General features: G+C 51.2%; 108 protein-coding genes and 1 pseudogene (2 of these 109 only partly in view). 69 read left to right on the top strand and 40 right to left on the bottom strand.

Annotated elements, in window-relative coordinates; genetic code table 11:
• The 9 genes from ACP15Y_RS03445 to ACP15Y_RS03405 form a co-directional block, all read right to left on the bottom strand.
• A protein-coding gene (locus ACP15Y_RS03445) for a hypothetical protein (RefSeq protein WP_424981603.1) crosses the window boundary here: on the bottom strand, positions 1–575 show its 5' portion. The gene continues 13 nt to the left of window position 1, outside the view; only the first 575 of its 588 coding nucleotides appear in the window; its start codon is at positions 573–575; its stop codon lies off the left edge, out of view.
• Positions 572–1,063: a hypothetical protein gene (locus ACP15Y_RS03440; RefSeq protein ID WP_424981602.1), complete on the bottom strand. Its 492-nt coding sequence runs from the start codon at positions 1,061–1,063 to the stop codon at positions 572–574. The genes ACP15Y_RS03445 and ACP15Y_RS03440 overlap by 4 nt, the downstream gene beginning before the upstream one ends.
• 388 nt (positions 1,064–1,451) lie before the next feature.
• Entirely contained in the window at positions 1,452–3,173 is a 1,722-nt protein-coding gene (locus ACP15Y_RS03435) for a hypothetical protein (RefSeq protein WP_424981601.1), read from the bottom strand.
• A gap of 175 nt (positions 3,174–3,348) precedes the next feature.
• Entirely contained in the window at positions 3,349–4,410 is a 1,062-nt protein-coding gene (locus ACP15Y_RS03430) for a hypothetical protein (RefSeq protein WP_424981600.1), read from the bottom strand.
• Between the two features lie 136 nt (positions 4,411–4,546).
• On the bottom strand, positions 4,547–5,719 hold the full coding sequence (locus ACP15Y_RS03425; protein WP_424981599.1) for a hypothetical protein: 1,173 nt from the start codon (positions 5,717–5,719) through the stop codon (positions 4,547–4,549).
• The gene (locus ACP15Y_RS03420) at positions 5,709–5,966 is read right to left on the bottom strand and encodes a hypothetical protein (RefSeq protein WP_424981598.1); all 258 of its coding nucleotides are present in this window, start codon (positions 5,964–5,966) and stop codon (positions 5,709–5,711) included. The genes ACP15Y_RS03425 and ACP15Y_RS03420 overlap by 11 nt, the downstream gene beginning before the upstream one ends.
• Before the next feature lie 121 nt (positions 5,967–6,087).
• Positions 6,088–6,321: a helix-turn-helix transcriptional regulator gene (locus ACP15Y_RS03415; protein ID WP_424981597.1), complete on the bottom strand. Its 234-nt coding sequence runs from the start codon at positions 6,319–6,321 to the stop codon at positions 6,088–6,090.
• 236 nt (positions 6,322–6,557) lie between these two features.
• A complete protein-coding gene (locus ACP15Y_RS03410; RefSeq protein WP_424981596.1) occupies positions 6,558–7,742 on the bottom strand; it encodes a tyrosine-type recombinase/integrase in 1,185 nt (394 codons plus the stop codon).
• A gap of 426 nt (positions 7,743–8,168) precedes the next feature.
• Complete coding sequence (locus ACP15Y_RS03405) at positions 8,169–9,380, bottom strand: GTP-binding protein (RefSeq protein WP_424981595.1); 1,212 nt, start codon at positions 9,378–9,380, stop codon at positions 8,169–8,171.
• A 415-nt stretch (positions 9,381–9,795) separates the two neighbouring features.
• On the opposite strand from ACP15Y_RS03405, the gene ACP15Y_RS03400 reads away from it, so the two are divergent.
• Genes ACP15Y_RS03400 through ACP15Y_RS03385 form a run of 4 tightly spaced genes read left to right on the top strand, consistent with a single transcriptional unit; the run spans position 9,796 to position 13,878 of the window.
• Positions 9,796–10,776 (top strand): ABC transporter substrate-binding protein, encoded by a 981-nt coding sequence (locus ACP15Y_RS03400; protein ID WP_424981594.1) that lies wholly within the window; start codon positions 9,796–9,798, stop codon positions 10,774–10,776.
• Positions 10,760–11,875, top strand: a complete 1,116-nt coding sequence (locus ACP15Y_RS03395) for a FecCD family ABC transporter permease (protein WP_424981593.1) — start codon at positions 10,760–10,762, stop codon at positions 11,873–11,875. The genes ACP15Y_RS03400 and ACP15Y_RS03395 overlap by 17 nt, the downstream gene beginning before the upstream one ends.
• Positions 11,872–12,633 carry an ABC transporter ATP-binding protein gene (locus ACP15Y_RS03390; protein ID WP_424981592.1) on the top strand — a complete coding sequence of 254 codons (762 nt, stop codon included), beginning with the start codon at positions 11,872–11,874 and terminating at the stop codon, positions 12,631–12,633. Before ACP15Y_RS03395 ends, ACP15Y_RS03390 begins: the two co-directional genes overlap by 4 nt.
• A 36-nt stretch (positions 12,634–12,669) precedes the next feature.
• Positions 12,670–13,878, top strand: a complete 1,209-nt coding sequence (locus ACP15Y_RS03385) for an MFS transporter (protein ID WP_424981591.1) — start codon at positions 12,670–12,672, stop codon at positions 13,876–13,878.
• A 168-nt stretch (positions 13,879–14,046) separates the two neighbouring features.
• Here ACP15Y_RS03385 and ACP15Y_RS03380 read toward each other — a convergent pair whose 3' ends face one another.
• Positions 14,047–15,015: an ABC transporter substrate-binding protein gene (locus tag ACP15Y_RS03380; RefSeq protein WP_424981590.1), complete on the bottom strand. Its 969-nt coding sequence runs from the start codon at positions 15,013–15,015 to the stop codon at positions 14,047–14,049.
• A gap of 96 nt (positions 15,016–15,111) precedes the next feature.
• Complete coding sequence (locus ACP15Y_RS03375; RefSeq protein WP_424981589.1) at positions 15,112–15,411, bottom strand: hypothetical protein; 300 nt, start codon at positions 15,409–15,411, stop codon at positions 15,112–15,114.
• 566 nt (positions 15,412–15,977) lie between these two features.
• Between ACP15Y_RS03375 and ACP15Y_RS03370 the strand changes: the two genes are divergently transcribed.
• The 5 genes from ACP15Y_RS03370 (at position 15,978) to ACP15Y_RS03350 (ending at position 20,489) form a co-directional block, all read left to right on the top strand.
• The gene (locus ACP15Y_RS03370; RefSeq protein ID WP_424981588.1) at positions 15,978–16,496 is read left to right on the top strand and encodes a hypothetical protein; all 519 of its coding nucleotides are present in this window, start codon (positions 15,978–15,980) and stop codon (positions 16,494–16,496) included.
• Positions 16,497–16,589: 93 nt separating this feature from the next.
• Positions 16,590–17,576 (top strand): iron-siderophore ABC transporter substrate-binding protein, encoded by a 987-nt coding sequence (locus tag ACP15Y_RS03365; RefSeq protein ID WP_424981587.1) that lies wholly within the window; start codon positions 16,590–16,592, stop codon positions 17,574–17,576.
• 26 nt (positions 17,577–17,602) lie between these two features.
• Positions 17,603–18,631, top strand: coding sequence for a FecCD family ABC transporter permease (locus tag ACP15Y_RS03360; protein ID WP_424981586.1), 1,029 nt, complete (start codon positions 17,603–17,605; stop codon positions 18,629–18,631).
• Positions 18,628–19,683: a FecCD family ABC transporter permease gene (locus ACP15Y_RS03355; RefSeq protein WP_424981585.1), complete on the top strand. Its 1,056-nt coding sequence runs from the start codon at positions 18,628–18,630 to the stop codon at positions 19,681–19,683. The genes ACP15Y_RS03360 and ACP15Y_RS03355 overlap by 4 nt, the downstream gene beginning before the upstream one ends.
• The gene (locus ACP15Y_RS03350) at positions 19,680–20,489 is read left to right on the top strand and encodes an ABC transporter ATP-binding protein (protein WP_424981584.1); all 810 of its coding nucleotides are present in this window, start codon (positions 19,680–19,682) and stop codon (positions 20,487–20,489) included. The genes ACP15Y_RS03355 and ACP15Y_RS03350 overlap by 4 nt, the downstream gene beginning before the upstream one ends.
• Positions 20,490–20,565: 76 nt before the next feature.
• Here the strand turns inward: ACP15Y_RS03350 and ACP15Y_RS03345 are convergent, their stop codons facing one another.
• A complete protein-coding gene (locus tag ACP15Y_RS03345) occupies positions 20,566–20,826 on the bottom strand; it encodes an MFS transporter (RefSeq protein ID WP_424981583.1) in 261 nt (86 codons plus the stop codon).
• A gap of 6 nt (positions 20,827–20,832) precedes the next feature.
• Positions 20,833–21,843 carry an MFS transporter gene (locus ACP15Y_RS03340; protein ID WP_424981582.1) on the bottom strand — a complete coding sequence of 337 codons (1,011 nt, stop codon included), beginning with the start codon at positions 21,841–21,843 and terminating at the stop codon, positions 20,833–20,835.
• 29 nt (positions 21,844–21,872) lie between these two features.
• On the opposite strand from ACP15Y_RS03340, the gene ACP15Y_RS03335 reads away from it, so the two are divergent.
• The gene (locus ACP15Y_RS03335) at positions 21,873–22,514 is read left to right on the top strand and encodes a TetR/AcrR family transcriptional regulator (RefSeq protein WP_424981581.1); all 642 of its coding nucleotides are present in this window, start codon (positions 21,873–21,875) and stop codon (positions 22,512–22,514) included.
• 73 nt (positions 22,515–22,587) lie between these two features.
• Here the strand turns inward: ACP15Y_RS03335 and ACP15Y_RS03330 are convergent, their stop codons facing one another.
• Positions 22,588–23,901: a putative bifunctional diguanylate cyclase/phosphodiesterase gene (locus ACP15Y_RS03330; protein WP_424981580.1), complete on the bottom strand. Its 1,314-nt coding sequence runs from the start codon at positions 23,899–23,901 to the stop codon at positions 22,588–22,590.
• Between the two features lie 190 nt (positions 23,902–24,091).
• On the bottom strand, positions 24,092–25,009 hold the full coding sequence (locus tag ACP15Y_RS03325; protein ID WP_424981579.1) for a LysR substrate-binding domain-containing protein: 918 nt from the start codon (positions 25,007–25,009) through the stop codon (positions 24,092–24,094).
• A gap of 223 nt (positions 25,010–25,232) precedes the next feature.
• On the opposite strand from ACP15Y_RS03325, the gene ACP15Y_RS03320 reads away from it, so the two are divergent.
• The 11 genes from ACP15Y_RS03320 (at position 25,233) to ACP15Y_RS03270 (ending at position 37,350) form a co-directional block, all read left to right on the top strand.
• Complete coding sequence (locus ACP15Y_RS03320; protein ID WP_424981578.1) at positions 25,233–26,009, top strand: 5-oxoprolinase subunit PxpA; 777 nt, start codon at positions 25,233–25,235, stop codon at positions 26,007–26,009.
• Positions 26,010–26,030: 21 nt separating this feature from the next.
• Positions 26,031–26,267, top strand: a complete 237-nt coding sequence (locus tag ACP15Y_RS03315; protein WP_424981577.1) for an acetyl-CoA carboxylase — start codon at positions 26,031–26,033, stop codon at positions 26,265–26,267.
• Positions 26,268–27,638, top strand: coding sequence for an acetyl-CoA carboxylase biotin carboxylase subunit (locus ACP15Y_RS03310; protein WP_424981576.1), 1,371 nt, complete (start codon positions 26,268–26,270; stop codon positions 27,636–27,638).
• Positions 27,639–27,649: 11 nt separating this feature from the next.
• Positions 27,650–28,525, top strand: coding sequence for a 5-oxoprolinase subunit B family protein (locus ACP15Y_RS03305; protein ID WP_424981575.1), 876 nt, complete (start codon positions 27,650–27,652; stop codon positions 28,523–28,525).
• Positions 28,515–29,486: a biotin-dependent carboxyltransferase family protein gene (locus ACP15Y_RS03300; RefSeq protein ID WP_424981574.1), complete on the top strand. Its 972-nt coding sequence runs from the start codon at positions 28,515–28,517 to the stop codon at positions 29,484–29,486. The genes ACP15Y_RS03305 and ACP15Y_RS03300 overlap by 11 nt, the downstream gene beginning before the upstream one ends.
• Positions 29,487–29,555: 69 nt before the next feature.
• The gene (torT, locus tag ACP15Y_RS03295; RefSeq protein WP_424981573.1) at positions 29,556–30,629 is read left to right on the top strand and encodes a TMAO reductase system periplasmic protein TorT; all 1,074 of its coding nucleotides are present in this window, start codon (positions 29,556–29,558) and stop codon (positions 30,627–30,629) included.
• A 62-nt stretch (positions 30,630–30,691) separates the two neighbouring features.
• Positions 30,692–32,200, top strand: coding sequence for a sugar ABC transporter ATP-binding protein (locus ACP15Y_RS03290; protein ID WP_424981572.1), 1,509 nt, complete (start codon positions 30,692–30,694; stop codon positions 32,198–32,200).
• Positions 32,197–33,207, top strand: a complete 1,011-nt coding sequence (locus tag ACP15Y_RS03285; RefSeq protein WP_424981571.1) for an ABC transporter permease — start codon at positions 32,197–32,199, stop codon at positions 33,205–33,207. Before ACP15Y_RS03290 ends, ACP15Y_RS03285 begins: the two co-directional genes overlap by 4 nt.
• A gap of 42 nt (positions 33,208–33,249) precedes the next feature.
• A complete protein-coding gene (locus ACP15Y_RS03280; RefSeq protein ID WP_424982453.1) occupies positions 33,250–34,527 on the top strand; it encodes a 4-aminobutyrate--2-oxoglutarate transaminase in 1,278 nt (425 codons plus the stop codon).
• The gene (locus tag ACP15Y_RS03275; RefSeq protein ID WP_424981570.1) at positions 34,524–35,981 is read left to right on the top strand and encodes an NAD-dependent succinate-semialdehyde dehydrogenase; all 1,458 of its coding nucleotides are present in this window, start codon (positions 34,524–34,526) and stop codon (positions 35,979–35,981) included. The genes ACP15Y_RS03280 and ACP15Y_RS03275 overlap by 4 nt, the downstream gene beginning before the upstream one ends.
• Before the next feature lie 25 nt (positions 35,982–36,006).
• The gene (locus ACP15Y_RS03270) at positions 36,007–37,350 is read left to right on the top strand and encodes an NAD(P)/FAD-dependent oxidoreductase (protein ID WP_424981569.1); all 1,344 of its coding nucleotides are present in this window, start codon (positions 36,007–36,009) and stop codon (positions 37,348–37,350) included.
• Positions 37,351–37,460: 110 nt separating this feature from the next.
• Here ACP15Y_RS03270 and ACP15Y_RS03265 read toward each other — a convergent pair whose 3' ends face one another.
• The 6 genes from ACP15Y_RS03265 to ACP15Y_RS03240 form a co-directional block, all read right to left on the bottom strand.
• Positions 37,461–38,267, bottom strand: a complete 807-nt coding sequence (locus ACP15Y_RS03265) for a 3-hydroxybutyrate dehydrogenase (protein ID WP_424981568.1) — start codon at positions 38,265–38,267, stop codon at positions 37,461–37,463.
• A gap of 10 nt (positions 38,268–38,277) precedes the next feature.
• Entirely contained in the window at positions 38,278–39,645 is a 1,368-nt protein-coding gene (locus ACP15Y_RS03260; RefSeq protein WP_424981567.1) for a TRAP transporter large permease, read from the bottom strand.
• Complete coding sequence (locus ACP15Y_RS03255) at positions 39,635–40,255, bottom strand: TRAP transporter small permease subunit (protein ID WP_424981566.1); 621 nt, start codon at positions 40,253–40,255, stop codon at positions 39,635–39,637. The genes ACP15Y_RS03260 and ACP15Y_RS03255 overlap by 11 nt, the downstream gene beginning before the upstream one ends.
• A gap of 71 nt (positions 40,256–40,326) precedes the next feature.
• Positions 40,327–41,403 carry a TRAP transporter substrate-binding protein gene (locus ACP15Y_RS03250; RefSeq protein ID WP_424981565.1) on the bottom strand — a complete coding sequence of 359 codons (1,077 nt, stop codon included), beginning with the start codon at positions 41,401–41,403 and terminating at the stop codon, positions 40,327–40,329.
• Positions 41,404–41,663: 260 nt separating this feature from the next.
• Positions 41,664–43,067, bottom strand: a complete 1,404-nt coding sequence (locus ACP15Y_RS03245) for a sigma-54 interaction domain-containing protein (RefSeq protein ID WP_424981564.1) — start codon at positions 43,065–43,067, stop codon at positions 41,664–41,666.
• 161 nt (positions 43,068–43,228) lie between these two features.
• On the bottom strand, positions 43,229–43,678 hold the full coding sequence (locus ACP15Y_RS03240; protein ID WP_424981563.1) for a MaoC family dehydratase: 450 nt from the start codon (positions 43,676–43,678) through the stop codon (positions 43,229–43,231).
• 91 nt (positions 43,679–43,769) lie between these two features.
• Between ACP15Y_RS03240 and ACP15Y_RS03235 the strand changes: the two genes are divergently transcribed.
• From ACP15Y_RS03235 to ACP15Y_RS03180, 12 genes are all read left to right on the top strand, one after another.
• Complete coding sequence (locus ACP15Y_RS03235; RefSeq protein ID WP_424982452.1) at positions 43,770–44,327, top strand: MaoC family dehydratase; 558 nt, start codon at positions 43,770–43,772, stop codon at positions 44,325–44,327.
• Positions 44,328–45,467 carry a hypothetical protein gene (locus tag ACP15Y_RS03230; RefSeq protein ID WP_424981562.1) on the top strand — a complete coding sequence of 380 codons (1,140 nt, stop codon included), beginning with the start codon at positions 44,328–44,330 and terminating at the stop codon, positions 45,465–45,467. It abuts the gene before it with no gap.
• Positions 45,464–46,645 (top strand): CaiB/BaiF CoA transferase family protein, encoded by a 1,182-nt coding sequence (locus ACP15Y_RS03225; protein WP_424981561.1) that lies wholly within the window; start codon positions 45,464–45,466, stop codon positions 46,643–46,645. The genes ACP15Y_RS03230 and ACP15Y_RS03225 overlap by 4 nt, the downstream gene beginning before the upstream one ends.
• A gap of 27 nt (positions 46,646–46,672) precedes the next feature.
• On the top strand, positions 46,673–47,986 hold the full coding sequence (locus ACP15Y_RS03220) for an extracellular solute-binding protein (protein ID WP_424981560.1): 1,314 nt from the start codon (positions 46,673–46,675) through the stop codon (positions 47,984–47,986).
• 114 nt (positions 47,987–48,100) lie between these two features.
• Positions 48,101–48,994, top strand: coding sequence for a carbohydrate ABC transporter permease (locus ACP15Y_RS03215; RefSeq protein WP_424982451.1), 894 nt, complete (start codon positions 48,101–48,103; stop codon positions 48,992–48,994).
• The gene (locus ACP15Y_RS03210; protein WP_424981559.1) at positions 48,994–49,839 is read left to right on the top strand and encodes a carbohydrate ABC transporter permease; all 846 of its coding nucleotides are present in this window, start codon (positions 48,994–48,996) and stop codon (positions 49,837–49,839) included. Before ACP15Y_RS03215 ends, ACP15Y_RS03210 begins: the two co-directional genes overlap by 1 nt.
• 2 nt (positions 49,840–49,841) lie before the next feature.
• Complete coding sequence (locus tag ACP15Y_RS03205) at positions 49,842–50,960, top strand: ABC transporter ATP-binding protein (protein ID WP_424981558.1); 1,119 nt, start codon at positions 49,842–49,844, stop codon at positions 50,958–50,960.
• Positions 50,953–52,062 (top strand): mandelate racemase/muconate lactonizing enzyme family protein, encoded by a 1,110-nt coding sequence (locus ACP15Y_RS03200; protein WP_424981557.1) that lies wholly within the window; start codon positions 50,953–50,955, stop codon positions 52,060–52,062. Before ACP15Y_RS03205 ends, ACP15Y_RS03200 begins: the two co-directional genes overlap by 8 nt.
• Before the next feature lie 30 nt (positions 52,063–52,092).
• Positions 52,093–52,749, top strand: coding sequence for an RraA family protein (locus ACP15Y_RS03195; protein WP_424981556.1), 657 nt, complete (start codon positions 52,093–52,095; stop codon positions 52,747–52,749).
• 95 nt (positions 52,750–52,844) lie between these two features.
• Positions 52,845–53,864: an enolase C-terminal domain-like protein gene (locus tag ACP15Y_RS03190; protein WP_424981555.1), complete on the top strand. Its 1,020-nt coding sequence runs from the start codon at positions 52,845–52,847 to the stop codon at positions 53,862–53,864.
• Between the two features lie 64 nt (positions 53,865–53,928).
• The gene (locus tag ACP15Y_RS03185; protein ID WP_424981554.1) at positions 53,929–54,234 is read left to right on the top strand and encodes a hydrolase; all 306 of its coding nucleotides are present in this window, start codon (positions 53,929–53,931) and stop codon (positions 54,232–54,234) included.
• Between the two features lie 50 nt (positions 54,235–54,284).
• A complete protein-coding gene (locus ACP15Y_RS03180; RefSeq protein WP_424981553.1) occupies positions 54,285–55,136 on the top strand; it encodes an amidohydrolase family protein in 852 nt (283 codons plus the stop codon).
• A 43-nt stretch (positions 55,137–55,179) separates the two neighbouring features.
• Here ACP15Y_RS03180 and ACP15Y_RS03175 read toward each other — a convergent pair whose 3' ends face one another.
• From ACP15Y_RS03175 to ACP15Y_RS03160, 4 genes are all read right to left on the bottom strand, one after another.
• On the bottom strand, positions 55,180–56,694 hold the full coding sequence (locus tag ACP15Y_RS03175; protein ID WP_424981552.1) for a sugar ABC transporter ATP-binding protein: 1,515 nt from the start codon (positions 56,692–56,694) through the stop codon (positions 55,180–55,182).
• Positions 56,691–57,692 carry an ABC transporter permease gene (locus ACP15Y_RS03170; protein WP_424981551.1) on the bottom strand — a complete coding sequence of 334 codons (1,002 nt, stop codon included), beginning with the start codon at positions 57,690–57,692 and terminating at the stop codon, positions 56,691–56,693. Before ACP15Y_RS03170 ends, ACP15Y_RS03175 begins: the two co-directional genes overlap by 4 nt.
• Positions 57,693–57,702: 10 nt before the next feature.
• Positions 57,703–58,677 (bottom strand): ABC transporter permease, encoded by a 975-nt coding sequence (locus ACP15Y_RS03165; RefSeq protein ID WP_424981550.1) that lies wholly within the window; start codon positions 58,675–58,677, stop codon positions 57,703–57,705.
• A 95-nt stretch (positions 58,678–58,772) separates the two neighbouring features.
• The gene (locus tag ACP15Y_RS03160; RefSeq protein ID WP_424981549.1) at positions 58,773–59,732 is read right to left on the bottom strand and encodes a sugar ABC transporter substrate-binding protein; all 960 of its coding nucleotides are present in this window, start codon (positions 59,730–59,732) and stop codon (positions 58,773–58,775) included.
• Positions 59,733–59,946: 214 nt separating this feature from the next.
• Between ACP15Y_RS03160 and ACP15Y_RS03155 the strand changes: the two genes are divergently transcribed.
• The 8 genes from ACP15Y_RS03155 to ACP15Y_RS03120 all read left to right on the top strand — a co-directional run bounded on the left by ACP15Y_RS03155 (position 59,947) and on the right by ACP15Y_RS03120 (position 69,351).
• On the top strand, positions 59,947–61,755 hold the full coding sequence (locus ACP15Y_RS03155) for an ABC transporter substrate-binding protein (protein WP_424981548.1): 1,809 nt from the start codon (positions 59,947–59,949) through the stop codon (positions 61,753–61,755).
• A 17-nt stretch (positions 61,756–61,772) separates the two neighbouring features.
• Complete coding sequence (locus ACP15Y_RS03150; protein ID WP_424981547.1) at positions 61,773–62,582, top strand: SDR family NAD(P)-dependent oxidoreductase; 810 nt, start codon at positions 61,773–61,775, stop codon at positions 62,580–62,582.
• Between the two features lie 100 nt (positions 62,583–62,682).
• Positions 62,683–63,981, top strand: coding sequence for a M24 family metallopeptidase (locus ACP15Y_RS03145; protein ID WP_236113905.1), 1,299 nt, complete (start codon positions 62,683–62,685; stop codon positions 63,979–63,981).
• Positions 63,982–63,994: 13 nt separating this feature from the next.
• A complete protein-coding gene (locus ACP15Y_RS03140; protein WP_424981546.1) occupies positions 63,995–64,999 on the top strand; it encodes a thiamine pyrophosphate-dependent dehydrogenase E1 component subunit alpha in 1,005 nt (334 codons plus the stop codon).
• Positions 64,999–65,994, top strand: a complete 996-nt coding sequence (locus ACP15Y_RS03135; RefSeq protein WP_424981545.1) for an alpha-ketoacid dehydrogenase subunit beta — start codon at positions 64,999–65,001, stop codon at positions 65,992–65,994. The genes ACP15Y_RS03140 and ACP15Y_RS03135 overlap by 1 nt, the downstream gene beginning before the upstream one ends.
• Entirely contained in the window at positions 65,984–67,012 is a 1,029-nt protein-coding gene (locus ACP15Y_RS03130) for a biotin/lipoyl-containing protein (protein WP_424981544.1), read from the top strand. Before ACP15Y_RS03135 ends, ACP15Y_RS03130 begins: the two co-directional genes overlap by 11 nt.
• A 10-nt stretch (positions 67,013–67,022) precedes the next feature.
• Positions 67,023–68,453: an NAD-dependent succinate-semialdehyde dehydrogenase gene (locus ACP15Y_RS03125; RefSeq protein WP_424981543.1), complete on the top strand. Its 1,431-nt coding sequence runs from the start codon at positions 67,023–67,025 to the stop codon at positions 68,451–68,453.
• Position 68,454: 1 nt separating this feature from the next.
• Complete coding sequence (locus ACP15Y_RS03120; protein ID WP_424981542.1) at positions 68,455–69,351, top strand: 2-oxo acid dehydrogenase subunit E2; 897 nt, start codon at positions 68,455–68,457, stop codon at positions 69,349–69,351.
• 5 nt (positions 69,352–69,356) lie between these two features.
• Here the strand turns inward: ACP15Y_RS03120 and ACP15Y_RS03115 are convergent, their stop codons facing one another.
• From ACP15Y_RS03115 to ACP15Y_RS03090, 6 genes are all read right to left on the bottom strand, one after another.
• The gene (locus tag ACP15Y_RS03115; protein ID WP_424981541.1) at positions 69,357–70,475 is read right to left on the bottom strand and encodes a Gfo/Idh/MocA family protein; all 1,119 of its coding nucleotides are present in this window, start codon (positions 70,473–70,475) and stop codon (positions 69,357–69,359) included.
• 11 nt (positions 70,476–70,486) lie between these two features.
• Positions 70,487–71,488 carry an inositol 2-dehydrogenase gene (gene iolG / locus ACP15Y_RS03110; RefSeq protein ID WP_424981540.1) on the bottom strand — a complete coding sequence of 334 codons (1,002 nt, stop codon included), beginning with the start codon at positions 71,486–71,488 and terminating at the stop codon, positions 70,487–70,489.
• An 8-nt stretch (positions 71,489–71,496) separates the two neighbouring features.
• Positions 71,497–73,098 carry a GMC family oxidoreductase gene (locus ACP15Y_RS03105; protein WP_424981539.1) on the bottom strand — a complete coding sequence of 534 codons (1,602 nt, stop codon included), beginning with the start codon at positions 73,096–73,098 and terminating at the stop codon, positions 71,497–71,499.
• Positions 73,099–73,241: 143 nt separating this feature from the next.
• Positions 73,242–74,735 carry a sugar ABC transporter ATP-binding protein gene (locus ACP15Y_RS03100; protein ID WP_424981538.1) on the bottom strand — a complete coding sequence of 498 codons (1,494 nt, stop codon included), beginning with the start codon at positions 74,733–74,735 and terminating at the stop codon, positions 73,242–73,244.
• Entirely contained in the window at positions 74,732–75,706 is a 975-nt protein-coding gene (locus ACP15Y_RS03095) for an ABC transporter permease (protein WP_424981537.1), read from the bottom strand. Before ACP15Y_RS03095 ends, ACP15Y_RS03100 begins: the two co-directional genes overlap by 4 nt.
• The gene (locus ACP15Y_RS03090) at positions 75,707–76,663 is read right to left on the bottom strand and encodes an ABC transporter permease (protein ID WP_424981536.1); all 957 of its coding nucleotides are present in this window, start codon (positions 76,661–76,663) and stop codon (positions 75,707–75,709) included. It abuts the gene before it with no gap.
• Between the two features lie 247 nt (positions 76,664–76,910).
• Between ACP15Y_RS03090 and ACP15Y_RS03085 the strand changes: the two genes are divergently transcribed.
• Positions 76,911–77,912: a sugar ABC transporter substrate-binding protein gene (locus ACP15Y_RS03085; protein WP_424981535.1), complete on the top strand. Its 1,002-nt coding sequence runs from the start codon at positions 76,911–76,913 to the stop codon at positions 77,910–77,912.
• Between the two features lie 55 nt (positions 77,913–77,967).
• Here the strand turns inward: ACP15Y_RS03085 and ACP15Y_RS03080 are convergent, their stop codons facing one another.
• Positions 77,968–79,671 carry an ABC transporter substrate-binding protein gene (locus ACP15Y_RS03080; RefSeq protein WP_424981534.1) on the bottom strand — a complete coding sequence of 568 codons (1,704 nt, stop codon included), beginning with the start codon at positions 79,669–79,671 and terminating at the stop codon, positions 77,968–77,970.
• A gap of 130 nt (positions 79,672–79,801) precedes the next feature.
• On the bottom strand, positions 79,802–80,569 hold the full coding sequence (locus ACP15Y_RS03075) for an IclR family transcriptional regulator (RefSeq protein ID WP_424981533.1): 768 nt from the start codon (positions 80,567–80,569) through the stop codon (positions 79,802–79,804).
• A 140-nt stretch (positions 80,570–80,709) separates the two neighbouring features.
• Here ACP15Y_RS03075 and ACP15Y_RS03070 point away from each other — a divergent pair, with 140 nt between their 5' ends.
• The 19 genes and pseudogenes from ACP15Y_RS03070 to ACP15Y_RS02980 all read left to right on the top strand — a co-directional run bounded on the left by ACP15Y_RS03070 (position 80,710) and on the right by ACP15Y_RS02980 (position 99,997).
• Positions 80,710–81,720 (top strand): cupin domain-containing protein, encoded by a 1,011-nt coding sequence (locus ACP15Y_RS03070; protein WP_424981532.1) that lies wholly within the window; start codon positions 80,710–80,712, stop codon positions 81,718–81,720.
• A gap of 5 nt (positions 81,721–81,725) precedes the next feature.
• Complete coding sequence (locus tag ACP15Y_RS03065) at positions 81,726–82,430, top strand: fumarylacetoacetate hydrolase family protein (RefSeq protein ID WP_424981531.1); 705 nt, start codon at positions 81,726–81,728, stop codon at positions 82,428–82,430.
• Positions 82,431–82,467: 37 nt separating this feature from the next.
• Positions 82,468–82,941 carry a DoxX family protein gene (locus tag ACP15Y_RS03060; RefSeq protein WP_424981530.1) on the top strand — a complete coding sequence of 158 codons (474 nt, stop codon included), beginning with the start codon at positions 82,468–82,470 and terminating at the stop codon, positions 82,939–82,941.
• A 19-nt stretch (positions 82,942–82,960) separates the two neighbouring features.
• Positions 82,961–83,590, top strand: coding sequence for a maleylacetoacetate isomerase (gene maiA / locus ACP15Y_RS03055; RefSeq protein WP_424981529.1), 630 nt, complete (start codon positions 82,961–82,963; stop codon positions 83,588–83,590).
• A 33-nt stretch (positions 83,591–83,623) separates the two neighbouring features.
• A complete protein-coding gene (locus ACP15Y_RS03050) occupies positions 83,624–84,673 on the top strand; it encodes a TRAP transporter substrate-binding protein (RefSeq protein ID WP_424981528.1) in 1,050 nt (349 codons plus the stop codon).
• A 4-nt stretch (positions 84,674–84,677) separates the two neighbouring features.
• A complete protein-coding gene (locus tag ACP15Y_RS03045) occupies positions 84,678–85,223 on the top strand; it encodes a TRAP transporter small permease (RefSeq protein ID WP_424981527.1) in 546 nt (181 codons plus the stop codon).
• Entirely contained in the window at positions 85,213–86,517 is a 1,305-nt protein-coding gene (locus ACP15Y_RS03040) for a TRAP transporter large permease (protein ID WP_424981526.1), read from the top strand. The genes ACP15Y_RS03045 and ACP15Y_RS03040 overlap by 11 nt, the downstream gene beginning before the upstream one ends.
• Positions 86,518–86,646: 129 nt before the next feature.
• Positions 86,647–86,931, top strand: a pseudogene (locus tag ACP15Y_RS03035) (aldehyde dehydrogenase (NADP(+))); the annotation flags it as partial.
• Between the two features lie 171 nt (positions 86,932–87,102).
• Positions 87,103–88,665 carry a helix-turn-helix transcriptional regulator gene (locus ACP15Y_RS03030; RefSeq protein WP_424982450.1) on the top strand — a complete coding sequence of 521 codons (1,563 nt, stop codon included), beginning with the start codon at positions 87,103–87,105 and terminating at the stop codon, positions 88,663–88,665.
• A gap of 61 nt (positions 88,666–88,726) precedes the next feature.
• Positions 88,727–89,755 carry an ABC transporter permease gene (locus ACP15Y_RS03025; protein ID WP_424982449.1) on the top strand — a complete coding sequence of 343 codons (1,029 nt, stop codon included), beginning with the start codon at positions 88,727–88,729 and terminating at the stop codon, positions 89,753–89,755.
• The gene (locus ACP15Y_RS03020) at positions 89,752–90,642 is read left to right on the top strand and encodes an ABC transporter permease (RefSeq protein ID WP_424981525.1); all 891 of its coding nucleotides are present in this window, start codon (positions 89,752–89,754) and stop codon (positions 90,640–90,642) included. The genes ACP15Y_RS03025 and ACP15Y_RS03020 overlap by 4 nt, the downstream gene beginning before the upstream one ends.
• Positions 90,642–92,351 carry a dipeptide ABC transporter ATP-binding protein gene (locus tag ACP15Y_RS03015; protein WP_424981524.1) on the top strand — a complete coding sequence of 570 codons (1,710 nt, stop codon included), beginning with the start codon at positions 90,642–90,644 and terminating at the stop codon, positions 92,349–92,351. The genes ACP15Y_RS03020 and ACP15Y_RS03015 overlap by 1 nt, the downstream gene beginning before the upstream one ends.
• A 12-nt stretch (positions 92,352–92,363) precedes the next feature.
• The gene (locus tag ACP15Y_RS03010) at positions 92,364–93,905 is read left to right on the top strand and encodes a hydantoinase/oxoprolinase N-terminal domain-containing protein (RefSeq protein ID WP_424981523.1); all 1,542 of its coding nucleotides are present in this window, start codon (positions 92,364–92,366) and stop codon (positions 93,903–93,905) included.
• Positions 93,898–95,001: a DUF917 domain-containing protein gene (locus ACP15Y_RS03005; RefSeq protein WP_424981522.1), complete on the top strand. Its 1,104-nt coding sequence runs from the start codon at positions 93,898–93,900 to the stop codon at positions 94,999–95,001. The genes ACP15Y_RS03010 and ACP15Y_RS03005 overlap by 8 nt, the downstream gene beginning before the upstream one ends.
• Complete coding sequence (locus ACP15Y_RS03000) at positions 95,001–96,095, top strand: DUF917 domain-containing protein (RefSeq protein ID WP_424981521.1); 1,095 nt, start codon at positions 95,001–95,003, stop codon at positions 96,093–96,095. Before ACP15Y_RS03005 ends, ACP15Y_RS03000 begins: the two co-directional genes overlap by 1 nt.
• A 40-nt stretch (positions 96,096–96,135) precedes the next feature.
• Entirely contained in the window at positions 96,136–97,707 is a 1,572-nt protein-coding gene (locus tag ACP15Y_RS02995) for an ABC transporter substrate-binding protein (protein ID WP_424981520.1), read from the top strand.
• A gap of 319 nt (positions 97,708–98,026) precedes the next feature.
• Positions 98,027–98,656, top strand: a complete 630-nt coding sequence (locus tag ACP15Y_RS02990; protein WP_424981519.1) for a hypothetical protein — start codon at positions 98,027–98,029, stop codon at positions 98,654–98,656.
• Between the two features lie 396 nt (positions 98,657–99,052).
• Positions 99,053–99,322 carry a hypothetical protein gene (locus tag ACP15Y_RS02985; protein ID WP_424981518.1) on the top strand — a complete coding sequence of 90 codons (270 nt, stop codon included), beginning with the start codon at positions 99,053–99,055 and terminating at the stop codon, positions 99,320–99,322.
• A gap of 162 nt (positions 99,323–99,484) precedes the next feature.
• Positions 99,485–99,997 (top strand): hypothetical protein, encoded by a 513-nt coding sequence (locus tag ACP15Y_RS02980; protein ID WP_424981517.1) that lies wholly within the window; start codon positions 99,485–99,487, stop codon positions 99,995–99,997.
• A gap of 79 nt (positions 99,998–100,076) precedes the next feature.
• Here the strand turns inward: ACP15Y_RS02980 and ACP15Y_RS02975 are convergent, their stop codons facing one another.
• The 6 genes from ACP15Y_RS02975 to uxuA are packed head-to-tail and all read right to left on the bottom strand — an operon-like array spanning position 100,077 to position 105,901.
• A complete protein-coding gene (locus ACP15Y_RS02975; protein ID WP_424982448.1) occupies positions 100,077–100,817 on the bottom strand; it encodes an SDR family oxidoreductase in 741 nt (246 codons plus the stop codon).
• Between the two features lie 20 nt (positions 100,818–100,837).
• A complete protein-coding gene (locus ACP15Y_RS02970; RefSeq protein ID WP_424981516.1) occupies positions 100,838–101,680 on the bottom strand; it encodes a fumarylacetoacetate hydrolase family protein in 843 nt (280 codons plus the stop codon).
• A gap of 2 nt (positions 101,681–101,682) precedes the next feature.
• Entirely contained in the window at positions 101,683–102,984 is a 1,302-nt protein-coding gene (gene eno / locus ACP15Y_RS02965) for a phosphopyruvate hydratase (RefSeq protein ID WP_424981515.1), read from the bottom strand.
• Between the two features lie 15 nt (positions 102,985–102,999).
• On the bottom strand, positions 103,000–103,992 hold the full coding sequence (locus ACP15Y_RS02960) for a phosphotransferase family protein (RefSeq protein ID WP_424981514.1): 993 nt from the start codon (positions 103,990–103,992) through the stop codon (positions 103,000–103,002).
• A gap of 14 nt (positions 103,993–104,006) precedes the next feature.
• Positions 104,007–104,699 carry an RraA family protein gene (locus tag ACP15Y_RS02955; RefSeq protein WP_424981513.1) on the bottom strand — a complete coding sequence of 231 codons (693 nt, stop codon included), beginning with the start codon at positions 104,697–104,699 and terminating at the stop codon, positions 104,007–104,009.
• The gene (gene uxuA / locus ACP15Y_RS02950) at positions 104,696–105,901 is read right to left on the bottom strand and encodes a mannonate dehydratase (protein WP_424982447.1); all 1,206 of its coding nucleotides are present in this window, start codon (positions 105,899–105,901) and stop codon (positions 104,696–104,698) included. The genes ACP15Y_RS02955 and uxuA overlap by 4 nt, the downstream gene beginning before the upstream one ends.
• A 190-nt stretch (positions 105,902–106,091) precedes the next feature.
• Here uxuA and ACP15Y_RS02945 point away from each other — a divergent pair, with 190 nt between their 5' ends.
• The 8 genes from ACP15Y_RS02945 to ACP15Y_RS02910 all read left to right on the top strand — a co-directional run bounded on the left by ACP15Y_RS02945 (position 106,092) and on the right by ACP15Y_RS02910 (position 114,276).
• Entirely contained in the window at positions 106,092–106,814 is a 723-nt protein-coding gene (locus ACP15Y_RS02945; protein ID WP_424981512.1) for a FadR/GntR family transcriptional regulator, read from the top strand.
• A 113-nt stretch (positions 106,815–106,927) separates the two neighbouring features.
• Entirely contained in the window at positions 106,928–107,896 is a 969-nt protein-coding gene (locus ACP15Y_RS02940) for a substrate-binding domain-containing protein (protein WP_424981511.1), read from the top strand.
• A 56-nt stretch (positions 107,897–107,952) separates the two neighbouring features.
• Positions 107,953–109,485: a sugar ABC transporter ATP-binding protein gene (locus tag ACP15Y_RS02935; RefSeq protein ID WP_424981510.1), complete on the top strand. Its 1,533-nt coding sequence runs from the start codon at positions 107,953–107,955 to the stop codon at positions 109,483–109,485.
• Positions 109,482–110,459, top strand: a complete 978-nt coding sequence (locus ACP15Y_RS02930) for an ABC transporter permease (RefSeq protein ID WP_133570762.1) — start codon at positions 109,482–109,484, stop codon at positions 110,457–110,459. Before ACP15Y_RS02935 ends, ACP15Y_RS02930 begins: the two co-directional genes overlap by 4 nt.
• Positions 110,460–110,469: 10 nt before the next feature.
• Entirely contained in the window at positions 110,470–111,255 is a 786-nt protein-coding gene (locus tag ACP15Y_RS02925) for an SDR family NAD(P)-dependent oxidoreductase (protein ID WP_424981509.1), read from the top strand.
• A gap of 16 nt (positions 111,256–111,271) precedes the next feature.
• Complete coding sequence (locus tag ACP15Y_RS02920) at positions 111,272–112,372, top strand: mannonate dehydratase (protein ID WP_424981508.1); 1,101 nt, start codon at positions 111,272–111,274, stop codon at positions 112,370–112,372.
• A gap of 9 nt (positions 112,373–112,381) precedes the next feature.
• Positions 112,382–113,278: an SMP-30/gluconolactonase/LRE family protein gene (locus ACP15Y_RS02915; RefSeq protein ID WP_424981507.1), complete on the top strand. Its 897-nt coding sequence runs from the start codon at positions 112,382–112,384 to the stop codon at positions 113,276–113,278.
• Positions 113,278–114,276 carry a hypothetical protein gene (locus ACP15Y_RS02910; RefSeq protein ID WP_424981506.1) on the top strand — a complete coding sequence of 333 codons (999 nt, stop codon included), beginning with the start codon at positions 113,278–113,280 and terminating at the stop codon, positions 114,274–114,276. The genes ACP15Y_RS02915 and ACP15Y_RS02910 overlap by 1 nt, the downstream gene beginning before the upstream one ends.
• A gap of 2 nt (positions 114,277–114,278) precedes the next feature.
• Here the strand turns inward: ACP15Y_RS02910 and ACP15Y_RS02905 are convergent, their stop codons facing one another.
• A protein-coding gene (locus tag ACP15Y_RS02905; RefSeq protein ID WP_424981505.1) for an ROK family protein crosses the window boundary here: on the bottom strand, positions 114,279–115,343 show its 3' portion. 138 nt of this gene lie beyond the right edge of the window; only the last 1,065 of its 1,203 coding nucleotides appear in the window; its start codon lies off the right edge, out of view — the gene reads right to left on this strand; the stop codon is at positions 114,279–114,281.

Genomic DNA, 115,343 nt, shown 5'->3' with positions numbered 1-115,343 from the left:
TCTGGAATTTGTCGGGACTTCAGGAAGCCTTCGCATTCAGCTCTTCGAAGCATGAGTGCAACATCCGCACTTCGCCGCATCGGCTCTGAGAATAGTTGACTTCCTTTCTGGGCAATGGGCCCGAGCACTTCGACGCCAGCGCGGTTGAGCTCACCGTGTAGCTCGTCGATTTCGCAACGTGCAGATGCCGCTTCCGCTATAGCAGTCCAAAACTTTGTGTAAATCTCGCGATGCAATTCTTCAAATTGTTCGCAAACTGCGCGGCTGGCGTTGTGGTGCTCGCGACGAAATCGTTCTTCCACAATCTCAAGCGCCGCTTCAGTTTCGCGCCGTTCACGCAGTGCCTGCTCCTGCTCCATGCGAAGTGAACGCTTTTCAACCGGCGCATTGCCGGCTGCGATGTCTTTAACCCGCTCTTCAGCATTGGCGTCGCCATCATTTTGAAGAATGCGGCGTGTCAGGTCAGTAATCTCGGAACGCAGCCGGCGCGCTTTTTCATTTAGTTGCGTTCGTCTTTCTTCAATCGCGCGATACGGTTCGTGGGTTTCGGTAAGTGATGGAATTTCAATTTTCATTTGGTTTCGTATCCTCGTTGGATGATTGGGTTGCCGTAACTTGAGTTGTTCGATTGTTTTTGCTGGAGCCGCGCATCAACGCGCCGAACTATGCGTGATAGGTCGATCGCGACCGCTGCAATTGGTGCCCAGCCACCGGGCGAAAGAAGAACTTCAGCCAGCTTCGGCTCATGGTCTACACGTGCAAGACGTGGCCCGGCGTCATCCATGACGAGCCATGCACAGCCCGTATCAGGAATCTCGCAGTTTTCTTCCTCTGTAAATTTGAGCGCGGCTGCGGCGCCTCGGCCAGGGCTTACGCCAATGTTCGCGAGCGCTTTAGCGATAGCGATTTGGACGATACGCTGGCGAGAAAACTGGCGCGGAATTCCCGACGAACCAGAATCCACGTCTGGTCCTCGCATTTTTATAATGCCGGTATCTAGCCATCGACTTAGCGTCGATTTATCGATTTCTGCCGCGAAGGCGGCGTGTTGTAGGGAATACATGTTCCAAATCCTTGTTTGGGGTTTTTAGTGGTGAAAACTGAGTAAAAAAGGAACGGCAACAGCGGCCCGAAGCGGCTGTGAAAAATCGGCTGTTGCCGTTCCAGTTGTCCTCGCCAAGCTTTGGTCCTGGGGAGGAAGGGAAGAAGACGAGAAATCAGTGCGAACTAGTGTTCACATGGTGAGGGGGTCATATTTTCAATTGCAGATGTGCGCGTTTTATACCCGCGCCGGTCTTGTGATTGGCATTGCCGTAGAGATTTTACCCCCCCCTAGGGGGTATCGTAATGTTAGGGTATTGGAATAGGTGCGGTGCCACAATTGGGATAAATGGCACCGCGAAGCGCGCGGGGAATACGCGACTAAAATGGAGAGATGCTACGCGTTATGGTCATGCAATAGCCCCATGTTTTTGCTGCTCAACTTGCCATCCCGGTAAAGCGCGTTTCACGGTTTCAACGCTTTGCGCCGTGCCTTGCTGGATCATTTGTTGAATGCGTTGGCCATCAATGGCGCCGTCAAGCACAAAGGTTTGATCGATCTGGACGTTACCACCACCAGCAAGACGCTGGCCTTTGGTGTGGTCAATAATCGTTTCTTGAGGGTGCACCAGAGCCAAACGGCCACCAATGCCGTCTAGTCCGCCAGTGCGTGGCCCATCACCGGTGTAGCCGCCGCCGTCGAATGAAAACAAACCGCCTAACAGTGAACCGATGATCCCGCCAAAACCGCCACCAAAATTAATGTTGGAAAACGCCATTTGAGCTAGGTTCATCATGATGTCAGACAAAACGTCCAGCCAGTTCTTTGAACCGTCAATCAAGCCGCGCAGCGAACTACCGATTGATCGGAAGGCGCTATTGGCCATATCACCCATCTTGCTCATTGCGCTTGTAGCGTCGCTCGCGATTCCCTTGATTCCGCCGATTGCTGTCTTCATCTTTTCGCCAATTGTGCCAAATGAATTGGCGGCGCCATCGGCACTGTCGATCGCACTGTTGCCAAACGTTGTTACAGCCAGATCGGCGTCAACGATGTCACCTTCAAATGCCTGCAGGGGACCGGCCAAGTCTGACATTGCGTTTCTGATATTTTCGGGCAACGCTTTTGCAACCTGCTCGCCAAGTTCTTTCATCGTCGCGGTAAATTGATCTAACGTGTTGGTTAGCTTCATCGTGACGTATGCAACACCAACTAAAAGCGTGATCTTGCCAGAAATTACTTTGGAAAATAGCGCCGATGCAATGCCAGCCGTTCGTACAGCTTTGGCAAACAAAATAAACGATCGGGCAGCCGAAACCATAAACCCAACGATTTTCGCCGCCACAAACACTTTAAATAGTTCGTATAGGTGGTGAAGATTATCGAACACCAGCGCAATGCCTTTGGCCATTATATTCATGGCCGCGCTGATACCGTCAACGGCCTTGTCCAGAATACCGCCTTGTTGAGAGGCGGCGACCATTCGATTGGTGAGCGATACAAACGACGGTATGACTTTGGCTAGCACCATATTCCAAAGGCCGGTAAACGTCTTGGACATGCGCGAAATATTATCGTTGAATATCTCGGAGGCCCGGCCAGTCTTGCCACTAAACACAAGTCCAAGTCGTTCGGCCTCATCGCCCATTTCCTTTAGACCTTCGCGGCCCTGATTCAGCATGGGGATTAGGTTGGCACCAGACCGCCCGAACATTTCGATTGCCAGGGCGGTTTTCGTTGCGCCATCTGGCATTTTTGCAAATCGTTCGGCCACATCGCCAAGAATATCCTCGACGCCGCGCGCCTCGCCATCAATGGTTTTTAGGCCGATGCCTAACTGTTCAAACGCTTTTGTGCCGGCATTTGAAACGCCGTTCATGCTGTCATTAACAGCACGGCTGGCGCGTTGGGCTGCCTTACCCACCTCATCAAATGAGGAGCCAGACATTTCGGCGGCATGTGCCAATCGGCCCAATTGTTGAATTGGAACGCCAAGCGTTTGGCTGGCCTTGAATTGCTTATCCGCTTCTTGCGCTCGATTGCTAATCGCAGCAAACGCACCAGCGCCGGCGGCTGAAGCTGCTGCAAATCCAGCTGCCGCAACTTTGGCAAACTTTTGCATCCCGGCCATGCTTTTGCCCAAGCTCTTTTGAAATTGTGCGGAATCAAGTCCCAGGTTGACTCTCAAACTTCCGATTACGGCGCTCATGTTGTCTTTCCCCATGAAAAAACCCCGCCTAAAAGACGGGGTTGAGTTTTAAAACTTCTCCTCACCCATTACGGTGGGAGCGGAAATAGGGTGCACCCTAAGCGGCGCGGCCCATATATTGGTCATGTCTTGATGTGAGATCGGCCCGATATGCTTCAAGTGCGGATTCAGCATTAAGCTCTGCAGCACGTTGTTCTTTGTGGATTGCCAGCCATTCAACTTGTAATTCTGCTATGGCTTCCAGCACCAAGGCTTTGCCCACCGCGCTGGCGCGCTTATCCGTATATCCACGCGCTTCGCCAATTTCAGTCATCGTTGCACTATCGAGGCATGCCATCTCGAAGGCCCAGCGAATTGGCCTGATTGCAGCCTGCAGGCGGCGCCAAGGCCCTCGCAAATCTATCTGTGCGATAAGTGTGCGTTCGTTAAAGCGTTTCGCCGTGGTTGCATACCGTTCGCCGCTGTCTGCATCGCCGTTTTTCGTCATTTTGCCAGCACTTCCGATGGATCTCGCCGCTTGGCGCACACCATGAAATGTTAGCTCCCCGGTGCCCTCGACTTTTTCTGGGATAGGCTTGCCTTTTTCGTATCCGTCCAAGCAGGTTTCAGTTTCGATTGAAACCTCGCCTTCACTAAACGAAAGGTCAGCATCCTTGCCAGCTAACGGATCTGCAGCCATCACCGCCCAAATGCCGCGATATAACTCGCAAATTTCGATTGCGGCTGTAACCTGATCCAACGTCCAAGGGTTGTCATCTTGCGACATTAGCTGCCGCAACATTTTCGCCAGCGGCCACGATTTCGGTTCTTGATTATTATTGGCTGCACGGCCAAATCTAAATTCAGACTGACGATCTACGGGCTTTTGGGCGGGACAAATAGTTACCGGCACGCCTGCGCATAATTCTGCAAGCAACTGGCGTGCTTTTTCCTTCTCGGGTGGAATCGTGGTCGGCAGTTCATCATCCGAATATGGCGCGCTAAATCTTTTTCTGGCTCGTTCTCGTTTGATAACAGCATCAGACACGTTAAGTGCAATTCTGCTGGCCTCACGTTGTTTCCGTTCGGCCATAGCTTGACGATGCGCCAAAACTTCTTTGCTCACCTGGTGGTTGTCATTCGCGGCAACTGGTGCCGCTGTTTCCTGTTTTTGGTTCAATTCTATTGTCCCCATTTGCGCACGTATCCCTCGCGCGCATCAAAAAGAGCCCGGCGCAAGAAGCGCCGATCGACTCAACTATCGATTTCAGAAATTTTCCCAATTTCAAAAAATCATACACATTTTTGTTGACATGTCAAGAAATTTGTGAAACTGCGTTTTTGTCTTCGCTTTCAGCAGCCCAAAATTCGTAGGTTTCACTTACTCGATCATCGACGAACATGAAGGGTTTGTCCAAAAGCTCGTCGGTGTCTTCAATCTGATCCAAACCAATTGCGCTGCACAGCGAATCTAGTTCTTTTTGCCCTTGTTCCTGCTGGCCTGCGTCCGCGCTTTCGTAGCAAATTTCCAACCAACGATCTGGTTTTGATGCATCCGCCAGGCGCCCCGGTTCAGCGACTCTTAGTTTGATCCACTTGGTATATTCTTCGTCGCTAATAATCTTGCCCTCAATCGCGACAAGTTTCTTAGCCGGCTCGTTATCGTTCGCCGGGCTGGGTGGTTTGCTGGCCTGTTTTGGCGGGGTGGTTTTTGATTTTTTTGCTTTTGGTTTCACGCCAACTGACCGGTCAGCTTCCGCATACCTCTTCTGTGCAAGCCATTTTTCAAAAGGCATGCGGGGCTGGCCTGGTTTTGCGCTTGCATTCCAAGACTCGGCGCGCTCAAAAATGTGCGCCGCCGGGTATCGATCAAAGTCAATCTTTACCCACTCTTTCAATGCAAGGTGGAAGGTTCCGAAATTACCATAAGCGTCGAACGCATCATCACAACCCTCACCGCGCGCGGTGGCCGAAAGGCCATCCGCCGCAGCGGGTGGGGATACATTACCTACATCTCCGCCGGTTGATCCGTCGGGATGTTGGTAGGATTCGTTCTGCTCGACTAGACCGCCAGCGTTCTGCTGCTTTAGACCACCAGCGTTCTGCTCTACCAGACCACGGGTTTCTGTGGTCTGGTGGATTAGACCACGGGACGAAATTACCCAAGGAATTTCAAACTTTGTTGCTTCATTGCGTCGCCTGCGGGGGAGTGGCTTAACGTAGCCCCATTCTGTGAGATCGTGCACCGCTTTCTTGATGGTCTCGCGGGATGAAATTGAACCGTTCAAGGCGTGCTCAATAAATCTCATGCTGGCGCGACAAATTCCGGTGTTTTTATCACGTGAATTTATAATTACCCAATAAACAGCGTCGTGCGATGCCGCGCGACGTTTGTCTCTTAATAGGACTCCAAGGGTCCACCACTGGGAAAGCACATCGCCAGGTTTTTTGGCAAGGCGTTCCTTGCTTTCATCCGGCTCATGCTGCATGAAGGCGCTCCAATGCATCTAAACGCTGAATGGCCATGTCAGTGATTTCTTGAGAAAGTTCAGGCGAGAAAGTCGCGGTGCGCCGTTTGCCAGACTGTGGCGAGAATACGAGGTGCCGCCCGTCTTCCATTTTGAGAAGGCGCAGGCCGTAAAGTCGTACGTGTTCGTTGAGCTCAATATCGATGGTGGCGATGCATTGATTGCGGCCCCGATCATCAAAGACCGGGTGCATATAAAGTATGCGCATTTGGCGCTCCTATGTTTTTCCGCACGTGCGGGTGTGCAACCGCAACCGTTTTGGATGCGGTGAAATGGTTACGCCGGCAGTGAAGTCGGCGCGCTGGTTTGGTATTGTGTTTGGTGTTTGGCTAGGCGGCTTTGGTGGCCGCGTTATCGTTGGCTGGTCGCGCATCAATACGCTGATCAATCCACGCCTCAACCTCTTCACGCACAAACGCAATGCGCTTGATACCCAATTTAACCGGCTTGGGAAACTGGCCTTCCTTGGCCATAAGCGTTAGAAGTGGGCGTGATAAGGAAGTGGCCGCAGCCGCTTCTTTTGGTGACATTAGGCGGGGCACAAAAGTGGCATCGTTGGTCAAGGTGTTATCCTTCCAAAGTAAAATGAATGTAGACGCGCCTTGCGACGCATCGGCTATTTTATGACCTATGAAGTTGGTGCTTCGCTTGCCGGCGGATTAAACCCGCCGATCGTTTTTTGTTGTTTGTGCGGTCGAACCGCGTGCAGGGAGGGTCCACCACAAACCCGCTGCATCATCATACGCTATCTATTTTTTCGCCCTTGTCAATAAAAATAACGATATTGACTTGATTAATTCTATTTTTTGTGCATAGGCGAGCAAAACCTTGCCCAATCTTCCATCAGTTCCCGCCGTTTCGCCAGGGCAGTGCCGCGCCGATAAGCGGCTTCGGCTTTGTCCTTGATCACATGGGCAAGGGCAGCTTCGCAAATGTCGCGCGAATAGCTGGTGCAATCGCCAGCCCAATCGCGGAACGTGCTTCGCAGCCCGTGCAACGTAGCTTCACCAGCGCCAGCACTTCGCAATGATTTGGTCATAGCGGTGTCGGAAATAGGCGAGCCCGCCTTGCCGCCTTCAAAAACAAGATCGGTCGTTGCGCGTTGTTTTTGCGCCTCCAAAATCGACAAGGCGCGATCGGACAAGGGCACTTCGTGGGCGCGCGCCGACTTCATTCTTTCGGCCGGTATGGTCCAAAGCGCCTGTTCAAAATCAATTTCCTGCCATGTGGCATTGCGCGCCTCACCACTTCTAACAGCGTTCAGCGCAACGAACTCAACAGCGCGCGCCGACGTGCTGGACGCGGCCCTAAGTTCTTCCATTACTTTCGCAATGTCATTGTAATGCAACGCGGCATGATGGCCACGACTTAGCTTTTGGCGAGGTGGCAACAATTCCTTTAAACCGCCGCGCCAGCGGGCAGGGTTGTCACCCACAAAAAGCCCACGCGCCTTGGCATGGTCAAAAACCGCGCCAATACGCTGGCGCGTCCGATCGGCGGTTTCCGGTATTTCTGTCCAAATCGGTTTGAGGCAATTCATCACGTCGTCAATTGAAATGCTATCAATCGCCTTGTCATGCAAAGGCGCGGCATAATTGGTAAGTGTCATTGACCATTGCGCGCGGTGCTTTTCGTTTCTGAAACTTGCGTCCTTTACCGCGATAACGTCCGCCATCACCTCCGCAAACGTTTTACGGGTCATCAAGTCATCGCCTCTTGCAAGTCGCTCACGGATGGCTTCGGCCTTTTCGCGGGCCAAGGCGAGAGAAACCGGTGCAGTGCCTTGTCCATAACCACCCAATCCCTGTTCTTTTCGCTTGTCGCCGCGGCGGTGGATAAAAACCCAGTTGCGGCTTATCGTGCGATCACCGCCTGCTTTTGGCTTGTGTGTTCGAACGCGCAGGTAAAGGCCATCGCCATCCGAATAAACTCCAGCCTTATCCAGCGTCTGGATCTTTCTTTCCGTTAGCTTGTTCCGCGCCATTCTCGATTCCCGTTGTCATACTTTCGCTACTGAAAATAGGTAAAATACGGAAAAATGCAAGATATTGAGCCAATAAAATCAATAACTTAAAGATGCAGGCGGGCTTCCTCTCCGCCATTCCTTTTATTTATTTTTATAACTGATAGACAAAGACTTCCCTTGCCTAACCTGTATCCGTCAGCATTTGATAGATAGATCGATATGGTCGCGTATGAGATGATTTTTGGTTCATCGTAGTCTTTATGGAGCGAAGATGACGCAGAAATCTATTGGAAGCTTTTCGAATTCAGTAAAGCTTGAACGTACGAGAAAGTGAAGGTTTCCGTGGAGAGGCCGAGGACCCAACTGACATTAGGAGAACATCCGCTCTCGGGATAGATGTCACAAGCGAGAGGATAACCCCATATCCCCTCGCAGTTGTTTACATCACGCAGCATCACTCGCGCGACGCCATTTGGGGAAGGGATCGGGGTAATCTGGCAGGTCTTGAAGTCCTTCGTTTTGACTTTCAGGGACAAGGCAAGTGTCAAGTTTTGCTTTTAGGTTGGGCCAGTCGATATGTGCACCGATAAACACAATTTCTTGTCGCCGATCTCCCCAAGGTTCCTGCCAATGGTTGGAGATGTAGTTTTGAGCGCTTTCATGATCGGGCCATCGTTCTTTTGGAACCGATGCCCACCAGTTCCCCAAAGGAGAAATTGAGGAGAGGGCGCCAGCAAGTGAAAATTCCGCCACCCAATCCGGTTGTGTAGCGATCCAGAAGTGGCCCTTCGCCCGAATGACGCCTGGCATTTCGGCGTTCAACAACGCATTGATTTTCTCAGGCACAAATGGACGTTTCGCACGATAAACGAAACTCGCCACGCCATATTCTTCCGTTTCTGGCACATGGTCTGCAAAGCCATAAAGTTCTTTCGCCCACATGGGGTGGGTATGAGCCTTTTCGAAATCAAAAAGGCCAGTATCGAGAATTTCCTTGGCCGCAACATCGGAATGATCTGTTTCGATGATGCGGGCATCAGCGTTAAGACTGCGGATAATCTGGCGCGCAGCCTCAGTGCGCTCAGGGCCTGCATCGCTGACCTTGTTGAGGATTACCACGTCAGCAAATTCGATTTGATCCGTCAAAAGATGGACAAGCGTCCTGTCGTCTTCCTCGCCAAGCGTTTCACCGTGGTCTCGCAAGAAATCGTGGCTGGCATAGTCGCGCAGCAGATTGACCGCATCAACAACGGTCACCATAGTGTCCAGCCGCGCAATATCTGAAAGGCTCTGACTATCTTCGTCGCGAAATTCGAAGGTTGCCGCAACTGGCAATGGTTCGGATATGCCCGTGGACTCGATCAATAGATAGTCAAAACGGCCGTCCGCTGCCAGCCGACGAACCTCGGTAAGCAGATCGTCACGCAAGGTGCAGCAAATGCAGCCGTTGGACATCTCCACTAAGGTCTCATCCGTGCGGGAAAGTTCAGTGTCCGCCCGCACAATATCACCATCAATATTGACCTCAGACATATCGTTGACGATCACCGCAACGCGGCGACCTTCGCGATTATTCAACACACGATTGAGTAGGGTGGTTTTCCCGGCCCCGAGAAAACCGGAGAGCACAGTTACCGGAAGGCGATTGTCAGGCATAAAACATCTCATACGTTATAACATTACAAATGCTATTAGCGAAAATGAATGGTGTTTGTCAATCGCGGCTACGACGCAGCAGTTCGACGATAGGGCGTGCGCCGCTGATGGTTTTCGACAGATCAGGCTTAATTTGCGCAAACTGTTTCGTCTTTCCCATGAAGGCATGCGCCTTCCTGCGGGTTTACGCCTCGCGTTCGCACAAATTCGGGTCGGGCAATTCAGGCAATTTAAGAGGTTTTGACCCCGGCTAGGCGGCAGAGAATAGAATTCTAAACTCATTTGCGGTGGGCGGTGCCACACCTGCAGCCCCAAATTACTTCCCGAAAGGGTACTGCCGAATTGCGTAAAAATCTGCTCTTGTTTTTGAAAAAATGTTATGAAATAACGTAACAAAAAATTGAGGATCACACAGATGCGATTTCAATCCACACTTCGAGTTTCGACTGCATTTATGGCTCTTTCTTTCTTAGCAACAGCTGCTGTCGCGCAGGAGATAAAGATCAATAGTTGCGGCATGGAAATTGTGCAGGACAAGCCGGCAAATTCGATTGTGACGCTAGACCAATCATCCACGGAAACGATGTTGGGGCTGGGCGCTGCGCCAAACATGGCTGGCACAGCCTATCTCAAAACAGAAATTGCCGCGCAATATCGTGAAGTTTGGGAAAGCGTGCCTTTATTGACCAAAGACCGCCCAACCGCCGAAGTGGTGCGCTTGGCGGAGCCTGATTTGCTTGTTGCTTACTCCGGCTATTTCTTTTCAGACCAATGGGTTGGCACCCGTGAAGAGTTGGCGGAGCTTGGTGTGGGCACTTATATTAGTGCAGTAAGTTGTCCGCCAGCTGACGAGCCAGACTTGGACTCATTTGATCTGCTGGAACGTGATTTTGAGAATCTTGGCAATTTGTCGGGACAAGAGGCCGCGGCAAAACAGGTAATTGCTGAACAGCGCGACGCCATTGCGGCAGCCCGCAGCATTACCCTTATTCAGGATGAGCCTATTCGGGTGCTGTGGCTATATTCAGTGTTTGAGGGAACGCCGTATGTGGCTGGTGGCCCTTCTGTTCCAGGCGCCATCAGTGAGATTACAGGCGTTGAAAATATTTTCGCAGATGTGAATGAGCAATGGCCCGGTGTTTCTTGGGAAGCGATTGCTGATCGCGAGCCTGATATCATCGTGCTTGGTGACCTTTCAGAACGTGGTTCTCCCGGTGATACGGTAGAAGAAAAAATCGAGATGCTGACGTCTGAGCCGGGTGTTTCCTATCTTGATGCGGTCACCAATGAGCAATTTGTCGTCGTGCGCGCCATTGAGATGGACCCATCAATCCGTGCAGTGAACGCACTTAATATGTTTGTTGAAGGGCTGAAGCGCCTTGGATACGCAAATTAACATCGCACCGGGTCGAGCATTCGATGTGTCGTTGCTGGACCCGGCTACACCAATTGAAACCCAAAACGGCATAAATCCAGAACAACATTCCACAGGATTGGGTGTTTGGACTTTGGCATTGCTTGGTTGCTTTGCTGTACTCATGTCTATGGCCATTGCCGTCCAAATCGGCGTTGCCGATGTACACATAAGTGATGTGGTGCGCATCATCGCTGGCAAGTTGGGTTTTGATGTTGAGCCCATGGGGCGCATGCGTGAATCTGTTATATGGGACTTAAGAGTGCCACGCGTTTTAGCCGCGGCCTTGGTCGGTGCGGCTTTGGCCGTTTCAGGTGCCGTTTTGCAAGCGATGACGGGGAACGCGCTCGCGGATCCCTATTTGCTCGGCATCTCCGGTGGTGCATCAACTGGCGCTGTTTTTGTGGTTATTTTGGGCCTTGGCGGTGGCGCGTTGCTCAGCACTGGGGCCTTTCTCGGCGCAATGCTTGTGCTTTTACTGTTGCTGATGTTGCTGCGCAAAGGTGGCGGCACACCGCTCAAATTGGTATTGACCGGCGTCATCATCGGGCAATTCTTCTCAGCCATTACCTCACTTGTTGTTATGGCAGCTGGCGATGCAGAATCCACCAGGGGGATAATGTATTGGCTGCTTGGCTCATTGACGACTGCCCGTTGGACACCTGTGTTGATGGTTGGTGCTTTAACTGGGGCTGGTTTCATTGTGGTATGGGCACATTCACATGTTTTGGATGCGATGTCCTTCGGCAATGATACGGCGAAAACCATGGGCGTGAACATTTCGCGTGCGCGTGTCGTGCTGCTCATCGCGTGTGCCTTGATGACGGCCATTGCAGTGGCGATGGTGGGTGCCATTGGATTTGTCGGCCTAATTGTCCCGCATGCTGTCCGCATGATGGTTGGTGCAATGCACACCAAACTGATCCCCTTTAGTGCGCTATTGGGAGCCATTTTGCTGATTTGGACAGATGTTCTGGCCAGAACTGCGTTGGCACCACAAGAAATCCCAGTAGGTGTGTTTACCGCTTTGATTGGCGTGCCACTGTTTTTGCTGCTGATGCGTCGGCGAGGCGACCTATGAGCATCATCAAGGTTGAAAACCTCTCTTGGTCGGCTGGCGGACGCCAGATTCTTCAAAAATTATCCTTAGATGTTTCAGAAGACGAAGTTCTGGGGTTGATCGGGCCGAACGGCTCTGGCAAGTCCTCATTGCTGCGCTGCATCGCGGGTATTATCGAGCCAGAGCATGGAGCTGTTCTCTATGGAGACAGACCGCTAAATGCATTATCCGTGCGGGCGAGGGCGCACCATCTGGCCTTTGTTGAGCAGATGCAACAGACCAGCACCGATATGTGCGTTTCAGAAGTCGTGTCACTCGGGCGTATTCCTTACCGTCGGCGGTTCGGTGCATTAACAATGGCAGATCGGGCGATTGTGGCGGCGGCTCTACAAACCATGGACTTGTCTGCATTGGCGGATCGAAGCTGGCGCAACATGTCTGGTGGTGAACAACAGCGCACCAATATTGCCCGGGCCTTGGCGCAAAGAGCGAAAGTGCTGTTGCTGGATGAACCAACGAACCACCTAGATATTCGCCATCAATTGGATGTTTTGAAACTCGTGCGGGATCTGCCACAGGCAAAAATTGTGTGTTTGCATGACCTAGGTTTGGCCGCGAGATATTGCGATCGACTGGCCGTTATGAAAAATGGCAAGCTGGTCGAAATCGGGAAGCCAGAAACAATTCTCACACCTGATCTATTCCGCAAGGTTTTTGAAATAGAAGCTCATATTGAGATTAACGCTGAAGGGAAATGCGACGTCAAAGTCTTGCACTAAGGATGGCGTGTTTTACCCAGCGATAGAAAGTATATTATGCAAACAAGTTTGATTTCCGATGTTTCCTTTTTGCGCCTTTGGATAAGTAATACTGCCTCCGGCTTAGCAACGTGGGCACTGCCATTTGTGTTAGGGCTTGCAATTATCGCAGGCGATCTTGATGCGGCACATGCGGGGCTGGCGTTGGCAGCTAGAACACTCGGTTTCGTTGCCGCGATGCCCGTTGGCGGCGTGTTGGCCGATCGGTCTGGTCCTCGACGCATGATCTTTGGCGCCGGTCTGCTCGCGGCGTTCGGCATTATCCCGATTGTTGCTGGCTTGGCAGGCTTTGGGGGGCTGGCAGCAATCTTGACCGGCGCTGGAATCGCAGGGTTTGGTCAAGGCGCTTGTCGCGCATCTTACCAGGCGATTATTCCGCGCGTGGTCAGCGAAGAAAACCGGCAACCCGCCAATGCCGCCATGACAATCTCCATACGTGTGAGCACATTGGTCGGCCCGACTTTGGCTACGGCATCGGTTTTGGCCATCGGTAGCTCACCGACCCTGTTTATCATCTCGGCACTTTGGATTGCCGCAGCCTTGCTGCCGACATGGCCGCCGCGCCAACCCAAAACTGAACAAAGTTCGCTAACGGCGACAAGCTTTGTGGCCGAATTGGGTGAAGGTTTTGCCGAAGCATACCGCCACCCCTGGTTCATAGCAGGCCTTGCCGCGTTGACCCTTGTGATCGCATTTGGCTATTCCGTGACGAACGTGCTGCTGCCGCAAATCAGCGAAGCGCAATATGGCGGGCCACAATTGATGGCCACCTCGGTAACCGCCTATACCATCGGTGCATTCGCTGGTGCACTCATAATTTCTCGTTGGAAACCAAAAGATATCGGCTGGCTCGCCTTGGTGGGACTCGCACTTTACGGCTTTGTGCCGCTCAGTCTGCTTTTCTCAAATGTCTTTTTCCTGCCCGTAATTGCCTTTTCCCTCGCCGGAATTGGCATTGAGTTCTTCAATGTGCCGTGGTTCACCGCAGCGCAACGAGAAATCCCGCAAGAACGTCTGGCACGGGTCACGTCGGTGGACTTTTTGTTCTCATATGGGCTGGCCCCGCTGGGCTTGGCAGGCTTAACACCGCTGACTCAATTGGTGGGCACAGACGCCGTGTTGTGGCTCTGCGCCATAATTTGCGTAGGGGCGCCATTGCTGGCAATGCCCGTGCGCGGCAGCCGGGGTTTTGCCAATGTGGGATAGGAACGGGAAGGTTGGCTTTCAGAATTTGTTTAACTGAGCCCATTTCAAAAAACGTGCACCGAAGCTTAGAAAGATAGAAGCTTCGGCGCGCGCTTTTTAACTGTTCAGCTTGAAGCATTCCGCGCGGAATGGCGTGTTTGAACAATTGCCATCAGGGGCTGCAGGTATTTATTGTTTCGGATGATGACCACCTGCCACGTGGCTGACCACATAATGAACATTCATCGTGAGCGTGGCGAATGAGTTTGCTGCTGCATGTTCACGTGGGATAAAGATGTAGTTGCCTTTTTGGCAGGCGCTTAGGAGCGTGCAAAAGTTTGGCAATACGGTCTCCATGCGGCCCCAGGCGACCTCTGGCCCATCATTTTGCCCCTGATCAATGCGATAGGTGTCAAAAAGGAAATCTGCGTCCTGTTCAGGGAGGAGCTCTGCGCTAACTTCTTCACCCCAGCCGACGCCCTTGTTGCGCAGTTCGGCACCTGTGCCGGCGATTTGAAAGCCGAGGTCGTCAAGCGCACGGGTCAAAGCACCATAATTGGCATAGACGGTCAGCTTGCCATCCCAAGCTTGAATTTTGGAATAGGTATAGGATGGGTTGCCCAGCCAGCCTTTGGCGTCTGTAATCAAGTGTTCATATTTCGCATTGAGATAATTAAACTCTTCAAGCTTGCCCGCCACGTCGGCGATGGATTGATAAAGCTCGAGCGCATCGGCTGTATCGTCAACATATGCGGTTGGCGCGATCGCTTCTAGTTTTTCAATTTGCTCCTCATCCCATGGCGCACGTGCGATAATCAAATCCGGTTTAAGACTTGCAATTTTCTCGAAGTCGATGGAGTTCCATGCGCCGATAAACTCAATTTCTGAATTGTCAAAATCGACATTCATTAGGGTGTTGACAGAGCGGAGGTAGGTCGAGCCATCTTCTCGCACACGCCCATGAGAACCAACAACTGGCGCACCTAGCTCCACCAGCGGTAGCGTAAGGGCATGGTCATGCATAGAGACGATGCGTTGTGGCGTGACGGGGATCTCTACCATACGGTCTAAAGCATCAATGTGTGTCCGGGTTTCTTGCGCCATTGCGGGGGCGGTTAATGTGCCCAAAAATGCGGCTATCATCAGAAGTTTTTTCATGATGAGTTCCTTTTGTTGTTTGTTTATAATTGGTTATTTGAAGGAAGAAGGGTGTGGTCACGCTCGACAATGTGGGTAAGCACATTGCCCAAGGCACTATTCAAGAACTTGAAAGATGAGAGTAAGACCTGCCAGTCGAGCCGCTTCGATAAATTGTGAGCCATCGCTGTTCATGCGCCCATGGCTGCCAACAGAACGATCAGTCTTGCAAAATTCCACCAACGGCGGGGTTATGCTTAGACCTTGAAGTGAAACAATGCGCTGTTGCGACGTTGGAAATTTAACTGGGCCATTCGCGGCCTCGTAGAATCTCTTCGATTGCACCAAGGCAAAACTGACAAAATTTGCGATTGCGGGCGCGGCAACAACACCCAAAAGTCGCTTCGAATGTGACATATGTTCCTCATTATTAGGACCATTATCAATCGCGACTTTGATAATATGATTTTCATAATCATATTTTCAGGGGTGGCTCAAGAGCAATTTTCAAAACATTGAGGAAACATGTTCAAAAATACATTAGGTAAATTACTTAAAGTATTGAATCAAAATATATATTTATCACAAATTAGATGAGTTCTAAAAAATATGAGTTTACTACTCAACTTTAAATGCGTATGAGAGAGTCGTATTGAAGTTTTGTAGTTGGATGTATGGGACATATGAAAAAACAAGTTAGCATTGCATGCGTGCTTTCGGTCTTTGCAATTTGGGCAGCTGCCGCCGCGCCGCAAAGATTGACTGATCAAATAGGTGCCCATTCGTTCGGCGAGTCGCAAATTCAACTTAGCGCTGCCGCTACACACATAATCAATCCTCTGAATTAGGGAATAACATCCGCCTGATCACACCCCATTGCGTACTTTCGAACGGTTGCCTCACGTGCCGACCCTTTGAAGAGTGCAGAATCTCTCTGCTGATTAGGCGGGCGTTGTGCTGTCTTTTGTAACAACGGACATAAAATGACGCATAATCACCAAATACACCGCGCTAACCAGCGCGGCATTCGCACGTCAGATATTGGCATGGACAATATTGAACTTGTTGTTTTGGAATTGGTCCGACATTTTTGTCAAACCTATGCCGAGCCATTGAGCCATAACTGGGAATTGGCTTTGCAACGGGCGGTTCAAGAACTTGGCCCGCTTGATGGTGGGAGACTAGTTGTGTCCGTGGTTGAACTGCTGCGCGCCGTCCGGATTGAGCGACAGACCCCGTTCGCATTTATAGATGCCAATTGCAAAAAATGTGCGGACGAAGTTTTACCTGTCGAGCTGCATTTAATTATGGCAACGCGATTTGCGCGACGGCAAGACCCCCAAAATTTGAAAGCGGAAAGTGTGGCCCTTATCGGCGGGGAGGGTGATGCCCAGCAGACTTATGCAATGGCAGCGAAATTGGGACACGCAATGAATGCAATATCGCCGTTTGCCGAGCACCCTGACCTCCACTTGGCCGTGCAAAGCCGCTTGGTGCATTGAGGCAAAACATCACTTGCTTGGGGCATAACACAATATCCATATTGACTCGAAAATTTTAATATGAATATAAAACTCATGTTTATGGAGAGAAAAATGATCAATAAAAATAATATGCTCGCTGCCATCACTGCTATTGCGTCAGGTATATTCGCGCTGACAGGCAATGCCATTGCAGAGCAAAATTACCCAATCGAGATTGAGCATGCTTACGGCACGACAATCATCGAAGAAAAGCCAGAACGCATTGCGACCGTTGCCTGGGGCAACCACGAGGTGCCTTTGGCTTTGGGGGTCGTTCCTGTGGGTATGGCTTACACAAGCTGGGGTGACGACAATGATGATGGCTTGTTGCCTTGGGTCGACGCGCGCTTAAAAGAGTTGGGCGCCGAAACGCCAGTGTTGTTCAATGAAGGAGACGGGATCGATTTTGAGGCAGTTGCCAGCACAGACCCTGATGTGATCCTCGCGCCATATTCTGGTCTCAGCCAAGAGGATTATGACACATTGAGTGAAATTGCACCTGTTGTATCTTTCCCAGACGCGCCTTGGACCGTTGGTTGGCGCGAAGCAATTAAACTAAGCGCTGCCGGCATGGGTATGTCTGCAGAGGGCGATGCGCTTATCGCTGAATTGGAAGCACACATTGAGGAAACCATCGCGCAATATCCAAAGCTTCGCGAACAATCTGTCATGTTTATCGCACACACGGATGCAAGTGATTTGAGTGTGATCCGCTTTTATTCAGCCAATGACAGTCGTGTGTCGTTTTTTGAAGAATTGGGCATGAAGCATGCAGAAGCGTCCGAGGCGACAAAGGGTAATGGCAAATTTTCAGGTGAATTCAGCGCTGAACAGATCGATGCATTTGACGATGTGACTTTAGTGGTCACCTATGCCGGGCAAGAGTTGCTAGATGCGATGGCAGCTGACCCATTGGTATCAAAGATGCCTGCTGTGGAAAGCAAATCATTTGTAATGCTTCAAGACGCGCCAATGTCTGCCGCGCCAGTGCCAACCGCGCTAATGATCAAAAACTATCTTGGCGAATATGTTGATTACATTGCCAAGGCGGCAAAGTAAGCGTGCAACCTCGCGAGCATCCCAGTTTGGGAACATTTACAAATCGGGCGCCATTTCGGCGCCCGAAACACTTTGAGTTTTCCTTTTTGGTGTTGGGCATTTTCGGCCTTGCATTTTTGTGCGTTCTTTCCGTTGCAATTGGAAACCGAGAAGTAGGTTTTGACGATATCGTAATGGGCCTACAAGGCCATACTGAGACCATTGAGCAAGCCGCCATCGCGCGACGTATTCCGCGTACATTTATGGCCCTTTTTGCTGGCGGCGCATTGGGGCTCGCCGGTGCCATTATGCAAGGTTTAACGCGAAATCCGCTGGCTGATCCGGGCATATTGGGCGTTAATATGGGGGCGTCATTGGCGATTGTCATCGGTATCGCCTTTTTCGGCATCACATCGGCCAACAGTTTTATTTGGGTCGCCATTTTCGGTGCAGCAATCACTGCGTGTTTTGTCTACATCACAGGCTCACTGGGGCCGGGCGGTGCAACGCCACTTAAATTGGCATTAGCTGGTGCGGCCACTTCAATCGCGTTTTCATCAATGATTACAGGTATCGTGCTGCCGCGCGGTGATATTGCAGAAGGCGTACGGGCTTGGCTTGTTGGGGGCGTTGGGGGCGCGACCGTTGAAGGGTTGAGCCAGATTATGCCGTTCATGATTGTCGGCTATGTTTTGAGTCAATCTTCAGCTGCAAAGCTAAATGCCTTAGCGCTGGGAGATGACATGGCCACTGGCCTTGGCGAACGTGTTGCGGTAGCGCGCATTGTCGCTGCACTTGCTGGCGTAACATTATGTGGTGCGGCTACAGCGGCATGTGGTCCAATTGCATTTGTCGGATTGGTGGTGCCGCATTTTTGTCGTCTGATAATCGGGCAGGACCACCGCTGGCTGCTTCCGTTTTCCGCGCTCACAGGCGCTGGTCTCCTGATCATTGCGGACATTATCGGCCGAGTTATTGCGCGGCCAACAGAAATTCAAGTTGGCATTATTGTCGCGTTTCTTGGTGCACCATTTTTCATTTGGATCGTACGGCGACAAAAGGTGCGCGAACTATGAATATGGCGATTAAGCATCCGCCTCGAACCCTCCTGCAAGAGCTGTCGAGAGGCCGCCTGGTCCGGTTGCGGCGCCGAAACTTCACATTGGCTCTCCTCGCCATTCTCGTAATCAGCCTGTTTGCACTCAGCCTCATGATTGGCCGCAACTTTGTGCCGCTACCACAAATTGTTCAAATATTGTTTGGCGCTGAAGTTGAAGGCGCAAATTTTGCCGTTGAACGGTTGCGTTTGCCAAGGGCACTTTTGTCTTTGGGAGTTGGGTTAAGCTTTGGCATGGCTGGCATTGCTTTTCAGACAATGCTGCGCAATCCGCTCGCAAGTCCGGACATTATCGGCATCAATGCTGGCGCCAGCGCTGCCGCTGTTTTCGCAATTGTGGTTTTGTCTTTAGGTGGTATCCAGATTTCCATATTGGCTATTGGGTTTAGCCTAATCATTGCGGTTATCATTTATTTGCTCGCCTTCAAAGATGGCGTGGTTGGCGCGCGTATTATCTTGGTCGGCATTGGCGTTGCGGCCATGTTGGATAGCGCAATTGCTTATATGTTGTCTCAGGCACTTGTATGGGATCTGCAGGAGGCGATGCGCTGGCTAACCGGCAGCGTTAATGGCGCCAAGCTCTCGCAATCATTTCCAGTATATCTGTCGTTGCTGATTTTTGGCACCATGTTGCTCAGCCAATCTCGCCACCTTGAAATACTCCGCTTGGGTGATGATGCAGCATCAGCCCTTGGTGTGCGTGTCGAATTAACACGCATCATCGTTACCATCTCAGCGGTGGGTCTGATTGCCTTTGCAACAGCTGCGGCTGGCCCTGTTGCCTTTGTGGCATTTCTATCCGGCCCTATTGCGGCGCGTCTTGTTGGTCCCAATGGATCATTGCTGGTGCCGGCAGCGTTGGTGGGCGCAAGCTTGGTGCTTGGCGCAGATTTGATTGGGCAAAATGCCTTCACCAACCGATATCCCGTAGGTGTTATCACGGGCGCATTGGGCGCCCCATTTCTAATTTTTCTGACGATCCGTGCCACGCGGTCAGGAGGCAAAATATGAGTAGTCATCACCAATTGGAGGCGCAAGAATTATCCGCTGGCTATGGCGGGCTGAGGGTTGTCGAAAATCTAGACGTGAAGGTGCCCGAAGGCAAAATAACCTCAATCGTTGGTGCAAACGCTTGTGGCAAGTCGACCTTGCTACGCTCACTCTCACGTTTGCTGAAGCCATTATCGGGCAGGGTGCTGTTGGATGGAAAAGCCATCCATCACATGCCGCCGAAAAAGTTGGCAAAGCAACTGGGATTACTTCCCCAGTCTCCAATTGCACCTGAGGGCATCGCTGTGGCTGATCTGGTCGGGCGTGGTCGCAATCCGCATCAGGGTATGTTTAGCCGTTGGCGCGCGCTGGATGACAAAGCGGTTGCAGAAGCACTGGACGCCACCAACACCAACGAACTAGCAAATAGAACAATCGATGAGTTGTCAGGTGGGCAGCGTCAACGCGTTTGGATTGCAATGGCATTGGCGCAGCAAACTGATATTTTGTTGCTTGATGAACCTACGACGTTTTTAGATGTCAAAAATCAAATCGAGGTGCTTGACCTGTTGGTCGACCTCAATTTGAGAAGAGGCACCACCATATTGATGGTGCTGCACGATCTCAATTTGGCCGCGCGCTACTCTGATTGGCTTATCGCTCTTGCAAACAAGGAGCTATTTGCGACCGGAAGGCCAGAGGTGGTTATCAACGCCGAAAATGTGAAACAAATCTTTGGTCTCGAAAGCAGAGTGATCAACGACCCGCTTACGGGTAAGCCACATGTGCTGCCAATCGGACGGCACAATTGCAATATTGAGATCTGACGACGCGCAAAGCAGTGCTTTTCAGCAGATTTTTGAAGCTAAGCCCGTGCATTGAAATGAGAAGAAAAAGGTACCATTAATTTTTGGCTGAACTTCTCGGGGTTAGAGCGGCACAAATAAAACCACATGCCGCGATAATATAGGGGAGATATCCAGCCTGTTGATAGATCGCACCACCGAGAAGTGGGCCCAGCATTGCACCGATGCCCATTGCCGATGAAACGGTGCCCGCTGCGCGTCCTTGCTCATTCGCCGAAACAGCGTTTGCGGCGTAGGCATTGATCCCAGGAAACACCCACCCTGCGCCAAATCCGATGATCAAATATGACAGGATCAAGAGCAGCTATGTGGGCACAAATGCGGCAAGGATAAATCCGAAAGCTGCAACACAGCTCCCTATCCGGATCAGCGCAGCTGGTGATAATTTTAGTCGTTTAACCACCAGTTGGGCCATAATGAGGCTGATGCCCACGGCAGTGAGCGCGAAGCCCGCTAACCGCAGCGCATCAACATTGGACAATGAGTAGCGATCAATGGCTGCAAACCCGACAACAATTTGTGCAATCCCCACAGCAAGCATGGACAACACTGCAGCAAACATAGGCCTAGACAGACGGTTGTCACTAAACGCTAGCTGTTGAACGCTAGTTTTTGCGTCAATTTCATCATGTGGAACACGCACCTTAACGAGTAGCAACGCGGGCAATGACAAACAGGCAAGAAAAAATAGCGCTGCCATTGGGGACGTTCCTGCCAAAACTGTAACAATGGCGGGGCCGAAGAGGAGCCCTGAAGCTTGCGCAGCACCCAATCGTCCCATCGCGCCTGCGCGCGTGTCTGCAGAGTAAGTATCGGCGATCATCGCGGCGCTTGCAGCGGGCACTGCTGAGTAACTTAGTCCCATGCCAAAGCGTGAGGCGAGCAAAGCAACCAAAATCCAGATCGCAGGTAGATGCAACGTTTCTCCGGCATATATGGAAAAGCAAAGTAAAAAGTAACAAATAACAAATCCTGAGAGGCCTAGAAGAAGAACTGGTTTACGACCGATCTGGTCAGTAGCTTTGCCCCACAATCGCGCGGACAAAACCCAGCCCAAGCCGCCAGCAGTAGCGGTAAGTCCAATTTGCCAAGGTTCCAGACCAAGTGAATTGGCCAATGGGCCAGCAGTCGCCACAAACCCCATCATGCCCATGCTGCACAATAGACTTGCGATGTATATGGGAGCGAGGGAAGGCGGAGTTTCGTTAAGAGGATGAGGTACGTCGGTCATTGAAGGCTCGTATTTACAAAAATCAAACGAAAGGACTAATTCGGTTATTTGAAATTGGAATTTGCGTACAATGTACGCTTGCATGAAGCATTCGAATCGTCAAGAGTTGTGCAATGACGTCAGCACCGGCCAATAAAATGAAATCTGCACGCGTGAAGCTTAGCCGCAAACTGATCGTCGAAAAGGCGCTTTCAATTGTCAGAGGAGAGGGGCTCAACGCCCTGACGATGCGTCGTGTCGCAACTGACCTAAACACAGGTGCTATGTCCCTTTATCGCCACGTGTCAGACCGTGATGATCTGCTTTTGAGCATGATGGATCACGTTGCTACAGGCATTGAACAGCCAACCAAGCAATCGGACCACCGAGCAGAAATCCTCGCTATCATGCTAACCCTTCATCGGACATTTCGGGATGATCCTTGGGTTGTGAATGTCCTACTTTTTGAGGGGAGGGGCAGCTTGAAAATACTCCCTTTGCTAGAGCGACTGTTTTCCGCGTTAGCGCAGTTGGGCTGTGATACAAGGTTGGCAATCGAATATTATAGTTTGCTGATCAACTATGCATATGGAGAGAACTTGTCTCATCAGACCAAGACGGAGCGTTGGAGAGCGCAGGAAGACCTGAATGGGCAAACTTTTGCGGATTACCCTTCCACTAAAGAAGTGTTCGAAGCTGAACGGGTCTCCTTTGAAGAGACTTTTGAGCGGAACATAAAGCGGATTATCGAGGGCATAAAACCAAACGCACGATGACCATGGTTAAATCTTCAATTGGTTCTAGCAACGGCCGGAAATTGCTTATGGGCATAAGTGGGGCTATGTAATCTTATTCAAGCACACCACTTTCAAGCTGGCTGAGATCTGCTGGTCTCCCATAAAGAAAACCTTGGAAGCGGGATGCCCCGAATTCACACAAAAGCTTATGTTGTTCTTCGGTTTCCACGCCTTCGGCCACTACATTTTGTCCAAGATCATTGCACAGCTGAACCAAGTTTTTGACTAAGGTTTTGCTGGCATCATTTAATGCTGCATCCCGCACAAAACTGCGGTCGATTTTAACGTGCTGAACGGGCAATTGTCGAAGATAGGATAAAGAGGAGTAACCGGTTCCAAAGTCATCTAGCGCAACGGTGATGCCCAGCTCATTTAATGTTGCTAATTTTGTTCTCGCAATTTCAAAGCCGGTTACAAGCACGCTTTCAGTGATTTCCAATGTCAGCTTTTTGGGATTTGCGCCTGTACGATCCAATATCTTTTTCAAATTCTCTTCAAACTCGTCATGCATTAGCTGTTTTGCGCTAACATTAAGAGACAAATTCAAATGTTGAAGTTTGGGGTTTTGCTCCCATGATTTCAACACAGTGCAGCCTTCTTCAAGCACCCATTTGCCAATATCCGGCATCAAATCGAGCTGCTCAGCCTGAGGAATAAACGATGCTGGTGAGATTTCGCCTTTATCAGGGTGATGCCACCTTATCAAAGCTTCTGCGCCTATGATTTTCCGTGACTTATCTACCTGCGGTTGGAAAACCAGTTTAAACTCTTTGTTCCACAAAGCCGACATTAGGCGTCGACTATCTTTGTCCTTCCGAACGAGCTCTGAATGGATCGCATGAACTGACGCTGCCAATATGATTGTGGCCATTGTCGCATTTGCCCATGTACCAACTGTCCTAAGTAAATCTGGCATTTGTAGAACATAAGGTGATGCCAAGGGTGCGCAAGACAAGACAATAAAGGCCAACAAACAAATCACAATAATCAGGAGTTGGATGTTAGATTTCTCTCGCTGATAATTAAGATACCCAAGCGAGGCAAGTGAAAGCAGATATATATGAACCACCCGCGGATATTCAGCCGTTGGGACGTCTAAAAGAACCCCCATTGTGATGGCAACAAGCAGAAGTCCGACCTGAGCCAAAAAAACTCCAAACCTGAGGTGACCTTTTCGCATAGAAAAGTAGATAACACCTCCAAGCGCCACGATGATTAAGTCCATCCCGACGACGAGCCACCAACCCATAAAGATAAATACAATGGCCCATGCGATACCAATCGCCATAAACGACAGCGATCCGTACTTGTAGGCCTTTTCCATTCGGTGACTAAAACTTAAACCGGCTTCTGTGTTGGCTTCCACTATTTTCCCGCGTTGTGACGAGTTGTAAAAGGTTGGATTTAGAGGAATATAGCTCAGGTACAATTATGGTTGTGTTAATCGTGCAAATTGAGTGTTGAGAGCCTCTCAACCCACCTTTAGTCTCTTTTTTGCCGTTCAATACTTTGACTTCGGTGGTTCCATCAGAAACGCACACGAAATGATCTAGAGGCTATTTCCTGACATTGAACTGGGAGAATTGTGGCGAGACGAAGCTTTGTTTGAAATAGTCGTAGATCAGGTTCATCGGCTGGGTGAACTCGCGGCCGCGGCGCCAGGCGATGCCGATATCCATTGAGGGGATGATCCCGTCGACAAGGATGGTTTCAATTCGTTTGCCTTCGAGCGACCAGGGACGATAGACCATATCGGATAGAATGGTAACACCTTGGCCATTGGCGATCATGGAGCGCACGGCCTCTACAGAAGAGGTGCGGAACTTCGTTTTGGGCTTATAGTTGGTCTGGCTCCAATATTTCATGGTGGTGTGCGCCGCTTCATCCACCGTCAGCATAATATAGTCTTCTTGCGCGACTTCCTCAAAGCTCGCTTTGCTTTGTCCCAGTAGCCGATGGCCATTGGGCAGCCAAAGTCGCCGTGCAGAACTCAGAAGGGTTTCGGTTTCAATTTCAAGGTTGGTGAGGTTTGACGTCAGGACAATGCCCATATCAAACCGATTGGACAATAAGCCATCTTCAATGCTCTCACGATTGAGCTCGGACACTTGAATGTCGACGCCGGGATACATGCGGGATAGGCGATCCAAATGAAATGGCAGGAAATATCCCAAAGAGGTGTAGGTCGCGGCAATGGAAATTTGCCCATCCACTTGCGACTTTCGCTGGGTTAGGCGGCGTGCTTCTTCAACTTTCTCCAAAATTTCCTTTGCAGCGGAGAGAAGCTCGCGACCAGAGTTTGTAAGCTCCATCCCCAATGACGAACGATGGAACAGCTCCGCACCCAAAATGAGTTCAAGCTCTTTGATCGAGCTTGTGATGGATGATTGTGAAATGGACAGCTGGCTCGCCGCGCGGCTGACTTGTCCGGTTTCTGCTGTCGCGACAAAATATTTAAGTTGGCGGAGATTCATGCTGAGCAAATCCAAATAAGTGATCATCTATTATCGATAATTACGATATTGAACTATCCGCAAGATTGCAACCAATCGTGAATCTATATTTTTCAACAGGTTAGCCGATTTTGTCTGTCAATTTAATATCGAAAAAATCGATAATGTGAGTTCTGAATAAAATAATTCCGATCTTGATAAATTCGTGCAACCGTTAGTTGAGGAAATATCAGGGATGGAATTGATGAAAGATATTGTCGATCTCAATTGTGACATGGGTGAAGATTTCGGCCACTGGAAGCTCAGCGATGCTCCAGATGAAGAGATCATGGCGATCATTAGCTCTGCCAACATTGCGAGCGGCTTTCATGCGGGTGATCCCAATTCAATGGATCGTGTCGTGCGCCTTGCCAAAACCTATGGGGTAGGTGTTGGCGTTCACCCGGGCTATCGCGATTTGCAGGGCTTTGGTCGACGCTACATCAAGTCCAATAACGAAGAACTGATCAACGATATCATTTATCAAGTGGGTGCATTGCGTGAGTTTGCGCGCCGCCATGGCGTGCAATTGCAGCATGTGAAGCCCCATGGTGCACTTTATATGGAAGCTGCGGCAAACGAAGAGCTGTCGAAATGTCTGGTGGATATGTTGGCATCAACGTCAAGCACCACCATACTTTATTGCATGTCCGCATCCAAAACATATGAAGTGGCGCAAGCGGTTGGCCACCCCGTTGTGCGCGAGTTTTATGCGGACCGTGATTATGACCAATCGGGGTCAATTGTATTTCGGCGTAAAGTCGTGCGGCCGAAGCCAGAAGAGCTGGCGCAAAAATGCTTGCGCGCCTGCAAAGAAGGCGTGGTGACCACCATTGACGGTCAAGACATTGAGATTGAGTTTGAATCAATCTGTTTTCATTCAGATACACCCGGCGCAGTGGAAATAGGCGCCGCCATTCGCGAGGCCCTAGTGAGCGAGGGGATAACCATAGCCCCCGCAGCAACAGTTTTGGGCCACTAAATTATCTTGGGGAGGAAAATCATGGCAGACATTTTATCACCACTACCTGGCACCTTTTATCACAAGCCTTCGCCAGAAGAGCCACCATTTAAATCCGCAGGAGATGATGTGGCGGTTGGCGATACCGTCGGTTTGATTGAGGTGATGAAAACGTTCATCGAGGTCAAAGCTGAGGTTGCTGGAAAATTTGCCGCCTATAGTGCAGGCGATGCTGCACCGGTAACGGCTGGGCAAGCGCTCGCGGTATTGGAGGCATAAATGACCATCAAGCGGCTATTTATCGCCAACCGAGGGGAAATCGCAGTGCGGATTATCCGCGCCGCAAAGCAACTCGGCATCACCACCATTCAAGCCTATTCCGAAGCGGACAGCGACATGCTGGCTGTAAAACTGGCGGATGAATCCATCTGCGTTGGACCGGCAAAAGCGTCGGAATCCTATCTGTCAGTCGACAAAATGGTTGCCGCCGCGATTGAGAAATCTGCCGATGGCGTGCATCCCGGCTATGGCTTCTTATCCGAAAGCGCAGCTTTTGCGCGGGCGATTGAAGACGCTGGCATGGCATTTGTTGGTCCGGATGCGGATACGATTGACCGCATGGGGGATAAGGTGGCCGCGCGGCAAGCAGCTATGGCAGCTGGTGTGCCAGTGGTGCCTGGCTCGAAAGGCCGAGTGGACTCCGTACAAGAGGCTGTCGAAATCGCAGAGGAAGTGGGCTTCCCGGTGATGGTGAAAGCTGCCGCTGGCGGCGGTGGCCGCGGCATCCGCATTGCCGACGACGCAGAGGAACTCAAAAAGCTGGCGCCCCAAGCCCAGCAAGAGGCAGAAGCAGCATTCGGAGATGGTGGCCTATATGTTGAGCGCGCAATTCGCGCACCACGGCACATCGAAGTGCAGATCGTTGGTGATGGTGAAAATGCGGTGCACTTTTTTGAACGTGAATGTTCGCTGCAACGGCGTCGCCAAAAAGTATGGGAAGAAGCGGGTGCCTTTTGCTTGGATGAGCAAACGCGCGAAGATCTGTGCAATTCGGCCGTCGCCCTTGCCAAATTGGTGAAATATCGAGGCGCAGGCACATTGGAATATCTTTATGATGCCAACACTAATGAGTTCTTTTTCATTGAAATGAACACGCGAATTCAGGTGGAGCATCCGGTGACCGAAATGATCACCGATTTCGATTTGGTGCAAGAAATGATCCGCGTATGCGGCGGCGAAAAGCTGAGCGTGACCCAAGATCAAATCAAAAGAAATGGGCACGCGATTGAAGTGCGCCTGAATGCCGAAGACCCCTTTATGCAGTTCATGCCGTTCCCCGGCAAGGTGGGCGAATTGAAACTGCCGCACGGCGAGGGAATACGCGTCGATCACTTTATGTATGAGGGATATCAAATCCCACCATATTACGACTCCTTGATCGGCAAATTGATCGTGCACGGAAAAGATCGAGCAGATGCAATTGCCAAACTGCGCACAGCGTTGAACCAACTTGAAGTCGGCGGACTAAAAACAACCGCAGGACTGCACAAGGCACTCGCCGCAGATGTGAATGTGGCCTCAGGCGATTTCCATACCCAATGGTTGGAACCGTGGCTTGAAGCTGGAAATCTGCAAAAGAGTGCAAGTTGAGGGAGGTGGACATGAAAACAAGATATACCCATGGCGGGGACGAACACATCTATGTCGAAATTGACGATGAGATGTCGCTCGACGCGTTCTTTAAATCGCTCTCCATGAGCAATGCGGTGCGCGAAGCCAACATTCCGGGTGTTACCGAAATTTGCCCGGCAAACGCTTCGTTCCAAGTACGCTTTGACCCAGATGTCATCGAGCCAGAAGATATCATGGCCCGGATCAAGGATCTGGAACATAAATCAGAGGGCGCGGAAAAGAGGCTCACCACGCGCATTGTTGAGATTCCGGTTTTTTACAAAGACCCATGGACGCACGAAACCTTGATGCGGTTTAGAGAGCGGCATCAGGACCCAAGCGGTACTGATTTGGAATATGCAGCGCGGATCAACGGCTTTGATAGTGTCGACGAGTTCATTGAGGCACACCATTCGCAACCTTGGTTTGTGTCGATGGTTGGTTTCGTTTCTGGACTGCCGTTCCTCTATCAATTGGTAGAGCGCGAGAAGCAAATTGAGGTGCCCAAATATGTGCGCCCACGGACCGATACACCCAAACAAACAGTGGGCTATGGCGGCTGCTTCTCTTGCATCTATTCCGTGCGTGGCGCTGGCGGTTATCAAATGTTCGGCGTGACGCCAATGCCAATTTATGACCCCACCCAAACTGTGGCGCATTTGAAGGACTTCATGGTGTTCTTTAAGCCCGGCGACATTGTGAAATGGAAGCCAATCGATCGCGCTGAATATGACGCGACTTTGGAAGCGGTAGAAAACGGCACCTATGTCCCGAAAATTGCTGAAGTTGTTTTCGATTTGGACGAATTCAATGCCGATATGTCTGGCACAAACGCAAACTTGTTGGAGGCCCTAAATGACGCTTAATATCATCAATCCAGGCTTAGCCACCTCCATTCAAGACCTTGGTCGTCCGGGCTATTTCCATCTGGGCATTCCCATTGGCGGCGCGATGGATAGATTTGCACTGCGCGCGGCGAATATGCTGGTAGGCAATGATGAAGGCGCGGCTTGCTTAGAAGCTGTGTTCATGGGCCCCCAAATCGAATTTGGCGCGAACATGACGGTTGCCGTCACAGGCGCTGATCTTCCAATCACGCTGGATGGAGAACCAATAGAAGGTTGGACCTCCTTCGAGGTTAAAAAGGGTCAAAAACTCGCCTTTGGTTTTCTTAAATCGGGCGCACGCATTTACATCGCGGTAAGCGGTGGCATCACAACGCCAGAAGCGTTGGGCAGCCGATCAACATACCCCATTGGCGCTTTGGGTGGCATTGACGGAAGGGCCGTTCAGGCAGGCGACAATTTGCCGACAGGTGGCAAACTAGGCGCAGGGGCGGGACGCACCATTGCACCTGAGCTGCGGCGTGCTCCCTCAAATCCAGCAGAGTTGCGGGTTTTGCCGGGCCTTTATTGGCATCGGATTACGGAAGAGTCTGGTCGTCAATTCTTCGAAGATGAATGGCAAGTCGCGCCGGAAGCAGACCGGATGGGATATCGGTTTAAAGGCGGGCGTCCGCTTGAGTTCGTAGAGCGCGAACAGCCTTTCGGCGCTGGCGCTGATCCATCAAACATCGTTGATGGTTGCTATTCCTATGGTTCCATTCAGGTGCCCGGCGGCACGGAACCTATTGTTTTGCATCGAGACGCTGTTTCTGGCGGTGGGTATTTCACCCTCGGTGCGGTCATTTCTGCCGACATGGATTTCATTGGGCAACTGCAACCCAACACCCCAGTGAAATTTGTTCGTGTGGATTTAGCGGCGGCCAAAGCCGCGCGCAAGCAACGGCAGGACATGCTGAACGCGATACGACAAGAGCTCGACTAAGAGCCTGATACCCAACCCAAACGCAGTTTACTGCACTGAATTTATGAACTGACGGAGGAGGTCAGAACGATGAAACTCACCCTAAAAACACTTGGAATATTGGGGGCAGCGGCGTTGATGTGCGGCACAGCCACCGCGCAAGACGCATGGTATCCTTACGATGCGGAAGAAACCACTCCGGCCTTTTCGCCACAAGGCGAAATTAGCCCGATTGTTTATACGCCACTTGAAAAAGCAGAAAATCCTTGGAACATCTGCGTGTCATTCCCGCACCTTAAAGATGCCTATTGGCTGGGCGTGAACTATGGCGTTGTGGATGAAGCAAGACGCTTGGGCGTCAAAATGAACTTGGTTGAAGCTGGTGGTTACACCGAACTAAACACCCAGCTGAACCAAATCGAGGACTGCGTTGTTGGTGGTGCCAATGCCGTTGTGATCGGCGCGATTTCCGGCGACGGCTTGAACAATTTGATCGCCGAGATTTCAGGCATGGGCGTACCCGTTATTGATGTCGTCAACGGTGTGACCTCCAACGACATTTCCGCCAAAGCTCTCGTTTCATTCCGCACCATGGGATATGAAACTGGCGCTTATCTGGCCGCCAAACATCCGGCTGGCACAGACCCTGTAAAAGTGGGTTGGTTCCCCGGCCCAGCAGGTGCTGCTTGGGTGGAAGCCGCAAATGTTGGCTTTATGGAAGCTGTTAAAGGCTCTGCCGTTCAAGTGCTTGAACCGCGTTATGGCGATACGGGCAAAGAAGCTCAATTGAAACTTGTAGAAGATGTTTTGCAAGCTGATCCAGATGTACGTTATCTCGCTGGCACAGCCGTAACGGCAGAAGCAGCTCAGGGCGTTATCCGCGAACGTGGCTTGCAAGGCAAAGTGGACCTTTTGGCCTTCTACATGACACCAGGTGTCTACACTGGCATCAAACGCGGCTTCATTTTGGCAGCGCCAGCCGACAGCATGGTTATTCAGGGCCGCATAGCTATGGACCAAGCCGTGCGCATTCTTGAAGGCAAAGAGTTCAACAAGCATGTCGGGCCAAAAATCTTCGTGGTCGATCCAGACAATATCGACGACATCCCGCGTGCGAACATTCTCCCTCCCGAAGGCTTTGAACCTGTATTCAGCGTTGAATAAACCTTCTTAACCCCCAACTTGGGCTGGGCACAAAGCTCAGCCCATCTTTTGAGGCTGGTATTGTGGATCATTCAAATCTATTGGCCGTGAAGGGCCTAACCAAACAATATCCGGGTATTATCGCGCTTAACGAGGTGGATTTTGACCTGAGAGAGGGCGAAGTACACGTCCTGTTTGGCGAAAACGGTGCTGGTAAATCAACCCTGATCTCTATGCTTGCGGGTGCCACGCAGCCCACCGCAGGACAAATCTTGGTCAAGGGGCAAGAGGTTGAGTTTGATGATGTTTCTGCTGCGCAACGCGCGGGCATCTACACAGTGTTTCAAGAATTCTCTCTCATCCCGACTTTAAGTGTAGCTCAAAACATCTTTCTAGGTTGGGAGCCGAAAAAAGGACCATTTCTCAACAAAGCAGAAATGCGCAAAAGATCACGCGAAATGCTGGCTGAACTTGGGTTCGATATGAATCCAGATCAAATTGTTGCGCACCTTTCACGCGCCCAACAACAGATGGTGGAGATCACAAAAGCGTTTCATGCTGACATTGCCGTCCTCATTTTGGACGAACCAACAGCATCTTTGACAGACAAGGAAGTGGACCACCTGTTCGACTTCATTGAGCGGTTGAAACATAAGGGCGTTGGCATTGTCTATATCTCACACCGTATTCAGGAATTTGCACGCATTGCTGACCGCGTGACTGTTTTGCGCGATGGCGCAAAAGTTGGCGAAGTCGCAATGGCGGAAACAGATGACTCGGCCCTGATCGAAATGATGACAGGCCGTAAGATCTCAGAGATTTATCCAACAATTCAACATGAGCCGGGCGAAACCATATTGAAGGCTAAAAACCTCAGCACGTTCGGTGTGAACGATGCTTCCTTTGACGTGCGGCGCGGCGAAGTGCTTGGCATTGCTGGACTCGTTGGTTCAGGTAAATCACGCCTTGTGCGTGCCTTGATGGGGCTGGCGTCTCTAGATGCAGGCAAAGTCATGTTTCATGGCAAAGATATTTCCCATGACACTACCCAACAAATTATTCGCCAAGGTATACATTATTTATCGCCAGATCGGAAAACAGAGGGCTTAGACCTGCTGAAAACGTCCGATGAAAATTTGGCCGTCAACTTGGTGATGCTGGGCGACAACCAAGCAAAAGCAGGATTGGTGCGCTGGGCCAATGTCAAAAACGAAGTTGATGATATTACCTCCCGTGTTGAGCTCAATAGCTCTTACCGCACGAAGCCTGTTTCTCAACTTTCTGGCGGCAATCAACAAAAGGTGCTGTTTGGCAAATGTTTCGCGCAGCAGGCAGATATCTACATTTTTGATGAGCCGACCGTCGGCGTGGACATTGGTACACGAGCCGCACTTTATCGCCTTATTCAAGCCCTCGCTGAAAGCGGTAAGGCTGTGATCATTGTGTCATCAGACTTGCCAGAGGTGATGAACCTTTCGCACCGACTGTTGGTGATGGCACACGGAAAACTAACCGCACTTTTAGACGCAAAAGACTGCACCGAAGACAAAGTGCTGAAATATTTCTTCGATGAAAGCGGAGTGGACGCATGACAACTCAAGCAAAGAAAACCAATCTTTTAAGTCCGCTGCGGGCATTGTTTTTGAAGGTCGGCATCTTGCCTTTCTTCCTCGTAATTGCGGTCATTCTCTTTTCAATTTTGTCCAATCGGTTTTTGACCGGACAAAATCTGATCAATGTGGCACGACAATCAGTCTATTTGGTGCTGGTGTCCCTTGGGCAAATGATGGTGCTGATTTCTGGCGGCTTTGACCTGTCAGTTGGCACAACCATCGCACTCAGCTCTGTGGTGTCAGCACTCGGCATGGTGTGGTTCATTTCCATGTTCCCAGATTTGATCTGGTTTGGTGTGTTCTTCGGCATTGGTTCTGGCATGTTAGTCGCCATGTTAGTCGGCTTGGTCAACGGCGTAGGCGTTGCCAAATTTGAAGTGTCACCCTTTATCATGACTTTAGGTGTTTCCTCTGTAACCGCAGGTTTGGCACTGTTTTTGACAGGTGGGATTCCTGTTTCCAATCTGCCATTTGAATTTGCAGATGTGTTTGGCTTTGGCCGATTATTCGGTGTTCCAGTGCCTGTGGTGATCGCGCTCATCTGCATTGTGTGCATGTGGTTCCTCATGTCCCGCATGTCATATGGAACGCAACTCTATGCAGTGGGCGGCAACATCAAAGCCGCGCGTCTATCTGCAATCAATACAAATAGAACGCTTATCTCCGCCTATGTGATTTGCGCTTTCATTGCTGGCATAACGGGACTTTTGCTGACCGCACGGGTAGAATCTGGCGAAGCTAATTTGGGGGGAACAATGGCCCTTGAATCCATCGCCGCCTGTGTGATCGCCGGGGTGTCGCTTCGTGGTGGCATAGGGCGCGTGGAAAGCGTTGTGCTCGGTGCCTTCTTCATTGTGCTGGTGCAAAACGGCATGAATTTGGCACAAGTCAGCTCATACATGCAGATGGTGTTGCTCGGCATCCTATTGGTGCTGGCGGTGATTTTTGACCAAATCCGCTATCGCATGGTTTTGAGCGGGAAATAAGCGAAATACGGGTGCAACGGCCCGAAATATAGGAATTTCATGATGTTAAATACAGAAATCAGCGCACGTCGCGAAACAGCGATTTCGCGCGGGGTGGGCATGCAAACCCAGATTTACGCCGAACGGGCATTAAATGCTGAAGTTTGGGATGTGGAAGGACAACGCTATATCGACTTTGCGGCAGGGATTGCCGTGGTCAATACGGGTCATAACCATCCGAAAGTGAAGGCAGCGGTGACCAAGCAGCTGGATGCGTTTACCCATACCTGCCACCAAGTGCTGCCTTATGAAAACTATATCAGCCTAGCTGAGCGGTTGAACAATTTGGTGCCTGGTGATTTCGACAAGAAAACTGTTTTCGTGACCACAGGGGCTGAAGCGGTAGAAAACGCCATCAAGGTTGCGCGCGCTTACACAGGGCGACCTGCCGTGATTGCTTTTGGAGGCGGGTTTCATGGCCGGACCTTTATGGGGATGAGCTTAACGGGCAAGGTTGCACCTTATAAGCAGGGCTTTGGGGCCATGATGCCAGACGTATATCATGTGCCATTTCCAATTGATGTGCATGGGGTTTCAACCCGTCAATCACTAGATGCGCTTGAAAAGCTTTTTAAAGCCGATCTGGACCCGAAGCGCGTTGCGGCGATCATCTTTGAACCGGTGCAAGGGGAAGGCGGCTTTTACCCTGCGCCAAGCGAGTTGGTGCGCGAAATGCGCGCGCTTTGCGATGAACATGGCATCGTGCTGATTGCGGATGAAATTCAAACAGGGTTCGCACGCACGGGTAATTTGTTCGCTATGGAAGCCTATGGCGTGGCGGCGGACCTGACGACGATGGCTAAGGGCTTAGCAGGTGGTCTGCCGTTGGCAGGCGTATGCGGACGTGCCGACATTATGGACGCAGCGGGGCCGGGTGGCCTTGGGGGCACATATGGTGGCAATCCACTTGGCATCGCGGCAGCTCATGCGGTACTGGACGTGATCGAAGAAGAGCAATTGTGCGCACGGGCCAATCAACTCGGCTCTAAGCTAAAGCAACGGCTTGAAGCCATTCGACAAAATACGCCGGAAATAATCGACGTGCGCGGCCCCGGATTTATGGTGGCGGCTGAGTTCAACACGCCAGATGGCAAAGCGCCAAATCCAGAAATGACCAACCGCGTGCGGCAAGAAGCGTTGAAACGCAACCTCATCCTGTTGAGCTGTGGCGTTTACGGCAATGTTATCCGTTTCCTTGCGCCACTCACCATTGAAGATGAGATTTTTGCAGAAGCATTGGACATCTTGGAAGAGTCTATTCAAGCCGCGAGAGAGGTATGATGTTGGAATTAAAAGATAAATCACTGCTGGAAACGCGCACCTATGTGAATGGCGAATGGCAGCAATCTAACGAGCAATTTGACGTTTTTAACCCGTCCACCAATCAAAAGATCGCGTCTGTTAGTGACTCGAACGTTGACGATGTAAAGCGTGCGATTGAGTGCGCCTATGCTGCAAAAACTGAATGGGCGGCAAAAACAGGGAAGGAACGCAGCAAAATCCTGCGCGATTGGCATGATCTGATGGTGGAAAATGCGGATGATCTCGCCACCATCCTGACCGCCGAAATGGGCAAACCCTATGCGGAAGCGCGTGGCGAAATTCTTTATGGCGCGTCGTTCATTGAATGGTTTGCAGAGGAAGCAAAGCGGGTTTATGGCGACGTGATCCCCGGACATCAAGCGGATAAGCGCATTGTGGTGCTGAAGCAACCTGTCGGCGTTGTCGGCTCCATCACGCCTTGGAACTTTCCGAATGCCATGATCGCGCGAAAAGTGGCACCGGCCTTGGCTGTGGGCTGTACATTCGTGGCGCGACCAGCTGAACTGACCCCGCTTTCGGCATTGGCCATGGCAGTGTTGGCCGAGCGGGCGGGCATTCCCAAAGGCGTGTTTAATGTCATCCCCAGCTCCAATTCTTCCGCTGTTGGGAAAGAACTGTGTGCCAACCCAAAGGTGGCCAAAATCACCTTTACGGGCTCAACCCGCGTTGGCAAAATTTTGATGGAGCAATGCGCACCAACCATCAAAAAAATGTCGCTTGAACTTGGAGGGAACGCACCCTTTATCGTTTTTGATGACGCGGATATTGATGCCGCTGTTGAAGGGGCGTTGATCGCAAAGTTCAGGAACAGCGGACAAACCTGCGTTTGCGCCAACCGCCTTTATGTGCAGGCGGGCGTCTATGATCAATTTGCCGAACGTTTGGCGAAGCGTGTGGGTGAGTTTGCCGTTGGTGATGGTTTTTCCGGCGACGCCAATATCGGCCCGCTGATCAATGAAGCCGCGCTTGAAAAAGTCGAAAGCCACATTGCTGATGCGCTGTCGAAAGGGGCTTCAACTGCCGTGGGCGGCAAACGTCACGCACAGGGCGGGACATTCTTCGAACCAACCGTGTTGACCGATATGAACAATGACATGCTGGTGGCAGAGGAAGAAACATTCGGCCCAATTGCGCCCCTGTTTAAGTTCGAAACCGAAGTGGAAGTGGTGCAACTTGCCAATGATAGCGAATTTGGCCTTGCAGGTTATTTTTATGCCCGTGATGTATCGCGCATTTGGCGGGTGGCCGAAAAACTGGAAACAGGCATGGTGGGAATCAATACGGGTCTGATTTCAACGGAAGTTGCGCCTTTTGGTGGCATTAAGCAATCTGGCTTAGGGCGCGAAGGGTCAAAATATGGCACCGATGATTATCTCGAAATCAAATATATGTGCTTTGGCGAGATTAGTTGACGGCAACGAGATGGCATAAAAGAAAATGACCACCACCAAGCAAGCATTGGATTTCGAAATGAATGAAGCTCTGCCGAAAATCGTTGTTGTTGGTGGTGGTGCCGGCGGCCTAAATCTGGTCACACGCCTTAGTCGTTCGCTTGGTCGAAAAGGCAAGGCCGATGTCACGCTTGTTGATGAAAACTTGTCGCATATTTGGAAGCCTTCGCTGCATGAATTTTCCGCTGGCACAAAGGGGCCGGATGAGGAAATTAGCTTCCTAGAGCATTCCAATCGAAACGGGTATAAATTTCGCTTAGGCCGTTTTGCAGGCATAAATTATCAAGACCGACAAGTGATGCTTGATCCGGTGTTAAATGAGCAAAACATTGAATTGTCGCCCGCTAGAGCTTTGCTATATGATGTACTGGTCCTTGCAATTGGCAGTCGTTCAAACGACTTCGGCACACCTGGGGTGTCGGAGCATTGTCTGTTCCTCGACACGCCCACAGAAGCCAAGCGTCTGCAATCAGAAATATTGAACCTTTGTCTGCGGATGGAAACAGGCGCGCTTCATGTTGGTGATGAAAAGGTCCGCATCGCTATCGTTGGCGGTGGTGCAACTGGTGTCGAGCTGGCAGCAGAATTGCGTGAGGCAACTGAACAGCTGGGGCGCAATGGCATCGATTTGCTCCAAATTCCGGAGTCTGTCGGCATAACTGTGATCGAGGCGGCTGACCGGCTGGTGGCCGCATTGCCCAAAGCGCTTTCACAGAATGTGCTGCACGAACTTAACTCCCTAAACATTGATGTTCGCCTCAACACGCGGGTTGCCTCCGTGTCCGATAAATCGATCAAACTCGCCGATGGCGAAGATCTGAAAGCCGAGATCATTGTGTGGGCGGCAGGCATATTGAGCAACAAAGCACTTGCAACAGCCGTTGATTTGGAAATTGGAAGTCTGGGCCGCTTGAAAGTTCGACCCACCTTGCAGGCCACAAATCAGGACCATATTTTTGTGATGGGCGATGCCGCAGACTGCGAATGGGCAGAAAAAGGTCAGCCCCTTCCACCCAGAGCACAAGTCGCCTTTCAGCAAGCCGAGTTTTTGAACACACAGATCCAAAACGTGCTGTCAAATCGACCACTTAAAGATTTTACCTACAAAGATCATGGATCATTGGTCGCATTAAGCTCGAGCACAGCAATCGGATCTTTAATGGGAAGAGCCTTAGGCACATTCACAATAAAGGGCTGGCTAGCAAGACGCGCCTATAAATACCTACACTATCAGCACGAAGCGGCCGTGCAGGGGCACGCGCGGGCGCTGATAAGAACAGTTCTTTCCGTTGCAATGCGCCGCGTGCGCCCGCAATTGAAGCTTCATTGAGCGCGACCGACGCAAAGACGCATTTGAATAGGGTATGGTACACACTGGCGGTCAGTTTTTGGCAAGATCGCGCTATTTATAAAATGCTGAAAATACTGGCCTGCTTTGCATCATTTTGCGGTCCAGCCGCCATCTACTGCCAATGAGGCACCCGTGATTGATTTGGCCAGGTCACCGCACAGAAAGGCTGCCAATTCCGCGATTTCTTCGACTTCGACAAAGCGTTTTGTGGGCTGCGGCTGTAGCATGATGTTCTCGATGACATCCTGTCGACTTAAACCATGAACTTTACACTGATCTTCCAATTGATGTTCGACCAGAGGTGTCCAGACATAGCCGGGACAGATGGCGTTGCACGTGATCCCATCTTGCGCGTGTTCTAGGGCGGTAACCTTAGTTAGGCCCAACAACCCGTGTTTAGCGACCACATAGGCAGATTTATAGGATGAAGCCACAAGCCCGTGAGCAGAGGCGACATTTATGATCCGTCCCCATTTTTGCGCTTTCATGTGGGGCAGGGTGAGTTTGGTCAGATGAAATGCAGACGAAAGATTGATGTCAAGAATTTGCTGCCAAGCCTCAGGTGGGAACTCTGTGATCGGGGCGACATGTTGCACCCCCACATTATTCACCAGAATATCAATCGGCCCGAATTTTTGCTCGATTTCAAGCACGGCACCCTCAATTTTGGCGCGATCAGACATGTCAGCTTGAACAAAGTCGATGCTGCGCCCGCATATATCTCCTGCATGCAAATTGGGCAGGGGTTCGTCAGGAGCCTCATGGCTGTTGGCTATAACATGTACGCCAAGTGCGTGGAGACGTTGGCAAATGCCAAGTCCAATGCCGCTGGTGCCGCCAGTCACCAGTGCGCGCCTGCCATCTAAATTATCTATGCGATTTTTCATTGAATTCATGAGGCGCCCCTTAATTCGAATAAGCGATGCTGGGCAACCACGTCACCAGATCTTTAAAGATAAACACGAGGACAAGGCCCAAAACCTGCAGCCCAATAAAGGGCAACACGCCTTGATAAATATGGCGCACGGTGACGCCTTCGGGAGCCGTGCCTTTGAGATAAAATAAGGCGAAACCAACGGGTGGGGTGAGAAATGACGTTTGCAAACAAACGGCAAATAAAACTGTAAACCAAACGAGATCAAATCCGAGACCTGCGACCACCGGGCCAACAAGCGGCAAGATGATGAGGGTGATTTCAATCCAATCTAGAAAGAAGCCGAGCAAGAAGGTGAAGGCCAAAATTGTGATCACAATACCAGTTGGCCCGAACGGTAGACCCAACAAGGCACCCTCAATTAACTCGTCACCACCAAATCCACGAAACACAAGTGAGAATGCGGTTGCCCCGATGAAAATGGCGAAGATAAACGCTGTGGTTTTGGTGGTTTCTCGGCAAACGTCTTTAAGAACATCGAAGTTCAGTTTGCCAGCGAATAAGGCCAATAAGAGTGCGCCAAACGCCCCCACACCGGAAGCCTCAGTCGGTGTGGCGATGCCCATGAAGATTGAGCCCAAAACGGCTAAGATGAGCCCCGCAGGCGGCAAAACAGCGAGAGATACGTTGAGGATCAATTTCGGATTGATCGGTTCAACTTCCTTGGGGGCGGGCGCTGCCGTGGGCGAAAGATTGGCCACGATGAGGATGTAGACAATATAAATTGCGCCCAACAACACACCTGGGATCAAGGCGCCGAGAAAAAGGTCGCCTACTGAAATTGCCAGCCGGTCTGCCATCAACACCAACATGATGGATGGCGGGATCAAGATGCCCAAAGTGCCGACTGAGCAGACCACGCCGGAGGCAAAGCTTTTCGAATAATTTGCCCGCATCATCACTGGCAAGCCCAGCACGGAAAGCAGCACCACAGATGCGCCAATAATGCCCGTTGAGGCCGCCAATAAAATGCCAATCAGTGCAACGGTTACCGCCAAGCCACCTCGCACTCGGCCAAACAGTTTTGCAAAATCGGTCAATAATTTCTGCGCAAGGCCCGAACGATCGAGCATAAGCCCCATAAAGACGAACATGGGCAGCGCAACCAGAACCCAATTGTGCATCACATCCCAAATGCGATCCACAGTGGCGGAACTGTAGCTCCAATCTACATAATAGAAGCTGTTGGCAAACATGTCGGTATGATTTGCCAACGCCCAGCCGAGCGCTGTGAAAATGACCGCAACGCCGCCCAAAATCCATGCGACTGGAAACCCGGTGAATAAGAGCAGTATAAAGCTCGCAAACATCGCAATGCAGAAAATCTCATTAATTGGCATGGTTGTCGCCTCCGATTGGTTCCGCACTGTTTGGGGTCTTGAGTCGCAAAAAGGCGATTGTGCGTGTTAGACGTGACACCGCAGCCAACAGCAACAAAGCGAAGCCGATGATCAAAACCGACTTAATAGCCCACCGGGCAGGCAAGCCGCCCGGTGACCCTGAGGTCTCATTTGTGGCAAATGAATAAGTAAAAAAGGGGATGGCATAGACCAGCACAAAGGCGATGAAGGGGATCAACAAAAGGCTTAAGCCAACTGTTTCAATCCAAGCTTTTGCCTTGTTGGACAACAACTCGGCCACCACATCCACACGGATGTGATCATCAGTTGTGAGGCAGTATGACAGGCCAATCATGAAGCCAATGGCATAGAAATGCCATTGTAGCTCTTCAAATTCGATCCGCCCTTTGCCGAACGCATAGCGCGACACAACATTGATGACGATGGTGGCCAACAGCAAGAGCCAAATCCAGCTAATACCATGGCCGATCGCGCGCAAGGCGCGATCAACTGGTCTGGAAATAGCCGTGGTTGGCAGCTGCTCAATATAGGCCAGGTTTGGTGCTTCGGACACTTCTTCTGACGGCTCTAAATTAAGTTTTGTTGTCATGAATCTTCTGCCCTTTACGGAGCAGACCTCCCAATTCACTTAAAGATTTGACGTGTTGAGACCGTCAGTGACTAAAAATCACGTGGCAGATAGGCCAAGCTTTTCCAGTTTCTATACTCTTCAGAGAACGCTTCTTGGGATTCGTAGATCGCCTTGAAATGAGCATCTTTAGTGGCTTCTTCTTCTAGGACTTCATTGGTAATCGCTTGAAGTTCGCGCAAGAGAGGCATCGGCAATTTATGGGCCGTAACGCCTTTGTCGGCAAATCCGGCAATAACTGCGCCTTGAATGGCTTCACCTTTGGAGATGTTTCGCATAACCCCAGCAGTACACGCCATATTCATCAGCGCTTTGCGGTCTTCTGGCAGGCTCTCCCAAAGCTTGCTATTCACCACCAAATGGAAAGCAGTGTATGTCTGGTGCCACCCTGGGAAATAGTTATTTTTGATGATTTTGTCGAAGCCAAGCAGTTGATCAATGGCGGGCATTGAAAACTCAGTGGCATCAATCGCACCTTTTTCAAGTGCGGGGAAAATCTCGCCGCCGGGCAAAACGGTGACCGATGCGCCGAGCTTTTGAAGCACTTTGCCGCCAATGCCAGCAAAGCGGATTTTCAAACCCTCAATATCGTCAAGTGACTTGATTTCATTGCGGAACCAACCTGCCGTTTCTGGCCCAATAATGCCGCACAAAATTGGGTGTACCTCGTGTTCGGCATACACAGCTTCCGCAAGTGCTTTGCCGCCACCTTCGTACCACCATGCAGTATATTCCCAAGGCTCCATGCCAAATGGACGGGCGGCGAGCAGAGGGGCAGAGGGAATGCGACCCTGATCATAACCCAACCAGGTGTAACCGGCCTGCATCTTGCCATCTCTCACTGCTTCCGTGATCGAGAGAGGTGAGACCAGCTTGCCCGGTTCAAATACTTTAAATTGGACTTCGCCCGATGTGGCCGCATCCAAAGTTTCCGCCACATAATTGATGTTATCGCCCAAGGCGGGCAAGTGGGTGCCAAACGCAACGGGAACGCGCCAACGAACTTGTTCGCCTGCGTACCCTGACGATAATGCGCTGGACAACGCAACGGCCATACACGCTGGTGCCACCAGTTTGCGGCCCAACGATTTCACTTTATTCAATGCCATAAATTCCTCCCTTGATGGACATTGTCTGGCGATGACGTCCTCCACGTCATGGCCGGGTTCCATTCAAGCGTTGCAATCATCGTGCCAAAGAAGGGTGGGGAGAAAAATATAGGTATTACAACGTGTTATGGAAAATTCAATTGGTGTAGTTTTGGGGTGAATATGTGTGAAATTCACACAAAAACTAATGGCTTTTCAGTAAGCTTTTGCAAACAAAGGGGAAATTGGTTTGTTTGAAATTGCTACATATTTGTATGAAACTAGGACAAATTATAGCGCCGTAGCTTATCGTAAAGCTGCGACCGAGAAATTCCCAATTTTCTAGCAACATTGGCCTTGTGGCCAGCGCATTGTGACAGAGCGTCTATTATAGCGCTGCGTTCCAACGCCTCGATTTGGGCGGGCAGGGTTCCTTGGGTGACAACTTGCATTGCCTGCACCACGGCGGTCGGGTCTGGGGCGTTATCGCCTTCAGGCACAATTTCCGCCAGCGCATCGGCATCTAAGATCTGAGCTTTGGACAGGATGCATGCTTGCTCTATCGCATTGCGCAACTCGCGCACATTGCCGGGCCAGCTGTGTGATATAAGGCGGTGCATCGCTCCATCACTCATCAAGCGTACGGGTTCTCCGGTGCGATGTGCAAACTCTTCCAAGAAAAAATCTGTCAAAACAGATATATCTTCCCGTCGCTCTCGTAGGGGTGGAATATCGATTTTCAGTACATTTAGTCGGTAGTAGAAATCACGCCGAAATCGTCCATCAGCAACCATTTGCTCAAGGTCGAGCGACGTGGCCGCTACAATGCGCACATCTGCGGCTTGAATTGTGTTCGAGCCAACAGGCTCAAATTCCTTTTCCTCCAACACGCGCAGCAATTTCGCCTGGACGGAAAGCGGCATATCTCCAACTTCGTCGAGAAACAAAGTGCCACCACGTGCCAGCGCCAGCTTGCCCTCCGCCTGCCTATCGCTTGCGCCTGTATAGGCACCTGGGGCGACACCAAAAAACTCGGCCTCCAATAAGGCTTCTGGAATGGCGGCCACATTAACTGCTACAAACGCGTTGTTGCGCCGTGCCGAGAGCGAATGGATGGCCTGCGCGAATAGCTCTTTGCCTGTGCCGGTTTCACCGCCAAGCAAAACGGGGCTGTCATGCTGCGCAACAGCGCGAACCTTGTCCTTCACCTTATCGATTTTGGGAGAGCGGTTGATAATGCTCGCAACGCTATATTTTGCTTTGCGCGCCTCAGCCAACTTTCGCTCTGCAGCGGAAAGGCGCTTGCCAAGAACTTCGAATTTCTTCATCAGCGGTGCGAGCGGATCGATTTTATCGAACAACACAAACCCAATCGCTCCTGCAATCTCGCCTTCGGCATTTTTGAGGGGAAAGCGACTGACCACAAATTGTTGGTCATCGAAGTTCATAATGTCGATAAGGATGGACTTGCCGGTGCGCACCACATCCGTCATTCGGCTTTCCGGAATCAGGCGTTCAATCGGCCAGCCGCGCGGGTCGACGTCCGGTGAGACGCCCAGCAATTTGTGATAATTTGCATTGATCCAGATGATCAAACCATTGGCGTCAATCGCAATTGCGCCATCGCCCATTTCCTCCAAAAGGCTTTCCAGCATGGCTGTATCAAATGGTTTGTCCGTGTCCATTTTGCCCACTTCCTCCAATAGCAGGCTTAGAATAGGCACGAAATGCGAAAGTGCAATTCATAATTGCGAGAGTTTGTATTTACCTATCGGCACCTTGAGATTCGCTGAACTAGCCTATGGCAGGGTGGTGCCAAAAATAGCAGAACTTGCCACCACCACCATCACCCAACATCTCTTTTCACGAGCAAAATATGTTCGCAGAAAAGGACGGTTTCGTCGTTTTGGTTTTTGACGCTGCAGGCTTCAACCACTTGTCCGAAGCCTTCGCGTTTGGGATCGATCTGCGCTTTTGTGATTTCGATTTCCGTGTGGATGGTATCACCGATAAAAACGGGTTTTGGAAAGCGTAGGCGCTCATATCCGTAGGTCATGGCGTGCGGGTTGATGGTGGTGGCGGTGAGGCCGACGCCGATTGCGAAGGTCATGGTGCCGTGGGCAATGCGGGCGCCGAAGGGTTGGGTCTTGCAAAATTCTGCATCCATATGGTGGGGAAAGAAATCCCCGCTATGGCCGGCATGAACGACAAAATCAGTCTCAGTGATGGTGCGCGCAAGGGTTTTGCGGGTTTCACCAATTTCAAAGCTCTCAAAAAAACGTGGCACTTCTTGCATAGGTCACTCCTGTATACTTTTGTATATAAAAATAGATTTGACATATGAAATAGTCAAGCTTATGTTGCTGAGAATTGGGAGGGACATGAGCATGGCAATTGAGATTGGTATACACGCTCGACTGCAGGAAGATATGCCAGCTGAGCATGGCTCTATCCCGGTATGGAACGCCGAAAATTGGTATTACGAAGACTTCGAAGTTGGCGACAAAATAAGAAGTTTGCGTCGCACGATTTCTGAGGGCGAAGCCATGCAGTTCAACATGATGGTGATGGATCTTCACCCTTATGTTGCAGATCAGCATTTTGCCGAAAAAGAGGGTGTTTTTGGCAAACGTTTGGTTGCGGGCGCGCAAGTGTTTTCTTATGGCCTCGGCTTGGCGGCCACCAATTGCGTAAACTCATTTTCCTATGGCTATGACCGCCTGCGTTTTATCAAGCCAGTGTTCATTGGCGACACAATCTACACCATCCGCGAGAACCTCTCCAAGGAACCTAAATATGACGATATGGGGCTCGTTAAAGTGAGCTACAGCGTCTTTAAGGAGGAGGGCGTTCAAGTGCTGTACTGCGAGCATTTGATGACAGTGAAATATAAAGACGGGCAGCCTGAAAAGAGCAGCCAAAGCCGACAAGCAGGTGTTTCGTAAATGAGCAATGAGATCACCACACTTAAAGGCATGACTTGGGATCACGCGCGTGGTTTTGATCCCATGGTTGTCACCTCAGAGGTTTTCGCTGATCAAAGTGACCAAAAAGTTCGGATCGTTTGGGAAAAGCGATCACTGCAGGCATTTGCTGATCGGCCAATTGAAGATATGGCCGACGAATATGATCTGATGGTTATCGATCACCCCCATGTTGGCGACATTGCCGCAACTGGGTTGTTGCTCCAGCTTGATGGGCAAGGCTATGACGCAGAACTTCAAACGCTTGCAGCACAATCATGCGGTGTATCTCATCCTTCCTATAATTTTGACGGGAAGCAATGGGCATTGGCAATTGATGCGGCGACGCCAGTGTCGGCCTTTCGGCCAGACATGCTGGAAGAGGCGCCACAGAAATGGGATGAAGTTGTTGCTTTGGCTGAGGCCAATAAAGTGATTTGGCCGCTCATCCCGATCAATGCTTTGATGAGCTATTTCAATATATTGGCCAATATCGGCAGCGATTTTGGTAAAGAAGATATTGGCGTTGATCCAAAGGTAGGTGCCACCGCGCTGACTGAGCTCCGCCGGGTGAGCCTCAACTTGCCACGCGAAAGTTTTGACCTTGATCCCATCGGTGCCTATGAGTGGCTTTCCTGCCGGAACAGTCATTCTTATTGCCCATATCTATATGGATACACCAACTATTCCCGCAAAGGCTTCCGGCCAAACCATGTGCGGGTGGCGAATATTCCCGCATTCGGGGAAAACGGTCCGATTGGCTCGCCAATTGGCGGAACAGGCATCGCCATTTCAGCGCGAACCAAGCACAAAGACATTGCGTTGCAATATGCATTTTGGATCTCGTCTGAAGAGTGCCAAAGCGGTACATTCTTTCAAGCAGGTGGCCAGCCCGCAAATGTGCGGTCTTGGCTGAACGAAGAGTGCAATAAGCAGGCCGACAACTTCTTTCTGAATACACTAGAAACGCTTGAAAAATCTTATCTGCGCCCACGCCATAAGGGCTATATGGGCTTTCAAGATGTGGCTGGCGACGTGGTGCGCGATTGTCTGATGGGCAACCTTTCTGAAGCGGACGCGGCGGCGAAGGTGAATGACCTTTATCAAAGGAGCTTTCGATGACCCCAACCATCGACACCCACGATAAAGGAATGCTGGACGGCCTGCTGGTGGTTGATTTTTCCCAGTTCCTGGCTGGGCCACTGGCAGGTCTAAAGCTTGCAGATATGGGCGCCCGCGTCATCAAAGTGGAGCGGCCAGAAGTCGGCGACCTATGTCGCTATCTCTATCTGACAGATGTAGAGGTGCATGGCGCGAACACACTTTTTCACGCCATCAACCGCAACAAGCAAAGCTATTCGGCCAACTTGAAAGATGCGGAAGACCTTGAGCGGGTTAAAGCACTATGTGCAAAAGCAGACGTGATCATCCAAAATTTCCGACCCGGAATTATGAAAAAACTTGGCCTCGATTATGATCAGGTCAAGGCGATAAATCCCAAGGTCGTTTATGCCTCAATCTCTGGCTATGGCGAGGAGGGGGATTGGCAAAATCTACCGGGACAAGACCTTTTGGCCCAAGCGCGGTCTGGCCTGCTTTGGCTAAGCGGCAATGCCGAGGATACGCCAACGGCGATGGGTTTGGCCGTTGCGGATCAACTTGCAGGCAATATCGCCGTGCAGGGCATCTTGGCAGGACTGATCAACAGCGCTCGCAATGGTCAGGGCGTGCATGTGCAAACAAGCCTGCTGGAAGCATTGGTCGATTTCCAATTCGAAGTGCTCACAACCCATCTCAATGATGAGAAAAAGCGGTTACCGCAGCGCAGTGAAGTGAACAATGCGCACGCATATCTTTCTGCGCCTTATGGCGTTTATCAAACCAAAGATGGCTTTATCGCCATTGCGATGACCCCAGTTGATAAGCTCGGTGCATTCATAAGCTGTGATGCGCTATTGAAGTTTAACAATGAAAAGCAATGGTTTGAGCAGCGCGACGAGATCAAATCCATTTTGGCCAACCATTTGAAAACGCAAACCACCAGCCATTGGATGGAAATCTTTGTGACGCACGATGTGTGGGCGTCTGAGGTTTTGGACTGGCCGCAGCTTTTCAAATCTACAAGTTTCAAAAATCTGGACTTCTTCCAAGATCTGAACCTTGGGGAAGGTCATTCCATGAAAGCAATTCGCTCTCCAATTCGCGTCAATGGTGACGTGTTGAAGAGCTCTCGGCCCGCGCCGTCTATTGGCGAGCACAATGCCGAAATTAATCGTGAGTTCAACCTCATGAGGACATAATTCAATCTATCACCAAGGGAGGAAATGATGGGATTGTTTAGTAAACTATCGACCGCACTACTAGCAGGTGCTACCGCGGTCACCATGTTCGCAGGCGGCGCAAGTGCTGGCGAATTTGACGGATACACATTGCGTGTAAAACTGATTGGTGGCGCACAATATGAGCCGCTATATACGCGTATCCCTGAATGGGAAGAAGCAACTGGCGCAAAGGTGGAGATCCTGTCACGGAAAAACCACTTCGAACTAGATCGTGAAATCAAACAAGATATCGCGTCTGGCTCAATCAATTGGTGCGTTGGTTCAAACCACACCAGCTTTGCCCCACAATATGGTTCGCTCTATGTCGACTTGAATGTAATTCTGCCAGACGATGTGATTGGCGGCATCTCCGACAATGTGAACAAAGCCAGCACCGTCGATGGTCGCTTAGTACAATTGGCGCGTCACTCAGATGTGTCGAACCTTTATTACATCAAGTCTCTTTATGAGGACGAGAAGAACCAAGCAGACTTTAAAGCTGAATATGGTTATGATCTGGCGCCACCAGAGACTTGGGATCAGGTGAAAGATCAGGCGATCTTCTTCGCAGATCCGCCAAATTTCTACGGCACCCAATATGTGGGTAAAGACGAAGGCATCACCGGTCGTTTCTATGAAATGTTGGTCGCAGAAGGCGGCAGCTTCTTTGGCAGTGATGGCAAGGTTGCCTTTAACTCGGAAGAAGGCGTTCGGGCCCTCCAATGGTTCGTCGACCTTTATGAAGCCAAAGCGGTTCCTGCAGGCGTGCCAAACTATCTTTGGGATGAAACAGGTCTAGGCTTTGCCTCAGGCACCGTGGCTCTAAGCCTTGATTGGGGTGGCTGGGCATCATTCTTCAATAGTGCAGACAGCAAAATCCAAGGCGATGTTGGCTTGATCCGCGCGCCAAAAGGCTCAAGCGGCAAGCGTACCGGTTGGTCTGGTTCACACTCCTTCTCAATCACCGAAGCATGTGACAACAAAGCTGCGGCTGCTTCGTTCATCACCTTCCTCACAAACTTTGATAGCCAAATGGTTGAAGCACGCACTGGCTTGTTGCCAACGCGTCCTGATGCCCTTGAAGCGATCATTGAGGAATCTAAAGCAAAAGGTGACGATTGGTTGGTGCACGTGTTTGAAACCTTCGGCACATCAATGGCTGAAGATGCATTTGCAGTTCCGCCGACACATTTGTGGATTCCAATCTCAAACGAGTTGTTCCCTCAATTGCAGGCAGCAATCGTAGGCGAAAAGACAGCACAACAAGCGCTGGATGACGCCGCAGCATCTGCAAACCAACTCATTGAAGACGAAAGCTAAGCAAATAGCTTAACCTTTAAACCGAGAGTGGGGTTTCGACCCCACTCAACTTGCCAGCTCGGCAAATAGGTTGTTGGAGAAAATATGTCAGCTTTGACAAACATAAAGAGAAAGATGTTCTCGGAGCAGGCGACACCCTATGTGTTGCTTTTGCCAGCAGTGATCATGATTTTGATCGTGGTGCTGTTCCCTCTGATCTTCTCGCTCTACACAAGTTTTACCGGATATAAACTTACTCGGCCCGACACGCTGTTTAAATTCGTTGGCCTCAGAAACTATGTTCGGATTTTTGGCGATTGGGACTTCTGGGTTGCCTTCTTCCGCACCGTTGGTTTCCTCGCCGTCGTGATCAATCTGGAATTTCTTCTGGGCCTCGGCATCGCGCTCTTGATCAACAAAATCACGTGGGGCCAGCGCACCATGCGCACAATCATGATGTTCCCCATGATGTTTTCGCCCATCTTAGTGGGCTTCCAGTTCAAATTTATCTTCAACGATAATGTTGGCATTCTAAACAACGCGCTACAGGGCTTGGGCATCACAGATACTGCCATTCCATGGCTTGTTGACGGTTGGCTCGCAATGGGGGCAATCGCATTTGCCGAGATTTGGATGAGCACAAGTATCTTCGCCATTCTGTTGCTTGCCGGGCTTTTCGCTATGCCAAAAGATCCGTTGGAAGCAGCGCAAGTGGATGGGTGCAATGCGTGGCAGACATTCCGGCACATTACGTTACCGTTCCTCATGCCCTTCGCTTACATCGCAATGACCATCCGGTCGCTTGATGTGGCGCGTGCCTATGATGTGGTGGACACAATGACAGGCGGCGGCCCGGCAGGGCGCACGGAGCTACTTTGGACCTTGATTGCCCGTACAGGGTATGACAGCGCCAATATGGGCATGGCAAATGCCATGGCCTATGTCTCCATCATCCTATCGATTGCATTCACCTACTATTTCTTCTCAAAGCTCGTCGCAGCCCGACGTTATATGGGGGGCGCACAATAATGAGTACGCAAACAAAAGCAGTTATCACTTGGCTTGTGACATTTATGGTGATGTTGATCATCACTTTGCCCGGCCTATGGGTCATTTTGTCAGGCTTTCGCCCCTTACAAGAAATTTTGGCAAAGCCCGCAATTTGGATTCCGCAACGCCTTACACTCGATAATTTTCGAGCCATTTTCGGCATTGGCGAAACACAGATTGCCATTCCAGTTTTGGCCTATTTTCGCAACTCAATCATCATTGCCACAACCAGCACGGTCATCGCGATTATTGTCGGCATCTCAGGCGGTTATGCCTTCGCGCGCTATCGCTTTAAATTCAAAGACACGCTGTTTCTTGGTTTGATGCTTTCGCGTACTGTGCCCGGAATTGCCCTTAGTTTGCCTGTCTTTATCGTCTGGGCTCGCTTGGGGTGGATCGATACACAATTCGGATTGATCCTCGTTTATGTCGCGCTCAATGTGCCGTTCACCATTTGGTTGATTGACGGCTTTTTCCGGCAAATTCCAAAAGAACTCGCCGAAGCGGCAGAAGTTGATGGATGCACCCGTTGGCAGGCATTTTGGAAGATTGAATTTCCATTGGCCAAGTCCGGCATCGCCTCTGCGGGCATCTTTGCCTTCCTGACAAGTTGGAACGAGTTTGCACTCGCAAGCAATCTAACTCGCTCGACAAACAGCAAAACGCTGCCCGTTGGCCTTACCGACTTTATTGCTCAATTCACGACCGACTGGGCAGGCATGTGTGCGATGGCATTCATCATCATTACGCCAGCACTCATTCTGACATTTATCGTTCAAAAACACCTCATTGCCGGCCTCACATTCGGCGGCGTAAAGGGATAAAAATGACTGAAGTATCACTCCAGCAAGTTGTTAAACGCTATGGCCAGCTCGAAGTTGTTCACGCGATTGACCTCGAAATTCGACATTCAGAATTCGTTGTTTTGGTTGGCCCCTCTGGCTGCGGTAAATCAACCACGTTGCGCATGATCGCTGGGTTGGAAGAGATTTCCGACGGTAAGATTGTGATCGGCGATCGTTTGGTGAACAAATTGCCGCCGCGGGATCGCAATATCTCGATGGTGTTCCAAAACTATGCGCTATATCCTCACATGACAGTGCGCGACAATCTTGGCTTTGGCCTCAAGATTGCAAAACATGCGGACAGTGTCATCAAGGAACGTGTCGAAGACGCCGCAGAAATTCTCGGCCTAGGCATGTTGATGGATCGTTTGCCGGCTGAATTGTCAGGCGGGCAGCGCCAGCGCGTGGCCATGGGACGTGCCATTGTTCGAAACCCGGATGTTTTCTTGTTCGATGAGCCATTGTCAAATCTGGACGCCAAATTGCGCGTGCAAATGCGCACAGAGATCAAGAAACTCCACAAACGGGTCAACAACACCATCATCTATGTGACCCACGACCAGGTGGAGGCGATGACCTTGGCCGACAGGATCGTGATCATGCGGGATGGTCATATTGAGCAGGTGGGCACACCGCTCGAAGTGTTTGATCACCCGGTGAATACATTCGTTGCGTCCTTTATTGGTAGCCCGCCGATGAACCAACTCGACGGCAAAGTGATTGCCGGAGAGGGCGGTGAAAACCAAATCGCACTAGCGGACAATATCACCATCCCAGTGCCCAATCGCGCCAAAGCGCACGTTCAAGTTGGGCAAGATGTAATTGTTGGTATTCGCCCGGATGATCTAACGCCGAAAAATCATGGCATGAAGGATTCAGGTGAAACGGTGAGTTTTGATCTTACAGTTTCAATCTCCGAACCGTTGGGCACGGAAACCATTTTGTTCTCACAAATCGGTACGAAGGAAGTGCAAGGCAAAATGCTCAACCCACGTCCGATTGACGGCGATGAGCGGTTGAGTTTCAATCTTTCATTGGATCGTGTGCATATATTCGACGCATCCACAGGCCAAAATGTGCTCGGTTCGCAACATGGCTAAGATTGAACGTATTGAAATCCAAATGGTCGATCTGGCGCCGAAGGTGCGCCGGACCGACGCCATTCAAAGTTTCGAAAGCCAAGAAACGCCAATCGTCAAAATCATCGATAGTGATGGTGCCGTGGGCATTGGCTATTCCTATACAATCGGGCAGGGCGGCCCAGCGATCATGTCGCTGTTGCACAAAACTTTGCTGCCAAAACTGATCGGCCGCGACCCGTCAAATATTGAAGAAATTTGGCGGGATATGCTGTTCGCGACACACGCCACAAGCGTCGGGGCAATCACATCTCTCTCCTTGGCAGCCATTGACACTGCGCTGTGGGATCTGAGGTGCAAAAAAGCAGGGTTGCCGCTTTACAAAATGGCGGGCGGCGCAAAGGACCGCATCCAACTCTATTCAACAGAAGGTGGCTGGCTGCACCTGACGCCAGAGCAGTTGGCTGAAGATGCACTCGAGCGGCAAAGCGATGGCTTTAAAGGCTCCAAGATCAAAATAGGTCATAAGTTAAGCATTGATGATCGCGCACGTTTAAGCGCTGTGCGCAATGCTGTGGGCGACCATTTCGAAATCATGACCGATGCCAATCAGAGCTTCACATTGTCGGAAGCACGCCGCCGTGCGCGCCTGCTGGAAGAATTTAATGTGGCTTGGTTTGAAGAACCGTTACATGCGGATGATGTGGGGGCACATGAAAATCTGGCTGCATCGACTTCCGTGCCGATTGCGGTTGGTGAAAGCATGTATTCCTTGTCACAATTCAACGAGTATCTGCGCCGCGATGCGGCCTCGATTGTTCAAGTTGATGTGGCGCGGATTGGTGGCATCACACCTTGGCTCAAAGTTGCGCATATGGCTGAAGCCTACAATGTTGCGGTTTGTCCGCATTTCTTGATGGAATTGCATGTCTCGCTTTGCTGTGCGGTGCCCAACTCAAATTGGCTCGAATATATTCCGCAACTTGATCAGCTCACCCATTCCAACATGAAAATTGATGATGGCCAGGGGGTGCCCTCAAATGAGCCTGGACTGGGCATCGATTGGGATATGGATGCCATCAATGCTCGCAGCGTAAATGGCCTAGAAGCCATCATCACCTGATGGCACGACGATGACAGAAAAGAGTTTGCTATGTCCAATATTGAAGCGCTCACAGAAGCGTTGAGCCAATGCTACACGGGTGTTGTGCACGACATCATGCGCAAAGAAGGCTTTCGCAATTTTACCCTGCCGAAGGAGCTAACCGCTCTGTTGCCAGATCAGGTGTTGTGCGGTCCCGTATTTACAATTGAGGGACGCGTGGACGAAACCGCGGACGGCCACCAGACACTTTTGGAATGGACGGGCCTTCTGTCGAAAGCGAAGTCAGGACACATTTGGGTTTCGCAGCCGCATGATCGCACCATCGCGCATATGGGGGAGCTTTCCTCCGAGACATTAAAGTCTAAAGGCGTTTTGGGATGCGTGATTGATGGCGGAATCCGCGACACACACTTCCTCAAAGCACAAGGTTTTCAAGCATGGCGGCGGTTTCACACGCCCCGCGATGTGGTGGGGCACTGGCTGCCAACAGGTTTTGATGTGGACATCATTATCGGCGATGTTTTGATCCAGCCGGGCGATTATCTTTTGGGAGATTTGGACGGACTGGTGCGCGTGCCAAAGGATCATGTGCAGGACATTTCGACAAAATCAGCCGAGGCGATGAACACTGAAAACAAAGTGCGCACCGCCATTTTGGCTGGTACCGACCCACAAGAAGCCTATCTGAAATATGGAAAATTTTAGAGATGCGGATCACTGGTTTAGACATTAATTGTTGTCGACTGGATCACTCGCCGCTTGAAGCGGGGACGTTGAACGGCCACGCCAAGTCACGTCCTATGGAATTTCTTGTTCTGTCGTTGAAAACAGATATCGGCATCGAAGTGTCTTCATTTGGCTTCGCGGGGGCATCGTCAGTTGGGTCGGGCCATCTGGCAAAGGCTGCATTTGAGCCCCTATTGATCGGGCAAAATCCACTCGATCGTGAAAAGATTTGGCACCAATTTAGAGTGGCGGACAGATGGTGGAACCATTTGCCATTTTACAGCTATGGGCCAATTGATATTTGCCTTTGGCTGATCGGCGCCCTGGCGGCGGGGCAGCCTTTATACAAATATATTGGAGCACATGCCGACGAAGTACCCACCTACTGCAGCTCGTTAGTGTTGCCAACAATTGAGGCATATTGCGACGAGGCACTATTGGTCAAACAACAAGGCTTCAAAGCGTACAAAATACATCCGCCCGGCAGCGATATTGAGGAAGATATCGAAATTCATCGCGCAGTTCGCAAGGCAGTCGGCCCCGACTACGCACTTATATCAGATCCGGTTGCGCCCTATAGCTTCGAAGAGGCGCTTCGGCTGGGGCGCGACTTGGAGAAACTTGGGTATCTTTGGTTGGAAGAACCGCTGGCTGATGAAAATGCAGCGGCGCTGCGCAAACTAACTGCCACTTTGGACATACCAATCGTTGGCGCTGAAGTGCTGGCAAAACATCCCTACAGCGTAGCTGACTATCTATCCTCCAACGTGATTGATGCCATTCGTGCTGACGTTTCTTGGTCCGGCGGCGTGACAGGCGTATTGAAGTCGGCCCATTTGGCCGAAAGTTTTGGCGCAAGATGTGAGCTACACTCGACAATCTTTCATCCCTTGGAACTGGTCAATTTGCATCTCTGCGCCGCTATTTCCAACAATAGCTATTTCGAGCTGTTGACGCCGACCAACAAATTTGACTTTGGATTGGCAGAGCCAATAGGAATTGTGCAAGGCATGGCGAAGCTGCCAAAGAAACCGGGGCTAGGCATCGAATTCGACTGGTCTTTTATTGACAATTGTACGATCGCCAAGGTGTGATTTATGAATAAATACAACAGCATGCCAGCCACTGTAAGGCGCCCAAATTGAAAGAAGCCACTCATTGAGCAAGAACGCCAAAGACGACCGAGAAACAGACGCGAGATTGCTGCTGTTGGATCGCGCAGACAATGTGTTAAGCGTTGCGCGCCCTATCAGATTTGGTCAATTGGTTTCGATTGAAGGGAACGCCATTTGCCTCGACCACAATGCCGGTGTCGGCTCTAAAATTGCCCGATTTCGAATTGGGCAAGGGGAGGTGATCAAGGCATCCGGGGCAATTGTTGCCACGGCCACCGAAGATATTGAAGTTGGCCAATTGGTGCACGCGCACAATTCCAGGTCCCATGATGTGAAAAAGCAGTCATAGAAAATCAGTCAGATAAACCGCAAAAGAATGCAACGTTAGGAGCAGGAACAATGACCTCATTGATCGATACGCACCAACATCTCATGTATCCCGAGAAATTCGGGTACTCTTGGACCAACGAAATACCGGTACTTAACGACAGGACTTATGACGTTGAGTCCTATGCTGGACTTGTTGGCGGAGATGTCGAAGCCACCATTTTCATGGAAACTGGCGTGGATGAGGCATTTTATCGTCGCGAGACCGAGTTTGCTCTAGAACTGGCGTCTGATAGCACCAACAATATGTTGGGCGTAATCGCTGCGGCGTTTCCTGAGAATGCCAAGGAATTTGACGAATGGCTGGAACATACGACTCAAAACCCACTGATTTGTGGCTACCGTCGTATTTTACATGTCGTCGATAACGCGGTTTCTCAAGACCAGACCTTCCGGCAAAATGTGCGCAAAATTGGCGAAAGCGGTAAAACATTTGATATGTGTTTCCTCGAAAGCCAGCTTCCAGTTGCGATTGAACTGGCAAAGGCGTGTGACAACACCCAACTCATTCTCAATCATTGTGGCGTGCCAAACATCGCTGGCGGTGACATGAAAAACTGGCAGCGCGACATTGCAGAACTTGCAAAAATGGAAAATGTCGCCTGCAAGATCTCCGGCGTCGTCGCTTATTGCGGCCCCGACCAGGACCGGGAAGCCGCCGTACGGCCCTATATCGAGTTTGCCATTGAACAATTTGGTGCAGACCGTTGCGTTTGGGGTAGCGATTGGCCTGTTGTCAATATGGCAGATGGCTTGCCAGATTGGTTGGCGATCACGCAGAAAATCTTCCAAGAAGAAACCGCGGAAAATCGACAAAAAATCTATGCTGACAATGCGCGTCGTATATACCAGCTCAGACGTTAGGGATTAGCCACCAATATCTATGACGATTAGCGCCTCATGGAAGTCATGCGGCGCTTTCGTCCTCATAGATGCCGGAAATGGCCTGCACCAACTTGTCTTCCGTCACGTTGGTAGAGCTGAACGTGTGCATGATTTCGCCATGGAACATGGCCACAATCTTATCGGACACGCTCAAAATCTCCGGCATTTCGGATGAAATGACGATGACGGCATAACCTTGCGCGGCGAGCTCCCTGATCAGATTATGGATTTCGGACTTTGATCCGACGTCAATGCCGCGTGTCGGTTCGTCAACAATGAGCAAATTCGGGTGCATGGAGAGCCATTTGCCGATCACAATTTTTTGCTGATTGCCGCCAGAGAGATTGCCAACAATTTGCTTCCAATTGGGCGTTTTGATCTCAAGCTTTTCTTTGTATTTTTGGAAAATATCCTGCTCCGCTGCTGGAGCGGTGAGGGCGCCCACGGTTAGATCATCGATCTGCGGCAATGTCATATTGTCTCGGCAGTTCATGCCCAAAACTAGCCCTTGGCCCTTGCGATCTTCCGGCACCAAGGAAATGCCATGATTTATGGCATCTGCGGGCGAGTTGATCTCGACCTGTTCCCCATTGAGATAGATCTCGCCGCCAGTTTTGCGGCGCATACCGAAAATGGCTTCAGCAAGTTCGGTGCGCCCAGCGCCCACAAGGCCATAAAAACCAACTACTTCGCCTGCATGAACTTTAAAGCTGACATCTTTAAATAGGTTACCACAGCTTAGATCTTTGACCTCTAGGGTCACTTTGCCTTGCGCCGCAGATTCTTCGGGGCGCGTATGCTCCAGACTGCGGCCAATCATCAGTTTCGTAAGCTCATCCTGATCGGTTTCGCTGGCCTTCAATGTGCCGCGATATTCGCCATCGCGCAGGACAGAAATACGATCGGAAATTTTAAAAATTTCCTCCATACGGTGAGAGATATAAACAATGCCAACGCCTCGGGATTTCAGATCGTCAATAATGTCGAACAGCACCACTTTTTCCGCATCAGTCAGCGAGGCGGTGGGTTCGTCGAAAATAACGGTTTTGGCGTCAACTGTAAGTGCCCGCGCAATCTCAACCATTTGTTTGTTGGCAATGGATAGATCGCCAACGATTGTTTTTGCATCAAAGCTACTGTTCAACCGACCGAGAATTTCATCGACATCGCTGAAAAGTTTGGCCCAGTCCACCTGACCAAACCCCTTCAGGGGCAATTCGCCCATATAGATGTTTTCAGCCACCGACAATTCATCCGCCAAGCTAAGCTCCTGGTGGATAAAGACAATGCCGTTATTCTTTGCTTCCAGTGGCGTACGTAAAACGGTTGGCTTGTCTGCCACGAGAATTTGGCCTTCATCCGGCTGGTAAATGCCGCCCAAGACCTTCATGAGCGTAGATTTACCCGCACCATTTTCGCCCATCAAAGCATGTACTTCACCGGGCAAAATATCGAGGCTAACCTTGTTTAGCGCAATTACGCCCGGGAAGGTTTTGACAATATTGTTGAGAGCAAGAACTGGTTTTTGATCACTCATGCGTTCAACTCCTCTTCGCCTTTGCGGTTAAGCTGGCGGTCAATGTAAAGCACCACAATCAAGATGCTGCCGATGACCAAATTCACCATGGCCGTGTCAGCGCCAATATGGCCCAACCCTTTACGCATAAGCTGGATGGCAATCACCCCGCCCACCGTGCCAATGATTGAGCCGCGACCGCCCGTAAGTTTGGTGCCGCCCAAAACCACGGCCGTGATGATCCAAAGCTCATAAAGCATGCCATCATTAGGGTTCACTGACCCGCTGGCGGAGTAGAAGGTGGCGGAACTGACCGCGACGAGAAACCCGATCAATACATAGTTCCACACCATGTGCGGCCCGACCCGGATGCCCGCATTCACCGCAGCGGTGCGGTTGTCGCCAATGGCAAACGCATTGCGACCGTGCACGGTGCGTTTGGTCAGCCACCAGGTGAACAAAATACAACCAGCAAAGATCAAAATGGGGAGGGGAATGCCAAGCGGGGCCGATTCCGCAATATCCACCAAGGTCCAATTGAGGTGATAAGTCGGCTGCTCGCCGTTATAAAGGAAGACCAGCCCGCGATAGCCCAACATCGAGCCAAGGGTCACAATGAAGGCGTCCACACCGGTTTTCCAGACAATCAGACCGTTGATCGCGCCCAAAACAACGCCAACCAATATAGCCAGCGCCCAAGACACCAAGATGACCCAGTCGCCCAATCCTGCAAAAATGGGCCACGTCATCGAATCCAGAAGCACAATGGCGCATAGGGCAAAGATGGGGCCGACAGAAAGGTCAATATTGCCGTTGATCATGATGATGGTCATGCCAAGGGCAATAATGCCCAACGGCACAGTCTGCTTGATCAGAAGCAACATATTGTCTGGTGCGAGAAAACTGCCTTCAGAGAGTGACAGGAACTCACCGGCAATGCCGAAAAAAGCCAGCTCGAGCGCAATAAAAATCCAGATCGCGCCTTCTTGTAAACGTTTGGAAAGATTTGTCTTTTGCATCATCAGTTCCTCACGCGATGGGCGACCACAATTGGCCGCGTTTGGCGGCAATATCGAGCCAAACCGCCAGAATGATGATGACCCATGTCACGATATATTGGACATAGAATTCGAGACCGATCAGCAGCAGCCCATTTTGGATGAAGCCCAAAATCAGCACACCGATCACGGTTTTGAAAATTGTGCCTGAGCCACCCAAAAGCGACGCGCCACCGAGAATGATGGCCGCAAGGACCTGCAATTCTAGGCCTTGGCCCACAGTGTTTTGACTGCCAAGACTACGGCTTGCCTGGATAAGACCAGCCATGGCCACACAAAATGAGGAAATGAGATAGCAGTAAAACACGATGCGGGCGCGCGGAATGCCAGAGAAAGTGGCGGCGACGCCATTGCCGCCGACGGCATAGACCTTGCGACCAAAGGGAGTCTTGGCAAGAAGCAAGGTCAAGCCGGCGGCGAGCAAGGCAAAGAGCAAGATAGGCACGGGGATGCCCAGAATTTCGCCTTGGCCAAAAAAGCTAAACCATGTGCCGCTCTTATCAGCAATGTCCATGTTTTTGCCGCCGCTATAAGTGAGCGTGAGACCATGAATGGCGGAAAGCATACCAAGGGTTACAATCAATGAGTTGAGCTTGAGATAACCAACCAAAAAGCCGATAAGCGCGCCAAGCGCCATGGTCATCACAAACATTGCAGGAATGCCGAGCAGGGGGCCGATCTTGTCGTGCAAATCCAGCACAACAATGGTGGAAAAAGACATCATGGACCCAACGGATAGATCTAAGTTTCCACTGACCACCACAAAGGTTACGCCAATGGCCATCACGCCCAAAATGGCTGAAGACCGCACAACCCCAAGCACATTATCTGATGTGATAAAGCGTGGGTTCAATACAGTGAAAACGATCATAAAGATGATAAAGGCAACGAGGATGCCGTGTTTGGCCAACAACTCCCCGATCACCTTCAAATTACCCTGCGCCATGGTCCCCCCTAAAGTAAACGGTGCGGCAAATTTGAAAAACAAGTATAGCGCAGACACGCGTGAGGATTATTCACGCGTGTCTGACATAGCGTTTCTTAGAAAACAGGCTTGTCGAACTCAGACATGTTGTCCTGAGTGATCTTGGGGGTGTCGAAATAGTTGAGGAACGGCACGTCTGTACCTTCCAAAATATCAATCGCTGTTTTCAATGCAGCTTCCGCATCATCAACAGGGGATTGATAAATTGAACCCCAATATTCACCGCGGCCCATGGCTTCATAGCCAACGGCAAAGTTTGTGGCGCCAACAAAGATGATCTCACCTTCACGACCAGCAGCTTTTGCCGCATTCAATGCGCCAACGCCCATATTGTCATCGCCAGAATATACGCCATCAATATCGTCATATTTCACCAAGAAGGCTTCCATAACCTTTTGAGACTTCTCGCGGTTCCAATCGCCCGGCTGGGTTTCCACCAGCGTCACATTTGGGCAAACTTCTGGGAGGCGTTCTTCAAAGCCTTGAGCGCGCTCAATGGCTGTCGTGTAGCCTGGCTGTCCGGAAATCTGAACAATTTGAGCCTCGTCCTCAATGCCCATTTCCTTAAACTTGTCGCACATGATTTCTGCAGACCGCGAACCCTGTGTGATATTATCCGGACCAGAGAAAGAACGAACAAAATCAAAGCCTTCTTCGGCGATGTTAGAGTTGGTCACGATCACAGGAATGCCCGCATTGTGCGCTTTACGCACTGCCGGAATAACCGCCTGACCATTGGTCGGCCAAATGATGATTGCATCTACTTTTTGCTGAATAAGATCTTCCATCTGAGCGATCTGACGCGCAACGTCACCGCCAGCGTCCAAGACGACTGCATCAACTTTGTCATTTGCATCTGACGCGGCAATGAAAGCCTTTTCATAAGTTGTTTGATAGCTGTCAACGCCAACATTGTTTTGCGTGATGCCAATGGTGAAGTCAGCCGCGCTAGCTGCACCCGCCATCGCGAATGTTGCTAAAGCTGTTGAAACGACAAGCGTTTTGCGAAAATTCATTTCTTTCCTCCCAATGAATTCCAGTGATTTGAATTCAGAACTGATCTTGAGGTGTAACCCAAGACGCCATCCGAAATCGAATAGCTCGGCTGATTGAAGCAAATAACCCAAACATAAATAGTCGAAAAAATATCCATAATGAACATTTCATGGTCCATAATGGATAGAATGCCCATTTAACGGCTTTCAATTTGAACATTTTATGGAGGTGAGCATGCCGAAAGGAAAACATGATGGTTCTCGACGGTCAAATACAGCCATGGCCAACGCTTTAGAAGCGAGGCCAAAAATTATGGGGAGGAATGGCGCATCAGAACAGGTAGCTTCGTCGCAACACAGGGTGGATATCCTGCAAACTGTTGAATTTCTTGACAGCTTTATGGACGAGCTTGACCACGCTTTTGAGGTCTACGCGCCAAATCCGTATATTAGAATGTCTTTGCATCTCATTCAAAACCACTTTTTAGGGAAGACGGTGACGCCAACATCACTGATTGGCGCGTCCGGCGTTCCCTATGCGACGGCCAACCGTCGTTTGAGTGAGATGGTGGAACGTGGCCTTGTGGACCAACGCCCGCGCACCCAGTCCGGCAAGACCTATTCTATGCACCCGAGCGACAAGTTGCTGAAATCCTGGATGCAGTTTTCAGAACGTGCAAAGCGCCTTGCGAGCCAGAGTTTTGTGAATGCCGAAGAGGGCGAAGGCGCCGCTGATTATTATTTTGGCGGTTCTTATATGTCGGCCAAATCTATCCCGCCCATGAAGATATTGCCCGAACCATTGAAGTTGAACGGTGGCCTGCGCGTACTGGTGCATGGCGACCCAACATTTATGGTGATGGAGTCGCTCAAGCGTCAATTTGAGCAAGTTGTTGGAACGCCGATCCATCAACGTGCATTCTCGATTGACCGCCTGCGAGAAGAAATTTTGCGCAATTCAGGGCGCAAGGCCAGCATGTACGACATCGTGGCTGTTGATCTGCCTTGGGTGGGCGAACTGGTCGAGAAGGGTGTGCTGCTGCCGCTTGATTCTGTTCTGGATCAAACAAGGCTGGACCCGGCAGATTTCCACACAGCCGGGTGGTCTGCTGCCCATTGGAACGAGCGTGCCTATGCAGTGCCCGCTCAAACCACACCAGAACTCCTGTTTTACCGCAAAGACTTGTTTGCGGATGCGGGAATCGAGCCACCGGTGACCACCGATGAAGTGTTGCGTGCCGCGGCCTATTTCCACAACCCAACGCAAGGCCGTTACGGGGTGGCGTGGAATGCGGCAAAAGGCACCGCGCTCGGACACACATTTTTGATGACCCTAGCGGATTTCGGCCAGCCAATCTTGGATTTGCCGGAAATTGCAGGCGGTTATGACGCGTCGAGATTAGCCACGGAAAAATATAAGCTCTGTATCGATACCGAACGGGGGCTTGCCGCAGCGGAATATCTGCTTGAGCTGTTGAAATATTCGCCACCAAACATTCTTTCTATGTCTTGGTTTGAACGCGTTCGACCTTATGCAGCTGGTGAAATTCCGATGGCATATGGCTATACATTGTTGGCGCCATATTTTGAGCAGGATGCAACGTCACCCGCTTCGGGCAAAACCGGATATCTGCCACACCCGTCGGGTATGGGCGCACAGCAAATCGCGCCCGTGGGCGGATATGCATTGGCGATTCCGGCGAACATCGCGCCAGATCGGCTGCAGGCAGCGGCGGAGGCCTTGATCGTATTCACGTCGCCAGAGGCGCAAAAACTCTATGTGCAGAATGGTAGCCTGACCAACCCTAGATATTCTGTGGCGTCAGACCCGGAAGTGCGCCGGTCTTCAATCGTCTTTGAAGCGGTGGACGGCATGTCTTGGCGCGACGAGCTTCAATTTTGGCCGCGGCCACCCATTCCGCAAATCACCGACATTATTCGCGTTTGTGGCGAAGAGTTGCACGACATGTTGCGCGGCGTACAGCCCGCAAAAATGGCGTTGCAGCGTGCACAGGAACGCGCTGAACAAATTATGCAAACTTAGGTTTCGAGGAGGAAAAAATGGACCCTAATCGTTTGAAAGGTAAGAATATTCTCATCACTGGTGCCGCCCAAGGTATGGGGGCAGCAAATGCAGAATATTTCGCAGCACAAGGGGCAAATGTTTGCCTTGGCGATGTGAATGTTGACGGGGTCCAGGAAGTTGCTGAACGGATTAATAAGGCGGGCAATGGCGAAGCCGTTGCTGTGAAACTTGACGTGACCAGCCGTGCGGAAAATGCCGCCGCTGTGGCCAAAACAGTTGAAGCATTCGGCTCCATCAATGTGGCTCTCATGAACGCAGGCATCAACAAGCCACGCATGTTCATGGACATTGATGAAGAGAATTGGGACATGATCATGAACGTGAATGCCAAAGGCATGCTGTTGGGCATGCAGGAGGCGGCACGCCAGATGATCAAGCAAGGCCCAATGGAAGATCACCCATATAAGATCATCAATGTGGGATCGATCGTTTCCCGCACCGCATTTTTAGACGTAATTCCATACTCCTGCTCAAAATATTCTGCTCTCGCCATGATTATTGGCGGCGCAAAAGCCCTTTGGGAGCACAAAATCACCGTAAATGGCTATGGCCCTGGTGTGGTAAAAACTGAGCTTTGGGAACAGCTGGACAAAGATTTGGTTGAGATTGGCATGTTCGAAAAAGAAGGCCAATCCATGGATCATTTGGCGCAAACCATGATCCTGATGAAGCAATTGTCGACTCCCGACGACGTGAAGGGCACCGCAGCCTTCTTATGCTCGGATGAAAGCGACTACATGACCGGCCAGCTCCTGATGATTGATGGCGGCATGATCATGCAATGATCGCTTGATAACCCCACACATTTTGGCTGCACCGCCAACTATCCACGCTGGATATTGGGCGATGATGGCGCATTGAGGCGCCTGAACAAAGGACACAAAGATGAGAAATGCTCTGACACCAAACATTTTGACCCCGCAGGATTTGGACCCAAATTGGCAATGGGAAGGGCGCTTGCCAGCTTGGGGGCACACCTCAGTTGATTTTGAACGCCGGATCGACCACGACCGTTTGCGCCGCTATCGTCTGTCGCGGACCCGTGAAGCACTTAAAGCGTCGGATTGCGGCACGCTTTTGCTGTTTGATGTGAACAATATTCGCTATGTCAGCGCCACAAAGATTGGCGAGTGGGAACGGGACAAAATGTGTCGCTTTTGCCTGCTGACAGGCGATGATGCACCTTATGTTTGGGACTTTGGCTCAGCAGCAGTGCACCATAAAAAATTCTCTGATTGGCTGGTTCCCGACCATTGTCGGGCAGGCGTGGTTGGCATGCGCGGGACAATTCCCCCTAGCTTCGGTCTTATGAAAAAATATGCCGAGGAGATTGCCGGACTTATTCGCGACGCTGGCATGATCGATATGCCCGTGGGTGTCGACTACGCCGAAACGGCCATGTTCTACGCGCTGAAAGAAGCGGGGTTGAACGTGGTGGACGGTCAGCAAATCATGCTGAGCGCACGGGAGATCAAAAACTGGGACGAGATCCAGTTGCTGACTCAAGCGGCCTCAATGGTCGATGGCGTTTATCACATGATTTATGAAGAGCTGAAGCCGGGCGTGCGCGAGAACGATATCGTCGCCATGTCCAACAAGATGCTCTACGAAATGGGGTCTGACGATGTGGAAGCCATCAACGCCATCTCAGGTGAGCGGTGCAATCCACACCCACACAACTTTACCGACAGAATGTTCCGCCCCGGCGATCAGGCCTTTTTCGATATTTTGCAAAGCTATCAAGGCTATCGCACGTGCTATTACCGCACATTCAATATCGGCAAATCGACCCCTGAGCAGCGTGACGCCTATGTGAAATGTCGTGATTGGCTGGATGCTGCGATCCAAGCGATTAAGCCGGGTGTGGGCACCGATCAGGTGGCCAAGCTTTGGCCAAAGGCGGAAGAATTCGGGTTCCCGGATGAACTCTCTGCGTTCGGCCTGCAATTCGGCCATGGCTTGGGTCTCGCCCTGCATGAACGGCCCATCATTAGTCGTGCCGTGAGCTTGGATAATCCGATGGAAATTAAAACCGGTATGGTGTTCGCACTCGAAACCTATTGCCCGGCGGCAGACGGATATTCCGCAGCACGGATCGAAGAAGAAGTGGTGGTGACAGACACCGGCTGTGAAGTGATCAGCTTGTTCCCCGCTGAAGAACTCCCGATCGCCAACCGATACTAAGCAGGATCGCACCATGAGCAGAAATGCCAAAAATTCTAATCACGAGGCCTATGTGCGCATGTATCAGCAAATGGTGCGTATCCGGGCCTTTGAAGACAATGCAAATAAGCTATATTTGGCGGCCAAAATGCCGGGGCTGACCCACATGTATTCTGGGCAGGAAGCTGTGGCCGTCGGGATTTGTGAGGCGCTGAAAAGCACCGACAAAATCACATCCACCCACCGGGGGCATGGCCATTGTGTCGCTAAAGGCGCGGATTTCAAGGAAATGTTCTGCGAATTGCTGGGCAAAGAAGAAGGCTATTGCCGCGGCAAAGGCGGCTCCATGCATATTGCCGATCAGGAGAACGGCAATCTGGGCGCCAATGCCATTGTGGGCGGCAGCGCCGGAATTGCCACGGGCGCGGCACTCTCTGCCAAACATTTGGGCAAAGATGATGTGACCGTTTGCTTCTTCGGTGATGGCGCACTGGGCCAAGGCTTGCTTTACGAAGTGATGAACATGGCCGCCCTTTGGAACTTGCCTGTCATCTACGCCTGCGAAAACAATCTATATGGCGAATATACAAAGGTTGAAGAAATGGCGGCGGGCGAACTAACGGCGCGCGCCAAAGCCTTTGGCATTGAGACCTTTGTTGTGGACGGCCAAGATGTGTTGGCGGTCAATAAATTGAGTGAAGAGCTTGTTGAGCGGGCGCGCAAAGGCGAGGGACCGTTTTTCATTCAGCTCGATACTTATCGCTATCACGGCCACCATGTGGGCGACATTAACCGCGAATATTATCGCCCCAAAGACGAAGAAGAGCTTTGGAAAACCGAACGTGATCCCATCACTAATTTCGGCGCATGGCTGTTGAAAGAAAAAGTGCTGAGCCAGGAAGAGCTTGATCAGATCAATGAGGATGTCAGCCAAGACGCCAAAGATGCGGTGGCCTATGCCGAAGCGGCGAAATATCCCGACATATCGGAGGTTGATATGCATGTTTATAAGCAAAATCCGGTGGGAGGCGCAGCATAATGCGGGAAATTACACTCTCAAAAGCGGTAAATGAGGCTATTGCCGAGGAAATGCGCCGCGACTCTGCCATCTTTTTGATGGGGGAAGACGTGGCCGAGGCGGGCACGCCGTTCAAAGTGCTGTCCGGTCTTGTCGAAGAGTTCGGGCCAAATCGCATTCTGGACACGCCGATTTCCGAACCCGGCTTTATGGGTATGGCGGTAGGTGCCGCCATGACTGGGTCGCGACCTATTGTCGATTTGATGTTTGGCGATTTCATCTTTTTGGTGATGGACCAATTGTGCAACCAAGCGGCCAAAACCCACTACATGTCTGGCGGCAAGCTAAGCGTGCCGCTGGTGTTGCGCACAAATCTTGGGGCCACTCGCAGATCCGCTGCACAGCATTCGCAATCATTGCATGCTTTGGTCGCCCATATTCCAGGCTTGAAGGTGGCGATGCCCTCCAGTGCCTATGAGGCCAAAGGTCTGATGAAAACGGCCATTCGCGATGAAAATCCTGTGGTCATCTTCGAAGACAAGCTGATGTATAATGACAAGGCCCCTGTGCCCGAAGAGGAATATTTAATCCCCTTTGGCGAAGCCAATATTTTGCGCGAGGGCCGCGACATTACACTGATCGGCACGTCTTCCATGGTGCAAGTGTGCGAAAAAGCAGCAGAGATTCTGGCGGAACAGGGTATTGAGGCCGAAGTGATCGATCCCCGCACCATTGTGCCGCTGGATGAAGAAGCCCTGATCAATTCCGTCAAAAAGACCTCACGCGCCATTGTGGTCGATGAGGGTCACCAAAGTTTTGGCATCACAGGTGAAATCGCCAGCCGTCTGAACGAAAAAGCATTCTATCATCTGGATGCGCCAGTTCAGCGCTTGGGCGCAATGGATGTGCCCGTGCCGTTTTCACCCGCATTGGAAGATATCACCGTGCCAACCCCCGAGCGTGTGGTTGAGCAGGCGTTGAAAGCCGTTAAAGGAGAATTGTTCCATGGCGCATGAAGTGATTATGCCTGCCCTGGGCATGGCGCAGGACACGGGACTGATCGTGTCTTGGCTCAAAAATGAAGGCGATGAAATCAGCATCGGTGATGCCATCATGGAAGTGGAAACCGACAAGGCGACCATGGAAGTGGAAGCGGAAGCGTCAGGCTTTTTGACCAATGTTCGGGCCGCGGCCGGCGACGATGTGCCCGTTGGCGATGTGGTGGCCTATATCTCTGAAAGTGCCGATGAAGTTGTGGAAGGCGGAGCAAAACCAAAAGCAACTGCGGCGAAAGAAGAGGCAGCACCTGCGCAAGAGACGCCAAAAGCTCAAGTTGAAGCGCCGAAGCCTGAACCCGCGCCAGCCAAACAGGTCAATGTTTCTTCCGCTGATGCTGGCGACAAAATCCTGGCGTCACCGAAAGCCAAAAAACTGGCTTATGAAGAAGGTCTAGACATCGCACAATTGGCGGCAAAAGGCGTGCCGCAGCCTTATCATGTAAAGGATTTGGAACAACTGCGTGAAGCGCAAGCCGTTGGTGCAAGTGCGGCGGCATCTGGGGCCCAAACTTTCCATATTGGTGCCTCAGTGCCGCGCAAGAAAGTTGAAGCGTTTAAGGCTTGGCTCAAGGCTGATCATCAGACAGATATTGAAGATGGCTTGATCTGGCTCGGCTTTGCCACCAGCGCTTTTCGGGCGGCGCTTGAAGCGACCGACAATGATGTTTGCGTACTGTCCAGCGAAGCGGGCGGCTATGTCCCCTATTTGAATGCGGACCGTCGCAAACTGGTGGAGATTGCCTCAAGCGAAAGCGACGCGGCACCGGATTTTATTCTGCGTGATCTGACAGAGACCGCGATCGACATGGTGCAGACCAGCGCTGCTGTTTGTCCAACGCTGACCATTGCCCGATCAAAAAAGGCGTTGGTGGTGTCGCTTGCTTATCAATCAGACCAGCTAAGCGACGATCAGGCCATTCAATTTGTGGCCGAGTTTACAGCGCGCTTGAATGAGCCATTGCGGCATTTGCTCTAAGGAATACAAAATGGACCACACAAATCTATACATCAATGGCGAATGGGTCGAAGGCGCGGCAGGCGAGCGGTTTGAGGTTGTCAATCCGGCAACTGAGGATGCGCTGGCCAGTGTGGCCTCTGCCGAAATAGCTGATGCAGACGCGGCGTTGGATGCAGCGGCGCAGGCGATGCCGATCTGGAACAAGAAAACACCGCGCGAGCGCGCCGAAATCTTGCGCAAAGCCTGGGAACTTATGAACGAGCGTCTCGATCATTTCGCGCGATTGATCACATTGGAGAACGGAAAAGCTGGCAATGATGCAACGGGAGAGGCCTCCTATGCAGCAGAGTTTTTCCGCTGGTTTTCCGAAGAATCGGTGCGTACCGATGGGCTCATCACCCATGCTCCCGCTTCAGGCGCGCGCATTGTTGTGCAGCACAAACCCGCGGGCATTGCCGTTTTGGTGACGCCTTGGAATTACCCTGCGGCGATGGGCACACGTAAAATCGCGCCTGCGCTGGCTGCAGGTTGCCCGGTGATCATCAAGCCCGCATCCGAAACGCCATTGACCATGCTGGCCCTGATGCCGTTGCTGGAAGAGGCAGGCGTGCCCAAAGGCATGGTGAATGTGTTGCCCACCAAGAAAACACGCGAAGTGGTAGACCATATGCTGCACGATCCACGCGTCCGCGTGATTTCGTTCACCGGATCAACCGGCGTGGGGCGTAAATTGTTGAAGAGTGCGGCGGACCAAATCCTGAAGCCTGCGATGGAGCTGGGCGGCAATGCGCCGCTGATCGTTTTTGACGATGCAGACATCGACAAAGCGGTTGAAGGGGCGATGCTGGCCAAAATGCGCAATCTGGGCGAAGCCTGCACGGCAGCAAACCGCATTTATGTGCATGAAAAAGTGGAGCGTGCATTTGTAGAGAAATTCTCTGCGGCGATGGGCGCGCTGAAAATGGGCAACGGGCTGGACGAAAGCGTGGATGTCGGGCCACTGGTCAATGCAGACACCCGCGATAAAGTCGCCGCCTTTGTTGAAGATGCAGTGGCCAAAGGCGCCAAGATCGAAATTGGCGGCCATGTGCCCAATGAAAAGGGCTATTTCTATCCACCTACCGTGATGACCAATGTGCCGGAAACGGCAGAATGTGTGCATGACGAGATCTTTGGCCCCGTTGCCGCCATTCAAACCTTCACCGATCAAGACGATGTAATCCGCCGCGCCAATGATACGGAATATGGGCTCGTGGCCTATGTGTTTTCCGAGGATATGAAACGTGCCATGCAAGTGTGTGAGCGCTTGGAATATGGCATGGTCGGGCTGAACCGGGGCCTTGTGTCAGATCCGGCGGCCCCCTTTGGCGGGGTGAAACAATCCGGACTGGGCCGTGAAGGCGGACATGAAGGCATCCTTGAATTCATGGAAACCCAATATATCTCAGCGGAATGGTGATATGAGCTTTGTGGCAAGCCCATCAGTCCGCTCCTATGCGGGCAAACACGGTGTCGATCTGGACCAACTGGCCCGCCAAACGGGCCGAGAATTGATCGGCCGTGAGGACGTGGACAATCACTTGCGGGGCGGCGGCACGCCTGCCGCTGCGGCCACAGACGCCAGCCACGTCCAATATTGGGATGTGGATCACAGCGCCTATGGTGAAGTGACTGAAGAGCCAATGTCGCGCTTTGCCCAAGTGTCAGCGCAAAACTTGGCCGCTGCCAACGCGATGATCCCGCAAGTCACCCACCATGAAGAGGCGAATATTGGCGAAATCGAAGCCTTTCGTGCTGCGTTGAAGCCCGAGCTAGTGGCCAAGGGCGCGAAGCTGACAACACTCGCTTTTCACCTCAAAGCCTTGGCCCAATCATTGCGCGCCTTTCCCCGCTTCAATGCCTCATTGTCCCCTGACGGCAAAACGCTTTACCTCAAGCAATATGTGCATATCGGCGTGGCCGTGGATACGCCGTATGGCTTGATGGTGCCGGTGATCCGCGATGTCGACAAAAAAGGCTTGTTGCAAGTGGGTGCCGAACTTAATGATTTGGCTAAACGCGCGCAACAGCGCAAAGTCCGCCCCGAAGAAATGGGCGGCGCATCCATCACGATTTCCAATCTGGGCGGTATTGGCGGGGTAGGGTTCACCCCGATTGTGAACCCGCCACAAGTTGCGATTTTAGGCATTAGCCGTACTGAAACTAAACCCAAATGGGACGGTAAACGCTGGCAGCCCGCAAAAATGGTGCCATTGGACCTGAGCTATGATCACCGCGTGATCAATGGCGCAGACGCAGCTCGCTTTATGGTGCATTTCGCCAATCTATTGGAGGGGCCTAGAAGACTACTGACGTAGTCTTCTTAAATGGCGATCATTGCGTGTTCACCTGATGATTGCTGCATGGCGTCAACAATGCGTTGAACTTCAACAGCTTCGTCAAAATCGGTCTGGCAAAATGCGTTGTTAGCGTAGGCCTGCAACAGCTCTGCAACTTCGATGACTTTTAGGTCGTTAAACCCAAGGTGATGACCGGGGGCAGGGCAAAAATTTCCGTAGGGATAATGCTGCGGGCCACTTTCGATTTTGGTGAAGCCAGATCGTTTTGGATCACTGGACGTGACGAGTAACTCATTCATGCGTTCTTGTGAGAATGAAATTGCGCCTTTTGTGCCTGTGATTTCGAATGATAAATCCATCGTTCTGCCACTGGCCGCCCAGTTGGCTTCAATTGTACCGCTCGCGCCGCTTTTAAAGCTAATGACTGCATTTGTAATGTCATCAACTTCGACAGACTTAAGCTCGTTCGAACCAGCGGCCACTGGCCGTTCTTTGTGGATGGTTTTGCATTGGGCGGAAACCGCAGCAAAATCGCCGAGCAGATACCGCGACATGGAAATGATGTGACTACCAATGTCCGCCAAGGCACCGCCGCCATCAATTGCCGTGCGAAACGAATGTGGCGTTGAGGGATCGCACATATAGTTTTCCGCATGTCGGCCCCGGAAATTGACAATTTCACCCAATTCACCGGACTCAACCATCTGTTTTGCAAAGGCAATCAACGGATTGCGCAGAAAGTTGAAACCGACCAAGGTGAGAGCGTTGGCATCTCGCGCGGCTTTTGCCATGCGCTGCGCACTTTCCAGCGTGGTGGAAAGCGGTTTTTCGCAATAAACCGCTTTGCCGGCTTGAAGCGCTTCCATAACGATCGGCTCGTGCAACGCGTTGGGCGCGGTGACCGCCACAATATCGACGTCAGGGTCGTGACAAAGCTCTGTCCAATCGCCAGTGGACCGCTTATAGCCAAGCTGTTGCGCACTTTGCTCCGCCAGTTCGTAGGTTGCATCGGCCAGCATGACGGGCATCGGGGTTACCGACAAATCAAAAAGCCCGGAAACGGAACGAAATGCATTGGCATGACACCGCCCCATAAATCCACTTCCGACCAAACCGATGCCGACAGGTTGTTTTTCAGACATAAATGCCCCTTTTAAATATATTCAGGTTTGACGGTTTCGCCGGTTTTTGCCGAATGGGTGCATGCCAGTGCGATGGCCAAGGCGTTGCGACCATCCGATGCCGAGGGCGAGGGGGCCGCGTCAGCCATAATGGACTGATAGAACGCATCAAGCGCATGTCCGAAGGAGGCATCATAGCGCTCCAAGAAGAAGTGCTTTAACGGTGCTTTCGCCTGGGTAACATCTTGGGTGGAGCGGATAAGGTTTTGATCTCGATGATTTTGCGTTTGCAACATGCCATCGCGACCGAAGGCTTCAATTCGTTGATCAAAACCATAAGCGCATTTGCGGCTGTTATTGATGTGCACAATGCAGCTCGACGGCATTTTTAATGTTGTCATTGTGGCATCGAAATCACCTTCCGCGCCGATTTCAGGATCGAAAAGACAACTGCCAGCGGCGAACACCTCTGAAGGATTTTCGTTTGTAATCCAACACATTAGGTCAATGTCATGAATCGTTCCATCAACAAAATAGCCCCCGGACTGTCTTACATATTGAATGGGCGGTGGTGCTGGCTCTCGGCTCCAGCTCATCAAAAAGGTGAGCGCACCAATGTCACCCGCATCCACGGCTTCTTTCAACGCGGCGACGTCCGGGTCAAACCGACGGTTAAAGCCCAACATGAAGGGAACGCGATGCGTTGCGAGCATATCCAAACAATGATCAACCCGCTCGAGATTTAGATCCAGCGGCTTCTCGCAATAGATTGGCTTACCTGCTTTGGCGCAGGCCGCGATATATTCCAAATGGGTGTTGGTCGGCGTGGCGATCACAACCGCATCAATGTCTGGTGCCGCCAAAAGGTCGTCCAAGGAATCTTCAGCGCGGCCGCCATATTGAGCCGCTACTTTTTGCGCAGACGATAAGCGTGGATTGAAAATAGCGGCCAACTTCATATGCGGATGCGCATTGATTTTGGGTCCATACACATGGGCCATTCTGCCGCTGCCCAAAAGTGCAATATTCAGCATGGTTCAATTCACCCTTTATGATCTTCGATGATATGTGCAGCGCCTTTTTCGCCAATCATAATGGCGGCGGCATTTGTGTTTGCCGTGACAATGCTGGGCATGATGGAAGCGTCAACAACACGCAAATTGACTATGCCATGTACGCGCAGCCGTGAATCAACAACCGCATCCTCATCAATGCCCATTTTGCAAGTGCCTACGGGGTGGAGCAGGGATAGACCGCTTTCGCGCAAATAGGCGGTAAGCTCTTCGTCAGACTGCACCTGTGTACCTGGCGACAATTCATATTCAACCATGCTGGACAATGGTTCAGTTTCGGCGATCATTCTGCCAAATTTAAGCCCGGCAAGTGCCGCTTGAACATCTTCCTCATGCTCGAGAAAGTTAAACTGAATTTTGGGCTGATCTTCCAACCGCGGGCCTGAAAGAGTTACACGCCCGCATGATTTGGGTCGCATATGTTCTGCCAAAATGGTGAAGCCGGAAAATGGATGTGGCTTGAGTTCTTCATCAGTGCACCAAGCCATGAACGTGACCATCATATCCGGCCGATCAATATGCGGTTGGCTTTTGATGAAAGTGTTGGAATAATTGCCATTATCCGCAAATGGGCCCGTTCTGAACAACAGAAAGCGCAACAGCTGCAACCCACCCTTCAGCGGGTTATTATAAAGGTCGTTCACAGTGGAATGTTCGCGCGACCGATATTCAGCACCAATGCCGAAATGGTCGCGTAGATTTTCACCAACACCGGGCACATTGTGCTTCACAGGGATGCCGTGCGCCTGAAGCTCATTTGCCGGGCCGACGCCAGATAATTTAAGCAATTGCGGGGAATTGAACGTACCGCCGCACAAGATGGTTTCGCGATTTGCTTTGGCGGTTTGGCGGCCTGTGCGGTCTTGCCATTCTACCCCAACAGCCTTGCCATCTTCAATGATCACACGATGAACCATCGCGTGGGTGACGATGTGAATATTTTCTTTGCCCGGACCATTCAAAAATGCCCCGGCAGTGCTTTGACGCCAACCTTTTTTGGTGGTGGTTTGTATGTAGCCTGTGCCTTCTTGCGTTGCGCCATTAAAGTCCGGATTGCGCGGCACGCCCAGCGCTTCAGATGCCGCATGAAACGCCTCACCGAGCTTATGCTCAGTCCTCAAATCAGATACGGCTTGCGGTCCGCCGACACCGTGAAATTGATCAGGGCCACGCTCTTGATCTTCACTTTTCTTGAAATAGGGCAACACGTCAGACCAGCCCCAGCCATCGCACCCCAAATCGCGCCAATGGTCAAAATCTTCTTGCTGGCCGCGCATATAGATCATGCCGTTTATAGAGCCGCTGCCGCCCATAACCTTGCCACGGGGTTGAAACAATTGCCGATTGTTGAGGTAGGGTTCGGGCTCGCTTTCATAGCACCAATTGACGGATTTATTGGCGTAAAGCTGTGAATAGCCAAGGGGGATGTGAATCCAAGGATTGCGATCTTTGCCACCCGCTTCGAGCAGTAGAGTTTTAAACCCGGCTTCGCCCAATCTGCCCGCGACCACGCAACCTGCCGAGCCTGCGCCAACCACAATAAAATCATAGCTTGTGCTGGATTGTGACATATAAACTCCGAAAAATGACTTTTGGAGATGATGACATTTCACCCAAAATGCGCCTATCGGCCAGTTATCCGTTTTGGATACAAAAAGGGCGGACAATACCAACAGCATTGCCCGCCTAAGTTCACACAGAGGATTGTGCGAGGTTAGGTTTGGGAGACAGCAGAAATTAGATTTTCTTCCGTTTGGCTTTGTCCTGAAAAGCTGCCGACAATTTTGCCATTTGCCATGGCGAGCACGCGGTGGCTAACGCCCAACACTTCCGGCATTTCCGAAGAGATAACGATCACCGCCAAGCCTTGCTCTGCCAGCTCGGCGATCAGCTCGTGAATAGACGATTTTGATCCAACATCAATGCCGCGTGTGGGCTCATCCAGAATGATAAGGTTGGGGCTTGAACATAGCCATTTTGCCAAAACGAATTTCTGCTGATTGCCACCTGATAGTTTGGCAACCGGCTGCTCTGGGCCTGTGGTCTTAATATCAAGCGCCTGTTGAAACTGTTGGTAGGTTTCGAGTTCTTTTTCTTTTGAAATGACACTCAGATTCGAAAAGTATTGAAGATGCGGCAGCGTGATATTTTCACGCCCACCCATGCCCAACACGAGACCTTGCTCTTTTCGACTTTCAGGGACCAACGCGATGCCAAGTTCAATGGCATCAGCTGGTGTAGGGTGCGGAATCTCTCGACCCTTCCACTTAATCTTCCCGCTTTGGGCTTTGCGGATGCCGAAAATGGTCTCAACCACCTCTGATCGGCCAGCGCCCACCAAACCGTAAAGCCCGAGCACTTCGCCCGACTTGACTGAAAAGCTAACATCGTTGAACAGGCCATCGGCACTCAAATCTTCAACTTCCAGCACGTCACCACCAAATACCTCTTTGGCACGGTGGAAATAAGTGTCGAGGTCGCGGCCAATCATGGCCCGCGTGATTTCATCAACACTTGTATCCGCGGTGATTTTAGTGCCTTGCACCTGGCCATCACGCAAAATGGTAATGCGATCAGTGATTTCAAAGATCTCATCCATCTTATGAGAAATATAGATGATGCCTTTGCCGCGCGAACGTAGATCCTCAATGGTCTCGAATAGCTGGGCTTTTTCATTGTCCGTAAGAGAGGCGGTGGGCTCGTCAAAAATCACAATATTGGCGTTGAACGCCTGAGCACGTGCAATCTCTACCATTTGCTGGCGCGCGATGGACAGCTGGCCAACACGTTCATCTGGACCAAAGTCACAGCCAAGCGCATCCAACGCCTGCTGCGTTTGATTGCGCAACTTACGCTTTTGCAACACGCCAAAACTATTGGTTGGCCATGCACCCAGATAGATATTTTCTGCCACCGACAGCTCTGGGGATAAGGAGAGTTCCTGATGGATCAGCAAGATCCCTTTCATCCGCGCATCTAGCGGCGAATGAACTTGCATCTCTTTGCCCAAATATTTGATGCTGCCTTGCTCCGCCGTGTGCAACCCTGCAAGCACTTTCATCAATGTGGATTTGCCAGCGCCGTTCTCGCCCACGAGGGCCAGCACTTCGCCTTGCTTCACATCCAAGTTCACATTGTCGAGCGCTTTGACGCCGGGGAACGTTTTGGTGATACCCTCTAGTTCTAAAAGTGTGGTGTTCTGGGTCATGACGTTTTCTTCCGTGAGATACCAGACAAAAAGTGATCAAGCAGCAATGCCAGAATAAGTACCGCACCCATAACCATGAGCTCCACATAGTTGGGCGTGCTCAGGAGACGCAGGCCATTGCGCATGACGGCTAAGGTCAAAACCCCACCAATGGTCATCCACAACGTGCCATAGCCACCCGTAAGCCGCACACCGCCGAGCACAACGGCAATGATGGTCCATAACTCCCATATTTTGCCCGCATTTGGCTCCGCTGTGCCCAAGCGCATGGACAGCAAGATGCCCGCAACTGCTGCAAGTCCGCCGCAAATAGTGAAATTGATGATTTTATTGCGCTTTACATTAATGCCTGCATCGTGCGCAGCTTCTATATTATCGCCTACCGAATAGGCTTCACGACCATGTCGCGTGGACGTCAAAATCCATTGAAAAAGAAAGGCGAGGCCCAAAAAGATCATCGCTGTGATTGAAAAGGGCCCAAGGTAGATTTCAGGATATTCAGTATATGAAAAATCACTGACCATCAGCGCGTTTTCACCTGTATAAATGAACACAAGTCCGCGCACGCCAATCAACGCGCCCAAGGTCACGATAAAGGAGTGAATGCCGGAAAGGGCAATAATTGTCCCATTCAAGGCACCAAGTGCCACACCGGAAAGCAAACCGCAAAAAACAGCGGGCCACACACCGATAGAATCTTGGAGGCCGATGGCCAGCGCACTGGCCAAAGCCAAAACCGCGCCGACTGACAGATCAATTTCACCATTGATCATCACCAGAGTCATGCCAATGGCCAAAATGCCGATAAAGGCGGATTGGGTGAGCACATTGCTCAGATTGTTCACCGTCAAAAAATACGGGGAGGCGAGAGAAAACGCGCCAAATACCACCAGAAAGAACACCCAAATATGGTTGCGCAACAGCCAGTTTTTGATCGACGTAAGAAAGGAGATTTTGTTGGGAGTAGACATTTATGCAAATACCTTTCCGCGCTTAGCACCGAGATCAATCCAAACCGCGAGGATGATCACAACCCAAGTGACAAGCCATTGAACATAATAAGGATATCCAAGCAGGAGCAGGCCGTTTTGAATGAAGCCCAGCATGGTGATGCCGAGAATGGTGCGCCAAATGCCGCCAGAGCCGCCCAGCAACGAGGTGCCACCGAGAATAATGCCCGCAAGCACCGTAAGCTCATAGCCTTGGCCAATTGTGTTTTGCGCCCCCATAACCCGGCTCCCCATGATTATGGCAGCCAGTGCCGTGGTTAGGCCGGACAAGATGTAAGCAAAGAAAATTGTTTTGCGGGTATCAATGCCAGAGAATTTACTCGCTGTTTCATTGCCGCCAACCGCAAAGATTTGCCGACCAAATGTGGTGCGGGTCAACACAAAGCTTGCGACGATCGCGGTGAGAATAAATATCAGCGCGGGAACTGGAATTTCAAATAAATCGGCACGCCCAAAAAACGCGAACCAAGTGTCCTGCGCATTTTGCACATTCACATTGGCGCCGCCGGAGTAAAACAAGGTCAGACCTTGCAGGAATGAAAGCATTGCCAGCGTTACGATCAGGGCGTTCAACCCAATAAAACCGATCAACATGCCATTGATGGCGCCGATTACAATGCCGCCAATCAATACATAGATGATAGCCATAAATGGACCCGACACATTGTGTTGGTCAACAACGATCACCGTCAAAAATGTGAGCATCGACCCCACAGACAGATCGAAACGACCGGTAATGACTACAAAAGTCACGCCGATCGCGATCATCCCTGTTATCGAAACCTGACGGATGACATCTAGAAAGTTGCCGACGGTCAAAAATGTGTCAGTGGTAAACGCAACCCCGGCTAAGAAAATGCCAAATGCGAATAAAAGACCGTGCCGCCTGATGAGGGCGGTCATATCCTGTTTTAACATAGGCAAAATCTCTCCTCCGCACTTTGCCTGATAAGAATCTATTGTAAACTGGCGCAAATCGAAACGGTCGAACAGGGCAGGTTCATCCAAATTGGATATTTATTGTCGTTTGATGGGCGTTTCTGTTCAGTTATCAGATTTGGATATCAGGGTCGTTGTTTTTCAAATGCACAGATCGTCCAATTATCTGGATTGGCAAGGGATCTTTTTCTCGACGTCAGTTGTGCATTAATGAGGAGGAATAAATATGAAAAGCATGATCAAATCGATCAAGCTCGCGGTCGCAAGCGCAGCACTATTGGCAAGCGCCACCGGCGTAGCTATGGCACAAGACGCGCCTGACTGGTTGGGCGGTGAACTTAAAAAGCCGCTTGCCGAAACGCGCATCGGCATCACTGTGCTTTACCCGGGTTCTAACGCCTATCAGGCAAAATATGCGGAAACTGCCGAAAGCTACACAAAAGAGCTTGGCATCCAAGCAATCGTGTTGGACCCACAAGGCGATCCCGCAACACAATTTGACCAAATCCAAGATATGTCATCTCAGCCGATTGACGCGTTGGTGGTTTGGCCAACATCGCAAAATGCTTTGATTCCGGCGATCCGTCAGGCATCCCGCAATGGCATCCCGGTGATCACGTCGAATTCTCCCATCGGCGAAGCAGGGCGTCGTTATATTGCTGGACACACTGGTCCGGATGACTGCGCACAGGCAGAACAATCAGCTGAGATGTTGGCCGAGTCGCTTGGCGGGGAAGGCGATATTGTTGTTGTAGAGGGGACACCAGGATACACAGTGTCAATTCTACGTAAAAACTGCTTCCTAGATAAAATGGCGGATTCCTATCCGGACATCAATATCTTGGCCAGCCAAACAGCCGAATGGAACCGTGAAAAAGCACAAACGGTTATGGAAACATTCCTCACTCAGTTCGGTGATGAAATTGACGGCGTTTATGCATTCGATGATGGCATGGGCCTCGGCGTGATCAGCGCACTGCAAGGCGCTGGAAAGGCACCGGGCGAAGTGAAAGTCGTAACTTGCAATCAGTTTGGCGAAGGTTGGGATGCGATGAAAGAGGGTTGGCACTCTGGCTCAAACAAGCAATCACCGGTTGATGATGCAATTTTGGCCATTCAAACCGCAATCAAGATTGCAAATGGCATCGAGGTGCCGTCTTTGCAAGGCATTGAAACGCCAAAAGTGACGCCAGACAATGTGGATGAGTTTGAGCGTCCAAGCTGGTAAGCGACTTTGAGTTGAGCTAAATGTGGCCCGCATTCCTTAAGGATTGCGGGCTTTTCTAGTAGCGTCCGTTCTGGCGCATCAAATGATCAATTGAATTTTGGCACGTCACAAGTGCTTGTTTGATGGTGATGTCCTTCAACAGCATCTGATGGATCACATTTCCAAGAATTTCAAAAATGCCGCTTATCTCTGGTACGGGAGGTCGTGGCCAATTTTGTGTCATCCCTTGGCGTTCCATTGTGTCGAGATAACCGAGAATTTTGGAAAAGGACTGCACTTCGGGGTCCGCACTGGTGGAAAAACGGGGGCTAGTATGGCTGCCATTTTGCACATACCATTTCATCATTTCCGGGCGGGCCAAATATTCCATGACCTTCCAAGCAGATTGACGCCTCTCTTCACTCAGGTTGGCCGGAATCCCCAAACAAAATCCACCAATAGGTGAGACAGATGGCTTCCCTTCCGCTGACGGGTGGCAAACAAATCCGATTTTGTCGTAAATTTCCTTTGCGCCCTCTTTGCTGAAAGCCGCGGCGCGAACAGACCAGCCATATGTCATCGCCGCTTCGCCCTTTGCGAAAATCGCAATCCGCTCATCCCAAGAGCATTTCAGGCTTTTCGGATGGGCGTAGTCCAATAGAGCTTTTAAAAATTCAGCTGTTAGATGTCCGGCCTCGGTATCGATCATCGGCCGAAAGTTCTCGCCTTCAATATTGTCGACATCGAATTCGCTATCGATCCGCTGCAAATTGATGATGGGTTGGCCAAAATCCGCCAATGTTTGCACAAAGGTATGCGCCACTGGCAAGCCGCGTCCGTAATTCATCACAATGCCGGGCGTTGCCCCTCGAAACTTGTGCAATGTTCGGGCCGCCAACAATACGTCTTCGGTCGTTTGCGGCGGATTAAGGCCAGCCTCATTGAGCAGGTCGGAACGGTAGAACAGCAATTCAGTAGTGGGTTGGATGGGAATGCCATATTGCCGGTTTTGGTATCGTCCACCTTTCCACGCGGCGGTGTGGAAGTCCGATGAATTATACCGTTCGTTCTCAATCAAGTCCGAAAGAGGGCGCAATATCTCATCATGGGCAAGCTTGCCCAGCCAAGGCAGATCGAAATTGACAATATCAAACTCCGATTGCTCCATTTCGTGATTTTCTAAGATGCGTGAATAAAGCTCATTCAAAGGTAAGAGTGTAAATTCCACTTGCGTGCCGCAAAGCTCATTGATCGTGCGCGCATGCTGCTTAAGCGTTCTAAAGGTAGGATCTGGTGAGCAAAGGATCTTTATCTTCTTGTCGAACCCAACACCCGTCCGCATGGCGTTGGGAAACGATAAGATCTTAGCCGTCATATAAGAGCCGCCAAAGAAGAAATCTGTAGCCGTGCCACCATTTTGGACAAACCCAAATGTTTTACCCACATGGGCCTTGAGCTGCAGCGCATATGACTCGAATTCGCGGATTAATTTGCGGGTGGGATGCAAAGAGAAGGAGCGGCCCGTATTTGATCTTGGGCGCTTGTGCAAAAGCTCCTCATCGATCAACTCCGTGATCCTGCGCATGGCTGTGCCGTAGGGAACACCTGACGCTGATGCCGCAGATGTGATGGTCAACAATTTGCCTTCCAAATGTCGGCGCATGGAATAAGAGATAATATTCCACCGCGCATCCGGGGCAGCGAGATTGGTGCGGTCTGAACAAATTTGTCGCGATGTATCCGCAAAGTCCAAAATGCGTATAAGCTCGTCTCTGGTCACGTCATTTCCTCCAATAGCGGATATTCTCAAATTGTCAGACCTAGCGATAGGTGACAAAATATCCAAAATGGATTTTCAACAACGTTCTCTTTGGCATCAACAACAAATCTGGCTGAGATTTGTCGTTTACCTAAGTCGCCATGTTTATCTTGTTGAGATTTTGAACGCGATGTTGGACGAGGGAAATTGGCTCGCCATTTTCCGCAAAGAACTCGCGGTCAGTAGAGATAATTGTGATGCAACATTGGATGTTGCCGTCAATGCCGAATAGTGGAAATGAAACAGCAAACAGGCCGGGAATGAGGCCTTCAAAGATTCGGCCATAGCCACGCTTTCGTGTGCGCTCGATGATGGCGTCCACTTCTTCCATCTTAACTTTGAGAATTTTCATCTCTGGCTGCAGCAGCTTTTTGGTCGCGTTGCGCGAAAGATGGGAGAGATAAACTCGACCCGTAGCGGAGCGCAAAAGAGGCATTGTTGCGCCAAGGCCCATGGTTGAGATGATCGGCGGCCCGCCATGTTCGTTGCGGATAAGAACGGGGCCGCGCTCGCCCCAAATGGCCAAATGACCCGAGGTCTGCAAATCAATGCACAGATCTTTGAGTAGGGTACTTGCGCGCATCACAACATTGTTTTGGCCGATGGCGGCAAGACCCAGCCGCGTGGCCATGGGGCCAAGGCTATAAAGGCCTGTGCGATGATCCTGTTCGGCCAACCCCGAATGAATAAGACTGCTTAAATAGCGGTGCACCTTCGGCGCCGAGAGACCGGTGGTTTCAGCAACTTCTTTTAGCTGCATTGCACCGGAATGCTCACACAGTGCCGAAAGAATTTCGCTAGCGACACCAACGGCCTGAATGCCGCCCTTCTTATCTTCGGGTTCGTTATTTTTGTTCATGGAAAAATTCATAGCTTAAAGCACTGCGTAAAAAAAGAATTTTCAATAAGCGGAACCATTTCACGTAATTTCGCCTCTTGCAACATATTACGTATTATGCAATCAATTATGCATAATGTAATTTCTGATAGGGGGAGATTATGGTGGATGCGGCGCTTTCTGCGCAGTTTGAGCAACATGGTGTTTCGCCATTATGGTCAGTGATGGCCAATTTGGTGACCGAAACGCCAAAGCCAAACGCGGTCGCACATCAATGGAAATTTGAAGATTTGAAGAAACTGCTTCTCCAAGCAGGTGAGCAAATCAGTGCCGAAGAGGCGGAACGTCGGGTGCTGATTTTGGAAAACCCAGGTTTGGCGGGCACGCACCGGGTGACTGAATCGCTTTACGCAGGGTTGCAGCTGGTTTTGCCCGGCGAAATTGCTCCGGCACACCGCCACACCCAATCTGCATTGCGCTTTGTGCTGGAAAGCAATGGCGCATGGACCTCAGTTGATGGTGAAATGGTGGAGATGCACCCCTTTGATTTGGTTTTAACGCCATCTTGGCGTTGGCACGAACATGGTGGCGACGGCGGGCCGGCAATCTGGCTGGACGGGTTGGATATTCCAATTGTCCAGCATTTTGCTGCGGGCTTTGCAGAGCGTGATGGCAATATTCCAGCTTCAGATAGTTTGCCCGCAGGCACATGTTTAGCAAGCTACGGTTCAAACCTTAAACCTGCTTCAGTGGCATCTGACGATCAACGCACGCCGCTATTCCATTTCCCGTATGCGAAATGGGGCAGTGCGCTGACAACATTTGCTGAGGCAACTGCCTTCGATCCACATCTTGGATGGGCAATGGAGTTCACCAACCCTGTTGATGGTGGGGCAGTGATGGGCACTGTTTCCGCATTTTGCCATCGCATTAGAGCAGGGGCGAAAACCGAGCCATATCGGCAAAGCTCAAGCAGCGTCTACACAGGCGTTTCAGGCTCTGGCACCGTCATCTTGGATGGAAAGCGCTTTGAAATCAGTCCTAAAAATCTTGTCGCTGTGCCGTCATGGGCGGTGCTTGAAATTGAAGCCGATGAAGAGCTGACCCTGTTTAGCTATTCAGATCGTACATGCCATGAGAAGCTAGGCTTCTGGCGCGAAGAAAGACTTTGAACTCTATGACATTGTTGTTTGCGAATAACCAAATCTCCACATTGAAAACAACGGGTGGCGATGACTTTGCTGTCGGCCGGATTTTTTGCATCGGTCGCAACTATGAAGCCCATGCCCGTGAAATGGGAAAAGATCCAAATCGCGAAGCGCCGTTTTTCTTCACAAAATGGCCTGAAGCGGTCGTAAATGCGGCGCCGGAAGATAAGACGGAAATTGCCTATCCGCCGGAAACTGCGAATTACCATCACGAAGCAGAATTGGTGGTGGCAATAGGCGTGGACGGGTTCCGCATCGCGGAAGCTGACGCAAATGACCATATTTGGGGCTATGCGGTCGGGCTAGATATGACGCGGCGTGACCTACAATTGCAAGCGCGTGACAAAGGGCGGCCTTGGGATACGGGCAAAAACTTTGCTCAATCCTGCCCCACAGGGCGCCTGCAGCCCGCTGCTGAAAAAGGACACATTGAGCGCGGTGAAATCTTGCTCACGGTAAACGGCGAAACACGCCAACAAGCAGACATTTCCGATCTCATCTGGTCGGTTCCAGAGACAATTGCCTACGTGTCCAAATTCTACCCATTGCGAGCGGGAGATTTGATCTTCACCGGCACACCTGCGGGTGTTGGGGCGGTTGTTTCGGGCGACCAGCTGGACTGCAAAATTGAAGGACTTCCGTCACTGTCAGTGCGGATAGGGGGTGCACTTTAGATTAGTGCAATGTCGGGTCTAACGGGAGGAAAATGACATGACAGACAGTACAACAACAACTTCAAATCGGCTTGCTATTCCGGCGCTCGGACAAGTTTATGCCAAATTAGACGGCTTGGGCTGGTTGGCCTTGCGGTTGGCAACGGGCCTGTTGCTGGTGCCGCATGGAGCGCAAAAACTTTTTGGCATGTTCGGCGGCGGCGGCATTGGCGGCACGGCCGGATTCTTGGAAAGTGTCGGCTATCCAGCACCCGTGCTTATGGCCATTCTTATCGGCTGCGTAGAATTTTTCGGCGGCCTGATGTTGGCCTTTGGCTTGTTTACACGTCCAGTGGCAATCGCGGTGCTGATTTTCATGATCTTTGCGGTGCAGTTCCATCTGCCAAACGGCTTCTTTTGGACCGCGCGCGGTTATGAATATCCACTTTTCTGGGGCGTAGCAGCGCTATATTTCGCCATTAAGGGCGGTGGCGCTATGTCCCTCGACTCAAAGCTTGCGCGCGAAATCTAGCCAAGCAGGAAGCAATCTTATGATTTTCTATAACTATTTCCGTTCATCGGCATCCTACCGTGTGCGCATTGCACTCGAACTCAAAGGGATGAAGCCGGAGAAGATTGTGGACATCGACTTGCGGCAAAATGAGCAAAAAAGTGCGGCATATCGTAAGATTGCGCCGAGTGCTCTGGTTCCCACATTTCAGTTTGACGACATGTCATTTAGCCAATCTATTGCGCTAATTGAATGGATGGATGCGAAATGTCCAGAGCCTCGGCTAATTCCTGAAAATCCGGAAAAAGCACTGGCTGTGCGAGAAATTGCTTTCGCCATCGCCTGCGACATTCATCCACTCAATAATTTGCGAGTGCTCAACTATCTCACAGGCACTTTGGAGCAATCTGAGGACGTGAAAAACCAATGGTATGCCCATTGGGTGCAGGCCGGATTCGATGGCGTTGAAGATAGGCTCAACAGGCAAAGCAAAACCAGCCCGTTTGCGTTCGGAGATGCGCCGACATTGGCAGATATTTGCATTGTACCACAAGTGTTTAACGCAAAACGCTTCGATGTTGATTTAACAGCCTATCCGCGCATTTTACAAATCACAGAACAATGCAACCAATTGGCGGCGTTTCAGGCAGCGTCGCCCGATAATCATTAAAAGATCAAATCATATCAAAGAGGGAGTGAGGATATGACAAAAACAATCGTAAAGCGGGGCATGATGGCCGCCGCAGCATTCGCGATGGGAATGACGGCATTTTCGACCGCTGCATTCGCCCAAACCATCACACTTAAGATGAGCAATTATTTGCCGCCCAAACATGGGTTTACTGCGGACTTTATGGTGCCATTCGCCCAGGAACTGGAAGAGCGCACAAATGGTCAAGTCAAAGTGAAAATTTATGATGCAACCTCTGCATTCGGCAAACTCGAACGGCAGGCTGACCAAGTGCGGGCAGGTGTCATCGATATCGCGCTTGGGTTAAATGGCATTCCGCGGGATCGTTTCCCCGCAAGTTCAATCATCGAGATGCCATTCCTGGTGGAAGATGCTGGCTCTGGTTCAATGGCGCTGTGGGATCTTTATAAAGAAGGGGCGCTCGGCAACGAATATGACAATTTTAAAGTGCTTGGCCTGTTCGTACACAATGGCGGCTTGATCCATACAGCAGATCGTCCGGTGCGCACATTAGATGACTTGAAAGGTCTACGCTTGCGCACGCCAAGTCCGGCGGTTTCAGCCATGTTGGATCAATTGGGCGCATCGCCTGTTGGGATGCCGCCAGCGGAGATTTATGAAAATCTGCACAAAGGCAGCTTGGATGGCGTTGTCACTACATGGGACTTGGTTGGTGCAATCAATGTGAACGAGATTTTGAAATATCACACCGACGCACGCGCCTATGTTGCAGGCTTCCACATTGTGATGAACAAGAAAAAATACGAAAGCTTGCCAGACGATGTCCGCACAGTTTTGGACGATATGAGCGGGGACACATTGGTTGCCAAGTTCGGCGACTGGTGGGACGCATGGGACAAGCGTGGCTATGATGATGCTGTTGCACGTGGCCATGAGATCATTGAAGTCGATGACGCCACACGTGCGGAGTGGAGTGAGACGCTTCAACCCATGATTGATGGGTTCCTAGATCGCCTTGAACGCAATGGCGTTGAGAACCCAAAAGAGGTCTACGCGCGCGCTCAAGAACTCGTTGCGAAATATGATGGGATGCAAGACTAGCCATATGAGCAAGCAACATCACACACAGACTAAGCCGCCGGTTTTTCCGGCGGCTTACGCTATTGAAGGCTTCTTCAAAAAACTAACCGAGCTTATGGCTTACATCGGCATTGGTGCGTTGATTTTGGCCATTATTGTTGTTGTTGGTGACATCATTTGGCGACGTGTTGGCGGCGGCTCTTTCATTGGCGCGGTAGATCTGACGCAATTCAGTCTTGTGGCTGCGGCGGCTTGGTCTATCCCATTTGCATTTGCCAACCATAACCATGTGACCGTCGACTTGCTGTCTGATGTTTTTCCAGTGCAGTTCAAACGAATGCTAGACGCCATTGCTGCCCTTTGCGGCGCAGGGCTTACCGGATTTTTGCTTTGGCTATGTTGGGGCCGGGCAATGGAAATATTTAATTATGGCGATGTGTCTCAAGATTTGGCGCTCCCGCTCATCATTCCATGGGCATTTCTTTTGAGTGGCTTGCTGATTTCTTGTCTGGTGAGCCTGGTGAATGCTGCTATTTTTCTAACGGTGAAGGAACGCATTTATGGGGAATGAATGGGTTGGTGTAATCGGGTTTGGCGCGGCACTTCTGTTGGCGTTGTTGCGCATTCCCGTCGCAATTGCGATGGCACTTGTGGGGCTAATTGGCACGCTATTGCTAATGGATTGGACATCAGCAACATATGTGATGGCAAGTCTGCCGTTCGAGGCAATATATCCCTATAGCCTCTCAGTGGTGCCACTTTTTATTTTCATGGGCGTTTTCGCGTCCTTCTCGGGCCTTTCCGAAAACCTGTTCCGTGGCATCGTTGCCTTCTTCGGCCATCGTCCCGGCGGGCTGGCATCTGCCACCATTGCTGCGTGCGCTGTGTTCGGCGCGATCAGCGGCTCATCCCTCGCCACATGTGCAACCATGGGGCGAGTGTCACTACCAGAAATGGAAAAACGCGGTTATGCCAAAAGCTTGGCTGGAGCAGCTGTTGCAGCAGGAGGCACATTGGGTGTTTTGATCCCGCCGTCTATTTTGCTGGTGATCTACGCGTTGATGACCGAGGAATCTATTGGGGCGCTTTTTGCTGGGGCGATGATCCCCGGTCTCCTCGCCGCTTTGCTGTATATCGTCTCGGTGCGCATTCAAGTCTGGCGAAAACCAGAGCTGGGACCCGTCACGCCTTACACGCCGTGGAAAGAACGCGGCAAAGCACTATTTCATATGTGGGACGCCATTTTACTGATCGTAATGGTGATCGGCGGAATTTATGCCGGCATATTTTCGCCCACGGAAGCGGCGGCGGTTGGGGCAGGCGGCGCAATCTTGTTCACGGCAATCAAAGGCAAGCTCAGTATCGGCGTGTTGCGAAAAGGTGTGCTGGAAACGGCATCCATGACCGGCATGATCTTCATGATCCTGATCGGGGCGGCACTGTTTAACTTCTTCATCGAAGCAACCGGCATGACGCAGGCACTCGTGGGTTGGATCACAACAGCTGGCTTCGCGCCATTGACTGTCATCCTGATCTTGCTGGCGTTCTACGTCATTTTGGGCTGCTTTATGGATAGCTTGTCGATGATCTTGCTCACAGTTGTGCCTGCCTATGGCGTGGTCACCGGGATCGGGTTTGATCCGATTTGGTTCGGTGTGCTGCTTGTTTCTGTGGTTGAAATTGGCCTTATCACGCCGCCAATTGGCATGAACCTATTTGTCATCAGGGCTGTGGCTAAAAATATGAGCATCGGCACAGTAAGCAGGGGCATCGTGCCCTTTATCCTTGCCGACATTACACGAATTGCAGCGATTTTGTTCATACCAGGATTGGTGCTTTGGTTGCCCCATTGGCTGGGCTTCTAAAACCGCACGCAAACGAAGTGATACCTTAGACCCGCTGCTAAAAGCCGCCGTGCTTTTAGCAGCGGGTTTTTTGTTGGGAAAAACAACGCGCTATCTGGTCAATTTATTGTCCCGCGCGACATGAGTTCACTTACAGGGCAACTCACCTGCACGATCCATATGGAGAATGAGGATGCACCGGTCGCCCGAAGATTATTGCCAATCTTGGAACGCAAAGCTGGCCGATTGATTGCCAATGGCTTTCCCACCGGGGTGGAAGTGAGCGATGCCATGGTGCATGGCGGTCCATATCCGGCCTCAACCAATTTCGGCGCGACTTCAGTTGGCACACTTTCAATCCGCAGATTTTTGCGACCAGTCTGCTATCAGGATATTCCCGACAGCATTTTGCCAGCGGATTTGGAATTCTCATAAAAACCGCCTCAAAACGGTGATTTCAAAGCTGCTTGCTCAGCAATTGAAGCAAAACAAGTCACTTTTTGCGCAAACTGATTTGGAGAATAGCGCGAGAAGGGTATAATTTTGTTAGGACGGATTGGTTGATCCATCCGCTGAAATTGCTTTGGAGGAAGTAGTTTGTCTGACGTGGAGGGGTATGTCGCAACTATTGTTGGAGCGCTAAAGGCAGGCGATGTTCAAGCCGCAGAACGGATTGTGTTGGACGCAGGCGGACCCTTTTTCGCCTTTACTCTCGGCTATGAGACCCTAGATGAAATCTTCTCAGCGGCGCCGGAGGGGATCGCACAGGAAAGCGAAATCTTTTTGGTGGCGATGTGTTTGAGCCTTGTGAAGCACGGCCGGGCGCGACGCGCTAAGGCTTTGCTGTATGATGAAGGGCGCACATTTACACCATCCTATATTTTCATCCTCACCGAATTAATGGTGCACATCCACCTTGGGGAGAGGGTGGATAAAAAACAACTTAAGGCATGGGAGCAGCTGGAAGGCAGATTGCCGCTCGGAGAACATTTGTTCAGCGGCCTTTATTACAATTCGATGTTGGTGGTCTATGCCCGCCTGAACATGTTGTCTGAAGCGCGGATGATCGCGGCGCAGGCGCTGGAAACCTACGAAAAAGCAAAACAGCCTTATCTGCAGTTTTTCATCCACTTGCACTTGGCAGATTTGGCCATTGTCGAAGGTAAACTGCGACAGGCCAAACAACACCTAAAAGCGGCTGAGCGATTTTTCAAAATTGCCAATATATGCATTTCGAGCGAACGGGAGCTGTGCGAAGCACTCTGGCTTACCCTCGATTTTGAAGCGGGGGAGTTCAAGCATATCCCAGAACGGGCCGCAAAAATCAGGCAGGCGCTTGTGGAAGGCGACAGTTGGTCAGAGATTTTTATCGAAGTGAGCCGCATTGGCGCGTTGAGTATTTATTATCTTGAGGGGCGAAAAAAGGCCTGCGCCTTCTTGCAGGAATGTCAGGTAGATTTCCACCGTCGACATGGCGATTTTTCCTTGGCAATTGAGGCGATACAAGCCCATATCGAGCATATTGATGGCTTGCATGACCAAGCAAATTTCTTCCTGTATGATCTCGATAAAGCGGCCATGTATAGCCCAACGGGGATCGTGATTTCTGAGACAATGTCGCTCAAGCTGAATCCTGAAACCGTGTTGGATAAATTCACGTTAGATGAGCGCAATGTGCGCAGCAATGTCATGTCTGAGTTGGCACGGGCCGCTGTCGCGCAATCGGAAAAGCAACGGGCAAAAATGCGCCAGCATGTGGAAAATGCCATACGCATTGCTGCCCATGAGAATTTGGCTTCGATCTTTTTGGAATATCGGGAAGTGGTGTCTAAAGTTTCCTCCCAATTGGCGACGGGCAAATTTGCACGCGGGCATAAGCGGCTTGCTTATTTCGCGAAGCAGGTGCACCGGATCATCCGCAAAAGCTACATCGCGCCAAAAGAATTCCAGAGATACAATATGTCGGCTCAACAATTGCGTATTTTAAATGCGTTGCAAGATGGCGGCTCAAATAAGAAAATTGCAGTGAATCTGGGGCTTACAGAGGCTGCAGTTAAATATCACCTCACCAATTTATTTAAGATTTTTAACGCAAGATCGAGAGGTGAATTAATTGAAATTATTGATAAAATTTCAAATAGTGAAAAAAGCTATACTTTTAAGAGTTAAACTAGACTGATTAGCGCCTTCCGTTTTGGGTGAGATGCCGCAACCATACCTGTGAGGGAGGATTGCGGTGTTTTATTATTTGCTGAAAAGGGCGGCTTCGCTTTTTCTTGTACTGGTTGGCTTAGCCATTCTCATATTTGTTATTGCGCGAATTGTGCCGGGTGATCCTGCACGGATCGCGCTTGGCCCGTTGGCATCTGCCGAGCAGGTTGCGCAAATGCGCGAGCAAATGGGGCTGGACCTGCCATTCCATACCCAATTGTGGAATTATCTGGTGGGGCTTACCCACGGTGATTTCGGCAAATCTTTGCTGACCAGCCGACCTGTTTCGGCCGATATTATGCAAGCCTTGCCCGCAACGCTTGAATTGGTGCTGTTCACCATTGTCATTCAGATCGTATTGTCCATTCCCCTTGGCGTGTTGGCTGCGATCTATCGTGACACCTGGGTGGACAATGTATCTCGGATTATCTCGCTGATCGGGGTGGTGACGCCGGGCTTTGTGCTCGCGATCATCTTGCAGCTGATGGCGAGTTATGTATTCACCTTTTTCCCTGTGACCGGACGCCTAGATGGCGGATTGGATTTCAGCGCAGATGTAACGGGTCTTCTGCTGATCGACTCTGTTTTAGCTGGCCGACCAGATGTGTTCGGCGATGCCTTCATGCATCTGATTTTGCCTGCAACGGCGCTGGCCGCAGCAGGCATTGGGCAGGTGATGCGGATCACGCGGTCTTCAATGATCGAATTGAGCGGCCGAGACTTTGTGGAAGCGTCTCGGGCCTATGGCGTGCCGGAGCGCGTGGTGACGTTCAAATATATGCTGCGGCTCGCCTGTGTTGCGCCCTTGACCATTTTGGGCTTGGAATTCGCTTCGCTGATCGGCAACGCCTTTATTGTTGAATTTGTGTTCAGTTGGCCAGGCATTGCCAGCTATGGCGTGCGCACAATCTTGCAGAAAGATTTGAACGCAGTGATCGGTGTGGTGCTGGTATCTGGCCTGTTCTTCGTGATTGCCAATCTGGTGATTGATATTTTGCTGGGCATTTTAGATCCCCGCCATCGGTTGAGAGAGGGGGCGTCAAAATGAGTGTAGACAGCACAACCACCACCCAAGACACTGCACACCGCAATATGACCAGTGGCCAAATGGCGTGGTATCGCTTCACGCGAAACCCTGCGGCCATGATCGGCGCCTTTATTGTGATCTCCGTGATTGTCGCCGCGATCTTCGCGCCATTTCTTGCGCCATCACCACAATCGGCTGGGTCATTCGTCGACTTTAGAAATCGGCACACGGCACCCAATGCAGAATTTTGGTTCGGCACAGACAATGTGGGACGCGACATTTTCTCCCGCGTACTGTTTGGCTACCGCGTTTCGCTGGGCATGGTGATTGGTGTGTTGGGCTTTGCCGTGCCGTTTGGCGTGGTGCTTGGCCTTGCCGCAGGCTATTTCGGCGGCTGGATCGAATTTGCCATTATGCGCTTTACCGATGTGATGCTGGCCATTCCGCCTTTGGCGATGGCCCTTGCGATCACAGCGGTGCTTTCACCGAATTTGGTCAATGCGATGATCGCCATCACCATGCTGTGGTGGACCTGGCACACGCGCCTGATCTACCGCATCGTAAAAGCGCAAATGAGCGAAGATTATGTGGAAGCCGCGAAAGTGGCGGGCGCAAGCCACACCCACATTATGTTCCGCGAGTTGTTGCCCAACTGCGTATCAGCCATTTCAGTAAAAATCTCGCTTGATGCGGGCTTTGTGATCCTGTTCGGGGCGGCGCTCTCTTTCCTTGGTCTTGGCGTGCAACCGCCAACCCCAGATTTGGGCACAATGGTGAGCACGGGCTCCGAATATTTGCCAGAATATTGGTGGGAAGCGCTGATGCCCGGTCTCGCCATTCTTTACGCCATTCTCGGGTTCAACCTGTTGGGCGATGGGCTGCGCGACATGATGGATGTGGAGGTGTGATGATGACGACAACTCCAATTCTCGACATCGACAAGCTCAATATCAGCTTTTCAACTTACGGCCACAAATCTCACACCCTTTTTGATGTGTCGATGACCATCAATGAAGGGGAGCGGGTGGCGCTTATCGGTCAATCTGGTTCCGGCAAAACAGTGACCATGCGCACCATTATCGGCACGTTGCCGATGCCGCCGGCAACCATTGAGAGTGGCTCAGTCAAATATAAAGGCAAAGAACTTCTAAGCCTTTCGAAGCGTGAGCGCGACGGATTGAAGGGGGCGGGGATCTCGATCATCTTGCAAGATCCTTTGCTTTCCTTCAATCCAGTTCTCACCATCGGCAAGCAGATGGACGACATTGTTCGTTTTGCAGACATTCGTTATGGGCAAAACCGCTCTGCCGATGCGCGCAAAAAGCACATCATTGAAACTTTAGCGAAAGTGCAACTGGCAGATGGGGCGCAGATTATAGGGTCCTATCCCATGATGCTGTCTGGCGGGATGCGCCAGCGGGTGCTGATCGCCATGGCGCTGCTGAATAAGCCCAAATTGCTCATTGCCGATGAGCCTGGCACAGCGCTTGATGTGACAACTCAACAAGAGATTTTGGACCTTTTGAATGCGCTGGTGCGCGATGAAGGGTTGTCGCTACTGTTGATCACCCACAATTTGGGCGTGGTGCGCGAGATGGCAGACCGGGTCTATGTGATGGAACGGGGACATATTGTTGAAACGGGCACACTTGAAGAAGTGTTCTCAGCCCCCAAACATCCATATACGATCAAGCTGATGGAAGCAGTGCCACCGCTTTATGGCTCGCGGGTGCGCGACATTGAAAACAATGCCGACAAAAACACCGAAATCAAAATTTCGAACATCAGCAAAACATTTGTCCGGCGCGGCGGTTTACTCAATCGGCCAATTGGCGAAGTGCAGGCGGTGAAAAACGTTTCGCTGGAGATCAATCGTGGTGACATTTTTGGCATCGCGGGAGAGTCCGGCTCGGGTAAAACCACCTTGGCCAAAATGCTGCTGGGTCTTTATGGGCCAACATCCGGTGATATTCAGTTCAATGGCAAAAGCCTGAATGAGTTACGCGGCACCGTCGAGTTCAGAAAATTGGTACAAATCGTTTATCAAAATCCGGGCTCTTCATTGAACCCGAAAAGAACGATTGCGGACCAGCTGGCCGTGCCATTGCACTTCACAGGTTACGATAAAGCGCAAATCAAAGGCCGCGTCGCGCAGCTGTTGGATATGGTGGATTTGCCCGCGCATTACGCCTCCATGTATCCGCATGAGCTGAGCGGCGGGCAAAAACAACGGGTCGCCATCGCGCGTGCGCTTTCAGTAGAACCAGAAATTCTGGTGTTGGATGAGCCCACTTCCGCTTTGGACGTGTTGGTGCAAAACACCGTGATCGAGTTGCTGCACCGTCTGCGTGAAGAACTCAATCTCACCTATGTGTTCATCTCTCACGATTTGTCGCTGATGCGCAATTTCTGCAACAAAATTGCCGTGATGTTCCGCGGCGAAATGTGTGAGCTTGGCGCCACAAAAGATGTGTTTGCCAACCCGCAGCACAATTACACCCAAGCCCTGATCAGCTCCATTCCGGTGATCAGCGCTGAAGAAGAAAATCTCAAACCAAAACTAACAAAACAAGAACGCGCGGCGGTGCTGGCCACCTCAACCGCGCTTGGTAAGTAAAGCGAGGGGACAATGTACCGAATTGGCATAGATGTAGGCGGCACCAACACCGATGCGGTGATTATGCACGGCGATAAGGTGCTTGTGGGCGTGAAATCGCCAACCACTTCAGATGTGATGTCCGGCGTGGTCAACAGCATCAAAAAAGCCTTGGACGACACACAAATCAGCGCGGACCAAATTTCAGCCGTGATGATCGGCACAACCCACTTCACCAACGCAGTGGTGGAGCGGCGCAACATGTCTGAAACCGCAGCGGTTCGCCTTTGCTTGCCCGCGGCGCAATGCTTGCCACCGATGGTGGATTGGCCAGATGATATTCGCGAGGCAGTTGGCGGCCACTATTGGATGGCAGCAGGCGGCAACGAATTTGACGGCCGCGAGATTTCGAAAATCGACGAAGACGAACTGACCAAAATCGCAGATGAAATTGCGGCGAAGAACATCGAAACAATTGCTATTTGCTCTGTGTTCAGCCCTGTCAATGACGATATGGAAAAACGCGCAGCCGCGATCATGAAAAAGCGCCTGCCAAATGCCAATTTCACGCTATCTAGCGAGATTGGTCGCTTGGGCATCTTGGAGCGCGAAAACGCGGCCATCATGAATGCGTCTTTGCGCAATTTGAGCACGCACACGGTGGATGCATTCCGCCGGGCGCTGCAATCACTGAATCTGACATGCCCCTATTTTATCACGCAAAATGATGGCACCTTGATGGGGTCAGAATTTGTGCAAGCCTATCCAGTTTTGACTTTTGCCAGTGGCCCAACAAACTCCATGCGCGGCGCATCGTTTCTGACGGGCGAGCAAAATGCCATTGTCGCGGACGTGGGCGGCACCTCAACTGATGTCGGCGCACTTGTTAAAGGCTTTCCACGGCCAGCCAGCACATCAGTTGATGTGGGCGGCGTGCGTACAAACTTCCGTATGCCAGACGTGTTTTCCATCGCTTTGGGCGGCGGCACAATCATTGAGCCAACTGATCCGGCGAAGATTGGCCCAAAATCTGTGGGCTATCGCATTCATGAAGAAGGCAAATTGTTTGGCGGCAATACGCTGACTTCGACTGATATTGCTGTCGGTTTGGGCATTGCTGACATTGGTGATGCGGGCCCAGCACGCGAGCTGGGCGAAGAAAAGCTGAAACAGATCAAAGCTCAGATTGACGATATGATCACCAACGCCGTGGAACGCATGCGCGTTTCGCCAGACCCTATTCCTGTTCTAGCAGTGGGCGGCGGCTCAATCCTGATCCCAGATCAAATTGCTGATCTACCCGTGAAGCGGCCTGAAAATTTTGCTGTGGCCAACGCAGTTGGTGCGGCCATTGGGCAGATTAGTGGCGAAGTGGACCGGATTTACAGCCTGTCGGAAATCTCACGCGATCAAGCACTCAGTGAAGCGCGGAAAGAAGCGACAGACAAAGCGATTGCCGCGGGCGCGAAGCCTGAGAGTATTGAATTGCTGGACCAAGAAGATGTGCCATTGGCCTATTTGCCAGGCAACGCCACCCGCATTCGCCTCAAAGTTGTGGGGGACCTCAATGGATAAGGTGCGGAAAATTGAAGACAGCGATTTGGACGCTGTTGAAATTGGCGCAGCCATTTTGGGTACGGGCGGCGGCGGCAACCCCTATATCGGGAAGTGGCGCTGTCGGCAGGAATTGCGCAAAGGCAATAAGATTGACGTGATCCCGCTCGATGAACTGCCGGATGATGCGTTGGTGGTGTCACTTGGTGGCATCGGCGCCCCAGTGGTCGGCGTTGAAAAGATCGAACGTGGCGACGAATGCTTGCGCGCCCTGCGCGCCATCGAGCAGGAACTCGATTGCAAGGTGGATGCACTGATTTCATCGGAAATTGGCGGCGCAAACGCCATGGAGCCGATGTTGACAGCAGCGCAAGCAGGCATTCCCGTTGTAGATGGCGACGGCATGGGCCGTGCCTTCCCGGAAATGCAAATGTGCACCTGGTCAATCTACGGCCACAAATCCACACCTGCCGCCATGGCAGATGAGAAGGACAATGTGGTGGTGATCCGCAACACGCGCGATGAAGTGTGGGTGGAAACCATTGCGCGGGCCACAGTTGTGTCTATGGGCGCAGCGGCGGCAATCGCCATGGCGCCAATGCGGGGTGACTTCGTGAAGAAGGCCGCAGTGCCGAACACGATTACACAAGCCTTATCTTTGGGGCAGGCGGTTCTAGACGCGCAAGCGCGCAATCTCGACCCAATTGCCACTGTGCTCAAGCAAGAAACCGGCAAGCTGCTGATGACAGGCAAGATTGTTGATCTTGAACGGCATCTGAAGGGCGGGTTTGCCCGCGGGCATATCCATTTGGAAGGCTTTGGCAACAACCAAGGCGAACGCGGCGAAATTGCCATTCAGAACGAGTTTCTGGTGTTTTGGCGTGATGGCGAAATGGAAGTCTGCGTGCCTGACCTGATTGTGGTGCTGGATGCAGATACTGGCCTGCCGATCACAACCGAAGTGTTGCGCTACGGCCAGCGGATCGCCGTATTGGCGCTGCCTTGCCACGATTTGCTGCGCACGCCACGCGCACTAGATGTGATTGGGCCAGCCGCGTTCGGCTATCCAGAATTGAGCTTTACACCGCTCGATCGCGCAGAATTGGGAGGAGCATAATGTCCGCTGATATTTTGAAAAAGATCGACCTTGGGGACATGAAAAATATCGCCCTAGGCGGTGCCTTTCTGGGCACTGGCGGCGGCGGCGATCCTTATATCGGGCGGTTGATGGCCGAACAGGCCATCCGCGCTAACGGCCCGGTAGATGTGGTGGATGTGGACAGCTTGGCAGATGATGCCTTGGTGATACCCGTCGCCATGATGGGCGCGCCGACAGTTATGTTGGAAAAACTGCCGCGTGGCGATGAAGCCAATAATGCATTGAAATCACTGGAAGATTATCTCGGCAAAAAGGCGGATGCGATCTTCTGTATTGAGGCGGGCGGCCTAAACTCCACCATCCCGATCGCGGTGGCCGCAGGCGTGGGCCTGCCCATTGTTGATGGCGATGGCATGGGGCGGGCGTTCCCAGAGTTACAAATGGTATCCATGACCATGCACGACATTACGGCATGTCCAATGGTGATGGCCGATGAGAAGGGCAATTCACTAGTACTGAACACAGTCGATAATTTGTCGACTGAAAAGTTCGCGCGAGTGATCACCATTGAAATGGGCGGGGCAGGGCTGATCGCCCTTTACCCGATGACTGGAGCGCAGGCCAAAAAGGCAATTTTGCGTGGCTCTATGTCACTGATCAATTCCATTGGCCGCATCATCCATGAGGAGCAGGCTGCAAATCGCAACCCGGTGCACAAGCTTTCAACAGACCTCAATGGCGTTTCGCTGTTTGAGGGTCGCGTGATGGATGTGGACCGCAAAACCGAAGGCGGATTTGCCCGCGGTTCATGCACCATCGAAGGCTTGGGCTCATATGATGGTGAGAGCATTTCGCTGGAATTTCAAAATGAATTCCTGCTGGCCAAAACGGCTGACGGAAAGCCAAAGGCGATCACGCCAGATCTGATCTGCTTGCTGGATTTGGAAACAGGGCAACCCATCACAACCGAACAAATTCGATATGGCTTCCGCGTGATTGTGTTTGGCCTGCCGTGCGACCCGCAATGGCGCACGGACCATGGCATAGAACTCGCGGGGCCACGCTACTTTGGCTACGACCTCGATTATCAAAAATTAGAAGCCCTCAACTAGAGGGACAGGGATAGAATTCAATTTCAAAAGGAGGACTAATATGCGGATTGCAAAGAAACTACTGCTGGGACTGGCAGCGAGTACTGCTATTTCTGGCTATGCCTTACCCTCATTTGCCGACAATGTGGCAACGGTCAATGTGGTGCAGATTTTCGGCACCATCGACCCGGCAAAAATCAACGACTACACAGAATATATGGCTGGCGTGAACCTTTATGACGCGCTGACCACGCTCGATTCAGAAGGCAATATCTTGCCCAATCTGGCAGAGAGCTGGACAGTATCTGAGGATACGCTGACCTACACCTTCACGCTAAAAGAAGGCGCGACCTTCCAAGATGGTTCGCCAGTTGAAGCGAAAGACGTGGCTTATTCTGTGGGCCGTCTGCTGGCACTAAACGAAGGCCCTGCCTATTTGTTTGAAGGCGTACTGGATGAAAATTCGGTCAAAGCGCTGGATGATCGTACCGTCGAGTTCAAACTGAACAAAGTCTACACACCGTTCTTGACCAACACGCCGATCCTGTTCGTGGTCAACTCCGACGTGGCAGACGCCAACAAAACCGATAGTGACCCATGGGCGCAGGATTATTTGGCCAATAACAGCATTGGTGCTGGCGCCTATATGATGACCAATTGGGACCGTGGCGCCACCATGACCATCAAGAAATATGATGGCTATCATTTGGGTTGGAGCGATCAACCCGTTGATGAAGTGCGCTTTGTGGTGACCAATGAAGAAGCCACCGTGAAAGCGCTGGCCGCTTCTGGCGAACTGTCTATGTCATCAGACGGGCAGGCGCAGGAGACCTATGATGCGATCAGCAAAATCGAAGGTTATCGCATTGAATCATTCCCAACGGCGACCAACTTCTATTTGAAGCTGAACCATCAAATTGCGCCAACGGACGATGTGCACATCCGCAAGGCCATTGCCTATGCAACAGACTATGAAACCATCCGGTCGCAATTGTTGCCTGGCGAGCCACTTGCTGGCCCAATGCCGAAAGTGTTCGCCGCTGCCTATCTCGATGATCTGGCCATGCCAGAATATAATCTTGAAAAGGCTAAAGAGCATGTGGCCATGAGCAAATATGCCAATGCGGGCGCAATCCCGATTGAGATCATGTTTGTGGCTGGTCTGGCCTTTGAAGAAGAAATTGCGCTGCTAATGAAATCGAATTTGGACCAGGTTGGGTTCAATACGATCATGAAGCCGGAGCCATGGAACCGGATGACAGAGTTGGCCAGCTCCGCTGAAACAACGCCTGCCATCAACGAAGTGTTCTATGGTGCGACATATCCATCGCCCGATAGCTTCTTCTACCCCCAATATCACTCACGCGCCCAAGGCACTTGGACCTCCATGGAATGGGTGTTGGACGACAAGGTAGATGAGTTGATCGAACAAGCCCGCGGCGAGGGCGATATCGACGCTCAGAACGAAATCTACAAAGATTTGCAGCGTTATCTGGTGGATCAACAATCAGACGTGTTCTTGCTGACCCAAACCAGCCAAGTGGCCTTCTCAAAATGTCTTGAAGGTTTCTCTTGGGTGCCAATGCAAAGCTTTGAATACAACTTCCACACCATGCGGTGGGTTTGCGAATAAGCTCCTCTTGACCCTAGACGAGCAACTTGGCCCGCTCCTCGGAGCGGGCTTTTTTGTGCCAGGTAGCTAAGTCACCTAATTTGCTACGATATAAACATAAATCGTCAACATCGTAACGCCTTCACCTCGGCTCAGCCGGATGGTAGTTGAACAAGTGATGCAGCACTTAAGCTAATGCTAATGATTGGATTGAAGCTTGACTGATAAATTTTATAGGTAGTTGTTTATTGTATTTTGATTTAAGAATTCAGCCACACGTAGGAATGCGCCTACTAATTTAGTTTTTTATTAAAATGATTTTAGACGGTGATGTTTATATATGAAGGTTAGACTTAAGAGAACTGGTGACGTGTATCTGGTGTTGGCAATAACATGGCCTATCGATGCACCAAAATTTAAAGGTTCTAAAAATCAAACACAACTTTCAGGTTATGATGGTAATGGATTGTTTGAGTTTTATTGGGATGAGTGTGAAATCCTGATCGCCGGTCTGAATGATTTTATAATCGTACAAGACCTGAAGCATGATGATCACCTTACAATGCGTTGGCGACCAATATCGGACGTTGAATTTTGGACTTTGGTTAGAGAATTTGACAGAAAAGCATTGTCTAAACTGAAGCAAATGGTTGAAAGTGCTCCGGAATTGATAGGTGAGTATTCGAACGTCCACGACATGTTCGAAACAAGATTCTCTGCCGCTAATCAGCTGCGCATTTTGGTTTGCCAATCCAAAATTTTGTCAACTGATCATATCGCCGACGTGCTAAATTTGCTGAATGACGACGAAGTTGAGTTGGCTGGAGAAACATTGGTTGATGCATTTTCCCAGGCGAAATTTGAAATTCCAGCACCGATGATGTTCAGACTTCACCAAGTTATGGATAGTTTAGGTGCGAGTCGGTATTTCAAAGATCATTTGCAGCTACCGGAAACCGCCGAGACCTAAGTTTTGGGGCGGAGAGTGCAGCCTATGAAAAACGGCAACTTCTCAAAGCCTCATTCAGCCTAAAATGTAACCCGAGCCTATGCAGAAGTCGGTCCGCTTCGTTGGTAACTCAAATGGTCAAATTTACGCGACATTTGTTAGGTACACCTTTCGGTCCATTGCAATATGTATTGTATTCTCGCGTATCAATTTTTGATTGCTGCCTGAAACTGCTGACTTCGCCAACCAAATATATTAGGAAAAACTAGTGGCCACCAAGGTAAAGAAGCTCGCAGAGGGCGTTTTTTATACATTGCTTTATATACTGATGTTTGAGGTGCTCTTTATATACTGATGTTTGAGGTGCTCTTTCGAACGGCCTTTGTCCATCTCCCACGTCCAAGAGGGGCGCCGTATATGCTTACGCTTGCGTATCTCTCGTTTACATTGCTTGGGCTGGGGCCGATTGTGATTTTTACTTTGTTGGTTTCAAGTTTTAAACACGCAGCGGTCTTAACAGCCTTAGCGTCCGCTGCAATATTTGCTTTCGCATTACCGGGAAGGTCTGGGCTGGCACTATATACAACTATTGTTTTCGGCGCGGTTGGATTAATTTATCTGATTATGGGATTAAGGGCGGTTGCTAAAATATGCTGGAAAAACTGGCGCAAATCGCATGCAAGATAACAGCAAAAGTAAACTAGAAGACGTTGAGGCCTAGTGCTTTCCAACGCCTAGTCTTCAGTTAGGTTCGTTTTGCTGGCAAAGTCTCAATATGAATTTTATTCATCTTCTGAAGGAATGTTGCAAAGCGATTGGAAATGCTTTTGAGATTTGGAGATTAAGTAAATGACAGAAGTGCGTATCTCAAAATATTTGCCGACCAATCGGACTAATGCGGGCGCCTACTTGTTGAATGATTGGACTTCCGCCTCTGACATCGGCGAAAGATATTCGCTCACAGCTGAGGACTATCTTGCTCAAGAAGATGCATATTGGGAAGCGGCTAGGGAAATTTTTAGTCGGCTGCAAATTAGGAGCTTGACGATATCGGAGGTTGAAGTCGAACTCCCGCTGAGACGGTCAGGTATTCCCCAACTTGAAAAGTTATCTGACCATCCGGTTTTGAGTAAACTATCTGAAGGCTCCAACGTCGATATTCTGGAGTTTGAAGTGCTTTTTCGATTGAGTTTGCGAGAAATGCTTTGGGTGTGCGCCAACGCAGATAAGAATACCTATGTCCATTTTGGCTATGATTTATATGTATATATTGGATCAGAACAGGATTTTAGGGTGCCAGATGTAGACGGTGTGTTTATCGAACCTTTTGCATCACCTTACCATACTGATTGCTTGAGTTGATTTTAGAATGTTAAGCGGGTTGGCGCTCTAAATTTGTCGTGAATATGCTTTTGCGATAGATAAACTGAACATCCTCATACTAAATCGTAATCCCCCCATCAATATTGATGGCTTGGCCGGTGATGAGGGCGCTTTCGTTTGAGGCTAGGAAGGCGCAGATGCCTGCTATTTCTTCGCTGGTGCCGAAGCGGCCTGTGGGTTGGCGTTCTATGAAGAACTGTAGGGCTTGCTCTTCGCTGCCCATCTGCTCGGCCAATTCTGAAATGCGGTCGCGTAGGCTGGGGCTGTCTACGGTACCCGGGCAGACGCTGTTGCATCGGATGCCGATGTCGACATAGTCGGCGGCGATGGCCTTGGTGAGGCCAATGATGCCGCCTTTGGCTGCGCCATAGGCTACGCGTTTGGGGAAGCCTTTAATGGAGCTGGCGACTGAGCCGATGGTGATGATCGAGCCGCCTTGGGCTTTCATCTTTGGAATTGCGGCACCAATAACATTGTAGGCGCTGGTGAGGGTAATATCGATAGATCGTTGCCATGCATCGGCATTTGTCTCTTCAATCGTGCCTTGGTGCACGTAGCCCACTGCGTGCACCAAGACGTCAATCTGCTTAAACTGCTCGACATAATCGGCAATCGCAGATTGATCCGTTGCGTCTAAGACGCTGTTGGTTGTGCCGCTTAAATCCGGCAACAAATCTCCATTGATATCGGACGCAAAAACGTTAGCGCCTTCGTCCCGCAATCGCTCGGCAATTGCGCGACCAATGCCTTGGCCCGCGGCGGTGACAAGTGCGGTTTTGCCTTCTAGTCGGTTTGGCACAATATCCATTTTCCCCTCCGCTAAATCGCCACAACGCGCTGGGACTGTGCGCCCAGCTGATCAATGCTGAGTTCAACCTGATCGCCCGGCTTGAGATAAAGCGGCGGGGTTTTGCCCATGCCAACGCCTGGCGGGGTGCCCGTACAGATCAAATCGCCCGGTTCGAGACGCATAAATTCTGAAAGATAGGCCACGATAAAAGCGGGGTCGAAAATCATAGTGTTGGTGTTGCCGGATTGCATGCGCTCACCATTCACATCAAGCCACATGGCGAGATTATCCGCGCCACCCAACTCGTCAACCGTCACCACAAGCGGCCCTGTGGGGCAAAAGTTCGGGAATCCTTTGCCCTTTGCCCATTGGCCGCCACGATCCAATTGCCAAGCGCGCTCGGAAACATCATTGACCACGGTGTAACCCAGAATATGCTCCAACGCCTGATCTTGTGAAATGTTAAGCGCTTGCTTGCCGATCACAATGCCCAGCTCAACTTCCCAATCCAATTTGGTCATTTTGTCTGAAAACAAAATGGGATCATTGGGGCCGCAATAGGTGCCAGAGGATTTGTTGAACAAAATCGGCTCTTTCGGCGGCTCCATGCCTGCTTCTTTGGCGTGGTCCGAATAGTTGAGGCCAATACAATAGATGTTTTTCGGCTGTGCTACGGGCGCGCCGATGCGCACATTTTCGAGTGAAACAACGGGAAGGGCGGACAAGTCAAAATCGGCCAGTGCCTGCTGCAAACCAGCAATCGTTTCCGGCGTAAAATCGGGCACAAGGCGCGATACATCGCGTGCTTTGCCGTCCTGATCCAGAATGCAGGGCACTTCCTGCCCAATGTCGCCAACGCGCATTAATTTCATATCTATTGCCCTTTCTGAGCCCAAAATGTGTTGTGAAGCGGCGCGCCTTGCACGAATGCGTCTGCGCCAAGTTGATCTTGAATGCGTAAAACCTCGTTCCACTTCGCCATGCGCTCGGAACGGGTGAAGGAGCCAACTTTGAGCTGGCCAGCGCCTAGCCCAACGGCCAAATGGCTTATGGAAACATCTTCAGTTTCGCCAGAACGGGCCGACACAATTGACCGCCAATTCTGTTGCGATGCAGCTTCAAATGCCGCGATGGCTTCGCTGACAGTGCCCGCCTGATTGACCTTGATCAGCACGGCGTTGCAAGCGCTCATCTGCTGCGCATCTTTAACCAGCTTCGCGTTCGTCACGAGGAAATCGTCGCCAATGATTTGAACTTTGCTGCCAAATCTGTTGGTGAACTCGATCATGCCCTCAGGGTCATCTTCGCCCAGCGGATCTTCAATGCTGGCGATGGGATAATCGGCGATCCACTGGCCCAACAACTCAATCAGCTGGGCACTGGACAGGTCGCGATCTTCTAAGGCCAAATTATACTGGCCGTCTTTCCCAAACTCGCTGGCCGCCACATCGAGCGAAATGACCACGCGGTCGCCGGGCTTTTCGCCAGCTTTCTCAATGGCGCGCACCAGAGTTTCTAACGCTTCTTCATTGCTATCGAAGTTGGGCCACCAGCCACCTTCATCGGCAACGCCTGCTAATTGGCCCTTCGCCTTCATCAAATCGCCAGCGGCGAAGTAAATCTCGTTCGTGATTTCCATCACCTCATCGAAGCTTTTTGCGCCGGGGACCATCACCATAAAATCTTGAATGTCGACCCGGCGTCCTGCATGGGCGCCGCCGCCGAAAATTTGAATTTCGGGGAGCGGTAAGCTCGGCGTGCGACCATAAAGCTGCGATACGCGCTGCCAAAGCGGCTGATCTAAATTTACGGCGCTGGCGTGCAAAAAGGCGAGAGAGGTCGCCACCATAGCGTTGCCACCCAATTTGGATTTGAGCGGTGAGGGGTCGAGCTGTAGCAAAAGCTGATCCAGCCCCGCTTGGTCCTCAATGTTTTTACCCACAAATTCGGGTGCGATTTGATGATTGAGATGATGCAGCGCCTTTTGCACATCCATGCCACGCAAATGGTTGCCGCCATCGCGTAGGTCAATAGCTTCGCGCATGCCGCGAGATGCGCCTGCAGGCGCAATGGCGCGACCCAATTTGCCATTTTCAAGGGCAACTTCCACTTCGATTGTGGGGTTGCCACGAGAGTCCCAAACGCGCCTAGCGTTTATTTCTCGGATAGCGGTCACAAGCCGGCTCCTTCGCTAAAAATCGCCAGCAGCAAAAACATCGCTGAGCTGGTCGGTTTGTCTTTTCAAAAGAGAGGTGGCCAGCGCCCGCACATATCCCTGTTGGATGCGTCCCAAATATTCGACTGGCGATTTGCCATCGACGCGTGCGAGCATTAATGCGGGTAGAAGCCGGGCGACACGTTGCTCCAACTCTCTGCCAGATTCCCAATTGGCCTGAATGGCATAAAAGTCCCAGAAGCGATGGGCTTCTTGAATATATTCTTTCTGCATGTCGGGCACATGGATTGCCTTTAGGATCAAATGGTTTAGGCAAAATGCTGCATCGAATGCCGGGTCGCCAAATGTGGCGCATTCGGCATCCAAAATGATCGGTTGGCCATCGCGAAACAGAATATTTTTTGGGCTAATGTCCCCGTGCACCAGCGCCTTTTGATGGCTGCGCAACATTTCTATGATGGCGTCGATTTCTTCCACTAGGTCAGGGTGCACCTGTTTTAGATGCTGCAAATAGGGGGCAATCCGAAGCGCTTCGAAATCTACTTGATTGTCGAAATTTGCCTTGTCAAAGGCAGGCTGGCTGCTGTTGATATGTATCTTGGCAAGCAAGTCACCTAATTTTCCGGCTTCTCCCCGAGGTTGCACTCTATTGAGAAGGTTTGCTTTCCAAACAAATACATTATCGCCCTCGATGAACTCCATGATGAAACCGCCCAGCTTCTCTGAGCGACCAAAGAGTTTAGGGCAATTGTTTGGTGCGATTTCCGCAAGTGATTGAAGCCACAAATATTCAGCCTTGTTGCGATGCACAGGGGCTTGCCAGTCTTCTGCAACTTTCATTTGAGGCAGCGCGAACTTCGCGCAAAGTTTTTGGGTGCGGCCCTCAATCACGGCGATGTCGGACGCAACACCGCCAGTGAGCGGCGTGACGGACATAATGTCGTTTTTGTCCATCAATCCCAGCTCAACCACCAGTTCAATGCTTCGTCCGCCTAGTTCGGTTTGCATGGCCAATCTCGCAACTACATCACGCCAAAGCGTTCATAGGCTTCAACGGTGCTCATGCCACCTTCGATCGCCAACCGAACTTTATTTTCGGTGCTGGCTTTTTCAAAGGCGCGTGCGATGGCTTCTTCTTCAGCAGCTTGCGGGATCACCAAAACGCCGTCTCGGTCGCCAAACATCAGATCGCCGGGATTGATGCGGATTTTGCCGATTTCGATGGGGACGCGATAATCAATCACTTTGCCGCGTGGGCCTTGATCTTGCGCATAGGTGCCATGGCTGAAGGTTGGGAAGTTCAGCTTCAAAATGCCTTCACTATCGCGACAATATCCGTCACAAATCGCGCCATTAGCTTTCAAATGCAGGGCGCGGGTCGACATAAGTTCACCCCAAACCGCATAGTTGGGTGAGGCGCCCGCGCAAACATAAACTTCGTTTGGCTTAAGATCATCAAGCGCATGGAACATCAGGCCAAAGCCTTGGTGGCTAAACGGACCATTGCCCTGCGAAGGCTCTGGCTCAAAATAATCAGCTTCCAAAACTGTCATGGCGCGGCCCAGCACCACCATATCGTCGTGAAGCGGCTTAATGTGAGGCGGCAAGAATTGATGGCGATAGCCCATCACGTCCAAAATGTCGCCGACCACAGCTGTGAAAAGCTTTTCGCGAATAGCGGCGAACAATTCATCATCATTTTTATAGCTGGTCATGCTTGGCGCTCCTTTGTATTTATCCGTTGAGCCGTGGCTATGCCGTGCATAGCACCGCGCAACTCGGCAAGGCCGCGCAAACGACCAATGAGCGAATAGCCCGGAAAAGTTTCGTCTTTGTCGATGTCATCGGCGAGCAAATGCCCATGGTCAGGGCGAACCGGAATTTGCCAATCGGCCCGGCCTTCGGCTTGGCGACGCTTTTGTTCTTCCAAAAGTGCATAAAGCACGGCGACAATATCGCTTGATCCGGTCAAATGATCGGCTTCATGAAATGAGCCATCTCGTTCGCGTTGCACATTGCGCAAATGCGCGAAATGGATGCGCGGCGCAAACTCAGCAACCATTGCCACCAAATCATTATCTTCTCGGGTGCCAAATGAACCTGTGCAAAAGGTGAGGCCATTCGCATGGTCATCTGCAGCGCTCAAAATGCGACGGACGTCATCTGCAGTGGAGACAATACGGGGCAGGCCATAAAGCGAAAACGAGGGGTCGTCTGGATGTACGCACATGCGGAGCCCCAGTTCCTGCGCGACGGGAATGATTTCGCCAAGGAAATATGCGAGATTTCGATGCAGATCGTCGGGGGTCACACCATCATATTCCTCAACTGCCTGCAAAAAGCTTTCTCGATTATATTGCCGCTCGGTCGCGGGAAGGCCCGCTATCAGATTGTTTTCGATACGTTTGATTTTCTCTGGCGTGAATGTGTTGAAACGCGCTTCGGCGATCACCGCATCTTTGGAGGTGTAGCTGGCTTCAGCATTGCGCCGTTTCAGCACAAACAAATCATAGGCGGCGAAATCCACAGCGTCGAACCGCAATGCGAATGCGCCGTTTTCCAAAGGATGCGTCAGCTCTGTGCGGGTCCAATCCACAACAGGCATGAAATTATAGCAAACAACATCCAACCCACATGCGGCTAGGTTGCGCATCGTGTCCTTATACCAACCAATATAGGTACTGCGCTCTTTGGTGCCGAGCTTGATGGAGTTGTGCACTGGAATGCTCTCCACCACACTCCAACACATCCCGGCGTCTTGAATTATGGCATTGCGCTTTTCAATTTCCTCAAGCGGCCATGCGGAGCCATCGTAAATATGATGCAGTGCAGAAACCACGCCAGTGGCACCAGTGTGGCGCACGTCGCGCAGGGAAACAGGATCCTCTGGCCCGTACCATCGAAAACATTCTTCCATAAAATTCATGCCGCACTCCCAAATTTTCTTTTTGTTGGACCAGATTGAGGCAATAATGGATAAAAAGTTGAAATTTGCAAGATTTAATCAGCAAAAAAGTGGAAATTTGACGAAAATTACAAAAATTTTCATTTTTTCTTGACATATTTTTTTATGTGGTCCAACAAATAAACAAGCGTGGGAGGAAATTTTGAGCGCAGTTGATCAAAAGCCAAATCAGGATGCCGTTTCGGATGAGGGGGTATCAAAAACCTCTGCTGTTGACCGTGCGGTTGAACAGATTAGGGGGCTTATTGCGGAGCGTGAGTTGACGATTGGCGATGCCTTGCCAACAGAGCGCGAGCTCAGCGAGCAATTTCAGATCGGCCGTAATACGGTGCGTGAAGCTATGCAGGTTTTGCGGGCCTTTGGTATCATCGAAACACGCCCCAAAGTCGGCGCGGTGATCTGTGGCGGTCAATCAGAAGCGCTGAAGCGTCTTTTCTCTTTTCATCAGGGTATCTCACCTGAATCATTCCGCGATTTGCAGGACTACCGCCGGATTATTGAAATTGGGGTAGGGGATCGAATTTTGATGAAGGCGAAGGATGAGGATATCGATCATCTGAGCACCATCAATGCCCGTATGTTGAGTTCAAAGACTGCAGAAGATGCGGCGCGTCACGATTTTGAGTTTCATGAAGCGTTGGTCGCGCTATCTGGTAACCGCACCACAGTGGCGGCCTATCGCATGATGCGGCCAGTGATCGAAGAAATCATGCTCATTGGTAAAACTGAGCGTCCCACTCAATCGGCAACCTATGAGGCACATGAGGAAATTATCGGCGCGCTGCGCGAGCGCGACAGAATTGCCTATGCCTATTTGGTGAGCCGTCATTTGGAATTTGGTTTGCGGTTTGTTGTGAAAACATAGGACTGAGCCGCAACCAATATGCTGTTGGTTCACATCAGCATTTTCGTGCCAAGCCGGAGGAAGCCCGACACGCCGGTGACAACTATAAAGGGCGTTGTACAAGGAGATTGGAAATGGACAAATCAAAAAGAAACTTTCTTGTCATGGCCGCATTGGCCGCTGGCGTCAGCTTAACGGGTACTTCTGCTTATGCTGAAGGCAAGTCAATCGCAGGTATTGTGTTCCAGCAGGACCAATATATGCGTGGCGTGCAAATCGGCATGGAGAAAGCAACCGCTGAATCTGGCGATCAATTGCTTTCGGCCAACAGCGACAGCAAGCTAGAAAAAGAATCTCAACTGATCGACACCTACATCGCACGCGGTGTTGATGCGATTGCGGTGACCCCATTGTCAGCCGATGCGTCAATGACAGCCCTTAAAAAGGCGCGTGATGCAGGCGTGATCGTGGTGACATTTGGCACCACAGTGAATGGCGACATTGCACAAGCAAGCGTCACCAGCTCAAACACCGATATTGGTATTGGCACAGGTAAAGCAGCTGTTGAATTCTTGAAAGAACTAGGCGGTGGCGAGAAAGTGAAAATCGGTACATTGGCCTTTAAATCACTGCTGCCAGAACAATCAGATGGCCGCGTAAACGGCTTCTTGAGCCAAGTTGAAGACTATGTGGACGTGGTCTCAGCACAAGATGCGTGGTTGGCTGAAAAAGCGGTGGCGGTAGCCAGCGATATGTTGACCGCGAACCCAGACATTCAAGTGCTTTACGCAGCGAATGAGGGCGGCACAGTTGGTGCGGTGCAAGCCGTGAAACGTGCGGGCCTTGAAGGCAAAGTGTTTGTGTTCGGTACAGACGGCTCTGAGCAATTGGCAAACATGCTGCTTGACGATGACAATGTGTTGCAAGCGGTGACTGCGCAACAACCTCTCGAAGTGGGTCGTTTGGCGATCGACGCGGCAATCAAATTGATTGATGGCGAAGAAGTCGAGAAAGACATTTCTGTGCCTGTATTGCCATTGCAGCGCATCGATCCTGAAGGCGTAAACGCCTTTAAAGAAGGCTTGAAAGCCCTAACCAACTAAAATGAGAATTGGGGCGAGTCAACTCGCCCCATTCAACTCTTCTCTGGGCGATGATTATGCAAAAACTCGCGACAAAAACCGACGAAGATGGTGTGCTCGAATTCCACGATGTCACCAAGCTTTATGGTCCAACAAAAGCACTCTCATCCTTTACCCATCGTTTTGACAAAGGGCGTGTACACGCCTTGATGGGCAAAAACGGCTCCGGCAAATCTACTCTAGTGAAGCTGCTGGCGGGTGTTATTCAACCTACATTGGGCACCATGTTCGTAAATGGCGGGCAACGCCAATTTACATCGCCTCACGATTCATTTGCCGCAGGCATTGTGACGGTGCACCAAGAACTGTCTTTGGTGCCAGAGCTGACCGTGGGCGAAAACATCTATCTTGGCCGATTGCCCCAGCGAAATGTGGGCGGCTTATCATTTGTGCATTGGAAAAAATTGCATGCGCAGGCTGATGCGTTGCTGCAAGATATGGGCGTGAACATTAAATCACGCCAAGCGGTTTCCACGCTGAGTGTTGGGCAACAGCAAGTTGTTGAGATCGCGAAAGCCATGTCCTTCAACCCCTCGATTTTGTTGCTCGATGAGCCGACTTCGGCACTCGCAACAAAAGAAGTGAACATGCTGTTTGGCCTTGTGCGCCGCTTGAAAGAGCAGGGGGTGACCATGATTTACATCACCCACCGCATGAGCGAACTGTTTGACATTGCTGATACCTGCACTGTGATCCGCGATGGCCACTATATTGGCAGCGTTGAAATGAAAGACGCTGACCATGCCGACATTGTGGGCATGATGTTTGGCGATGAAGCCCATGCAACCCGACCGCCGCGTCGCGCCATTGAGCGCAGCAATCCCGTGTTGCAGGTAAAAAACATCTCCCGCACGCACGGCTTCAAGGACATTTCATTTGATTTGTATCCCGGCGAAATTCTCGGGATTGCGGGACTGCTCGGCGCGGGCCGCACGGAAGTGATGCGCGCGATCTTTGGTGCTGATCCATTGGATGCGGGCAGCGTGACGCTGAACGGCGAAGATGTGACGGGCTATACGCCACGGCAAATGAGCCAGGCGGGCCTAGGCTATACGCCGGAAAACCGCAAAGAAGTCGGTTTGGTGCAAATGGCAGCGATCACGGACAATTTGTGCATGGCGAGTTTGGACGCAGTGGCTAAGGGCGGGATCATCACCCGCGCACAGGAAAAGCCGTTTGTCGACAAGCAAATCAAGGATTTGTCCATCAAAACGGACGATCCGGAATTGCCCGTTTCATCACTTTCTGGCGGCAACCAGCAAAAAGTGGTGATCGGCAAATGGCTGAACACCAAGCCGAACGTGATGTTTTTTGACGAGCCGAGCCGTGGCGTGGATGTGCACGCGAAACGGCAGATATTCGATATTATTTGGGAAGGTGCCGAACACGGATTGTCGAGCATCTTTGTATCTACGGAATTGGAAGAAGTGTTGGAAGTTGCTGACCGCGTTTTGGTGATGCGGCAGGGTGAAATTGTCACCGAGGTGGACCCAACAAAAACAAATCTTTCTGAGCTTTATGGCTTGTGCATGGAAGGAGCCAAAAATTGACCACAACAACCGAACATGTTGAGCGCAAAGAAAACTTTGCCATTGGTATTCTTCGTAATTACCCGATGGAAATTATCCTCGGGGCGTTGATTGTCTTTTTGATCTTTATGGCGCCGGGCTTCGCCTCAACCCATAATTTGCTGAACGTTTTGCGGACAGTATCCATGCTCGGCATCATTGCTTTTGGCATGACAGCGGTGATCATTTCAGGCGAAATCGATCTTTCCGTTGGCGCAGGTGTTGCGCTCGCGGGCTGTATAGTGGCCTGGTTTGCCGGGGCCATCGGCGGTTGGGGTGGCGTGGCCGTTGGGTTTGCAGTTGCCGTGTCTGTTGGGTTTAGCGTTGGCTTTCTCACTGGGCAATTCCGCCGCTGGTTCGATGTGCCAACCTTCATCACCACCTTGGCGCTATTTGCAGCGCTGCGCGGCGTGGCCAACTTGATCACGGGCGGCTTTCCGCTCACCAACTTCCCGTCTGGCTTCGACTTTTTGGGCGGCGGCTATCTGTTTGGTATCCCTTTCCCGGTATACGTGTTTGCCTTCACCTTTGTGGCGATGCATTTCATCATGAACAACACCAGCTTTGGTCGTGCGGTTTATGCCGTGGGCGGCAATCTGGAAGCTGCACGGCTTTCCGGCATCAATGTGTGGTTGGTGAAAAGCATGACGCTGGCCATCACAGGCGTGTTGACCGCAATTTCAGGCACATTGATCGCATCGCAAATCGGGTCGGGCACCGGCACCACGGCGACAGGCATGGAGCTTGATGTGATCGCAGCTGTGATCATTGGCGGCACCTCGCTGTTTGGTGGCAAAGGCCGGATATGGGGCACGCTGATTGGTGTGCTTTTCCTCGGCTGTATCTCAAACGGCATGACGCTGATGAATGTGAGCGAATATTGGCAATATGTGGTGCGTGGCGGGATCATTCTTGGCGCCGTGCTGCTGAACCAAGTGCTAGAGCGTGTGCGCTAAGGAGGGCGATATGACTGAATTTGAAGGAAAAATTGCACTTGTTACAGGCACGTCCGGCATTGGACTAGCCTCAGCCGTGCGCATGGCAAGTGCCGGGGCGACTGTTGTTGCCTGCGGCATTGACCCGGACGCAAATGCGAAATTCGACGCCATCGCTAAAGAACAAGGACTAAATATGTCTGCACGGCAAGCGGATGTTTCCGATGAGAAAGTGGTGCAGGATGCTGTCGCAGCCATTGTGGCAGCACATGACGGGCTGGACATTATTGTCAATGCAGCAGCCGTGCATCCGTTTGGCACGGTGACCAGCACGGATTGGGCCACATGGCAAAAATGCCTGACGGTCAATGTGGGATCTATCTATCTCACTGCCCATTTTGGCATTCCAGAAATGGAGAAACGCGGCGGCGGTGCCATCGTCAATATTTCCTCCGTGCAGGGGCATAATTGCCAGCAAAATGTTGCTGCCTATGTGGCGTCAAAAGGGGCAATCCACGCGGTGACTCGCGCCATGGCGTTGGACCATGCAGAAGCTGGCATTCGCGTGAATTCCGTTAGCCCAGGTTCAGTGCGTACGCCCATTCTTTCGCTTGCGGCCGCCAAATATGGCGGTGAAGGGGTGAGCGAAGAGGAGGCTTTCGCCCGTTTTGGCGCAGCCCACCCAATTGGCCGCATTGGCGAGCCAGAAGAAGTGGCCGAACTGGTGGCCTATCTCGCTTCTGATCGCGCAGGCTTTATCACCGGATCTGACTATAAAATCGATGGGGGGCTCACCGCAGCTATTGGCGTTAAATAGCTGCTGGGCAAAATTTATGAAAATTGGTTTAGGCCTTTATAGAGAACAACTTACGCCTGATAATCTGCAATTTGCGGTGCAGGCAGGGGCCACCCATATTGTGGCGCACCTCACCAATTATTTCCGCGGGGTCGATCCGCGCATTGCGAGCGGAGATGATAGCGGATGGGGCGATTGCTCGGACGACACGCTATGGACCTATGAAGAATTGCGCGATCTCGTGGAAATGGTGCGCGAAGCCGGGTTGGAGCTGGCGGCCATTGAAAATTTCTCGCCAAAATTTTGGCATGACATTCTTCTGGATGGACCAAAGCGCGAAGAGCAAATTGAAGATTTAAAGCAACTTGTGCGCGATGCTGGGCGTGCGGGAGTGCCTTGTATTGGCTATAACTTTTCGTTGGCAGGCGTTTATGGATGGACGCGCGGACCCTATGCTCGCGGTGGTGCAGAATCTGTCGGTTTTGGCGTGAAGGAAGATCAGCACAAACGTCCTGATCCAAATGCGCCCATTTCGGATGGCATGGTGTGGAACATGCGCTATCGCAAGCCAGAACCGAACGCGCCGCAAATCACGGCGACATCAGATGAAATGTGGGATCGCTTATCCCGCTTTCTGAATGATCTGGTGCCAGTGGCAGAAGAGGCCGGGGTGGTTTTAGCAGCGCACCCAGACGATCCGCCAGCCGAGCAATTGCGTGGCACCGCCCGCTTGGTCAATCGGCCGGAAAAATATGATCGTTTGATGGGCGTGATTGACTCGCCATCCAACGGGTTAGAGCTTTGCCTTGGTTCACTGCAGGAAATGCCGGGCGGTGAGATTTACGAACATGTGCGCCGCTATGCGCGGGCAAACCGCATTGGCTATATCCACTTCAGAAATGTGAAGGGCAAAATTCCGCATTATGTGGAGACCTTCGTCGATGAAGGCGATATTGATATGGCCGAAATTGTGCGGGTGCTGCGCGACGAAAATTATCAAGGCGTTTTGATCCCAGACCATACGCCAGCCATGCAATGCGCTGCATCATGGCACGCGGGTAAGGCGTTTGCCCTTGGCTATATGAAGGCGCTCGTGCAAAATATGGATGCGCTGGGTCCATCAAGATCTGCACCATAGGAGGAGAAGATGTCGCAAGAAATTCAATGTGTTGTGCCTACGGGCGACAAAACAGGTGAAGGCGCTGTTTGGTCCGCAGAAGAGCAGGCTGTTTATTGGTGCGACATCAATCGATTTCTTGTGCATCGTTACGATGAGAAAACCCAAAGCACCCAAAGCTGGCTGTTTGATGAGCCTGTGGTGGCTGTATCACTGACCAGCGAAGCAGGGCGCTTTTTGCTGGCGCTTGCCTCTAAACTGATCTGGTGGTGGCCAGAAACGGATCGACGCGAAGACCATGGCTTCAAACTCAAAGGCTTTCCGCAGGTACGCCTGAATGACGGCCGAGCTGACCCGCTAGGCAATTTCTGGGTTGGGTCCATGAAAAACAATGTCCTGCCGGATGGCGAGTTGGGTGACGCTGGCCCGGGCGAGGGCGTTCTGTTCCGCATCACGCCTTCAGGCGAGGTAACAGAATGGCGCGATAATCTCGGGATTTCGAATACGCTGTGTTGGAGCCCTGATCACACCAAATTCTATTTTGGCGACACGTTGGAAAATCAGGTTTATGCCTATGACTATGACAAGGCAGATGGCTCAATTTCCAATGAGCGGGTTTTCTTCGAAGGTTTTGACCGTGGCGGGCCTGATGGCTCAGCCATGGACACCGAGGGCTATTTGTGGAATTGCCGCTTTGGCGGGGATTGTATCGCGCGTGTTGCGCCAGATGGGGCGATTGACAGGTTGATCGAAATGCCAATCTCAAATGTCACCACCTGCACGTTTGGCGGTGCAGACTTGCAGACGCTATACATCACCAGCGCGAGCATATTGTGTCCGCCGGGGCAGCGACTGGCGGGGAGCCTCTTCTCTTTGCGTGTCGACCAAAAAGGCATGGCAGAAAATCGATTTAAAGTGCAGGCCTGATGGAAAAAACGATTGAATGGGGACACGGCCAATTGAGTGTTCAAGCGCTGGGCAGCATGATTGGTCCCGTCGAGTTCAAACTGCCCGATGGTCGGTGCGTTTCGCCGTTTCAAGTTGCCCCGTGGGGAGAGGATGAGCAACGGATCGAACTGCCGGGCATATTGCAGCGCTTGCGCGGCGAATGGCCTTGTGTGCCTTTTGGCACAGACGCATTGCGCGAATTGCCAGAAAACTGGCCCGCGGTTGGCGTTGATAAGAATTTCGCCACTGATCCGCATGGCTTTAGCGCCAATCATAATTGGGAATTTGATCAGGTTGATTCCGACATGATCAGCATGTCGATCCGTTATCCGGATGAACACCCGATTGAGATGTTGCGCCGGACAATTACACCGGACCCAACTGGGCCAGCCTTGGACTTCGAGCTGGAGGTGATTGCCCGCGAAGCTTGTGACCTGTCATTTGGGTTGCATCCGACATTCAAGGTCTCAGGACGCCCGGGCGATATGCGAATTGATGCCAAACATTATGATTTCGTGCACAGTTTTCCCGGCGATGTAGAGCCTGGTGCAGCACTTTTTGCGCCAAACCGAGTGTTTGAACAGTTGGAAAATGTCACAAGCCGAAATGGACAGCAGATTGATGCCACGCAGTTGCCATTGCCAGATGAATGCGAGGACTTGCTGCAGATCGTCGGGATCAATGGTGAGGTTAGCCTAGAATTCGACGCCGAAAAATATGCGGTGCATCTGAATTGGCAGAAAGAGCATTTTGGCAGCTTGCTGCTTTGGTATTCCAACAAGGGACGCAAAGCCTATCCGTGGAATGGTAGACACCAAGCGTTGGGAATGGAGCCAATTTGCGGTGCCTTCGATCTAGGGCCAAGCCAATCAAAAGCGAACAATCCCATTAGTGAGAGCGGCACGCCCACCACAATAAGATTTGAGCCGAGTATTCCGTTTAAAACAAAATATCGAATTGCTGCCGCGCCACTTTAGGCTCAGTCAGCGCAAAGCTCGCCCAACCGTTTGCCGAAATGATGCGCGGCGGCGCCGATAAGTTCGTCGGCGTTATGTTTGTCGCCTGCGATAATGTGGGGGCGCATATCTTTGGTGATCAGCGAATTTGGGGGTAGGGCTTTCTCGAACGCAGCCAAAAGGCGCTTGAAGATCGCCTCATTGTGGGTGAACGGGCCCGTGAGCACGATTTCATCTGGGGTGAGGGTGAGTACAACATTACGCAAGGTGAGGGCCATTAGCTCAATTTGGCGTGCGTAATCTTGCTCATTGTCTTTTCGATCTAGATAGGTTTGAAACCGACGCTCATCGATGGGCATATCCGGATCGGACGATTTCTGCTTGAGCGCCCACAGGCCAGCTTCGGCTTCGACACAGCCGACCATGCCGCATTTGCAAATGGCAGTGCTGGCTTGATCCACACAGCAATGGCCGATCTCGCCCAAGCTGGAGCGACGGCCATTTTCTTGCGCACACACATAAGCAGCGCCGATGCCCAAACCCCAATGCACAAGCACCATGCTTTGAGTTTTCTGGCTCGACCGCTTGTCAAAGCGCGCATGTAACTCGCAATTCAGGTTTTTGCGCACACCCACGGGGGTTTGCAGCTTTTGTTCGAGAACATTGAGGTCTAGCCCCAGCAACTTCGGCCAATAGATGGAGTAGACCCATTTCTTTTCGGTCTCATTCACAATGCCGGGCAGGGAAATGGAATAGCCTGCAAACTGCGCGCCTTTGGGTAAATTGGCCATGCACTCGCGATAGAGGGCTTCCATGATGGTGATAAAACGGTCCGGGTCGACGCTATCAGCCACGGTTTTTTCACTCGCCACATGCAGCACTTCTCCGGCCAAATTGACGGCGGCGCAATGAATGGTGCGCGAAATTGTGTAGCCGACAAGCGCGACCAGTCGGTTCACATTTGGAGATAAAACAATCTCCGGACGACCCTTTTGACTGATTTCTTCCGGACGTGATTCTTCAACGAGACCTGTTTCAATCAAATCGAGAACGAGCTTGGAAACAGTGGCAGGGCGAATGCCTGTTTC

The sequence above is a fragment of the Maritalea sp. S77 genome (assembly GCF_049801075.1).
In the GTDB taxonomy this organism is placed as follows: Bacteria; Pseudomonadota; Alphaproteobacteria; order Rhizobiales; family Devosiaceae; genus Maritalea.
This window is presented reverse-complemented; position numbering and strand designations above follow the sequence as displayed.

What these genes read in the sequence shown, in the direction of transcription:
- ACP15Y_RS03440 (WP_424981602.1), bottom strand. Translation starts at nt 1,063, where the DNA reads ATGTATTCCCTACAACACGCCGCCTTCGCGGCAGAAATCGATAAATCG.
- ACP15Y_RS03435 (WP_424981601.1), bottom strand. Translation starts at nt 3,173, where the DNA reads ATGGCCGGGATGCAAAAGTTTGCCAAAGTTGCGGCAGCTGGATTTGCA.
- ACP15Y_RS03425 (WP_424981599.1), bottom strand. Translation starts at nt 5,719, where the DNA reads ATGCAGCATGAGCCGGATGAAAGCAAGGAACGCCTTGCCAAAAAACCT.
- ACP15Y_RS03420 (WP_424981598.1), bottom strand. Translation starts at nt 5,966, where the DNA reads ATGCGCATACTTTATATGCACCCGGTCTTTGATGATCGGGGCCGCAAT.
- ACP15Y_RS03410 (WP_424981596.1), bottom strand. Translation starts at nt 7,742, where the DNA reads ATGGCGCGGAACAAGCTAACGGAAAGAAAGATCCAGACGCTGGATAAG.
- ACP15Y_RS03405 (WP_424981595.1), bottom strand. Translation starts at nt 9,380, where the DNA reads ATGCCTGACAATCGCCTTCCGGTAACTGTGCTCTCCGGTTTTCTCGGG.
- ACP15Y_RS03400 (WP_424981594.1), top strand. Translation starts at nt 9,796, where the DNA reads ATGCGATTTCAATCCACACTTCGAGTTTCGACTGCATTTATGGCTCTT.
- ACP15Y_RS03390 (WP_424981592.1), top strand. Translation starts at nt 11,872, where the DNA reads ATGAGCATCATCAAGGTTGAAAACCTCTCTTGGTCGGCTGGCGGACGC.
- ACP15Y_RS03385 (WP_424981591.1), top strand. Translation starts at nt 12,670, where the DNA reads ATGCAAACAAGTTTGATTTCCGATGTTTCCTTTTTGCGCCTTTGGATA.
- ACP15Y_RS03380 (WP_424981590.1), bottom strand. Translation starts at nt 15,015, where the DNA reads ATGAAAAAACTTCTGATGATAGCCGCATTTTTGGGCACATTAACCGCC.
- ACP15Y_RS03375 (WP_424981589.1), bottom strand. Translation starts at nt 15,411, where the DNA reads ATGTCACATTCGAAGCGACTTTTGGGTGTTGTTGCCGCGCCCGCAATC.
- ACP15Y_RS03370 (WP_424981588.1), top strand. Translation starts at nt 15,978, where the DNA reads ATGACGCATAATCACCAAATACACCGCGCTAACCAGCGCGGCATTCGC.
- ACP15Y_RS03365 (WP_424981587.1), top strand. Translation starts at nt 16,590, where the DNA reads ATGATCAATAAAAATAATATGCTCGCTGCCATCACTGCTATTGCGTCA.
- ACP15Y_RS03355 (WP_424981585.1), top strand. Translation starts at nt 18,628, where the DNA reads ATGAATATGGCGATTAAGCATCCGCCTCGAACCCTCCTGCAAGAGCTG.
- ACP15Y_RS03350 (WP_424981584.1), top strand. Translation starts at nt 19,680, where the DNA reads ATGAGTAGTCATCACCAATTGGAGGCGCAAGAATTATCCGCTGGCTAT.
- ACP15Y_RS03340 (WP_424981582.1), bottom strand. Translation starts at nt 21,843, where the DNA reads ATGCAAGCGTACATTGTACGCAAATTCCAATTTCAAATAACCGAATTA.
- ACP15Y_RS03335 (WP_424981581.1), top strand. Translation starts at nt 21,873, where the DNA reads ATGACGTCAGCACCGGCCAATAAAATGAAATCTGCACGCGTGAAGCTT.
- ACP15Y_RS03325 (WP_424981579.1), bottom strand. Translation starts at nt 25,009, where the DNA reads ATGAATCTCCGCCAACTTAAATATTTTGTCGCGACAGCAGAAACCGGA.
- ACP15Y_RS03320 (WP_424981578.1), top strand. Translation starts at nt 25,233, where the DNA reads ATGAAAGATATTGTCGATCTCAATTGTGACATGGGTGAAGATTTCGGC.
- ACP15Y_RS03315 (WP_424981577.1), top strand. Translation starts at nt 26,031, where the DNA reads ATGGCAGACATTTTATCACCACTACCTGGCACCTTTTATCACAAGCCT.
- ACP15Y_RS03310 (WP_424981576.1), top strand. Translation starts at nt 26,268, where the DNA reads ATGACCATCAAGCGGCTATTTATCGCCAACCGAGGGGAAATCGCAGTG.
- ACP15Y_RS03305 (WP_424981575.1), top strand. Translation starts at nt 27,650, where the DNA reads ATGAAAACAAGATATACCCATGGCGGGGACGAACACATCTATGTCGAA.
- ACP15Y_RS03300 (WP_424981574.1), top strand. Translation starts at nt 28,515, where the DNA reads ATGACGCTTAATATCATCAATCCAGGCTTAGCCACCTCCATTCAAGAC.
- torT (WP_424981573.1), top strand. Translation starts at nt 29,556, where the DNA reads ATGAAACTCACCCTAAAAACACTTGGAATATTGGGGGCAGCGGCGTTG.
- ACP15Y_RS03285 (WP_424981571.1), top strand. Translation starts at nt 32,197, where the DNA reads ATGACAACTCAAGCAAAGAAAACCAATCTTTTAAGTCCGCTGCGGGCA.
- ACP15Y_RS03280 (WP_424982453.1), top strand. Translation starts at nt 33,250, where the DNA reads ATGTTAAATACAGAAATCAGCGCACGTCGCGAAACAGCGATTTCGCGC.
- ACP15Y_RS03275 (WP_424981570.1), top strand. Translation starts at nt 34,524, where the DNA reads ATGATGTTGGAATTAAAAGATAAATCACTGCTGGAAACGCGCACCTAT.
- ACP15Y_RS03270 (WP_424981569.1), top strand. Translation starts at nt 36,007, where the DNA reads ATGACCACCACCAAGCAAGCATTGGATTTCGAAATGAATGAAGCTCTG.
- ACP15Y_RS03265 (WP_424981568.1), bottom strand. Translation starts at nt 38,267, where the DNA reads ATGAATTCAATGAAAAATCGCATAGATAATTTAGATGGCAGGCGCGCA.
- ACP15Y_RS03260 (WP_424981567.1), bottom strand. Translation starts at nt 39,645, where the DNA reads ATGCCAATTAATGAGATTTTCTGCATTGCGATGTTTGCGAGCTTTATA.
- ACP15Y_RS03255 (WP_424981566.1), bottom strand. Translation starts at nt 40,255, where the DNA reads ATGACAACAAAACTTAATTTAGAGCCGTCAGAAGAAGTGTCCGAAGCA.
- ACP15Y_RS03250 (WP_424981565.1), bottom strand. Translation starts at nt 41,403, where the DNA reads ATGGCATTGAATAAAGTGAAATCGTTGGGCCGCAAACTGGTGGCACCA.
- ACP15Y_RS03245 (WP_424981564.1), bottom strand. Translation starts at nt 43,067, where the DNA reads ATGGACACGGACAAACCATTTGATACAGCCATGCTGGAAAGCCTTTTG.
- ACP15Y_RS03240 (WP_424981563.1), bottom strand. Translation starts at nt 43,678, where the DNA reads ATGCAAGAAGTGCCACGTTTTTTTGAGAGCTTTGAAATTGGTGAAACC.
- ACP15Y_RS03235 (WP_424982452.1), top strand. Translation starts at nt 43,770, where the DNA reads ATGGCAATTGAGATTGGTATACACGCTCGACTGCAGGAAGATATGCCA.
- ACP15Y_RS03230 (WP_424981562.1), top strand. Translation starts at nt 44,328, where the DNA reads ATGAGCAATGAGATCACCACACTTAAAGGCATGACTTGGGATCACGCG.
- ACP15Y_RS03225 (WP_424981561.1), top strand. Translation starts at nt 45,464, where the DNA reads ATGACCCCAACCATCGACACCCACGATAAAGGAATGCTGGACGGCCTG.
- ACP15Y_RS03220 (WP_424981560.1), top strand. Translation starts at nt 46,673, where the DNA reads ATGGGATTGTTTAGTAAACTATCGACCGCACTACTAGCAGGTGCTACC.
- ACP15Y_RS03215 (WP_424982451.1), top strand. Translation starts at nt 48,101, where the DNA reads ATGTTCTCGGAGCAGGCGACACCCTATGTGTTGCTTTTGCCAGCAGTG.
- ACP15Y_RS03210 (WP_424981559.1), top strand. Translation starts at nt 48,994, where the DNA reads ATGAGTACGCAAACAAAAGCAGTTATCACTTGGCTTGTGACATTTATG.
- ACP15Y_RS03205 (WP_424981558.1), top strand. Translation starts at nt 49,842, where the DNA reads ATGACTGAAGTATCACTCCAGCAAGTTGTTAAACGCTATGGCCAGCTC.
- ACP15Y_RS03200 (WP_424981557.1), top strand. Translation starts at nt 50,953, where the DNA reads ATGGCTAAGATTGAACGTATTGAAATCCAAATGGTCGATCTGGCGCCG.
- ACP15Y_RS03195 (WP_424981556.1), top strand. Translation starts at nt 52,093, where the DNA reads ATGTCCAATATTGAAGCGCTCACAGAAGCGTTGAGCCAATGCTACACG.
- ACP15Y_RS03190 (WP_424981555.1), top strand. Translation starts at nt 52,845, where the DNA reads ATGGAATTTCTTGTTCTGTCGTTGAAAACAGATATCGGCATCGAAGTG.
- ACP15Y_RS03180 (WP_424981553.1), top strand. Translation starts at nt 54,285, where the DNA reads ATGACCTCATTGATCGATACGCACCAACATCTCATGTATCCCGAGAAA.
- ACP15Y_RS03175 (WP_424981552.1), bottom strand. Translation starts at nt 56,694, where the DNA reads ATGAGTGATCAAAAACCAGTTCTTGCTCTCAACAATATTGTCAAAACC.
- ACP15Y_RS03170 (WP_424981551.1), bottom strand. Translation starts at nt 57,692, where the DNA reads ATGCAAAAGACAAATCTTTCCAAACGTTTACAAGAAGGCGCGATCTGG.
- ACP15Y_RS03165 (WP_424981550.1), bottom strand. Translation starts at nt 58,677, where the DNA reads ATGGCGCAGGGTAATTTGAAGGTGATCGGGGAGTTGTTGGCCAAACAC.
- ACP15Y_RS03160 (WP_424981549.1), bottom strand. Translation starts at nt 59,732, where the DNA reads ATGAATTTTCGCAAAACGCTTGTCGTTTCAACAGCTTTAGCAACATTC.
- ACP15Y_RS03155 (WP_424981548.1), top strand. Translation starts at nt 59,947, where the DNA reads ATGCCGAAAGGAAAACATGATGGTTCTCGACGGTCAAATACAGCCATG.
- ACP15Y_RS03150 (WP_424981547.1), top strand. Translation starts at nt 61,773, where the DNA reads ATGGACCCTAATCGTTTGAAAGGTAAGAATATTCTCATCACTGGTGCC.
- ACP15Y_RS03145 (WP_236113905.1), top strand. Translation starts at nt 62,683, where the DNA reads ATGAGAAATGCTCTGACACCAAACATTTTGACCCCGCAGGATTTGGAC.
- ACP15Y_RS03140 (WP_424981546.1), top strand. Translation starts at nt 63,995, where the DNA reads ATGAGCAGAAATGCCAAAAATTCTAATCACGAGGCCTATGTGCGCATG.
- ACP15Y_RS03135 (WP_424981545.1), top strand. Translation starts at nt 64,999, where the DNA reads ATGCGGGAAATTACACTCTCAAAAGCGGTAAATGAGGCTATTGCCGAG.
- ACP15Y_RS03130 (WP_424981544.1), top strand. Translation starts at nt 65,984, where the DNA reads ATGGCGCATGAAGTGATTATGCCTGCCCTGGGCATGGCGCAGGACACG.
- ACP15Y_RS03125 (WP_424981543.1), top strand. Translation starts at nt 67,023, where the DNA reads ATGGACCACACAAATCTATACATCAATGGCGAATGGGTCGAAGGCGCG.
- ACP15Y_RS03120 (WP_424981542.1), top strand. Translation starts at nt 68,455, where the DNA reads ATGAGCTTTGTGGCAAGCCCATCAGTCCGCTCCTATGCGGGCAAACAC.
- ACP15Y_RS03115 (WP_424981541.1), bottom strand. Translation starts at nt 70,475, where the DNA reads ATGTCTGAAAAACAACCTGTCGGCATCGGTTTGGTCGGAAGTGGATTT.
- iolG (WP_424981540.1), bottom strand. Translation starts at nt 71,488, where the DNA reads ATGCTGAATATTGCACTTTTGGGCAGCGGCAGAATGGCCCATGTGTAT.
- ACP15Y_RS03105 (WP_424981539.1), bottom strand. Translation starts at nt 73,098, where the DNA reads ATGTCACAATCCAGCACAAGCTATGATTTTATTGTGGTTGGCGCAGGC.
- ACP15Y_RS03100 (WP_424981538.1), bottom strand. Translation starts at nt 74,735, where the DNA reads ATGACCCAGAACACCACACTTTTAGAACTAGAGGGTATCACCAAAACG.
- ACP15Y_RS03095 (WP_424981537.1), bottom strand. Translation starts at nt 75,706, where the DNA reads ATGTCTACTCCCAACAAAATCTCCTTTCTTACGTCGATCAAAAACTGG.
- ACP15Y_RS03090 (WP_424981536.1), bottom strand. Translation starts at nt 76,663, where the DNA reads ATGTTAAAACAGGATATGACCGCCCTCATCAGGCGGCACGGTCTTTTA.
- ACP15Y_RS03085 (WP_424981535.1), top strand. Translation starts at nt 76,911, where the DNA reads ATGAAAAGCATGATCAAATCGATCAAGCTCGCGGTCGCAAGCGCAGCA.
- ACP15Y_RS03075 (WP_424981533.1), bottom strand. Translation starts at nt 80,569, where the DNA reads ATGAACAAAAATAACGAACCCGAAGATAAGAAGGGCGGCATTCAGGCC.
- ACP15Y_RS03070 (WP_424981532.1), top strand. Translation starts at nt 80,710, where the DNA reads ATGGTGGATGCGGCGCTTTCTGCGCAGTTTGAGCAACATGGTGTTTCG.
- ACP15Y_RS03065 (WP_424981531.1), top strand. Translation starts at nt 81,726, where the DNA reads ATGACATTGTTGTTTGCGAATAACCAAATCTCCACATTGAAAACAACG.
- ACP15Y_RS03060 (WP_424981530.1), top strand. Translation starts at nt 82,468, where the DNA reads ATGACAGACAGTACAACAACAACTTCAAATCGGCTTGCTATTCCGGCG.
- maiA (WP_424981529.1), top strand. Translation starts at nt 82,961, where the DNA reads ATGATTTTCTATAACTATTTCCGTTCATCGGCATCCTACCGTGTGCGC.
- ACP15Y_RS03050 (WP_424981528.1), top strand. Translation starts at nt 83,624, where the DNA reads ATGACAAAAACAATCGTAAAGCGGGGCATGATGGCCGCCGCAGCATTC.
- ACP15Y_RS03045 (WP_424981527.1), top strand. Translation starts at nt 84,678, where the DNA reads ATGAGCAAGCAACATCACACACAGACTAAGCCGCCGGTTTTTCCGGCG.
- ACP15Y_RS03040 (WP_424981526.1), top strand. Translation starts at nt 85,213, where the DNA reads ATGGGGAATGAATGGGTTGGTGTAATCGGGTTTGGCGCGGCACTTCTG.
- ACP15Y_RS03020 (WP_424981525.1), top strand. Translation starts at nt 89,752, where the DNA reads ATGAGTGTAGACAGCACAACCACCACCCAAGACACTGCACACCGCAAT.
- ACP15Y_RS03015 (WP_424981524.1), top strand. Translation starts at nt 90,642, where the DNA reads ATGATGACGACAACTCCAATTCTCGACATCGACAAGCTCAATATCAGC.
- ACP15Y_RS03010 (WP_424981523.1), top strand. Translation starts at nt 92,364, where the DNA reads ATGTACCGAATTGGCATAGATGTAGGCGGCACCAACACCGATGCGGTG.
- ACP15Y_RS03005 (WP_424981522.1), top strand. Translation starts at nt 93,898, where the DNA reads ATGGATAAGGTGCGGAAAATTGAAGACAGCGATTTGGACGCTGTTGAA.
- ACP15Y_RS03000 (WP_424981521.1), top strand. Translation starts at nt 95,001, where the DNA reads ATGTCCGCTGATATTTTGAAAAAGATCGACCTTGGGGACATGAAAAAT.
- ACP15Y_RS02995 (WP_424981520.1), top strand. Translation starts at nt 96,136, where the DNA reads ATGCGGATTGCAAAGAAACTACTGCTGGGACTGGCAGCGAGTACTGCT.
- ACP15Y_RS02990 (WP_424981519.1), top strand. Translation starts at nt 98,027, where the DNA reads ATGAAGGTTAGACTTAAGAGAACTGGTGACGTGTATCTGGTGTTGGCA.
- ACP15Y_RS02985 (WP_424981518.1), top strand. Translation starts at nt 99,053, where the DNA reads ATGCTTACGCTTGCGTATCTCTCGTTTACATTGCTTGGGCTGGGGCCG.
- ACP15Y_RS02980 (WP_424981517.1), top strand. Translation starts at nt 99,485, where the DNA reads ATGACAGAAGTGCGTATCTCAAAATATTTGCCGACCAATCGGACTAAT.
- ACP15Y_RS02970 (WP_424981516.1), bottom strand. Translation starts at nt 101,680, where the DNA reads ATGAAATTAATGCGCGTTGGCGACATTGGGCAGGAAGTGCCCTGCATT.
- ACP15Y_RS02960 (WP_424981514.1), bottom strand. Translation starts at nt 103,992, where the DNA reads ATGCAAACCGAACTAGGCGGACGAAGCATTGAACTGGTGGTTGAGCTG.
- ACP15Y_RS02955 (WP_424981513.1), bottom strand. Translation starts at nt 104,699, where the DNA reads ATGACCAGCTATAAAAATGATGATGAATTGTTCGCCGCTATTCGCGAA.
- uxuA (WP_424982447.1), bottom strand. Translation starts at nt 105,901, where the DNA reads ATGGAAGAATGTTTTCGATGGTACGGGCCAGAGGATCCTGTTTCCCTG.
- ACP15Y_RS02940 (WP_424981511.1), top strand. Translation starts at nt 106,928, where the DNA reads ATGGACAAATCAAAAAGAAACTTTCTTGTCATGGCCGCATTGGCCGCT.
- ACP15Y_RS02935 (WP_424981510.1), top strand. Translation starts at nt 107,953, where the DNA reads ATGCAAAAACTCGCGACAAAAACCGACGAAGATGGTGTGCTCGAATTC.
- ACP15Y_RS02925 (WP_424981509.1), top strand. Translation starts at nt 110,470, where the DNA reads ATGACTGAATTTGAAGGAAAAATTGCACTTGTTACAGGCACGTCCGGC.
- ACP15Y_RS02920 (WP_424981508.1), top strand. Translation starts at nt 111,272, where the DNA reads ATGAAAATTGGTTTAGGCCTTTATAGAGAACAACTTACGCCTGATAAT.
- ACP15Y_RS02915 (WP_424981507.1), top strand. Translation starts at nt 112,382, where the DNA reads ATGTCGCAAGAAATTCAATGTGTTGTGCCTACGGGCGACAAAACAGGT.
- ACP15Y_RS02910 (WP_424981506.1), top strand. Translation starts at nt 113,278, where the DNA reads ATGGAAAAAACGATTGAATGGGGACACGGCCAATTGAGTGTTCAAGCG.